The organism is Paraflavitalea speifideaquila, assembly GCF_032395985.1.
Classification (GTDB): Bacteria; Bacteroidota; Bacteroidia; order Chitinophagales; family Chitinophagaceae; genus Paraflavitalea; species Paraflavitalea speifideaquila.
Genome location: NZ_CP135920.1, coordinates 6,396,510 through 6,508,715, shown reverse-complemented (window position 1 = coordinate 6,508,715; position 112,206 = coordinate 6,396,510). Strand labels below are relative to the sequence as shown.

Annotated in this window: 146 protein-coding genes and 11 pseudogenes (2 of these 157 running past the window's edge); 106 read left to right on the top strand and 51 right to left on the bottom strand. The window is 46.4% G+C overall.

All coding sequences use genetic code 11. The features are described from left to right. Positions 1-119, bottom strand: the start of a protein-coding gene (locus RS881_RS44725) for a hypothetical protein (protein WP_315816730.1). The gene continues 682 nt to the left of window position 1, outside the view; only the first 119 of its 801 coding nucleotides appear in the window; the start codon lies at positions 117-119; its stop codon lies beyond the left edge, outside the window. 228 nt (positions 120-347) lie between these two features. Here RS881_RS44725 and RS881_RS44720 point away from each other — a divergent pair, with 228 nt between their 5' ends. From RS881_RS44720 to RS881_RS44610, 20 genes and pseudogenes are all read left to right on the top strand, one after another. After that, complete coding sequence (locus RS881_RS44720) at positions 348-794, top strand: hypothetical protein (RefSeq protein ID WP_315816729.1); 447 nt, start codon at positions 348-350, stop codon at positions 792-794. Next, positions 788-1,660, top strand: coding sequence for an alpha/beta fold hydrolase (locus tag RS881_RS44715; protein ID WP_315816728.1), 873 nt, complete (start codon positions 788-790; stop codon positions 1,658-1,660). The genes RS881_RS44720 and RS881_RS44715 overlap by 7 nt, the downstream gene beginning before the upstream one ends. Positions 1,661-1,702: 42 nt before the next feature. Beyond that, positions 1,703-2,785 (top strand): DUF2652 domain-containing protein, encoded by a 1,083-nt coding sequence (locus RS881_RS44710; RefSeq protein WP_315816727.1) that lies wholly within the window; start codon positions 1,703-1,705, stop codon positions 2,783-2,785. A gap of 225 nt (positions 2,786-3,010) precedes the next feature. Beyond that, positions 3,011-3,133: a hypothetical protein gene (locus RS881_RS44705; RefSeq protein ID WP_315816726.1), complete on the top strand. Its 123-nt coding sequence runs from the start codon at positions 3,011-3,013 to the stop codon at positions 3,131-3,133. After that, a complete protein-coding gene (locus RS881_RS44700; protein WP_315816725.1) occupies positions 3,124-3,351 on the top strand; it encodes an iron chaperone in 228 nt (75 codons plus the stop codon). Before RS881_RS44705 ends, RS881_RS44700 begins: the two co-directional genes overlap by 10 nt. Positions 3,352-3,590: 239 nt before the next feature. After that, complete coding sequence (locus RS881_RS44695) at positions 3,591-4,070, top strand: Gfo/Idh/MocA family protein (protein WP_315816724.1); 480 nt, start codon at positions 3,591-3,593, stop codon at positions 4,068-4,070. A gap of 20 nt (positions 4,071-4,090) precedes the next feature. Then, complete coding sequence (locus tag RS881_RS44690) at positions 4,091-4,708, top strand: Gfo/Idh/MocA family protein (protein ID WP_315816723.1); 618 nt, start codon at positions 4,091-4,093, stop codon at positions 4,706-4,708. A 367-nt stretch (positions 4,709-5,075) separates the two neighbouring features. Next, complete coding sequence (locus tag RS881_RS44685; protein ID WP_315816722.1) at positions 5,076-5,345, top strand: TetR/AcrR family transcriptional regulator; 270 nt, start codon at positions 5,076-5,078, stop codon at positions 5,343-5,345. Then, the gene (locus RS881_RS44680) at positions 5,327-5,707 is read left to right on the top strand and encodes a hypothetical protein (protein WP_315816721.1); all 381 of its coding nucleotides are present in this window, start codon (positions 5,327-5,329) and stop codon (positions 5,705-5,707) included. The genes RS881_RS44685 and RS881_RS44680 overlap by 19 nt, the downstream gene beginning before the upstream one ends. A gap of 396 nt (positions 5,708-6,103) precedes the next feature. After that, entirely contained in the window at positions 6,104-7,096 is a 993-nt protein-coding gene (locus RS881_RS44675; protein WP_315816720.1) for an efflux RND transporter periplasmic adaptor subunit, read from the top strand. After that, complete coding sequence (locus RS881_RS44670) at positions 6,997-7,341, top strand: permuted SH3 domain-containing protein (protein WP_315824805.1); 345 nt, start codon at positions 6,997-6,999, stop codon at positions 7,339-7,341. Before RS881_RS44675 ends, RS881_RS44670 begins: the two co-directional genes overlap by 100 nt. Positions 7,342-7,469: 128 nt before the next feature. Beyond that, positions 7,470-10,618: pseudogene (locus RS881_RS61990) on the top strand (efflux RND transporter permease subunit). A gap of 91 nt (positions 10,619-10,709) precedes the next feature. Continuing rightward, complete coding sequence (locus tag RS881_RS44645; RefSeq protein WP_315816717.1) at positions 10,710-10,907, top strand: hypothetical protein; 198 nt, start codon at positions 10,710-10,712, stop codon at positions 10,905-10,907. Further along, positions 10,904-12,124: an efflux transporter outer membrane subunit gene (locus tag RS881_RS44640; RefSeq protein ID WP_315816716.1), complete on the top strand. Its 1,221-nt coding sequence runs from the start codon at positions 10,904-10,906 to the stop codon at positions 12,122-12,124. The genes RS881_RS44645 and RS881_RS44640 overlap by 4 nt, the downstream gene beginning before the upstream one ends. A 90-nt stretch (positions 12,125-12,214) precedes the next feature. Further along, complete coding sequence (locus RS881_RS44635; protein ID WP_315816715.1) at positions 12,215-12,880, top strand: carboxypeptidase-like regulatory domain-containing protein; 666 nt, start codon at positions 12,215-12,217, stop codon at positions 12,878-12,880. Positions 12,881-12,885: 5 nt separating this feature from the next. Further along, positions 12,886-14,601, top strand: coding sequence for a TonB-dependent receptor plug domain-containing protein (locus RS881_RS44630; protein WP_315816714.1), 1,716 nt, complete (start codon positions 12,886-12,888; stop codon positions 14,599-14,601). 3 nt (positions 14,602-14,604) lie between these two features. Next, entirely contained in the window at positions 14,605-15,534 is a 930-nt protein-coding gene (locus tag RS881_RS44625) for a DUF4249 domain-containing protein (RefSeq protein ID WP_315816713.1), read from the top strand. Positions 15,535-15,835: 301 nt separating this feature from the next. After that, positions 15,836-17,809, top strand: coding sequence for a molybdopterin cofactor-binding domain-containing protein (locus RS881_RS44620; RefSeq protein ID WP_315816712.1), 1,974 nt, complete (start codon positions 15,836-15,838; stop codon positions 17,807-17,809). A gap of 11 nt (positions 17,810-17,820) precedes the next feature. Beyond that, positions 17,821-18,186 (top strand): hypothetical protein, encoded by a 366-nt coding sequence (locus RS881_RS44615; RefSeq protein WP_315816711.1) that lies wholly within the window; start codon positions 17,821-17,823, stop codon positions 18,184-18,186. Further along, positions 18,183-18,458: a hypothetical protein gene (locus tag RS881_RS44610; protein WP_315816710.1), complete on the top strand. Its 276-nt coding sequence runs from the start codon at positions 18,183-18,185 to the stop codon at positions 18,456-18,458. The genes RS881_RS44615 and RS881_RS44610 overlap by 4 nt, the downstream gene beginning before the upstream one ends. Positions 18,459-18,558: 100 nt before the next feature. On the opposite strand, the gene RS881_RS44605 is transcribed toward RS881_RS44610, so the two are convergent. Then, positions 18,559-18,627, bottom strand: a complete 69-nt coding sequence (locus RS881_RS44605; RefSeq protein ID WP_315824804.1) for a hypothetical protein — start codon at positions 18,625-18,627, stop codon at positions 18,559-18,561. Positions 18,628-18,630: 3 nt separating this feature from the next. Then, a pseudogene (locus RS881_RS44600) lies at positions 18,631-19,011 on the bottom strand (YhcH/YjgK/YiaL family protein); the annotation flags it as partial. 166 nt (positions 19,012-19,177) lie between these two features. Between RS881_RS44600 and RS881_RS44595 the strand changes: the two are divergent. The 4 genes from RS881_RS44595 to RS881_RS44580 all read left to right on the top strand — a co-directional run bounded on the left by RS881_RS44595 (position 19,178) and on the right by RS881_RS44580 (position 22,372). Continuing rightward, positions 19,178-19,582, top strand: coding sequence for a BlaI/MecI/CopY family transcriptional regulator (locus RS881_RS44595; protein ID WP_315816709.1), 405 nt, complete (start codon positions 19,178-19,180; stop codon positions 19,580-19,582). Positions 19,583-19,600: 18 nt separating this feature from the next. Beyond that, the gene (locus tag RS881_RS44590; RefSeq protein ID WP_315816708.1) at positions 19,601-20,584 is read left to right on the top strand and encodes a M56 family metallopeptidase; all 984 of its coding nucleotides are present in this window, start codon (positions 19,601-19,603) and stop codon (positions 20,582-20,584) included. A 4-nt stretch (positions 20,585-20,588) separates the two neighbouring features. Continuing rightward, positions 20,589-21,278: a hypothetical protein gene (locus RS881_RS44585; protein WP_315816707.1), complete on the top strand. Its 690-nt coding sequence runs from the start codon at positions 20,589-20,591 to the stop codon at positions 21,276-21,278. A gap of 128 nt (positions 21,279-21,406) precedes the next feature. Beyond that, positions 21,407-22,372 (top strand): hypothetical protein, encoded by a 966-nt coding sequence (locus tag RS881_RS44580; RefSeq protein WP_315816706.1) that lies wholly within the window; start codon positions 21,407-21,409, stop codon positions 22,370-22,372. A 79-nt stretch (positions 22,373-22,451) separates the two neighbouring features. Here the strand turns inward: RS881_RS44580 and zwf are convergent. From zwf to RS881_RS44560, 4 genes and pseudogenes are all read right to left on the bottom strand, one after another. Continuing rightward, positions 22,452-23,955: pseudogene (zwf, locus tag RS881_RS44575) on the bottom strand (glucose-6-phosphate dehydrogenase). A 45-nt stretch (positions 23,956-24,000) separates the two neighbouring features. Beyond that, entirely contained in the window at positions 24,001-24,618 is a 618-nt protein-coding gene (locus tag RS881_RS44570) for an HAD family hydrolase (RefSeq protein ID WP_315816705.1), read from the bottom strand. A 191-nt stretch (positions 24,619-24,809) separates the two neighbouring features. After that, positions 24,810-25,430: a S1/P1 nuclease gene (locus RS881_RS44565; protein ID WP_315816704.1), complete on the bottom strand. Its 621-nt coding sequence runs from the start codon at positions 25,428-25,430 to the stop codon at positions 24,810-24,812. Beyond that, entirely contained in the window at positions 25,427-25,600 is a 174-nt protein-coding gene (locus tag RS881_RS44560) for a hypothetical protein (protein ID WP_315816703.1), read from the bottom strand. Before RS881_RS44560 ends, RS881_RS44565 begins: the two co-directional genes overlap by 4 nt. A gap of 193 nt (positions 25,601-25,793) precedes the next feature. Here RS881_RS44560 and RS881_RS44555 point away from each other — a divergent pair. The 5 genes and pseudogenes from RS881_RS44555 (at position 25,794) to RS881_RS44530 (ending at position 28,319) form a co-directional block, all read left to right on the top strand. Next, positions 25,794-26,527, top strand: a pseudogene (locus tag RS881_RS44555) (MlaE family ABC transporter permease). Between the two features lie 41 nt (positions 26,528-26,568). Beyond that, positions 26,569-26,940, top strand: coding sequence for an ATP-binding cassette domain-containing protein (locus RS881_RS44545; protein WP_315816701.1), 372 nt, complete (start codon positions 26,569-26,571; stop codon positions 26,938-26,940). Further along, a complete protein-coding gene (locus RS881_RS44540; RefSeq protein ID WP_315816700.1) occupies positions 26,928-27,308 on the top strand; it encodes an ATP-binding cassette domain-containing protein in 381 nt (126 codons plus the stop codon). The genes RS881_RS44545 and RS881_RS44540 overlap by 13 nt, the downstream gene beginning before the upstream one ends. 70 nt (positions 27,309-27,378) lie before the next feature. Further along, positions 27,379-28,149: an MlaD family protein gene (locus RS881_RS44535; RefSeq protein ID WP_315816699.1), complete on the top strand. Its 771-nt coding sequence runs from the start codon at positions 27,379-27,381 to the stop codon at positions 28,147-28,149. Further along, positions 28,146-28,319 carry a hypothetical protein gene (locus RS881_RS44530; RefSeq protein ID WP_315816698.1) on the top strand — a complete coding sequence of 58 codons (174 nt, stop codon included), beginning with the start codon at positions 28,146-28,148 and terminating at the stop codon, positions 28,317-28,319. Before RS881_RS44535 ends, RS881_RS44530 begins: the two co-directional genes overlap by 4 nt. A 94-nt stretch (positions 28,320-28,413) precedes the next feature. Here the strand turns inward: RS881_RS44530 and RS881_RS44525 are convergent, their stop codons facing one another. From RS881_RS44525 to RS881_RS44470, 12 genes and pseudogenes are all read right to left on the bottom strand, one after another. After that, entirely contained in the window at positions 28,414-28,680 is a 267-nt protein-coding gene (locus tag RS881_RS44525; protein ID WP_315816697.1) for a hypothetical protein, read from the bottom strand. Further along, positions 28,677-29,135 (bottom strand): hypothetical protein, encoded by a 459-nt coding sequence (locus RS881_RS44520; protein ID WP_315816696.1) that lies wholly within the window; start codon positions 29,133-29,135, stop codon positions 28,677-28,679. Before RS881_RS44520 ends, RS881_RS44525 begins: the two co-directional genes overlap by 4 nt. A 362-nt stretch (positions 29,136-29,497) precedes the next feature. After that, a complete protein-coding gene (locus RS881_RS44515; protein ID WP_315816695.1) occupies positions 29,498-30,607 on the bottom strand; it encodes a T9SS type A sorting domain-containing protein in 1,110 nt (369 codons plus the stop codon). Between the two features lie 828 nt (positions 30,608-31,435). Further along, positions 31,436-31,651 (bottom strand): NIPSNAP family protein, encoded by a 216-nt coding sequence (locus tag RS881_RS44510; RefSeq protein WP_315816694.1) that lies wholly within the window; start codon positions 31,649-31,651, stop codon positions 31,436-31,438. Further along, complete coding sequence (locus tag RS881_RS44505; protein WP_315816693.1) at positions 31,641-32,174, bottom strand: NIPSNAP family protein; 534 nt, start codon at positions 32,172-32,174, stop codon at positions 31,641-31,643. The genes RS881_RS44510 and RS881_RS44505 overlap by 11 nt, the downstream gene beginning before the upstream one ends. Positions 32,175-32,321: 147 nt before the next feature. Next, a complete protein-coding gene (locus RS881_RS44500; protein WP_315816692.1) occupies positions 32,322-34,034 on the bottom strand; it encodes an efflux RND transporter permease subunit in 1,713 nt (570 codons plus the stop codon). An 8-nt stretch (positions 34,035-34,042) separates the two neighbouring features. After that, positions 34,043-34,863: pseudogene (locus RS881_RS44495) on the bottom strand (efflux RND transporter permease subunit). A 118-nt stretch (positions 34,864-34,981) separates the two neighbouring features. After that, the gene (locus RS881_RS44490; RefSeq protein WP_315816691.1) at positions 34,982-35,386 is read right to left on the bottom strand and encodes an efflux RND transporter permease subunit; all 405 of its coding nucleotides are present in this window, start codon (positions 35,384-35,386) and stop codon (positions 34,982-34,984) included. A 152-nt stretch (positions 35,387-35,538) separates the two neighbouring features. Then, positions 35,539-36,495: an efflux RND transporter periplasmic adaptor subunit gene (locus RS881_RS44485; protein ID WP_315816690.1), complete on the bottom strand. Its 957-nt coding sequence runs from the start codon at positions 36,493-36,495 to the stop codon at positions 35,539-35,541. 156 nt (positions 36,496-36,651) lie between these two features. Then, complete coding sequence (locus RS881_RS44480) at positions 36,652-37,617, bottom strand: TolC family protein (RefSeq protein ID WP_315816689.1); 966 nt, start codon at positions 37,615-37,617, stop codon at positions 36,652-36,654. 14 nt (positions 37,618-37,631) lie between these two features. After that, entirely contained in the window at positions 37,632-37,925 is a 294-nt protein-coding gene (locus RS881_RS44475; protein WP_315816688.1) for a TolC family protein, read from the bottom strand. A gap of 217 nt (positions 37,926-38,142) precedes the next feature. Further along, positions 38,143-38,466, bottom strand: coding sequence for a hypothetical protein (locus tag RS881_RS44470; RefSeq protein ID WP_315816687.1), 324 nt, complete (start codon positions 38,464-38,466; stop codon positions 38,143-38,145). 344 nt (positions 38,467-38,810) lie between these two features. On the opposite strand from RS881_RS44470, the gene RS881_RS44465 reads away from it, so the two are divergent. From RS881_RS44465 to RS881_RS44385, 16 genes and pseudogenes are all read left to right on the top strand, one after another. Further along, positions 38,811-40,067, top strand: a complete 1,257-nt coding sequence (locus RS881_RS44465; RefSeq protein ID WP_315816686.1) for a beta-sandwich domain-containing protein — start codon at positions 38,811-38,813, stop codon at positions 40,065-40,067. After that, positions 40,052-40,807 (top strand): TonB-dependent receptor domain-containing protein, encoded by a 756-nt coding sequence (locus tag RS881_RS44460; protein ID WP_315816685.1) that lies wholly within the window; start codon positions 40,052-40,054, stop codon positions 40,805-40,807. The genes RS881_RS44465 and RS881_RS44460 overlap by 16 nt, the downstream gene beginning before the upstream one ends. Positions 40,808-40,820: 13 nt before the next feature. Beyond that, positions 40,821-41,243 carry a TonB-dependent receptor domain-containing protein gene (locus RS881_RS44455; RefSeq protein WP_315816684.1) on the top strand — a complete coding sequence of 141 codons (423 nt, stop codon included), beginning with the start codon at positions 40,821-40,823 and terminating at the stop codon, positions 41,241-41,243. Between the two features lie 102 nt (positions 41,244-41,345). After that, positions 41,346-41,930 carry a sugar-binding domain-containing protein gene (locus RS881_RS44450; protein ID WP_315816683.1) on the top strand — a complete coding sequence of 195 codons (585 nt, stop codon included), beginning with the start codon at positions 41,346-41,348 and terminating at the stop codon, positions 41,928-41,930. Between the two features lie 23 nt (positions 41,931-41,953). After that, on the top strand, positions 41,954-42,295 hold the full coding sequence (locus RS881_RS44445; protein WP_315816682.1) for a hypothetical protein: 342 nt from the start codon (positions 41,954-41,956) through the stop codon (positions 42,293-42,295). Next, positions 42,292-42,534 carry a glycoside hydrolase family 2 TIM barrel-domain containing protein gene (locus tag RS881_RS44440; protein ID WP_315816681.1) on the top strand — a complete coding sequence of 81 codons (243 nt, stop codon included), beginning with the start codon at positions 42,292-42,294 and terminating at the stop codon, positions 42,532-42,534. The genes RS881_RS44445 and RS881_RS44440 overlap by 4 nt, the downstream gene beginning before the upstream one ends. Further along, on the top strand, positions 42,501-42,887 hold the full coding sequence (locus tag RS881_RS44435) for a glycoside hydrolase family 2 TIM barrel-domain containing protein (protein ID WP_315816680.1): 387 nt from the start codon (positions 42,501-42,503) through the stop codon (positions 42,885-42,887). The genes RS881_RS44440 and RS881_RS44435 overlap by 34 nt, the downstream gene beginning before the upstream one ends. Positions 42,888-42,995: 108 nt before the next feature. Beyond that, positions 42,996-43,316 (top strand): hypothetical protein, encoded by a 321-nt coding sequence (locus tag RS881_RS44430; RefSeq protein WP_315816679.1) that lies wholly within the window; start codon positions 42,996-42,998, stop codon positions 43,314-43,316. After that, positions 43,316-43,900 carry a beta-galactosidase small subunit-related protein gene (locus RS881_RS44425; protein WP_315824803.1) on the top strand — a complete coding sequence of 195 codons (585 nt, stop codon included), beginning with the start codon at positions 43,316-43,318 and terminating at the stop codon, positions 43,898-43,900. Before RS881_RS44430 ends, RS881_RS44425 begins: the two co-directional genes overlap by 1 nt. Before the next feature lie 29 nt (positions 43,901-43,929). Beyond that, the gene (locus RS881_RS44420) at positions 43,930-44,127 is read left to right on the top strand and encodes a hypothetical protein (RefSeq protein WP_315816678.1); all 198 of its coding nucleotides are present in this window, start codon (positions 43,930-43,932) and stop codon (positions 44,125-44,127) included. Positions 44,128-44,619: 492 nt separating this feature from the next. Then, on the top strand, positions 44,620-45,813 hold the full coding sequence (locus tag RS881_RS44415; protein ID WP_315816677.1) for a helix-turn-helix domain-containing protein: 1,194 nt from the start codon (positions 44,620-44,622) through the stop codon (positions 45,811-45,813). A 53-nt stretch (positions 45,814-45,866) separates the two neighbouring features. Next, positions 45,867-47,225 (top strand): S41 family peptidase, encoded by a 1,359-nt coding sequence (locus RS881_RS44410; RefSeq protein ID WP_315816676.1) that lies wholly within the window; start codon positions 45,867-45,869, stop codon positions 47,223-47,225. After that, on the top strand, positions 47,215-47,364 hold the full coding sequence (locus RS881_RS44405; protein WP_315816675.1) for a hypothetical protein: 150 nt from the start codon (positions 47,215-47,217) through the stop codon (positions 47,362-47,364). Before RS881_RS44410 ends, RS881_RS44405 begins: the two co-directional genes overlap by 11 nt. 204 nt (positions 47,365-47,568) lie before the next feature. Then, a pseudogene (locus tag RS881_RS44400) lies at positions 47,569-48,493 on the top strand (family 2A encapsulin nanocompartment shell protein). Next, positions 48,477-49,076 (top strand): hypothetical protein, encoded by a 600-nt coding sequence (locus RS881_RS44390; protein ID WP_315816672.1) that lies wholly within the window; start codon positions 48,477-48,479, stop codon positions 49,074-49,076. Before RS881_RS44400 ends, RS881_RS44390 begins: the two are co-directional and overlap by 17 nt. Next, entirely contained in the window at positions 48,962-50,185 is a 1,224-nt protein-coding gene (locus tag RS881_RS44385) for a family 2A encapsulin nanocompartment cargo protein cysteine desulfurase (RefSeq protein ID WP_315824802.1), read from the top strand. The genes RS881_RS44390 and RS881_RS44385 overlap by 115 nt, the downstream gene beginning before the upstream one ends. Positions 50,186-50,290: 105 nt before the next feature. Here the strand turns inward: RS881_RS44385 and RS881_RS44380 are convergent, their stop codons facing one another. Genes RS881_RS44380 through RS881_RS44365 form a run of 4 tightly spaced genes read right to left on the bottom strand, consistent with a single transcriptional unit; the run spans position 50,291 to position 52,042 of the window. Further along, on the bottom strand, positions 50,291-50,644 hold the full coding sequence (locus RS881_RS44380) for a nuclear transport factor 2 family protein (RefSeq protein ID WP_315816671.1): 354 nt from the start codon (positions 50,642-50,644) through the stop codon (positions 50,291-50,293). Further along, a complete protein-coding gene (locus RS881_RS44375) occupies positions 50,617-50,955 on the bottom strand; it encodes an amidohydrolase family protein (protein ID WP_315816670.1) in 339 nt (112 codons plus the stop codon). The genes RS881_RS44380 and RS881_RS44375 overlap by 28 nt, the downstream gene beginning before the upstream one ends. 51 nt (positions 50,956-51,006) lie before the next feature. After that, positions 51,007-51,414: an amidohydrolase family protein gene (locus RS881_RS44370; RefSeq protein WP_315816669.1), complete on the bottom strand. Its 408-nt coding sequence runs from the start codon at positions 51,412-51,414 to the stop codon at positions 51,007-51,009. Positions 51,415-51,421: 7 nt separating this feature from the next. Continuing rightward, the gene (locus RS881_RS44365) at positions 51,422-52,042 is read right to left on the bottom strand and encodes an amidohydrolase family protein (protein WP_315816668.1); all 621 of its coding nucleotides are present in this window, start codon (positions 52,040-52,042) and stop codon (positions 51,422-51,424) included. Positions 52,043-52,353: 311 nt separating this feature from the next. Here RS881_RS44365 and RS881_RS44360 point away from each other — a divergent pair, with 311 nt between their 5' ends. Together RS881_RS44360 and RS881_RS44355 are read left to right on the top strand one after the other, a co-directional pair. Then, the gene (locus RS881_RS44360) at positions 52,354-52,836 is read left to right on the top strand and encodes an RNA polymerase sigma factor (protein ID WP_315816667.1); all 483 of its coding nucleotides are present in this window, start codon (positions 52,354-52,356) and stop codon (positions 52,834-52,836) included. A 6-nt stretch (positions 52,837-52,842) separates the two neighbouring features. Next, positions 52,843-53,403, top strand: a complete 561-nt coding sequence (locus RS881_RS44355; RefSeq protein ID WP_315816666.1) for a hypothetical protein — start codon at positions 52,843-52,845, stop codon at positions 53,401-53,403. Positions 53,404-53,451: 48 nt separating this feature from the next. Here RS881_RS44355 and RS881_RS44350 read toward each other — a convergent pair whose 3' ends face one another. Further along, positions 53,452-54,474 (bottom strand): OmpA family protein, encoded by a 1,023-nt coding sequence (locus RS881_RS44350; RefSeq protein WP_315824801.1) that lies wholly within the window; start codon positions 54,472-54,474, stop codon positions 53,452-53,454. 5 nt (positions 54,475-54,479) lie between these two features. Further along, entirely contained in the window at positions 54,480-54,770 is a 291-nt protein-coding gene (locus RS881_RS44345; protein ID WP_315816665.1) for a hypothetical protein, read from the bottom strand. Positions 54,771-55,048: 278 nt separating this feature from the next. On the opposite strand from RS881_RS44345, the gene RS881_RS44340 reads away from it, so the two are divergent. From RS881_RS44340 to RS881_RS44320, 6 genes are all read left to right on the top strand, one after another. Further along, entirely contained in the window at positions 55,049-55,564 is a 516-nt protein-coding gene (locus RS881_RS44340; protein ID WP_315816664.1) for a hypothetical protein, read from the top strand. After that, on the top strand, positions 55,561-55,662 hold the full coding sequence (locus RS881_RS60800; RefSeq protein WP_350340014.1) for a histidine kinase: 102 nt from the start codon (positions 55,561-55,563) through the stop codon (positions 55,660-55,662). The genes RS881_RS44340 and RS881_RS60800 overlap by 4 nt, the downstream gene beginning before the upstream one ends. Next, positions 55,641-55,865, top strand: a complete 225-nt coding sequence (locus RS881_RS44335) for a histidine kinase (RefSeq protein WP_315816663.1) — start codon at positions 55,641-55,643, stop codon at positions 55,863-55,865. The genes RS881_RS60800 and RS881_RS44335 overlap by 22 nt, the downstream gene beginning before the upstream one ends. Further along, positions 55,844-56,101 carry a hypothetical protein gene (locus RS881_RS44330; RefSeq protein ID WP_315816662.1) on the top strand — a complete coding sequence of 86 codons (258 nt, stop codon included), beginning with the start codon at positions 55,844-55,846 and terminating at the stop codon, positions 56,099-56,101. Before RS881_RS44335 ends, RS881_RS44330 begins: the two co-directional genes overlap by 22 nt. 31 nt (positions 56,102-56,132) lie before the next feature. Beyond that, entirely contained in the window at positions 56,133-56,873 is a 741-nt protein-coding gene (locus tag RS881_RS44325; protein WP_315816661.1) for a LytR/AlgR family response regulator transcription factor, read from the top strand. 204 nt (positions 56,874-57,077) lie between these two features. Next, complete coding sequence (locus RS881_RS44320) at positions 57,078-57,305, top strand: hypothetical protein (RefSeq protein WP_315816660.1); 228 nt, start codon at positions 57,078-57,080, stop codon at positions 57,303-57,305. Between the two features lie 276 nt (positions 57,306-57,581). On the opposite strand, the gene RS881_RS44315 is transcribed toward RS881_RS44320, so the two are convergent. Both RS881_RS44315 and RS881_RS44310 read right to left on the bottom strand, forming a co-directional pair. Then, positions 57,582-58,106 (bottom strand): SRPBCC family protein, encoded by a 525-nt coding sequence (locus RS881_RS44315; RefSeq protein ID WP_315816659.1) that lies wholly within the window; start codon positions 58,104-58,106, stop codon positions 57,582-57,584. Between the two features lie 51 nt (positions 58,107-58,157). Continuing rightward, complete coding sequence (locus RS881_RS44310) at positions 58,158-58,814, bottom strand: J domain-containing protein (RefSeq protein ID WP_315816658.1); 657 nt, start codon at positions 58,812-58,814, stop codon at positions 58,158-58,160. Positions 58,815-58,917: 103 nt separating this feature from the next. On the opposite strand from RS881_RS44310, the gene RS881_RS44305 reads away from it, so the two are divergent. The 6 genes from RS881_RS44305 to RS881_RS44280 all read left to right on the top strand — a co-directional run bounded on the left by RS881_RS44305 (position 58,918) and on the right by RS881_RS44280 (position 63,109). Then, positions 58,918-59,814 (top strand): polysaccharide deacetylase family protein, encoded by an 897-nt coding sequence (locus RS881_RS44305; RefSeq protein WP_315816657.1) that lies wholly within the window; start codon positions 58,918-58,920, stop codon positions 59,812-59,814. Between the two features lie 659 nt (positions 59,815-60,473). Continuing rightward, on the top strand, positions 60,474-60,758 hold the full coding sequence (locus RS881_RS44300) for a hypothetical protein (RefSeq protein ID WP_315816656.1): 285 nt from the start codon (positions 60,474-60,476) through the stop codon (positions 60,756-60,758). Then, positions 60,758-61,207 (top strand): DUF4397 domain-containing protein, encoded by a 450-nt coding sequence (locus tag RS881_RS44295; protein ID WP_315816655.1) that lies wholly within the window; start codon positions 60,758-60,760, stop codon positions 61,205-61,207. Before RS881_RS44300 ends, RS881_RS44295 begins: the two co-directional genes overlap by 1 nt. Before the next feature lie 626 nt (positions 61,208-61,833). Further along, positions 61,834-62,076 carry a hypothetical protein gene (locus RS881_RS44290; RefSeq protein ID WP_315816654.1) on the top strand — a complete coding sequence of 81 codons (243 nt, stop codon included), beginning with the start codon at positions 61,834-61,836 and terminating at the stop codon, positions 62,074-62,076. Beyond that, positions 62,055-62,699, top strand: a complete 645-nt coding sequence (locus RS881_RS44285; RefSeq protein WP_315816653.1) for a group II intron reverse transcriptase/maturase — start codon at positions 62,055-62,057, stop codon at positions 62,697-62,699. Before RS881_RS44290 ends, RS881_RS44285 begins: the two co-directional genes overlap by 22 nt. A 17-nt stretch (positions 62,700-62,716) precedes the next feature. Beyond that, positions 62,717-63,109: a group II intron maturase-specific domain-containing protein gene (locus RS881_RS44280; protein WP_315816652.1), complete on the top strand. Its 393-nt coding sequence runs from the start codon at positions 62,717-62,719 to the stop codon at positions 63,107-63,109. A 102-nt stretch (positions 63,110-63,211) separates the two neighbouring features. Here the strand turns inward: RS881_RS44280 and RS881_RS44275 are convergent, their stop codons facing one another. Further along, positions 63,212-63,721 (bottom strand): glycosyltransferase, encoded by a 510-nt coding sequence (locus RS881_RS44275; protein ID WP_315816651.1) that lies wholly within the window; start codon positions 63,719-63,721, stop codon positions 63,212-63,214. 160 nt (positions 63,722-63,881) lie between these two features. Beyond that, on the bottom strand, positions 63,882-64,364 hold the full coding sequence (locus RS881_RS44270; RefSeq protein ID WP_315816650.1) for a hypothetical protein: 483 nt from the start codon (positions 64,362-64,364) through the stop codon (positions 63,882-63,884). Positions 64,365-64,481: 117 nt separating this feature from the next. Between RS881_RS44270 and RS881_RS44265 the strand changes: the two genes are divergently transcribed. The 6 genes from RS881_RS44265 to RS881_RS44240 all read left to right on the top strand — a co-directional run bounded on the left by RS881_RS44265 (position 64,482) and on the right by RS881_RS44240 (position 67,370). Next, entirely contained in the window at positions 64,482-64,652 is a 171-nt protein-coding gene (locus tag RS881_RS44265) for a hypothetical protein (RefSeq protein ID WP_315816649.1), read from the top strand. A gap of 174 nt (positions 64,653-64,826) precedes the next feature. Continuing rightward, a complete protein-coding gene (locus RS881_RS44260) occupies positions 64,827-65,033 on the top strand; it encodes a hypothetical protein (RefSeq protein WP_315816648.1) in 207 nt (68 codons plus the stop codon). Positions 65,034-65,337: 304 nt separating this feature from the next. Then, entirely contained in the window at positions 65,338-66,069 is a 732-nt protein-coding gene (locus RS881_RS44255; protein ID WP_315816647.1) for a DUF481 domain-containing protein, read from the top strand. A gap of 305 nt (positions 66,070-66,374) precedes the next feature. After that, positions 66,375-66,575 (top strand): helix-turn-helix transcriptional regulator, encoded by a 201-nt coding sequence (locus tag RS881_RS44250; RefSeq protein ID WP_315816646.1) that lies wholly within the window; start codon positions 66,375-66,377, stop codon positions 66,573-66,575. After that, positions 66,572-66,736 (top strand): DUF6922 domain-containing protein, encoded by a 165-nt coding sequence (locus RS881_RS44245; RefSeq protein WP_315816645.1) that lies wholly within the window; start codon positions 66,572-66,574, stop codon positions 66,734-66,736. The genes RS881_RS44250 and RS881_RS44245 overlap by 4 nt, the downstream gene beginning before the upstream one ends. A gap of 55 nt (positions 66,737-66,791) precedes the next feature. Beyond that, on the top strand, positions 66,792-67,370 hold the full coding sequence (locus tag RS881_RS44240; protein ID WP_315816644.1) for a nucleotidyl transferase AbiEii/AbiGii toxin family protein: 579 nt from the start codon (positions 66,792-66,794) through the stop codon (positions 67,368-67,370). 145 nt (positions 67,371-67,515) lie between these two features. Here the strand turns inward: RS881_RS44240 and RS881_RS44235 are convergent, their stop codons facing one another. Continuing rightward, positions 67,516-68,652: an aminomethyl-transferring glycine dehydrogenase gene (locus tag RS881_RS44235; RefSeq protein WP_315816643.1), complete on the bottom strand. Its 1,137-nt coding sequence runs from the start codon at positions 68,650-68,652 to the stop codon at positions 67,516-67,518. A 167-nt stretch (positions 68,653-68,819) separates the two neighbouring features. Beyond that, positions 68,820-70,394 carry an aminomethyl-transferring glycine dehydrogenase gene (locus RS881_RS44230; protein ID WP_315816642.1) on the bottom strand — a complete coding sequence of 525 codons (1,575 nt, stop codon included), beginning with the start codon at positions 70,392-70,394 and terminating at the stop codon, positions 68,820-68,822. A gap of 339 nt (positions 70,395-70,733) precedes the next feature. On the opposite strand from RS881_RS44230, the gene RS881_RS44225 reads away from it, so the two are divergent. Further along, positions 70,734-71,135 carry a DUF3667 domain-containing protein gene (locus tag RS881_RS44225; protein ID WP_315816641.1) on the top strand — a complete coding sequence of 134 codons (402 nt, stop codon included), beginning with the start codon at positions 70,734-70,736 and terminating at the stop codon, positions 71,133-71,135. Between the two features lie 14 nt (positions 71,136-71,149). Here the strand turns inward: RS881_RS44225 and RS881_RS44220 are convergent, their stop codons facing one another. Then, entirely contained in the window at positions 71,150-72,127 is a 978-nt protein-coding gene (locus RS881_RS44220) for a sterol desaturase family protein (RefSeq protein ID WP_315816640.1), read from the bottom strand. Between the two features lie 141 nt (positions 72,128-72,268). Then, a complete protein-coding gene (locus RS881_RS44215; protein ID WP_315816639.1) occupies positions 72,269-72,712 on the bottom strand; it encodes a hypothetical protein in 444 nt (147 codons plus the stop codon). 101 nt (positions 72,713-72,813) lie between these two features. Between RS881_RS44215 and RS881_RS44210 the strand changes: the two genes are divergently transcribed. The 4 genes from RS881_RS44210 to RS881_RS44195 are packed head-to-tail and all read left to right on the top strand — an operon-like array spanning position 72,814 to position 75,587. Next, positions 72,814-73,380, top strand: coding sequence for a YkgJ family cysteine cluster protein (locus RS881_RS44210; protein ID WP_315816638.1), 567 nt, complete (start codon positions 72,814-72,816; stop codon positions 73,378-73,380). Further along, positions 73,367-74,014 (top strand): cation:proton antiporter domain-containing protein, encoded by a 648-nt coding sequence (locus RS881_RS44205; RefSeq protein ID WP_315816637.1) that lies wholly within the window; start codon positions 73,367-73,369, stop codon positions 74,012-74,014. The genes RS881_RS44210 and RS881_RS44205 overlap by 14 nt, the downstream gene beginning before the upstream one ends. Further along, entirely contained in the window at positions 74,011-74,871 is an 861-nt protein-coding gene (locus tag RS881_RS44200) for a cation:proton antiporter domain-containing protein (protein WP_315816636.1), read from the top strand. Before RS881_RS44205 ends, RS881_RS44200 begins: the two co-directional genes overlap by 4 nt. Further along, the gene (locus RS881_RS44195; protein WP_315824800.1) at positions 74,871-75,587 is read left to right on the top strand and encodes a TrkA C-terminal domain-containing protein; all 717 of its coding nucleotides are present in this window, start codon (positions 74,871-74,873) and stop codon (positions 75,585-75,587) included. Before RS881_RS44200 ends, RS881_RS44195 begins: the two co-directional genes overlap by 1 nt. A 14-nt stretch (positions 75,588-75,601) precedes the next feature. Here RS881_RS44195 and RS881_RS44190 read toward each other — a convergent pair whose 3' ends face one another. From RS881_RS44190 to folK, 4 genes are all read right to left on the bottom strand, one after another. Continuing rightward, complete coding sequence (locus RS881_RS44190; protein ID WP_315816635.1) at positions 75,602-76,852, bottom strand: MFS transporter; 1,251 nt, start codon at positions 76,850-76,852, stop codon at positions 75,602-75,604. A gap of 62 nt (positions 76,853-76,914) precedes the next feature. Next, a complete protein-coding gene (locus tag RS881_RS44185; protein WP_315816634.1) occupies positions 76,915-77,547 on the bottom strand; it encodes a deoxynucleoside kinase in 633 nt (210 codons plus the stop codon). 196 nt (positions 77,548-77,743) lie between these two features. Continuing rightward, positions 77,744-77,917, bottom strand: coding sequence for a hypothetical protein (locus RS881_RS44180; RefSeq protein ID WP_315816633.1), 174 nt, complete (start codon positions 77,915-77,917; stop codon positions 77,744-77,746). Positions 77,918-77,927: 10 nt separating this feature from the next. Then, the gene (gene folK, locus RS881_RS44175) at positions 77,928-78,227 is read right to left on the bottom strand and encodes a 2-amino-4-hydroxy-6-hydroxymethyldihydropteridine diphosphokinase (protein ID WP_315816632.1); all 300 of its coding nucleotides are present in this window, start codon (positions 78,225-78,227) and stop codon (positions 77,928-77,930) included. Positions 78,228-78,473: 246 nt separating this feature from the next. On the opposite strand from folK, the gene RS881_RS44170 reads away from it, so the two are divergent. The 9 genes and pseudogenes from RS881_RS44170 (at position 78,474) to RS881_RS44125 (ending at position 83,018) form a co-directional block, all read left to right on the top strand. Beyond that, entirely contained in the window at positions 78,474-78,794 is a 321-nt protein-coding gene (locus RS881_RS44170) for a Clp protease/crotonase-like domain-containing protein (RefSeq protein WP_315816631.1), read from the top strand. Then, positions 78,776-78,886 carry a hypothetical protein gene (locus RS881_RS44165; protein WP_315816630.1) on the top strand — a complete coding sequence of 37 codons (111 nt, stop codon included), beginning with the start codon at positions 78,776-78,778 and terminating at the stop codon, positions 78,884-78,886. Before RS881_RS44170 ends, RS881_RS44165 begins: the two co-directional genes overlap by 19 nt. After that, positions 78,883-80,039 (top strand): annotated as a pseudogene (sppA, locus tag RS881_RS44160) (signal peptide peptidase SppA). The gene RS881_RS44165 and the pseudogene sppA overlap by 4 nt, the downstream one beginning before the upstream one ends. A 155-nt stretch (positions 80,040-80,194) precedes the next feature. Beyond that, positions 80,195-80,743 (top strand): hypothetical protein, encoded by a 549-nt coding sequence (locus RS881_RS44150; RefSeq protein WP_315816627.1) that lies wholly within the window; start codon positions 80,195-80,197, stop codon positions 80,741-80,743. Between the two features lie 175 nt (positions 80,744-80,918). Continuing rightward, positions 80,919-81,170 carry a hypothetical protein gene (locus RS881_RS44145; protein ID WP_315816626.1) on the top strand — a complete coding sequence of 84 codons (252 nt, stop codon included), beginning with the start codon at positions 80,919-80,921 and terminating at the stop codon, positions 81,168-81,170. A gap of 152 nt (positions 81,171-81,322) precedes the next feature. After that, positions 81,323-81,859: an SRPBCC family protein gene (locus RS881_RS44140; protein WP_315816625.1), complete on the top strand. Its 537-nt coding sequence runs from the start codon at positions 81,323-81,325 to the stop codon at positions 81,857-81,859. A gap of 1 nt (position 81,860) precedes the next feature. Continuing rightward, complete coding sequence (locus RS881_RS44135; protein ID WP_315816624.1) at positions 81,861-82,259, top strand: DUF2911 domain-containing protein; 399 nt, start codon at positions 81,861-81,863, stop codon at positions 82,257-82,259. Positions 82,260-82,513: 254 nt separating this feature from the next. Beyond that, positions 82,514-82,693: a hypothetical protein gene (locus tag RS881_RS44130; RefSeq protein WP_315816623.1), complete on the top strand. Its 180-nt coding sequence runs from the start codon at positions 82,514-82,516 to the stop codon at positions 82,691-82,693. A gap of 103 nt (positions 82,694-82,796) precedes the next feature. After that, complete coding sequence (locus RS881_RS44125) at positions 82,797-83,018, top strand: hypothetical protein (RefSeq protein ID WP_315816622.1); 222 nt, start codon at positions 82,797-82,799, stop codon at positions 83,016-83,018. Between the two features lie 219 nt (positions 83,019-83,237). Here the strand turns inward: RS881_RS44125 and bioA are convergent. Next, a pseudogene (gene bioA, locus RS881_RS44120) lies at positions 83,238-84,519 on the bottom strand (adenosylmethionine--8-amino-7-oxononanoate transaminase). A 153-nt stretch (positions 84,520-84,672) separates the two neighbouring features. Here bioA and RS881_RS44115 point away from each other — a divergent pair. From RS881_RS44115 to RS881_RS44090, 6 genes are all read left to right on the top strand, one after another. Next, positions 84,673-85,233 carry an RNA polymerase sigma factor gene (locus RS881_RS44115; RefSeq protein WP_315816621.1) on the top strand — a complete coding sequence of 187 codons (561 nt, stop codon included), beginning with the start codon at positions 84,673-84,675 and terminating at the stop codon, positions 85,231-85,233. Beyond that, complete coding sequence (locus RS881_RS44110; RefSeq protein ID WP_315816620.1) at positions 85,220-85,729, top strand: hypothetical protein; 510 nt, start codon at positions 85,220-85,222, stop codon at positions 85,727-85,729. The genes RS881_RS44115 and RS881_RS44110 overlap by 14 nt, the downstream gene beginning before the upstream one ends. Before the next feature lie 193 nt (positions 85,730-85,922). After that, positions 85,923-86,822, top strand: a complete 900-nt coding sequence (locus RS881_RS44105) for a porin family protein (protein ID WP_315816619.1) — start codon at positions 85,923-85,925, stop codon at positions 86,820-86,822. Between the two features lie 452 nt (positions 86,823-87,274). Beyond that, positions 87,275-87,769 (top strand): hypothetical protein, encoded by a 495-nt coding sequence (locus tag RS881_RS44100; protein ID WP_315816618.1) that lies wholly within the window; start codon positions 87,275-87,277, stop codon positions 87,767-87,769. Then, the gene (locus RS881_RS44095; protein WP_315816617.1) at positions 87,730-88,149 is read left to right on the top strand and encodes an LVIVD repeat-containing protein; all 420 of its coding nucleotides are present in this window, start codon (positions 87,730-87,732) and stop codon (positions 88,147-88,149) included. Before RS881_RS44100 ends, RS881_RS44095 begins: the two co-directional genes overlap by 40 nt. Before the next feature lie 5 nt (positions 88,150-88,154). After that, positions 88,155-88,748, top strand: a complete 594-nt coding sequence (locus RS881_RS44090) for a hypothetical protein (protein ID WP_315816616.1) — start codon at positions 88,155-88,157, stop codon at positions 88,746-88,748. A 67-nt stretch (positions 88,749-88,815) separates the two neighbouring features. Here RS881_RS44090 and RS881_RS44085 read toward each other — a convergent pair whose 3' ends face one another. From RS881_RS44085 to RS881_RS44065, 5 genes and pseudogenes are all read right to left on the bottom strand, one after another. Next, positions 88,816-89,247, bottom strand: coding sequence for a YdeI/OmpD-associated family protein (locus RS881_RS44085; protein WP_315816615.1), 432 nt, complete (start codon positions 89,245-89,247; stop codon positions 88,816-88,818). A gap of 21 nt (positions 89,248-89,268) precedes the next feature. Next, positions 89,269-89,565 (bottom strand): epoxyqueuosine reductase, encoded by a 297-nt coding sequence (locus RS881_RS44080; protein ID WP_315816614.1) that lies wholly within the window; start codon positions 89,563-89,565, stop codon positions 89,269-89,271. Between the two features lie 36 nt (positions 89,566-89,601). Further along, positions 89,602-89,658: pseudogene (locus RS881_RS44075) on the bottom strand (hypothetical protein); the annotation flags it as partial. Positions 89,659-89,732: 74 nt separating this feature from the next. Beyond that, positions 89,733-90,179, bottom strand: coding sequence for an epoxyqueuosine reductase (locus RS881_RS44070; protein ID WP_315816613.1), 447 nt, complete (start codon positions 90,177-90,179; stop codon positions 89,733-89,735). 122 nt (positions 90,180-90,301) lie between these two features. Continuing rightward, positions 90,302-90,646, bottom strand: a complete 345-nt coding sequence (locus RS881_RS44065) for a hypothetical protein (protein WP_315816612.1) — start codon at positions 90,644-90,646, stop codon at positions 90,302-90,304. A gap of 299 nt (positions 90,647-90,945) precedes the next feature. On the opposite strand from RS881_RS44065, the gene RS881_RS44060 reads away from it, so the two are divergent. Together RS881_RS44060 and RS881_RS44055 are read left to right on the top strand one after the other, a co-directional pair. Then, positions 90,946-91,812 (top strand): FGGY family carbohydrate kinase, encoded by an 867-nt coding sequence (locus tag RS881_RS44060; RefSeq protein WP_315816611.1) that lies wholly within the window; start codon positions 90,946-90,948, stop codon positions 91,810-91,812. Then, positions 91,809-92,270 carry an FGGY-family carbohydrate kinase gene (locus RS881_RS44055; RefSeq protein ID WP_315816610.1) on the top strand — a complete coding sequence of 154 codons (462 nt, stop codon included), beginning with the start codon at positions 91,809-91,811 and terminating at the stop codon, positions 92,268-92,270. The genes RS881_RS44060 and RS881_RS44055 overlap by 4 nt, the downstream gene beginning before the upstream one ends. A gap of 97 nt (positions 92,271-92,367) precedes the next feature. On the opposite strand, the gene RS881_RS44050 is transcribed toward RS881_RS44055, so the two are convergent. Both RS881_RS44050 and RS881_RS44045 read right to left on the bottom strand, forming a co-directional pair. Then, on the bottom strand, positions 92,368-92,724 hold the full coding sequence (locus RS881_RS44050) for a serine hydrolase domain-containing protein (RefSeq protein ID WP_315816609.1): 357 nt from the start codon (positions 92,722-92,724) through the stop codon (positions 92,368-92,370). Positions 92,725-92,778: 54 nt separating this feature from the next. After that, complete coding sequence (locus RS881_RS44045; protein WP_315816608.1) at positions 92,779-93,417, bottom strand: serine hydrolase domain-containing protein; 639 nt, start codon at positions 93,415-93,417, stop codon at positions 92,779-92,781. Between the two features lie 169 nt (positions 93,418-93,586). Between RS881_RS44045 and clpB the strand changes: the two genes are divergently transcribed. From clpB to RS881_RS44030, 3 genes are all read left to right on the top strand, one after another. Continuing rightward, on the top strand, positions 93,587-96,205 hold the full coding sequence (clpB, locus tag RS881_RS44040) for an ATP-dependent chaperone ClpB (protein WP_315816607.1): 2,619 nt from the start codon (positions 93,587-93,589) through the stop codon (positions 96,203-96,205). Between the two features lie 334 nt (positions 96,206-96,539). Continuing rightward, the gene (locus RS881_RS44035) at positions 96,540-96,977 is read left to right on the top strand and encodes a DsbA family protein (protein WP_315816606.1); all 438 of its coding nucleotides are present in this window, start codon (positions 96,540-96,542) and stop codon (positions 96,975-96,977) included. Beyond that, positions 96,974-97,108 carry a DsbA family protein gene (locus tag RS881_RS44030; protein WP_315816605.1) on the top strand — a complete coding sequence of 45 codons (135 nt, stop codon included), beginning with the start codon at positions 96,974-96,976 and terminating at the stop codon, positions 97,106-97,108. The genes RS881_RS44035 and RS881_RS44030 overlap by 4 nt, the downstream gene beginning before the upstream one ends. 138 nt (positions 97,109-97,246) lie before the next feature. On the opposite strand, the gene RS881_RS44025 is transcribed toward RS881_RS44030, so the two are convergent. From RS881_RS44025 to RS881_RS44010, 4 genes and pseudogenes are all read right to left on the bottom strand, one after another. Beyond that, positions 97,247-98,128 carry an aspartate-alanine antiporter-like transporter gene (locus RS881_RS44025; protein ID WP_315816604.1) on the bottom strand — a complete coding sequence of 294 codons (882 nt, stop codon included), beginning with the start codon at positions 98,126-98,128 and terminating at the stop codon, positions 97,247-97,249. A 38-nt stretch (positions 98,129-98,166) separates the two neighbouring features. Next, a complete protein-coding gene (locus tag RS881_RS44020; RefSeq protein WP_315816603.1) occupies positions 98,167-98,379 on the bottom strand; it encodes a hypothetical protein in 213 nt (70 codons plus the stop codon). Beyond that, a pseudogene (locus RS881_RS44015) lies at positions 98,379-98,854 on the bottom strand (aspartate-alanine antiporter-like transporter). The gene RS881_RS44020 and the pseudogene RS881_RS44015 overlap by 1 nt, the downstream one beginning before the upstream one ends. 258 nt (positions 98,855-99,112) lie before the next feature. Beyond that, the gene (locus RS881_RS44010; RefSeq protein ID WP_315816602.1) at positions 99,113-99,286 is read right to left on the bottom strand and encodes a hypothetical protein; all 174 of its coding nucleotides are present in this window, start codon (positions 99,284-99,286) and stop codon (positions 99,113-99,115) included. A 36-nt stretch (positions 99,287-99,322) separates the two neighbouring features. Between RS881_RS44010 and RS881_RS44005 the strand changes: the two genes are divergently transcribed. From RS881_RS44005 to RS881_RS43990, 4 genes are all read left to right on the top strand, one after another. Beyond that, complete coding sequence (locus RS881_RS44005; RefSeq protein ID WP_315816601.1) at positions 99,323-100,645, top strand: DUF4403 family protein; 1,323 nt, start codon at positions 99,323-99,325, stop codon at positions 100,643-100,645. A gap of 120 nt (positions 100,646-100,765) precedes the next feature. Beyond that, positions 100,766-101,356 (top strand): RNA polymerase sigma factor, encoded by a 591-nt coding sequence (locus RS881_RS44000; RefSeq protein ID WP_315816600.1) that lies wholly within the window; start codon positions 100,766-100,768, stop codon positions 101,354-101,356. Beyond that, complete coding sequence (locus RS881_RS43995) at positions 101,340-102,428, top strand: outer membrane beta-barrel protein (RefSeq protein WP_315816599.1); 1,089 nt, start codon at positions 101,340-101,342, stop codon at positions 102,426-102,428. Before RS881_RS44000 ends, RS881_RS43995 begins: the two co-directional genes overlap by 17 nt. Then, the gene (locus tag RS881_RS43990) at positions 102,404-102,760 is read left to right on the top strand and encodes a hypothetical protein (protein ID WP_315816598.1); all 357 of its coding nucleotides are present in this window, start codon (positions 102,404-102,406) and stop codon (positions 102,758-102,760) included. The genes RS881_RS43995 and RS881_RS43990 overlap by 25 nt, the downstream gene beginning before the upstream one ends. Positions 102,761-102,900: 140 nt before the next feature. On the opposite strand, the gene RS881_RS43985 is transcribed toward RS881_RS43990, so the two are convergent. Beyond that, the gene (locus RS881_RS43985) at positions 102,901-103,089 is read right to left on the bottom strand and encodes a hypothetical protein (protein WP_315816597.1); all 189 of its coding nucleotides are present in this window, start codon (positions 103,087-103,089) and stop codon (positions 102,901-102,903) included. A 338-nt stretch (positions 103,090-103,427) separates the two neighbouring features. On the opposite strand from RS881_RS43985, the gene relB reads away from it, so the two are divergent. Beyond that, positions 103,428-103,847, top strand: a complete 420-nt coding sequence (gene relB, locus RS881_RS43980) for a type II toxin-antitoxin system RelB family anti-toxin (protein ID WP_315816596.1) — start codon at positions 103,428-103,430, stop codon at positions 103,845-103,847. 62 nt (positions 103,848-103,909) lie between these two features. Here the strand turns inward: relB and RS881_RS43975 are convergent, their stop codons facing one another. Continuing rightward, entirely contained in the window at positions 103,910-104,293 is a 384-nt protein-coding gene (locus tag RS881_RS43975; RefSeq protein ID WP_315816595.1) for an SET domain-containing protein-lysine N-methyltransferase, read from the bottom strand. Between the two features lie 257 nt (positions 104,294-104,550). On the opposite strand from RS881_RS43975, the gene RS881_RS43970 reads away from it, so the two are divergent. The 11 genes and pseudogenes from RS881_RS43970 to RS881_RS43920 all read left to right on the top strand — a co-directional run. Beyond that, the gene (locus RS881_RS43970; RefSeq protein ID WP_315816594.1) at positions 104,551-105,384 is read left to right on the top strand and encodes a magnesium transporter; all 834 of its coding nucleotides are present in this window, start codon (positions 104,551-104,553) and stop codon (positions 105,382-105,384) included. Positions 105,385-105,433: 49 nt separating this feature from the next. Beyond that, a pseudogene (locus tag RS881_RS43965) lies at positions 105,434-105,912 on the top strand (magnesium transporter). Positions 105,913-105,963: 51 nt separating this feature from the next. After that, positions 105,964-106,317 (top strand): hypothetical protein, encoded by a 354-nt coding sequence (locus tag RS881_RS43960; protein ID WP_315816592.1) that lies wholly within the window; start codon positions 105,964-105,966, stop codon positions 106,315-106,317. Continuing rightward, positions 106,233-106,724 (top strand): DPP IV N-terminal domain-containing protein, encoded by a 492-nt coding sequence (locus RS881_RS43955; RefSeq protein WP_315816591.1) that lies wholly within the window; start codon positions 106,233-106,235, stop codon positions 106,722-106,724. Before RS881_RS43960 ends, RS881_RS43955 begins: the two co-directional genes overlap by 85 nt. Before the next feature lie 25 nt (positions 106,725-106,749). Beyond that, positions 106,750-106,893 carry a hypothetical protein gene (locus RS881_RS43950; RefSeq protein ID WP_315816590.1) on the top strand — a complete coding sequence of 48 codons (144 nt, stop codon included), beginning with the start codon at positions 106,750-106,752 and terminating at the stop codon, positions 106,891-106,893. Continuing rightward, on the top strand, positions 106,829-107,791 hold the full coding sequence (locus RS881_RS43945) for a DPP IV N-terminal domain-containing protein (protein WP_315816589.1): 963 nt from the start codon (positions 106,829-106,831) through the stop codon (positions 107,789-107,791). Before RS881_RS43950 ends, RS881_RS43945 begins: the two co-directional genes overlap by 65 nt. Beyond that, positions 107,748-108,425, top strand: coding sequence for an alpha/beta hydrolase family protein (locus RS881_RS43940; protein WP_315816588.1), 678 nt, complete (start codon positions 107,748-107,750; stop codon positions 108,423-108,425). Before RS881_RS43945 ends, RS881_RS43940 begins: the two co-directional genes overlap by 44 nt. A gap of 623 nt (positions 108,426-109,048) precedes the next feature. Next, a complete protein-coding gene (locus RS881_RS43935) occupies positions 109,049-109,354 on the top strand; it encodes a hypothetical protein (RefSeq protein WP_315816587.1) in 306 nt (101 codons plus the stop codon). Further along, a complete protein-coding gene (locus RS881_RS43930) occupies positions 109,258-109,563 on the top strand; it encodes a hypothetical protein (RefSeq protein ID WP_315824799.1) in 306 nt (101 codons plus the stop codon). Before RS881_RS43935 ends, RS881_RS43930 begins: the two co-directional genes overlap by 97 nt. Beyond that, positions 109,512-110,735 (top strand): glutamine--fructose-6-phosphate transaminase (isomerizing), encoded by a 1,224-nt coding sequence (gene glmS / locus RS881_RS43925; RefSeq protein WP_315816586.1) that lies wholly within the window; start codon positions 109,512-109,514, stop codon positions 110,733-110,735. The genes RS881_RS43930 and glmS overlap by 52 nt, the downstream gene beginning before the upstream one ends. 243 nt (positions 110,736-110,978) lie before the next feature. Continuing rightward, positions 110,979-112,206 carry the 5' portion of a DUF4954 family protein gene (locus RS881_RS43920; RefSeq protein WP_315816585.1) on the top strand. Its footprint extends 122 nt past the window's final position, so 1,228 of the gene's 1,350 nt are visible here — the first part of the coding sequence; its start codon is at positions 110,979-110,981; its stop codon lies off the right edge, out of view.

Here is a 112,206-nt window from a genome sequence, read left to right as displayed (position 1 = left end):
AAACCGGCCAGCTTTTGAAAATCACCATTGCCCCAATCAGAAGGACTTCCCCAATTGAGTTTGTCTTCTATCGCCTGCAGGCATGCCCTGATATGTAGTTGCTCATCATTTGTTGTCATTTGGTAATGAGCTTTTTAGTGGGTGATCATAAATGAACTCCATTTGAACTGGTTTGAAACGCCGTATCCGCTTCACGTGCTTCAAATTTGGGCTATTCCTCACATTTCAAGAAATAGTTAGCATGAAAAGATCAGTTCCTTTTTAGTAATTGCCATTCTTTTACTCCAGGCCTTTCAGCCAGTAGGGGCTCAAACCGGGCAACAAAAATAGATATCGGCAACCCGGCTTTGTGGCAGGTACTTAACAGAAACCTCCTTGCTGCCACCAAAGATAGCGTAGTCCTCGATGCTGCCGACGATGTTGGTTTGTACTTATTAAAAGACCAGGCTATTACACCGGCCGCCATTGAATTCGATGTGCGTGGTGAAAATAAGATGAATGAAAGTTTTGTAGGTATTGCCTTTAACCTGGAGAATGAACAAACTTATGAGGCCATTTACCTGCGCCCTTTTAATTTTTACAATCCCGATACCGTGCGGCGCTGGAGGGCTGTTCAATATGTATACATGCCCACCCATCCCTGGGAAAAGCTCAGGGCCGAACATCCCGGTCAGTATGAGAATAAAGTTTTACAAGCCCCCAATCCCGATAAATGGTTTCATGTAAAGATTACCTTGGTAGAGCAGGAGATCAAAGTATATGTTGACCGCAACCCCAACCATCATTGGTGGTGAAAAGCCTTTCGGCCCATCGTTCAGGTAGGATTGCCTTTTGGGTAGGCAATGGTTCGCGCGGTAGTTTCTCCAATTTGGCGATCACATCCGCAGCAGCAGCCAACAAAGTGAGTTATGGCAATAACCCCATAGCAGGTCACTATGTACAGTCCGGCGATGCCAAATTGTATTATGAAGTATATGGCAAGGGCCAGCCCGTGGTATTGCTGCATGGCGGCGTATATGGATACATCGATGAATTTGCCTCCCTCATCGATGAGTTGGTAAAAACAAACCAGGTTATTTGTATCGCTACCCGGGGCCATGGGAAGTCTTACATAGGGCATACACCCTTTAGCTGGCAGCAGCGTGCCGAAGATGCGTACCGCGTCATCAAATCCATTACCAACAAAAAAGTAATCGTCCTGGGTTTTAGCGATGGCGCAGCAGCAGGGTACAAGCTGGCGGCCCTGCATCCCGAACTGGTGCAAAAACTGGTGGCCATAGGTTTTGGCAACCGTCCCAAAGGAGACGACCGGCAAAAATTTACCTATTCACCCACTATGTTGATGGGGCAGGCTGCCGGGTTATTTGAAAGTCGCAAAGCATTAATGCCCGAGCCTGATAGATGGGGTCAATGCCTGGATTGGCTCAATCGCCTGTACAATGAAGGCGTGCTAAGCAAAGAAACCTTTAGCAAGATCAAATGCCCCACATTGGTCATGACAGGCGAAAAGGACGAATACCACCATGTTGCATCCGTAACAGCCGTATCAAAAATGATCCCGGGTAGCCGGCTCTATATTGTTGCCGGATGCGGGCATGTAGTGTTCTTCTGTGATTTTAAGGCCGTTTGGCAAAGCATAACCTCCTTCCTGGCTGCTTGATGCGGAGGCAATAAAGCCAATTGTAGTAACTTTAAAACAAAAATGCCCGATAGAGGACTGCTCTTCATTCCCGATATCAGCGGATTTACCCGCTTTGTCAATGAAATTGAATTGGAGCATGGGCGGCATATCATCCAGCAATTGTTGGAAGTACTCATCAATGCCAACCAGGTAGGGCTGGAAGTGTCGGAAATTGAAGGCGATGCCATTCTTTTTTACAAATTTGGCGAGCCGCTTGAACTGGCCACCTTGTATGGCCAGGTACAAAAGATGTTCCTTGCTTTTCATCAGCATATCACAGCGTATAATCAACGTCGCATTTGCCAATGCAAGGCTTGCGTGTCGGCAATAGACCTTACGTTGAAGGTCATTAGCCATTATGGCGAATTCACCACCTACAATGTCAGGAACTTCAGCAAGCTCATTGGCAAGGATGTTATCGTGGCCCACCAGCTGCTGAAAAATGATATTGACCAACATGAATACTGGTTGGTTACAAAAAGCCTGGTGCAGGAAGGCCAACCCGCTGGCTTTGCAGGTTGGATGGAGTGGAACAGCAGCACCAAGCAAACTGAAAATGGAGACATCCCCTTTCATTATACACAGCTAAGTGCGCTGAAAGATGAATTACCGCCCGATCCACTACCGCAACTGGAACTGGCCAATAAAATAAAAGTAGTATCAGCAACCAGGGATTATGCTATTGATATCAAAACCCTTTGTTATACCGTATTTCATTTTGAGTTTCGTCATCTATGGCAGGTAGGGGTGAAGACGATAGACGAGGTAGCCCATTTTCTACCGGGTATCGGCAGCAGTCACCGTCATGTATTGGACAATGGGCAGGCCGTGGTAAAATATACCAGTAGTTTTATCTACAATCCCGAAGAGAAAGTAGTGTTCAGTGAAACGGAGGCAAAGAGAAAACGGGCTTTGTATTATACCATCGAAAAGTTGGGCGATCAGCAAACCCGCGTAACCCTTGATTTTTATATAGAGAAGAACCTGATTAGTCAGGCCCTGTTCAGGATCAATGAGAAAAAGAAAATGGAACAAGCTTTTCAACAGTCCCTGCTCAACCTCGACAGCCTGGCAAAGAATACCGTTTTACCATTGGAGTTTTAAAAGCTAACAGCTGTTCCTCTGTATATATATTGCCCCACCGCCCTGGTGCAGGTATGCAGCGGCTTGCCTTCATTAGGAAAGAGGTGACACCTTTCGTTTTCGTAGCAAGGGAAAGGTGTCACCTCTGAAGAGCTCCCCGTCGTAAACAGCCCTCCATATTGTCATATTTACCCCTGTAAACTATAAATGGTTGCAGTTACATTTGATAAGTAAAAACCAACCACTATGGCAAAAACAGATTTTAAAACGGTAGACCAATACCACAGCACCTTCCCACCTGCTACAGTAGAAAGAATGGAAGCGATCCGGGCGATCATTAAAAAGCAGCGCCCACAGCCGTGGAGTTGATCAGTTACCAGATCCCGGCATACAAATACCATGGTTTTTTGATCTATTATTCGGCCTATAAATCCCATATCTCCTTGTCCTATCCTTTCAGTGCCGCCCTATTGACCGAATTCAAAACGGAGCTGGCAAAATATACCGTGAGTAAGGCCGCGATTCAATTTCCCAATGATGAACCTTTGCCCGCCAGCTTAATTAAAAGATCATCCAATTCAGGGTAAAAGAGAATGAAGAGAAGGAAGTAGTTACAAAGAAGAAAGCAGCCCCCGTGAAAAAGGCGGCGCCTAAAAAGTAAGCGGCTACCCGATAGCTTTGGGGTGGGTTGCCCTTCCTGCCAACTGCCGGGACGGCTCATCCTGGTAGTATTTTACCAAATGGCAGCGAATACAATTGGCAGGAATCTTGTTCATAGAAAGCATTAAATTGTGCTACCTATTTTCCTGCACTCAAAAACCTTTCTATGACCAACTCACGCCGATCCTTTTTGCACCAGCTTACAGCCGCTACACTGGCATTCCCTTTATTGTCGTTAGAGGAATACAAGGAAGGAAATCAACCGGAAACACCCGCTTATGACGGCCCTGTATTACGCGTGGCCATTATGGGCCTGGGCAGCTATGGCAACCGGGTGGCCGAAGCCATGCAGGATAGCATAAAGGCTAAATTGGTAGGTGTGATCAGCGGTACTCCTTCCAAGATAAAAACCTGGCAATCGAAATACAATATCCCCGATAAGAATTGCTACAATTACGACAACTTCGATGCGATCAAGAACAATCCTGATATTGATGCCGTATACGTTATTACACCCAATGCATTGCACCACGGTCAGGTGATCCGGGTGGCCAGGGCGGGCAAACACGTGATTTGCGAGAAACCCATGGCCCTCAATGCAAAAGAAGGCCAGGAAATGGTAGATGCCTGCAAAAGGCGCAGGTAAAACTCCTGGTGGGATACCGGATGCACTTTGAACCTAAAACATTGGAGATCGTGCGCATGCGCAAGGAAGGGGAGTTGGGCAAGATCCTGTTTTTCCAGGGCCTATCGGGTTTCAGGATTGGTGATCCCACCCAATGGCGGTTGAATAAACAACTGGCCGGCGGCGGTGCCATGATGGATATAGGGATCTATTCCATTAATGGCGCACGTTATATGACAGGGGAGGAGCCGGTATGGGTAACGGCCGAAGAAACCAGGACCGATACCGTAAAGTTTAAAGAAGGCGTAGACGAAACCATACAATTTCAGTTGGGTTTTCCTTCCGGGGCTGTTGCTTCCTGTTTGTCTACCTATAGTATGAACAACCTCGACCGTTTCTTCCTCAATGGCACCAATGGATATGCCGAATTGCAACCTTCCACCGGCTATGGTCCTATTAAAGGGCGTACCAATAAAGGAGAGCTTACCCATCCCCACGTTACCCACCAAACCGTACAAATGGATGAAATGGCGGGCATTATCCTGGAAGGCAAACAACCCATTATACCGGTTGATGGCGAAGAAGGGGTGCGCGACCTGAAGATCATAGACGCCATTTACGCCGCTGTTAAAACAGGGAAAAAGATAACACTCACCTAACAGAAGGATACGTTACAACATTAATATTCCGGTACAGGGCTACCGGGCCCAGCCTCGTACGAACGCTTGTTATTGTTACCTGCTGTGGTCGTATACAGCCCGTGAGATTGCCGCAATTGCCCCTTAGGCAACATTTTAAATCATTCTACTTTTATATCGTGAACCATTGAATGGAAACCTTGTTAACATTTGTCGTTTCCAGCGGGTTGATACCGATCATTGAATTTGGAGCATTGAAAATTGAGCGTTGAACGATGGTCAAAGTGGTCGCCAGCTACCGGGAAACTGGCAGTCTTCCCGTCTCGGCCTAGGGCCCTGTACAAGTTTCTTTGAAAAAAACTTGCCAGCAATTCAAACATCGCTACTTTTGCTAACACTGTTAGATAAAATAACGATGGGAATATCAGAAAGACGGATACGGCAAAAGGAGGAAGTACGCTCCAATATACTGGTTACGGCCTGGCAAATTGTGAAGGAGGAAGGATGGCAAGCCCTCTCCATCCGCAAAATTGCCGATGCCATTGAATACAGTGTGCCGGTGGTATATGACCATTTTGTTAATAAAGAATCCATACTCAAAGAGTTTGCACGGGAAGGCTTTTGTTTGCTGGCCAAAAGATGCAGCAGGCAAAGCTGAAACAAACCGACCCTGCCCAGCAGTTGAAGGTGATGGCCGATGCCTATTGGCATTTTGCCTTTAAGAACAAGGAGTATTACCAGGTTATGTTTAGCCTGGGTATTCCCTGTAATGAAGCCGATGAGTGTAATTGCTTGCCGGAAAAGATCAGTTTCCGAACCCTGGTATCGGATTCTATATCCGAGATACTGATAAAAAACAAACGAACGGACATTAGTATCTGTCTTAAAAGTCACACGTTTTGGTCGGTTATACATGGACTTATCTCTATAAAGATGATGAGAACATCGGATGTGTCGGAAGAGTTGAATAAGATGGTAATGGATGATGCCATTGAAGGGTTTATCAAGAATCTCGGTTGAACAAAAGGAGCGGTGAACTTATCCTGTGGACAAAAAAGCGGCTAATTTATTTAGTGTAAGATAACTAATTTAATTAGCTTTGCTGGCGCCTGATACCAATGGGAAATGATGGCACAACATTCATTTTACCGGGGATACAGCAGTTAGGAAAGGGAAAGAAGCCATGAAAGAACAAATCAGCCTGCCCTTACTTGCAGGCAGTGAAAGGGGAAAATAAAAGTACCGGGATTTGTCTTCATTTGCCCCATCCGGTCGTCATAGCAACGGTAAGTATTGATTATCCTGCCCGATTGATTAGTAACTCATGTCGATTGCCATGCTTGACATAAGCATTTTTGAAATAATACCTGTTTATTAATAAACCGGAGCACGCCCTGCTCCTGTAAACATCCTGTTATGCAATACATATTGAAGATGAATAAAAGAACAAAACAATCCTTTGCTGATTCTGCCAGCCCGGCCACGCACCGCATAGTTGCACCGCTGGGTCAAATTTTCCTGGGTGCCGTTGTATCCATCATACTATATAGCTGCGGTTCATCTGCAGCACCCGGGGCAGCCTATGGCGCTCCTCCTCCGCCGCAACTACCCGTTGTAGCTGTTACAGTAGCGCCTGGTACTACGTACAAAGAGTATTCCGCTACCCTGGAAGGTAAGGTCAACGTTGAGATCCGTCCCCAGGTAGAAGGTTTCCTCGAAAAGATCTATGTAGACGAAGGAGCTTATGTAAGAGCTGGTCAGCCCTTATTTAAGATCGACGCCCGTGTATACAACGAGCAACTCAGCAGCGCCCAGTCTAATTTACTGGCAGCACAAGCCAATGTGCAAAAAGCACAAGTGGAAATAGATCGCCTCGTTCCACTCGTAGAAAACAAAGTGATCTCCGAAGTGCAACTGAAAACCGCCCGTGCAGCTTATGATGCAGCCAATGCCGCAGCAGAGCAAGCCAAAGCACAGGTAGGCAGCGTCAGGATCAATATTGGCTACACCAATATTACCGCGCCGGTAAGTGGCTACATTGGCCGTATACCGTTCAAAACCGGAAGCCTGGTAGGTAAAAATGAAACCCAGCCACTCACTTTGCTGTCTGATATCAATGAAGTATACGCCTACTTCTCTATGAGTGAGGCCGATTTCATTACTTTCAAACAGCAGTTTGCAGGCAATACCATCGAAGAAAAGGTAAAGAAAGTACCAGGCGTTGAATTAGTCCTGGCCGATCACAGTACTTATACCCAAAAGGGAAGATCACCAGCATCGATGGCCAGTTCGACAAAACCACAGGTACCATCAGTTTCCGTGCCACCTTCCCCAACGCTGGCGGTATGCTTCGCTCGGGTAATACTGGTAAAATACGTATACCACAACTGTTCACACAAGCCCTGGTAGTGCCACAGGAAGCTACCTTCGAAATTCAGGATAAAGTGTTTGTGTTTGCAGTAGGTGATAGCAATAAAGTAGCCAGCAGACCCATTAACGTGTCGGGTAAAACAGTAGGTTGGTACTTTGTAGATGGTGGCCTCAAGGCTGGTGAGAAAATTGTTTTCGCTGGCGCTGGTACCCTGCAGGATGGAATGGTCATCGTACCACAACCTATTTCTGCCGACAGCTTGTTGAAAGTAAAACCATTGTAATACACTGATATGGTATTCGGAATAGGGTATGTTAATACCGTATACTGAATGCCTCCATGCTGAATTCTGTATTCTAAATTCTGTATTCTGAATTCTATAGCCGAATTCTGAATTCTAATTCTCTTCCCATGCTTAAAAAATTCATTGAAAGGCCCGTATTATCGACGGTCATTTCCATCATATTGCTCTTATTGGGCGGACTGTCGCTGTATACACTGCCAGTTACGCTTTTCCCGGATATTGCGCCGCCCAGCGTACAGGTAACAGCCCTGTACCCCGGCGCCAATGCCGAAGTAGTGGCCCGTTCAGTAGCCACCCCTTTGGAAGAAGCCATCAACGGTGTGGAGAACATGACCTACATGACCTCCAACTCCAGTAACGATGGTACAATGACCCTCTCTGTATTCTTCAAACAAGGTACCGATCCCGATATCGCTTCTGTAAACGTACAGAACCGCGTGTCCAAGGCCGTAAACCAGGTGCCAACAGAAGTAGTACAAGCGGGTATCTCTACCCAAAGGTGCAGAACAGTTTCATCATGTTCACAGCTTTGTCTAGCGAAGACAGTGCCCAGTATGATGAACTGTTCCTGGAAAACTATATCAAGATCAACCTGATCCCCGAGGTCCAGCGGATACCCGGGGTAGCGCAGGCGCAGGTATTTGGCGCCAAGGATTATTCCATGCGTATCTGGTTAAAGCCCGACAGGCTCATTGCCAACGGTCTTTCTCCACAGGACGTGCTGAATGCTATTAAAGATCAGAACCTGGAGGCAGCTCCCGGCCGTTTGGGTCAAAACAGTACCGAAACATTTGAGTATGTACTCAAATACAAGGGTAAATTGAACCAGGGCGAAGATTACGAGAACTTTGTGATCAAAGCCAATAGCGATGGCTCTATGCTGCGCCTGAAAGATGTGGCACGCGTGGAGTTTGGTTCCTACACCTATTCTTCCCAAAGCCGGATGGATGGCAATCCCGTAGCTGGTTTTGCGGTGCTTCAGACTGCAGGTTCTAATGCCAACGATATCCTGACCGAGGTTGAAAGGAAGCTGAAAGAGTTTGAACGTACCTTGCCCAAAGGGATCAAAACAACGGTGATGTACAACTCTAAAGAGTTCCTGGATGCATCTATTCACCAGGTAACCGAAACATTGGTGATCGCCTTTATACTGGTATTTGCCGTGGTATTCTTATTCCTCCAGGATTTCCGTTCTACCCTCATCCCGGCAATTGCCGTTCCAGTAGCCATCATCGGTACCTTCTTCTTCATGCAGTTGTTTGGCTTTACACTTAACCTGCTGACCCTCTTCGCCCTGGTACTGGCCATCGGTATCGTGGTGGATGATGCGATTGTGGTGGTGGAAGCCGTGCACGCTAAAATGGAAAGGACCAAACTACCTGCCAGGGTGGCTACCCTGCAATCCATGAATGAAATATCGGGCGCCATCATATCAATTACCCTGGTAATGGCGGCGGTGTTTATCCCCGTTGGTTTCATGCAGGGCCCTGCCGGTGTATTCTACAGGCAGTTTGCCTTCACCCTGGCCATCGCCATCCTGATCTCGGCCGTAAATGCCTTGACCCTTAGTCCCGCCCTTTGTGCCTTATTCCTGAAAGGCGGGCATGAGGAAGAAGGTCATGGCAAAAGAAAGGCTTTGGTGCCCGTTTCTTTGGCGCCTTCAATGCAGGTTTCAATACCGTTACTAATAAATACATCAAGAGCCTTGGGTTTCTGGTGCGTCATAAATGGATCTCCATTACCGCATTGGTGGCGATATCAGCGGTGAGCTTTTGGCTGGTAAAAACAACGCCCACAGGTTTTATCCCTACCGAAGACCAGGGCTTCGTACTGTATGCAGTGAATACCCCTCCCGGTAGCTCACTCGACAGAACCCGCGCGGCCACTTTACAAATGGATAGCATTATCAGGAAAGATCCTGCTGCTAACCACCTGTATGTAATTGATGGATTGAACTTCATCAGCAACGCCAGTGCCTCTCCTTATGCAGCAGGTTTTATGCGGCTGAAAGATTATAAAGACAGGGGAGCTGTAAAAGACCCCGACCAGATTGCCAATAGCATTGCCGGGCAGGTATCGCAGGTGAAAGGCGCCAGCGCCTTCTTCTTCAACTTCCCACGGTGCAGGGCTTTGGTAACGTGAGCGGTTTTGAGTTCATGTTGCAAGACAGGACCAACGGACCTTTGGATAAACTGGGCAATACTGCCTGGGGTTTCATTGGCGCCCTGATGCAAAGACCCGAAATTGCCTATGCCTTCACCACTTTTGCTACGGGCAACCCCAATACATGATCGAAGTGGATAATATCAAAGCCAAGCAACTGGGTATCTCCATCACAGAGTTGATGCAAACCATGCAGATCTACTTCGGTAGTAGCTATGTATCCGACTTCAACCGCTTTGGTAAATATTACCGGGTAATGGCACAGGCCGATATTCCATATCGTACCAATGCCGAATCACTCGATGGAATCTACATCAAGAACAATGTGGGTGAAATGGTACCTGTAAAAACCGTGGTCAACCTGAAGCGTGTATATGGTCCTGAAACAGTAACCCGTAATAACCTCTTCAATGCCGTAACCATAAATGGTGTACCCAAACCAGGTTTTAGTACCGGTGATGCTATTAAAGCAGTACAAGAAACGGCCAAGACCGCATTACCAAGGGGATATGCTTATGAGTGGACGGGTGTAACGCGGGAGGAGATCAAAACAGGTGGTCAAACAGGTTTCATCTTCCTGTTGAGTATCGTGTTTGTTTACTTCCTGCTGGCAGCACAGTATGAGAGCTATATCCTGCCATTCGCCATTATCCTTACCATTCCTACCGGTGTATTGGGTGTATTCTCCTTCATCGGCTGGTCGGGTGTTGAGAACAATATCTATGTGCAGATCGGTTTGATCATGCTGGTTGGTTTGTTGGCCAAAAACGCCATCCTGATCGTGGAGTATGCGGTACAGCGTCGCCGTGCCGGTATGGGGCTCGTTGAATCGGCGCTTGAAGCTTCCAGGCTTCGTTTACGCCCGATCCTGATGACCTCCTTTGCCTTTATCGTGGGCCTGTTGCCCCTGGTATGGACGCATGGCGCTTCTGCCAAGGGTAACCAGTCAATCGGTACCAGTGCAGTAGGTGGAATGTTGACAGGGGTTGTATTGGGTGTATTCATCATCCCCGTATTGTATGTAATATTCCAATACCTGCAAGAGAAAATAACTGGCAGAACAGGGCCTAGAGAGATCAGCCTGAGCGAATAAACCAGGTACAACATTCGAGGTGACACCTTTTGAGAAGGTGTTACCTCGAATGATAAGAATAATAAATTGAAGCACTTAAACGGATATACGCATGCAACATAAGCATAGTCCTTTTTACATAACCATTTTGGCCGTTCTCGCCCTGGCGGGATGTAAGGTGGGCAAAGATTACCAGCGCCCACAGGTACAACTGCCACAACAGTTCGGCACCCAGAGTTTTGCCGATACCAGCAGTATCGCAGATATTGCCTGGAAAGAGTTTTTACCGATGCCACCCTCCAGGAATTGATTACCAAAGGTATCTCCTATAATAATGATCTGCAGGTGGCGATCAAAAGGATCGACATTGCAAACGCCAATGCCAAACAGGCCAAGCTGCTGCAATTGCCTACCGTAGACCTACAGGCATCAGGTTCCATCAACCGGCCATCTGAAAACAGTTTGAATGGAAAGAGCGTCGGCGCTTTTATCGGTAAATCCTATGTGGAGAATTACCAGTTGATAGCCAATATTTCCTGGGAAGCCGATATATGGGGTAAGATCCGCCGGCAAAAAGAAACTACCATTGCTCAATACCTCCAAACACAGGAAGGCGCAAGAGCAGTACAAACCCAATTGGTATCCAACATTGCACAGGGGTACTATAACCTGTTGATGCTGGACAGGCAGCTCACCATTGCCCGGAATAACCTTATACTCAACGATTCTTTGGTAACCGTTACCCGGGTACTGAAAGATGGGGGAGTGGTTACTTCCCTGGCAGTGCGCCAGGCCGAAGCGCAACGGCAAACAACTGCCTTGCTGATACCCCAATTAGAGCAGGATATAGCTACACAAGAAAACAACCTGCAGGTATTAACAGGTCAACTGCCCGGCACCCTTGCCCGGACGGCTACACTCAACGACCTTAACCTTCCCACCACTTTATCCACTGGCTTACCAGTTGCCATGGTGAGCAGAAGGCCCGATGTACGTTCTAATGAGCTGGCCCTGGTAATGGCCAATGCCCAGGTGGGCATTGCACAGGCCAATATGTATCCCGCCCTCAACATTACAGCAGGCGGAGGCCTTGAATCCTACGAATTCCTGAATTGGTACAAGATACCTGGATCACTTTTTGCACTGGGGGCGGGTACCATCCTGCAGCCTGTTTTCAGAAAAAAAGAACTGAAGACGAAGTTTGAAATAGCCAAAATCGAAAGAGAACAGGCCGTGATACAATTCAAACAGTCTGTATTGGTGGCAACAGGAGAGGTAAGCAATGCGCTGGTACAGGTAGATAAACTGAAAGAACAGCGTGAATTGGCTACCAGCCAGGTAAGTACTTTGAAAGAGGCCGTGGGCAATGCCCAGTTGCTGTTTAAAAGCGATATGGCGAATTATTTAGAAGTGATCACAGCCCAAACAAACGCATTACAGGCCGAACTGAACCTGGCTGCCATCCAACGCAGTCAGCTCGGAGCCGTGGTAGAGCTTTACCGCTCCCTCGGTGGCGGCTGGAAATAAATAAGAACAGTATATCCATGAAAAGAAAAAGGGTCACCCATCTCAGGGGTGGCCCATTTTTATGCGCTTAATGCCTAACTTAGAGTAGGCATGAGATCATTGACCACAAACAGCCATTTTATCCGTTTCCTTGTGTTGATTTTATTGGGTATGGTAGCGCAGGCAAGCCATGCACAAAACTATACCTTAACAATACAAGTGGCGGACAGCACACTGATACCGGTGGGCAATGCAACCATAAGGATCAATAAACAAGAACGGGTTGTTGACTCTGCCGGCAACATACAGCTCCACCTCCCAGCCGGCGCCTACCGCATTCATGTTTCAGCCGTAGGCCACTATGCAACCTCCCTGATACTTACGCTTGACCATGATACCACACTCCCCATATTATTAAGCTCGCGTGAAAGTTTGTTGCGCAATGTGGTTGTTACCGCCAGCCGTAATGTGCACCGTAACCAAATGAGCACCCAATCACTCAATATCAGCCAGATCAAAAAACTGCCCGTCATCTTAGGAGAAGTAGATCCCCTTAAAACCATCACCCTATTGCCAGGTATCAAGAACGGTGGCGAGGCCAGTGCAGGTATTTATGTACGTGGTGGCGGCCCCGATCAAAACCTGGTGCTCCTGGATGGCATACCGGTATACAACCCCAATCACCTGCTGGGTTTTTCAGCATCTTCAATGGCGAAGCCGTCAAAAATATTGAGGTCATTAAAGGCGGTATACCCGCCGAATATGGTGGCCGCTTAAGCAGTGTGATTGCTGTTGACACAAGAGAAGGGAATAAAGATTCAATAAAAGGAAGTGGCGGTATTGGCCTCATCTCTTCACGCATTTCCCTGGAAGGGCCAATTATTAAAGGCAAGTCGTCCTTTATTGTAAGCGCCCGCAGAACCTATATTGACCAGGTAGCCAAATTGATAGCGCGCGACAGTATTGGCGACAATGGCTATTTCTTTTATGATGTGAATGTAAAGGCCGATTACCGGATCAATAAGAACAATGGTCTGTACTTCACCTTCTATATCGGGAAAGACGATTTTAAGTTTGTAGACGATGATGACGATGGCCCCGACCGCCGTTTCAATGCCATCTGGGGTAATACCATCGCCGGACTTACCTGGAAGCAGCAGATCAATAAAAAGCTAAAGCAGGAATTAGCAGCAGTGCGCAACGATTTCAATCTCGACAGCAAGGTGGCATTTGGTTCCAATGGATTTGTGTTCTCATCAGGATTAACCGATTACCAATTGAAAAATGATTGGGTGTATACTGCCGACAGTTGGATCAAATGGAAATGGGGCTGGCAATATACCCGCCATGCTTTTAGGCCTGGTGCAGGCAGTTCCAATGCAGGGGTACAGGAATTCAAATCCACCATCAACGACCAATATGCACGGGAAGCCGCCGCTTACCTAAGTACTGATGTAAATATTACGCCGCGCCTCAATATTGTTGCCGGGCTGCGGTACAGCTACTTTAACCAGGTTGGCCCAACAGAACGGGTTATTTATGGACCAGATGGTGCGCCTACAGGTCAAACGGAACGATTTGGCAAAGGGCAAAGTATTGCCCGTTATCATTATCCCGAGCCGCGTTTCAGCGCCTTGTACAGGCTGCCGGGCAATGCCAGCATAAAACTATCCTATACCCGTACCATTCAATACCTGCACCTGGCTACTACCAGTGCCGCTACTTTTCCCAGTGATCTGTGGGTACCTTCCGGTAGTGTGATCCAGCCGGCCAGGGCACAACAGGTGGCAGCAGGATTCTTTAAAGACCTGGCCAATGGCGCTTATGAAATGAATGTGGAAGCCTACTATAAAACCATGTCCAACCAACTGGAGTTTAAACCAGGTGCGCGCTTATTACTGAACCAAAACCTGGAAGGCGAAATGATCTTTGGAAAGGGCGTGGCTTATGGCCTTGAGCTTTTCTTCCAAAAGAAAACAGGCCGGTTAACCGGTTGGATCGGTTACACCCTCAGCCGCACCGAACGTACTTTCTCACAAATGAACGATGGAAAGGCCTTTCCCTACCGGTACGACCGTACACATGACCTAAGTGTGGTAGCTAATTATACCCTAAGTAAGAAATGGGAAGCGGCGGCCGTATTTGTATATGGTACCGGTAATGCACTCACCATGCCTACAGGGCGGTTTGTGTACAACCTGGGTTACAATATGGATGAACGTCAACCCGTGTTTACCAGCCTTAACCAATACGATAAGATCAACGATTACCGCATGCCGGCTTATCACCGCCTGGATATAGCTTTTACCTATACCCCTAAACCACAAAGCTCCAAACGATTTAAAAGCAGCTGGACTTTTAGTCTCTATAATATGTACAACCGGTACAATCCTTATTTTATTTACCTGGATGTGGATGAAGAAGAGGAAACGATCAAGGGTAAAAAAGTATTCCTGTTTCCCATTATACCGGGTATTACCTGGAACTTTAAATTTTAAGTCATGAGGAAAGTAAAGCGGCATGGATGGATCATGGCCATAGGGGCGTTCTTGTTGTTCATATCCTGTGAACGGGAGTTTAATATTGATATAAAGACCAATCAACCCCAACTGGTGGTGGAAGGATATATCAATAACCTCATGCCTTTGTACAATTATGTGATATTAAGTAAAAGTAAAAATTACTATGAGCCGGGCTTTCAGAATACGCCGGTTACCGGAGCGCTTGTTTCCGTAACAGAAGGGGTAATGATGGCCAATGATCAATACCAGTGGGATGAAACCTCCACACGACAGCTAAAAGAAGCCCGTTTGCCGCAATTGGGCAATGCAGCCTTTCCGGGTTTTTATTTTGATCCCCTGCTCGCTACTGACTCGGTCAGGGCCTTGAAGGGCAGGCCAGGTAAACATTACCGGTTACAGATCGAAGCCGAAGGGAAAAAGTACTCGGCTATCACTTCCATTCTATATCCGCTCACTATTGACAGCCTCACCAGCGGGTTTCGGTATATGGATGATGATGAGGACAAGGATACGATCATAGAAAAAGCCCGTATTACCGTCCACTTCAAAGACCCCGATACGATTGGGAATACACAGCTCTATTTCTGGCGGCATTGGGGCAACCGCAATAGCTTTGGCTGGGGAGCCTTGGGGTCCAACCGCTATATACCGGGAACAGATGACCTGGTGAATGGGCAGTACATCCATTTAACCCATTCGTATGGATTTGTTATTGGAGATACCGTTGAATACTTTATGGCCAATGTGGATCGGAAGGTCTATAATTTCTGGGACAGTTTCAATAAAGCCAGGAACAATGGAGGGCCTTTTGCCACACCCGTAAGCCTGCTCAATACCATTACCGGGGAAAACGTAACGGGCTGTTTCAGCGGCTTCAGCATCAGTACCAAAACCGTCATTGTGCGGTAAGGGACCAGGTGCTGGATTTTACCTATTAGCTGCCGGGCTTAAGGAAGCAGGGCTGGTGCCTATCGCAGGCACACGTATTGTGTCAGTGATGCCTACTGTACCAAGGTGGGTCGCTCTGCAGCATGGCGGATGCAGCCCTGCAGAGCGGCTCACCTTAAAGGCTGAATACTGTATTCCAAATTCTGTACTCTTGTAACTATTCCCTTCTCCAGACGACTCATTCCTAAGTCACGCCTTACCCATAAAATGGCTTCCTGATGCAAAAACAATAACACTTACTGTCAATGGCAAAGCCCTTTCATTGACCATCGATCCTGAAACACCCTTACTTTACGTGCTGAGGAATAACCTCCAGCTCAATGGTCCCAAATACGGATGTGGTATGTCCCAGTGTGGTAGCTGCACGGTATTATTGGATGGCAAAGCCCAGCCTTCGTGCATGATGCCTTGCGCTACAGCCGCTACCCACCAGATCACCACTTTGGAAGGCCTTGGAAGGGCCGGTCAATTGCATCCCATTCAACAAGCCTGTATAGCAGAACAGGCCGCCCAATGTGGTTATTGCCTGAATGGGGTGGTCATGTGCGCCAGTGAACTCCTGGAAGCAAATAAACAACCTACGGATATGCAGATAAGAGAAGCTTTACAGCGGGTATTGTGCCGTTGCGGTACCCATAGCCGTTTTATCAGTGCCATTAAAAAGCCGCTACCTATGTCAGTGCAACCAAATAAACCAGCCAATACAGGAAGGCGCAACTTCCTGAAGCAAACCGGTAACCTCGTCATCGGTTTCAGTATCCTCTCATTCCCGGTTGGTTTACAGGCGCAAGGGGAGGAGGTGCAGGGGAATGCATGGGAAGAAGACAATATCAATGCCTGGATCAGGATCGATGCAGCAGGGAACCTGACTGTACTGACCGGAAAAACGGAGTTGGGGCAGGGCATAAAAACAGCCCTCATGCAAATAGCGGCCGAGGAGCTGGATATAGACATGAAGCGGGTGAAGATCATTATTGCCGATACCGGGCAAACGGCCGATGAGCGCTATACCTCCGGCAGTGCTTCCATTACGGCCAGCGGCAGCGCCATTCGCTCGGCGGCGGCAGAAGCCCGGAAAATATTATTGCAGTTGGCGGCGGTACAATTACAATCCACTGTGAATGACCTGCAGGTGAATGATGGAGTAGTATCTGTTATAGCTACCGGCAAGTCGGTGAGCTATGCAGCCCTATTAAAGGGGCAATCCATTCAGGGAACGGTTACGGGCAAAGCGCCCCTCAAAGTTCCTGCTCATTACAAATTGGTAGGTACTGCGTATCCCCGTGAAGATATCCGGGCCATGATTACGGGGCAACCGTTTTATGTGCAGGATATCAGGCTGCCGGGCATGTTGCATGCGCGCATACTGCGCCCTCCCGTATACAACGCCCAATTGTTATCCTTACCAGCAGATAAACTAAAGGCAGTGAGCGGCCTGGTGAAGCTGGTACGCAATGGCAGTTTTGTGGGTGTGGTGACAGAAGACGAATACCAGGCCATTAAAGGCATAAAGTTATTACAGCAATTGGCTGTTTGGAAAAAGCCGCCTTTATTACCTGCACAGGCCGGTTTATATGATCATTTCCTGCAGCAAACGATGAATAAAGAGGTGGTAGAGAAAAATGACTCCGTGGCGCCTGCTATAGCGGGTGCGGCCCTGCAGCATGAAGCCGTATACAAACGTCCTTATCAGATGCATGGCTCCATTGGCCCTTCTTGCGCCGTGGCCCAATGGAAGGAGGAGCAGCTAACCGTATGGTCGCATACCCAGGGAGTATTTCCGCTAAGGAGTACCCTGGCCGATCTGCTCGGTATCCCTGCATCAACAATCCGGGTAATAGCCGTTCCCGGTTCGGGCTGTTATGGACATAATGGGGCCGATGATGTAGCCGCAGATGCAGCGTTATTGGCCATGACCTTGCCGGGCCAACCGGTGCGGGTGCAATGGATGCGGGAGGATGAACATACCTGGGAGCCGTATGGATCGGCGATGGTACTACGGTTAAAAGGAGGATTGGATGCACAAGGCACCTTATTAGCCTTGCAAACCGAACTCTGGTCGGACACCCATATTGCGCGGCCGGGTGGTAAGGCGGGCCATTTTATTGCGGGGCGCGACCTGGAAAAACCATTTCCATTTATGAACAGTAGTTATTCAGGCGCCAGTTACCGCAATGCCTTGCCCTTATACGATATTGCCCGCCAGGTGACGCTGTATAATTGTAAAGGCCCCTAAGGACTTCAGCCTTGCGCAGTCTGGGCGCCTATGCCAATATATTTGCCCTGGAAAGTTTTATGGATGAGTTGGCTTATAAAGCAAGTATAGATCCTGCTGCCTTCCGCCTGGCTTATTTAAAAGATGACCGGGCAAAGGCTGTCATTGAAAGGGTGATGGAGAAAACACAATGGACTGAACGCATAAAGAACAAAGAAATAGGGTTAGGCATCGCCTTTGCACAATATAAAAATGATGCTTCTTATTTTGCCGTGGTAGCAGAGGTACAGGTGGATAGATCAGCAAAGCAATTCCGGCTGGTAAAATTAACAGGTGTTATCGATGCCGGACAAACCATCAATATAGATGGTATAAAAATCAAACTGCGGGTGGTATGATCCAGGCCGCTAGTTGGACCTTATTGGAAGAAGTACAGTATAAGGAAGGGGGTATCCTGAGCAGGGGATGGGATACCTATCCCATATTCCGCTTCAATGCCGTACCCGATACAGCAGTGTTCGTGATCAACCGTCCCGGTCAACCGCCTGTGGGCGCCGGCGAAGCGGCACAGGGACCTACTGCGGCTGCTATTGCCAATGCCATTTACCATGCCACTGACTCCAGGCTCCGCGAACTGCCACTAAAATCTTCTAAAATCGACTGGAAGTAATGCCAGGCTGAATCTGTTGAAGGGTGGGTCCCTTTCAGGGCGGCTCACCCTGATCCAAGGACCATATCGAAGCAAAAGATTGCCGACTGCCGATTCTCGACTACCCCACACTCACCTTCATAACCACTTTCTTCACGGGTGTAGCTTCCTGCACCCTGATATTGGGCATGTGCAGGTCGGTAGGGTAGAATATGGCAAACATACCTTCTTTCATATGGGAGAAAAAGAAGGTGCTCCGCCAAATAGCCAGTAATCTGCAGCTTCATCATACGCCTTGAGGGCGCTTGTCCTTGCAGGAAATCATGACCAATCAATTCCTGACCACTCACGATATACTGTATATCAATGTATTTTTGTGTGCTTCCATCTGCTCGCCCGAAGCGGGAACCGTATCATATTCATTTACGATGGCGATAATATCCGTACCATCAATTGCATATTTGCCTTTAGGTACCTGGGTGAAGTCGGTTTCACGGAGGTACTGGAATGCCTTGATAAACTTCGGACCAAAGTGTTGATATAGGGCGGCATTTTGTAAGGTGTCGATAACCATGCTTGATTGGGTATAGAATGATAGATGGGAGGCAAGATACTCCCTTATTCGGCCATTGCAAAGTCATACCACATTAATAATCAGCTAAAAAGCTGCTTGTCTCTCCTTTTTCAGGAAAAATACAGGTATTTGTATTAAACGTACGTTTTTATCGTACCTTGGTCTTATGAAAGCGAGGAAAGACATTCAGGGCAAAGAAACAGTACCTACCAGGTCGGAGATGGATGTGTTACAAATATTATGGCAACACGGACCTTCAACTGTTCGTTTTGTGCATGATACCCTCAATGAGCAAAAGGAAGCTGTACAATATACCTCTACGTTGAAGTTGATGCAGGTAATGACCGAAAAAGCCATGCTTACCCGCGATGAGTCGAGTATGAAACATATTTATAGTGCGGCGCTGGAAGAGAACAAAACAAAGGGCAATATGCTCACCCGGTTTGTTGATACCATGTATGAGGGATCGGTGAGTAACCTGATGATGGCTTTAATGGGTAATGATAAAACCTCTAAGAAAGAACTGGAAGTGCTGAAGGAAATGTTGAAGAAGCTGGATGTACAAGAATAACATTAAACGTACTGGATCATGATTGGGCTATTCGTAAATGGATCGATCCTGGAGCAAGGCTTACAAGCCTTTTGCTGGATGCTTGTTCATTCCCTATGGCAGGGCTTGTTGCTGGCGTTGTTGGGCGGCATTGTCATGCTGTTGACCAGGAAAGCCCGCCCTGCTACCCGCTATGCCCTGCTTACCGGCCTCTTGTTCCTATTCCTGGTGAGCTGCCTGGTTACTTTTATAGTTGAGTGGAACAGGGACGATACTACAGGAGCCAGCTTGTCTATGACCGGGGCCTTGGGAAGTATCGGGATGTTGCAGGAATATGGTATACATCAAATACCAGCGGCACTGGCCCAATTTTGTTCGGACAATGCAAACCTCATTGTAGGGTTATGGTTTGTGGTTTTTGTACTCAAGTGTTGCCAAATGGGATGGGCATTTGGTTATGTACAGCGCGTGAGGACGAAACAATTGCAGGAACCCGGCCACTTTTGGAAAGATAAAATGACGGTGCTCACGGCACAATTACAGATCAGGAGAACAGTTGGTTTATTAGAGAGCGGTATTACAAAAATACCCGTCGTGATCGGTCATTTAAAACCGGTTATCTATATGCCGGTTGGCTTGTTGGCCAACCTGCCTCCCGATCAGGTAGAACCCGTGTTGTTACATGAACTGGCGCATATCCGCAGGCATGATTACCTGGTGAACTTATTACAGCATACTGCCTCCATCGTTTTCTTTTTCAACCCAGGCTTATTATGGGTATCCTCCTTAATAAAGCAGGAAAGAGAACATTGTTGTGATGACATGGCGCTGGCGCATACAGGTAATAAGAAACAATTCATACAGGCATTGATCAGTTTCAAAGAACAGGTAGTGTATGGCAGAACTTATGCCATGGCCTTCCCGGGTAAGAAAAGCCATTTATTACAGCGTGTAACCCGAATCATCCAGAATAGGAACAGTTCTTTGAGCGGAGGAGAAAAATATTTATGCTGGCCAGCCTGATCTTTTGTTAGGAACACTGGCCAATAGAAAAGCAGGCGGAGGGGATGTGTTGATGCATGGCCTTTATGCCGGGTTGTTTCAGGATAACCGGCCGGTAGGTGGATGGTCAAGTCCGCCTGCCAAAGAAAAGAAAACAATGGTACAGCAGCCGGCGGCAAATAATGCAGTGCCTGGGAAGGAGCCAATAAAACCGAAATCCGGCATACCAACCAAGATCATCCTGCCCATTGAGCCCGTTAAGGCAATGGCTGAACCGGCTGCCAAGGGGAGTTTTGTACAGGATGCGGCATTGATGCAGCAAAGTGTTACCAGCCAGGCAGAGAAGGATCGTATCCAGTCTTTGAGAGACCAGGAGCAAATGGAGCACGACAAGAAGCAGGCCATCATCGACCGGCAGCAGGCCGACCGTGACCGGTTGCAGGCTATTAGAGACCGTGAACAAGCAGTAAAAGATCATATACAGGCCGATAAGGACAGGTACCAGGCGGAGCTGGACAGACAACAAGCAGCCCGTGATAAGCTACAAGCCGACCGCGACCGGCAGCAGGCCGAACTGGACCGCAAGCAGGCCGACAAAGACCGGACCCAGGCAGAAATAGACCGGAAGCAGGCGGATAGAGATCGTGCAGAAGCCGAACATTACAGGATACAATCAGGAAAAATAAAAGCTACTACAGCCTTACCTGCAATGTAAAGATGCGCACTTTACAAAGTTGAGTAGGTGTACGTTTCATTCACCAGCACATTACTGTGTATTTAAAAATTCACTCACTAAGTGAAAAGGGAAAGTATTGCCCATTCTTAACATCAAAAATGAAGAACATGAAAAAGTATTCGCTCATGGCGCCCGTTGCCTTATTGATCATTGGTATAATTTGTACCACTGCGCAGGCCCAAACAAAAATAACGAGTCGTAGCAGCACTTACAGAACACAATCCTCCATGTCAGGAAACACTTTCCTGAACGTGGAAGCTGATTCGGTAGGAGATCCCAATAAGCGGATCACTATGTATAAGAACGGAGAAGTGTATAAGATCAGGATAGCAGGTGAGAAGATCACAGAGATGTTCATAGACGATAAAAAGGTAGCAGAAGATGACTATCCCAAGTATGCAGGGCTGGTAAAGGACGTGCTGGCACAACTCAAAAGAGATGAAGAGCAAGCTGCCCGTGACCGTGCACAGGCTGAGTTGGATAGAAAGCAGGCTGATCGTGATCGTGAGCAAGCTAATAAGGACCGGTCCCAGGCGGAACTCGACCGTCAACAAGCTGACCGGGATAAATTGCAAGCCGTTAGAGATCGTCAACAAGCAGTTAAGGACCGGGCACAGGCAGAACAGGACAGGCAACAATCCGACCGGGATAAATTGCAAGCCGAAAGAGATCGTCAACAAGCAATTAAGGACCGCGCACAGGCCGAACAAGACAGGCAACAAGCAGATAGAGACCGCTTACAGGCAGTAAGAGATCGTGAGCAGGCGGCAAGGGATCGTATACAAGCCGATAAGGACCGGGCACAGGCCGAGATAGACCGCAAGCAAGCTGAAGAAGACCGTAAAATGGTGGCAGCGCTGATTGATGACCTGATAAAAGAAAATGTGATCAAGGACAAAGAGGACCTGGTTGTTTTACAACTAACGGATGAGGCACTCATCATCAACGATAAGAAACAGCCTGCGGAATTACATCAACGTTTTAAAACGAAATACCTGAAGTCGTCCCGTTCACGTTTTCTCTACACCAATAATGGAAGCAGAAGAGGGTTTTCAGTACAAAACTATGACTAAGGTGAATAAAGGTGAAGACCTGCCGCTGTTCAACAATTGTATTGAATGAGGCAGGTCTTCCTTTTATAGTGAGATGAGTTTATTTGCCGTGTGTATGAGCCGCCCAGGTATGCCCTTGTTTGGCAATGAGGGCCTCAGCATTTTCTGGTCCCCACATACCGGATGAGTAGTTGGGGAAATCAAGGGAGTTGTGTGATTCCCATGATTCCAGGATGGGCGTTACCACATCCCAGGCGATCAACACCTGGTCCGAACGCATAAACAAAGTGGCATCGCCCTGCAAAGCATCCAACAGGAGCGTTTCATAAGCTTCGGGTGTTTGGGATGAATTCGTATTGTAATCAAAGACCATCTCCACGGGATTGAGGTTCATTTCAAGGCCTTGTCTTTTGGCAGTGAAACGTAACCGGATATCCATTTCTGGCTGTAGGTTAATGATCAGGCGATTGGGCGTTACACTATCGTACAGGTTTTCCGGAAAGGAAGAGTGGGGAATAGGACGGAATTGTATGGTGATGGAAGATGTTTTTTCCAACATCCTTTTCCCGGTGCGTACATAGAAGGGAACACCCTGCCAACGCCAGTTGTCCAGGTAAAACTTGATGGCTACATAGGTTTCTGTATTAGAAGTGGGGCTCACACCTGCCTCCTCACGATAACCCGGTACCTTTTACCTTCGATCCATCCGCCGCCATATTGTCCACGTACCGCGTATTTGCTCACCTCATCAGGCTTAATGGGCTTGATGGCACGCATCACATCCGCCTTGCGGTTACGGATCTCTTCTGCATCAAAAGATACAGGAGGTTCCATGGCCACCATACAAAGTAATTGCAGCAAATGGTTTTGTATCATATCGCGCAAAGCGCCAGCGCTTTCATAATAACCACCGCGTTCTTCTACCCCTACCTGCTCGGCCACGGTGATCTGCACATAATCGATGTAGTTCCGGTTCCACAGGGGTTCAAATAAAGCATTGGCAAAACGGAAGGCCAATATATTTTGTACCGTTTCTTTGCCGAGGTAATGATCAATGCGGTAAAGCTGATTTTCCTGGAAAAGACCGGTGAGCAAATTGTTGAGGGCTACGGCACTTTCTTTATTATGGCCAAAGGGTTTTTCGATAACTATACGGTCTTTGGCGGCATTATTGGCCAGGCTCAACTTATTCAAATTAACGCCCACCACTTCCACAAAACGGGGGCAATAGACAGGTAGAACAAGCGGTCGGCCCGCAAGCCCCATTGTTTATCCAGTGCATCTACCTTGGCTGCAAGGGTGGAATAAGTGATCTCCTCATTCATATTGGAAGGAATGTAGGAAATACGGCTTTTAAAGGCCTCCCAGGAGTCCCCTGCCGGTTTGCCCTTACGGGAAAACTGTGTCAATCCTTCTTCAATAAAATCGTGGTATTGTGCATCATTGAATGCTTCCAGGCCCAGGCCAATGATGGCAAAGGTTTCGGGCATCCATCCATCGAGACAAAGATTATAAAAGGCGGGTAATAACTTCCTTTTGGCAAGATCGCCACTGCCGCCGAATATGATAATAATAGTAGGATCAGTTTTTTTCCCAGAGATCATAGAGGGGTAATTTAGGTAATTGGCGCAAAGATAACACGTATTGACTTATGGCAACCTGAGGTTGTATTGTGCCAGTTCCTGGCGGGTATTTTCTACACTGGTATGTTGTATGCTGTTAATGCCCAGGCTGCGGGCTACCTGAATAAACATCAGCCGGTCATCAAAATAAAGCGCTTCCTCAGGTTTTACATAAGCAATATCCAGCGCCAGTGAATAAATAGCCTTATCGGGTTTACGCAAACGTACAAAAGCAGAAGATACAAAAGCATCGATAAACTTATCCAGCCCAAAGGTTCGGATACGGTAATCATTCAATTCCCGGCCTTCATTGTTCAGTGCTATTACCTTCAGTCCGTTCAACGCTTTTAGTTGCTGCACAAATTGCAACATCTCATTCAAAGGTTGCGATTGCTGGTACATGAATTCCATGAACACTTCCGGCGTAAAGGTCCGGGGCGTATAGAAAACCGTCAATTGCAAGTATTCATGCAGCGACGTCACGCCCGATTCATACGCATCGAAGGCCAGTTTATGGCGCTCATTTAACTCATTAAAGTCGAGGGAGAATTTTTCTGCTGCCAGTTTCCTTGATGCTTGTCCCCATCCGTTGGTTAGTATAACGCCTCCCATATCCAGGAACAACGTTTTGATTGCGGTACTCATAATTATTGATTGCCTTTCTGTTAAACCTTTAAAATGGAACAACAAAGCTATTGAGTAAATGGGAATATGCCAATTGACAAACAGCGTCGCTACTTGTATATATCATCGATAAAATAAGATCCGGATGGCGCAGCATGGTACTGCGACATCCGGATCATGAAATTTGTGTTAAAAATATGTAACAGCAGTGGTTAATTAAATACCTCATTCAATACACCAGCCAGTCTTACACCTCCTTTCAGTAGCCGGTCGTTAAGTGTTTGAACGTGATCGAAATTATACCGGAAGCTAAGTTTCTGGTTGGGCTCTTTGATCTCGTTGTACAATTGGTTGCTGATGGTATAGGACTCGTACAGCCATTGACCAATGGGCTGTTGTTGCCAGTCCCTGCGCTGGGCCTTTGTGGTAAAATTGATGGCAGTTACATATTCTGTATAGCTCAATTCCTGGTACTCGATCAGTTTTTCATCCCATACACTGTGCAGGTTGGCAGGTTGGTTAAACCACAATACGTTGATCCGGTTGCCACCCAGGTCATCGGGCCGGCCGGTATGCATGGGTTGGTGTGCATCGCCTACCAGGTGGATCAGTATCCGCAGGTACAATACCTTCTTTTCCTGGTCCAATGATTTATTCTTCAACTCACCGATCACAAAGTTCATTTTCGTATAAATATCAGTAACCGTATCCTTGGCCAGGTATTCATGGACCTGCTGTTCGCTTAAACCTTCTTTAAAGTTGATATAATGCCAGGGGTTCAGGTAATTGTAAGAAGGGTCCGATTTAATAAAGTCGGGCCAGTTGGCACTCATGGCCAGCGATTCATTGCCCAGGATGGCAATGATCTGCCGGCGGGCTTTTTGGTAAGGTAACTATCGGCAATTTGTGCCACGATCCGGTGACCCAACATGCCCCAGGCCATCGTTTGGCAGGGTAGATAGAATAGTACCGCAGCCAACAATAGTTTTTTGATTATTCTCATATCAGTAAGTAATTGTTTGCTCAAATATAAGCCGGAAGACGAGACTTCCCTCCGTGGCACAAGATTAGAACTCCCTATTACCGGGAAGCGGTGGGGAAAATCGTCCTCGTTTCCTAAAAACAGCGCTATCTATGGGTGGAGGTTCCCGAAAAACAGGCAAACAGGTATTTTCCAGGCAGCTGGATGCTTTTTCATGGATGTATATGGCATGGGTCAGTTTACCGGTCGTTTTTTCAGGGAAGTATTGTTGCCACCCTATGAATGGAAAGAGATCATAAGGCAGTTTTATATGGTAGGCTATAAATCCCTGGCGCTGGTATCATTGACCAGTTTTGTAACGGGCATTGTATTTACCAAACAGTCGAGGCCCTCCCTGGCCGAATTTGGGGCTACCTCCTGGTTGCCTTCCCTGGTAGCCATCGCCATCATACGGGCGCTGGCGCCGTTGGTAACGGCGCTTATTGCGGCGGGTAAGGTAGGATCGAATATTGGCGCCGAACTGGGTTCTATGCGGGTAACGGAACAAATTGATGCCATGGAAGTGTCGGCCGTTAATCCTTTTCGCTACCTGGTGGTTAGCCGCGTGGTGGCTACTACCTGCATGTTGCCCTTGCTCATGCTGTATATGTCGCTTATTGCTTTGTTGGGCGCTTACCTCAATGTTAACCAAAATGAACAAACAAGCCTGGCTTCCTTTTTTGTGAATGCCTTTCAGCAAATATCCTTCCTGGATATTTTCGCCTCTACTTTCAAATCGCTGCTCTTTGATTCACCATTGGTATTGTTAGCTGCTATATGGGGTATTATACTACACAGGGCACGCAGGGCGTGGGAAAAGCGGCCAATTCATCCGTGGTTATTTCCATGTTCCTCATTTTTATTGAGGAGATCATTGTTGTACAGATCGTAAACGGGTTCAGACCTTAAAGGCGTATGAAAAAAGCAACCTACCTATCAACAGAAATGAGGTGGCCATCTCCGTACGGGGGTTGTATAAATCTTTTGGCGATCACCAGGTGTTGCGGGGCATTGACCTGGATATCTGCGAAGGCGAAAACCTGGTGGTATTGGGACGTTCGGGTACCGGTAAATCCGTACTCATAAAAATTATGGCGGGTTTGTTAAAGCCCGATAGGGGCCTGGTACAGGTATTGGGACAAGCGGTGCCGAAACTTTCGGTAAAAGAGCTGGATGCCTTGCGCTTAAGGATGGGATTCTCTTTTCAGCACAGCGCCTTGTATGATAGTATGACGGTTGGGGAGAACCTGGCTTTCCCACTGCAGCGCAATTTCAGGAAGCTAAGTAGTGCGGAGGTGAAAAAGAAGTATTGCGTGTTTTAGAGGCCGTGGGATTGCCACAAACCCTTCAACAGTTTCCCGCTGAATTATCGGGTGGACAACGTAAACGGATCGGTATTGCGCGTACACTGATCATGCAACCCGCCATTATGTTGTACGACGAGCCTACTGCCGGACTTGATCCCATTACCAGTATGGATATTAATAACCTCATCAATGAAGTACAGGAACAATACCGTACTTCCTCGGTGATCATTACCCATGACCTTACCTGTGCCAAAGCTACCGGCGACCGCATCGCCCTATTGCTGGACGGACAGTTTGCACAAACAGGCCCTTTTGAAGATGTGGTACAAAACAGTACCAATGAGCAGGTGAAAAGTTTTTATGACTATAACTTTATTGAATAATGAGTACAGCTAAAAATAAACAGGCCATTACCGTAGGTTTTTTATTACCCTTGGTACCATTATTCTGATCGTGGGCATTTTTACCCTGGGCGGTCAAAAGAAAACCTTTTCTCCTTCCCTTACGGTCCACGCTGTTTTCAATAATGTCAACGGCCTGCAGAAAGGAAATAATGTATGGTTTTCGGGCGTAAAGATCGGTACGGTAAGAAACCTTGAATTCTTTGGCACTTCGCAGGTAATGGTGACGCTTAATATTGACCGGAAAGCGCATGAATATATACGTAAAGACGCTAAAGCCAGGATCAGTGCCGAAGGGTTGATTGGCAACAAGCTCATCGTTTTGTATGGTGGCACTCAGGGTGCCGGGGCCATTGCCGGAGGCGAAAGCCTGCAGGCAGAAGAGGCGCTGAACCCGGAGGAAATGATGGCTACATTGCAAACCAATAACAAGAACCTGGTAGCTATCACTACGGACTTTAAGACGATCAGTAAGAGGCTGTTGGAGGGAGAAGGTTCGCTGGGGGCTATGTTGAAGGACGAAACCTTGTACAAGGATCTGCAGGTTACCATCACATCTTTACGTACGGCTGTGGCCAGGATGCATGCGGCTGCCCGCAACAGCGAACAACTTACCGGTAGCATTGCCGATTATACAGCCCAACTCAAAACGCCCGGTACCCTGGCCGGTGACCTGATCACGGATACCCTGGTGATGACCAACCTGCTCACCTCCGTTGAACAAATTAACCTGGCTACCGCTCAGGCCAATGCGTTTATGCATTCCCTGCGCAATGCAGGCAAAAACTCGATGATGGCGACAATGCCGCGGGTTTGTTATTGAATGATGAAAAGGTGGCTGCCGATCTGCGCACCACACTCCAATACTTAAACAGCAGCAGCCAGAAGCTGGACGAAAACCTTGAAGCCCTCCAGCATAATTTTTTATTTAGGGGCTATTTTAAAAGAAAAGCCAGGCGTGAAGTGCGGGACAGTGCCCGGAATAAGCAATGAACCTATGTCGTTGGGTTGAGCATGCTCCTTCAAGGTGGGTCATGCTGCTGCTTGGAAAAACAGCGCTGTAGCGTTGTTCACCTTTATGACAGGTTCATGTTTTTACCCCAAAAACAGGTTCATTAATCAGCAGCACCCAGTTGTTTCTTGAAATCAGGATACATAGCATAAAGCGTTTCGCGCTGGTCTTTAGGGATCTTTTATACGTGCTGCTCCGGGTTTGTACAAGTTTTACTGCATTATCGTTTTCCCCGGCATCGAGGTAGGTTACCAGCAGTTCAAGCGTGCCGTCTGAAAAACCGGGCATATTGGCATCCAACTGTTCAAAGTATTTACGTTGCTTTTCCTTATCGCCCATCAATTTGTAGATGAGCCCCGGTAATAATCCAGGAAAGGATCTTTATTGATAAGGGAATCCAGTTGATTTACTGATTCCAGGGCGTTGGCATGCTCTTCTTTCAAAATATAAGCATCGATCATGAGCAGGTACATATTGGGCGCATTGGGAAATGCTTGTTGGTACCCTACCATTGCTTTCAGGTATTCATCATTGCCCAGGCCGGAAGCAATTTGTACATGCATTAATTGAAAAAGTTTGGATTGTCGCAAGGTTGCGGGTAGTTCCTTATAAAGGGATTGAGCCTTGGTATATTCCTCCTGGTTGATGAGCTGCCGGATGCGTTTGATATTTTTGAGGCGATCTTTATCCTTTTCAGTGAGGTTGTCGTAGTTCTCTGTCATCATGAGGGCCGATTGGGCCAGGGTGGCACTCAGGGTTTCGCCAGTCATGTAAATAAAAGCATCACTGATCTTCACCTGGTCTTTTTCTTGATCAGTTCCAGGTCGTGGTAATTGAGCTTGCTATCGGCATACATTCTGAAAATGAGGTGCTGGTTGTTGTCTTTTTCATATTGCTTCACCAACTGGTACGTGCCTTTTTGCCCAGGGCCTGAATGATCTGGTTACCCAATTGACCCGTTTTCAGTTCGCTCATAGCTCCTGTAACAATGCGGGAGTTTATCTTGCTATCGCCTGCCTGGTAAAGCCTTTTTCAAGGGCGGCCAGGTCCAGGGCCTCATTGAATTTGGCAGCGCTTTGCTTATTCATGCTCGATTCCAGGGATTTAGCAAATTGAGCTGCTTCCTCTTTGGTGGCTGGCTTTTCCGGTTCGGAACAGGCTACCGTAAAAGGATCAGGGTCCAGCAGGCATACAACAGGAAGTGTGGGCGGCGCATAAGGAATTTGTTAGGTGACAGGGAAAGGTACAAAATAGAAAAGGAAAGAACGTTTGTTCCTTCCTTTTGTTGCCTCATCAGGGGGCAGGGAGATGATGAGTAATCCCGAAATCCTCCCTTATTTTTGATCACCAATGACTGTATATATTCAATTTCTTTTCCTTTTACTTGTATGAAATACTGGCCTGCTGTGAGTTCAGCGGTAGAGATGGACTGCTGCCAGTAACCAGCTTCCTTGTTGTATTGCTTTACCAGCACAACCATACCTTGCTGGTCAATAACCTTTACCGTGATCCTGTCTTTAGCAGGGTGGTTGAACCCTACGGTGAAGAAATGGGTAGCAGGGTTGGGAAATAAAAGCAGGCTGCCGGTATTGATATTAATAACCGCTTTAAGAATGGTGAAATAGGTGGTTTTGCCATTCAGGTCGGTTTGGCTTAACCGGTAAAAATTATTGCCGGCGGCTGGCTGGGCATCCCGGAAAGAATAGTTGCTGCCATTGGCCAGGTTGGTAGCTGCTACCTGCCCGATGGATTGAAAACTCACCCCATCCGCCGAACATTCGATGGTAAAGTACTGGTTATTTTGTTCGGCAGTAGTTGACCAGCCAATGGTTACTCCTTCGTTGCTGGCAGCCGTGATCTTATAATTGGTGAGGGTAACAGGCAAAGTTGATTCTGCCCGGGTATACTGCAGCATCCACTGATAAATATTCTTACTGTTCTCCTTCCAGGTGGCATTATAGGTTTGTGTCCAGGCATCGTGGTTATCCGTGGGTGGGGCAACGGTAAAAATGGTTTTGATAGACAGTGGAGTAGGAGGCTGGCTATTTGAATTGATCATACGCACATAATCGTTGGTATTGGATACCGGCACTGCCTGGTCGTCCTGGTTGTGGGTTGCCCACACAGGTACATTGCCTTTGGCGATTACCCTGGTAATGGCCGATTGTGGGGTCGACTGTCCGCAGATGGGTACGATGGCTGCTATTTTTTGGGCAACGGCCAGGTCACTGCCGGCAAATTCCCAGATAACACCCCCGCCCATGCTCATGCCGGTAAGGTAAATGCGGGTGGTATCTACTTTATAATTATTTTTATATAGGTGATCACAGTACCTATTTCAGTAGGCCAGGGCCGGTCTCTGAATTGCGGTGAAATAACCAGGAATTTGAAGGATTGACCGTTCAAAGTAAAAGATGTGGGGAATAGGCCATCCTTAATGTATTTGGGAAGGGCCTTGGATACCAGTTTATTCAGGTCTGCCTGGCTGCCGGTACCGCGGTCGCCATTACCATGTATATATACCAGTAAGGGATAGCGCTCTGTGCCGGCAGCATTGTAATCCTGCGGCAGGTATTCATAATACCCTCCGCAGTTGCTATTAATATTTACCGTTATAGGTTTATGAGTAGGTGATTGCGCAATGCCTACCTGATTCCAAAAAAAGGCATACCAAAAACAGGCATGCTGTACAGCTGGTGTACAAATGCTTCATATCGTTTATTTTTTGAGGATGATACAAATCCGTGTATGATGACAGGAACTGCCACATACAATAAGACTTATCATACGGCAAGATGAATCAGCAGGTAAGCGATCAACAGCGGGGAAAAACCATGCCCGCAGGCAAATTAATATGGGATAAGGTTAAACTGATCAATACTATTGAGGAATAGCGGCAAATCGTCCACAAGATATTGCATTCTCCCATGCGCCATTCAAAACAATCGATCTTTTTCTATGATCATACACGAATAGCAAGCCGAACTGCCATTATATGTGTTGGTACCCGATAGAATGATAAAATAGATCGATGAAATTCACAATCAGATCTGTGAATAGTTGGTAGGCTTTAAAAAAGTGCGGGTGATCCTGGAGATCAATTTTTATCAGTATAATCTTCCATGGTACTGATCCTTTTCCATTCGGCATCACTGCCGAAAGTTTTCCAGTTAAGATCATGCTGTTCCATATTATCAAAAGTGATCATGTAAGTGAGGTTGGGCCTGGCTTCACCGATTAATGTTTCGCCAAAGAATACGGGTGTAAGGCCCGTTCTTTTAAAGATACCTATCTCCCCGCCTTCATTGAACATCTCGATCTTCTTTTTTGCTGGCATACTCTGTGGGACTTTCATAACGGCGCAGTTCAAAGATCCTTTCCTTATTGGCAGGGGCTACCAGGTTGGGCATACCGCTGAACGATTTCAGCAGGGAACTTTGAATACGGTCGTAGGCCGGTGCGTCGGCGGGGGCGCTCAGGTAGTCTGTGGCGGTTAGCTGGAATTCAATATCCCTGGCCAGTAGAGCATCCATGCCGGTAAAATCTTCGAGGGAAGGGAAGAGGATCACCACAAAAAGACGGGCAGGTTGTTCAGGTTGTAAGGGAGTAAACACCCCCACATTTTTTGAACCCAGGCGGTTGAGGGCAGCTATGGCTGCATGCGCATAATATCTTTCGGTTAATTGCTGTTGCCCTTCATTTTTAAAGGTGTAAACACGCAGCTCATAGTATTCTTGTTTCTTTTTGGCATCAGTAGCGGGTAGAGCGGTGCCAGGTGATAGGGCTGTTGCTGTTCCGGTAAGCAGGGTGGACTGTATAAAACGGCGCCCCTTCATGATCGCTTAGTTTAGGAAGGAATCAATTTGGATCTATTACCCCCGTAAATTACTGTTTTTCCCGTTGCCAGGTAGTTGTTGTCACTACCGGTTGCCAGTTACCCGTACCGGAGTCCGGTATCGGGTAACTGGATGCCAGTGCGGGTACTAGGTCAGCGATATCGTGCGCTTTTGTTTGCGTTGATGCGCACGTTTATAAAAGATCTCTACCACCAGCGGAAAGATCAGCAGGGTTAAAATAGTGGAACTGATCAGCCCGCCAATAACTACAATGGCCAGGGGCTTCTGTGTTTCGGACCCTATTCCGGTGGATATAGCTGCCGGTAATAAACCGATGGCTGCCATCAGGGCGGTCATGACCACCGGCCTGATCCTGGCATTAACGCCGTCCCGGATGGCTTGAGGCAGCGATAACTTCTGATGCAGGTTTTGCTTGAATACCGAGATCAGGATCACCCCATTTTGAATACAGATACCAAAGAGGGCGATAAAACCAATACCGGCCGATATACTGAACACAGTGCCGGTAATATGCAAGGCCAATATACCACCAATGAGTGCAAAAGGCACATTTAGTAATACAAGGCCGGCATCGACTGCATTGCCAAACGTAATAAACAGCAGGATGAAGATCATGACCAGCACGATGGGTACTACCTGCGATAGTTTTTGCTGCGCCCGTACCTGGTTCTCAAATTCACCGCTCCATTCAATATTCAGCCCTTTGCCCAGCTTTACCTGCTCTTTTACCCGCTGCTGTGCATCGGCAATCGTACTTCCCATATCCCTTTCACGGATCGAGAATTTGATGGCGATAAAGCGCGTATTCTTATCGCGGTAAATAAAGGCCGGCCCGGTTACCGTTTTGATCTCTGCAATTTCCTTCAGCGGTACCGTTGAGCCATGCAAGGTGGGTACCCTTAATTTACTCATGGCATACTCATTATTCCGGTATTCTTCGGGATAACGTATACGGATGGGGAACTTCATTTCACCCTGGTAAAAGTAAGAGGCCGATTTGCCTCCGATCGCTGTTTCTATTACTGCATTTGCATCGGCAATCGTTACACCATACAAGGCCATTTTCTGCTCACTGAGCAAAATGCTGATCTCTGGTTGCCCCAGGTTGCGCAATACCCCCAGGTCTTTCACCCCTGGCACCGTTTTCATGACCTGGTATACACTATCTGCAATCCTATCAATGTCTTCCAGGTTATTGCCAAATATCTTGATGCCAAAGGAAGCTTTAAAGCCTGCTACCGCTTCGGCTACATTGTCAATAATGGGCTGGGAGAAATTAAGTACAATGCCGGGATACTGATCCAGCTTTTTATTCATTTCATTGATCAGTTGCTCCTGCGTTATTTTACGATGCCATTCTTTCTTGGGTTTGAGGTCTACCTGGAATTGGGTAAAATAAAAGCCATTGGGATCAGTGCCATCATTGGATCGGCCTATTTGCGACAGTACCCGGCTTACCTCATCAAAATTGCGCAGCTCACGACGAAATACTTCCGTCATCTTGCGTGTTTCCGTGAGTGAATAGCTCATGGGCAATTCGGCAGTTACCCATAGGGCGCCTTCATTGAGGGTAGGTAAAAACTCGCTGCCCAGGAACTTGAAAGAGAACAGGCTGATGCTGATGATGAGCGAAGCGGTGAGCAGGCTTAGTTTCTTATGTGCCGTAGTGAAGTTGAAAGCCTTATTGACCGTTCTATTGAAGAAGTTGACGATGGGGTTGTTCTTTTCCCGTACGTTTTTGTTGAGCAAAATGCTGGATAGTACGGGCACCAGGGTGAGCGTGAACAACAAAGCCCCCAACAAGGCGAAACTTAAGGTCCAGGCCAGGGGAGAGAACATCTTACCCTCTACTTTTCAAAAGCGAATATGGGAATAAGACTGGTGATAATGATCACCTTGGCAAAGAAGATGGCCTTGGCCAGGGAGGAACCTGTTTGCCGGATCATACTTAGCTTGGCCATCTTATTAAATTTATCCATGCCCAATACCTGGGCCTTATGCGCCAGCACCACAAATAAACCCTCCACCATGACCACCGCCCCATCTATGATGATCCCAAAGTCGATGGCCCCCATAGAAAGCAGGTTGGCGCTCATGCCCTTCATACGCAAGCATATGAAGGCAAACAATAAAGACAAAGGAATGATAATGGATACAATAACCGTAGTACGCCAATCAAACATAAACAGGAATACGATCAGCGTAACCAGTAAAATACCTTCTACAAGATTGTGCGTAATGGTTTCTGTACAAAAGTCCATTAGCTTATCCCGGTCATAAAGGTTTCCATGGTAATGCCCGCCGGCAATACCTGTTCATTGAGGTCTTTGATCTTTGCTTTCACCCGGGCCAATACTTCACGCGGATTCTCGCCTTTACGCATAACTACAATGCCTTCTACTACATCGTCATTATCGTCCAGGCCCACCTGGCCTACCCGGGGTACATGGCTTTCTACTACAGTGGCCAGGTTTTTCACCAGGATGGGCGTGCCCTTGATATTGTCTACAATGATGTTCTCTATGTCCCGGATCTTGTCTAATAAACCAATACCGCGTACTACATACGCCTGCCCATTTTTTTCAATCACATCACCGCCTACATTGATATTGCTTTTGCTAACGGCGTTATACACTTCCAGGGGAGTAATATCGTATCGTAACAGCATGGCGGGATCAACCTTTATTTCATAGGTTTTTCGGCGCCGCCAAAGGCTACTACGTCCGCCACCCCGGGTACACTGCGGAGCTGACGGTCAATCACCCAGTTTTGGATAGTAAGCAGGTCTACCGAACTTTTGCCTTTCCCCGTACCGTGTAACGGAATATTTCACCTGTGGGCCCATACGGAGGCTGTACTTCCGGCTCTACCGATTCAGGTAGGTTTACATTATTCAGCAGGTTATTGACCTGCTGCCGGGCAAAGAAATCCTCTACTTCATCGTCAAAAATGAGCTTGGTGACCGACAGGCCAAACATGGAAACAGAGCGTAAGGACGATTTCTTTTGTACCGAGTTCATAGCCACTTCAATGGGCACGGTAACAAATCGTTCTACTTCCTCGGCGCTTCGCCCAGGCCATTGGGTAACAATAACGATCTGTGTATTGGTAACATCTGGAAATGCCTCCAGTGGAGTTTTAATATAACTCCAGATGCCCCGAAAATGACCAGCAGGGTCATAAAAAAACAAAGAACCTGTTCTTGAGCGAAAAGGTAACGATGTTGGAAATAAATTTATTCATATCCAAAAAGACGTTTTTGCGGTATGTTAATTTGTCAACTTGTATGTGCACGCCCAATGCCCCAAAAGCCTCGGTGCCTTGTTGCCTCGATGCCTTTCTTCTACTCAATCACGGCATTATATACCAGTAGTTGATATTGAGAAATGACCTGTTCTCCTACTGCAAGACCGTTTTGGATATAAGTGGTGTTTCCAATGGTTTTGTATAGTTCCACCTGGCGGGTTTCTATATGACACGCGTCTTTGTATACCATTACATAATTCTTGTTTTTGTCGAAGATCACTGTCTGCGCCGGTACCGACAGTTTTTGTTCATTGCCTTCGGTATACTGTATATTGATCTGTGCAAACATTTCGGGCTTCAGCAGGTAGCCGGGGTTGTCAATGCGGATCCTTACTTTCATGACCCGGCTTTGCGGATCAAGCATGGAAAATATCCGGTCTACTTTCCCACTGAATATTTTGTCTTTATAAGCTATTACACCCACATTGGCGTCATAGCCTACTTTGATCTTGGCGATATCACTTTCAAATACATTGGCCATTACCCATACCTCGTCCAGGTTGGAAATGATAAAGAAAGGTTGGGCGCCATCCACCCGGTATTGCATTTTATCCGTCAGGTTCTTTTCAATGATAAAGCCCGAAATGGGGGCCGTAATGGTTTGCAGTGCATGCCCCCTGGCCCCATAAATGGCATTCGTTTCCTGTATGCGTTGCAGGTCCGCCCGCGCTTTTTCCAATTCTGTTTCGGCAACTACTACCTCTTTCTCTGTAGCCAGTCCTGCACCAAACATGTCTTTATTGGAGGAAAGGGTTTTTTCCGCCAGTTTTACGTTGGATAGCGCGTTGGACAATTGTCCCTGGTAATCGGCAATCTCACTGCTGCGTATTACTGCCAGTACCTGCCCCCTGGTAACATAATCGCCCAATTGCACGTTCAACGATTCTACAATGCCGCCTACTACGGGATATACTTTGACCCATTTATCTTCATTGGCTTCGATCTTGCCCGAAAAGGCAATCTCATTTTTAACTGTGTCGGATTGAACAGTCACTACCTGTATCTTTTTTTTGTAGCGTATCGGTAAGACAAAAAGTATCATTGTTAACCGGGGTAGCTACTTTTTCCTTGCAGGAGGTCGTTTGCAACAGAACTATGCTGCCCAGTAAACTGATGAAGAAAGATCTCATATAATAATTTTTAGGTCGTGTTAATTGAAAAGGGTTTTGCCAACGGCGAAATTCAAAGCCTCCAGGGCCTGGTCTTTTTCATTCCTTAACTGATTCCATTGCAGTACATTGTCTTTCCAGGATTCATAGAAATCCGTAAACTCCAGTAAGCTGATATTCTTTTTCTGGAAGTTCTCTGTAATTCCCTGCAGCAACCGGTCGAACTGCTTTTTAAAGGCAGGGTCAAATGATTGAAGCATCTTGCCCGTATTCAATGCTTTGATATAGGCTTTTTGTACTTCATTTTCTACGGTAAGTTGTTGTTGCATGTACTGCACGTTGCTTTGCTCTACCTGACTTTGGGCAGCTTTTATATTGCCCTGGTTGCGGTTAAAGAAAGGAAGGTCGATGGCTGCATTGAGAAACGTAGCATTGTCTACAAAACTTCCCCTTTTGTCAAACTCTACGCCCAGCGTCAGGTCGGGCGTGCGCAGCGCTTTTTGCAACTGGTAGTTTTGCCGGCTGTACAAAGTATTGGCATCGGCTGCCTTCAGGTCATACCGGTTGGTAAAAGCACTGTCTACCAGGGTTTGTAATGGGTATTGGTGCAAGGCTTCCGGGCTATCTCCCAGGTCTACCGGCAGGTAATAATGCTTATTGTCGTGCAACAGTAGTTGGACTTCGGCCTGCAAGTCGTTCAATTGATTTTGCAGGGAGGTTTGTTCCGCCTGCAGGGTATACAGTAAGGATCTGATGCGTACTGCATCTTTGAGCGTTACCGTTCCTTTTGCCTGTAATTCATTATAGGCTGTACTCAATTGTTGCAAGGAATTGATCTGTACCTGGTAGGCATCCCTGGACTGGTGCAGGCGCAGGATACCATAATAATTGCTGCGCAGGGAAAAGCGCAGGGTACGCAGCAGGTCGTAGAAATTATATTCCGCTATCCGCGTATTGGTGTTGGCCAGGCCAATTTGCTTGTTGCGTTTGCCTGCCAGCGTGATCAATTGCTGGAGCTGTACTACATATTGACCGGTTTTATTGGTGATGTCAAAAGGTTTTTAAGATTGGGATTGTACAAGTTGCCACTTACTGACAGCGTGGGATTATTATACAGTTTTGCCTGGATCAGTTGAGCCTGGGCAATATGGACATCATATTTGGCTGCCAGCAGGACAAGGTTGTTTTGAATAAATAGTTGTTCGGCATCCTGCAGGGTAATGCGTAGGGTATCCTGGGCGTTGCTTGCAACACCTGTCAGGAATACCACTACCACCACCATGCAATGCCTGAACAGGAAATAACTTCTGTTCATACATTGATAATTTTAGTCAGGGACGGAAAACGGGCCAGTTACGGCATGCTCATTAGCGGGACCTAATGCTTAGGTACAGGCAGCATGCACGTTTAATGGAAATGTATAGGCACCTGAACAAATAGGTTCAATTGTTCATGGAGTCATTCACTAGGCGGTGCATACATCCGGGGAGGAGAAACAATGTTGAAATAACCTTTACAAGTGGGGTATACCTCTAAATAGGCTTTTGAGCCGCTTTAGCCGTATTGTCAGTAGGAATAATAACTACTTTATGGGCAAACTGGCAGCAGAACGGCTCCCAGGAAAACCTTTCCACGCTGTTGTTTTTAGGCATACCATCATTGTCATCATCATGGTCGGGAATAAAATCATCATCGTCCATGAGCTGTTCCAGCAGGTATTCGGTAATGCTGTCGGGATCGTCATATTTGGCGGAGACACCCGATGGGTGGGCACGCATGGCAATAGTGAGGTAATCCAGGTCAATACTCTGGTTAAGTATAGAAAATGCCACCAATATGAGTAAAAGCCTTGACATGAATAGATGTACTGGCTGCAAATATATACTGCCCGGTTAAAAAATCATAGTTTGATAAATAAAGCACCGTTAACATCGCGTTAAGTTACTACTTGCAACAGAGAGTAATTGCTTGCTTAAAAGCTGGCATCATAGCTGCCGGGGATGGAGGATTTGGAGCAAACCAGTGAATCAAAGCAAAGAGTGGAGGCCAGGCAAATTCCGCATTTAGGTGCATTAAATGTTTGATTATTAATAGGATATGGATTTCCGTTTTCTTTATTTTCCCGATTGAGTAAATGGTTTTCCCGATGCGGCAAAGGTTAATGCGCCCATTATTCTTTTTTGCGCAAAATTTAACAAGCGTGAAAAGTATATACCTGGTCTTCGCTACACTGCTAATGGGAATAATGACAACAACTGCACAAAACACCCATATTTCTCCAACTACCGAAGTACTGCCATCCGATCATGAAACACCACCAGGTACTATTAAAGGAAAGATCGTTACTACCGATGGAAAGCCGGGTGCTTACGTGAATGTGGTATTGAAGGAAACAAATAAAGCAACCGTAGCGGATGAAGATGGGGTATTTATTATCAGGAATATTAAACCGGGCAGTTATACCCTCCAGGTTTCTCATACAGGATTACAAACTCAGGAAAAAGCAGTTGAACTGGCTGCAGGTGATACTAAAACATTCGAGTTCACTTTACGTGAAACCTCTATCCAACTGGAAGAGGTAGTAGTGGAAGGAAGGAAAAGCCTGAATACAAAACCTGTTACGGTGGGTAAAGTGCCTATCGCTCCCATGGACCTTCCTCAAAGCATTGCAGTGGTTGGCCAGGGCGTGATCAGGGATCAGCAGGCACAGCGGCTCAGTGATGTGATCAAGAATGTGAATGGAGTATATGTAGCTACTACCCGGGGTAGTACGCAGGAAAGTTTTTCAGGTCGTGGATATGGATTTGGCAGCAATAACCTGTTTAAGAATGGTGCACGGGTGAACAGTGGGGCGATGCCCGAAATGAGTTCACTGGAAAGGGTAGAAGTATTGAAAGGAAGTGCGGCCATTCTCTACGGTAATGTAGCGCCTGGTGGTATCCTGAATATGGTGACCAAGCAACCCAAGTTCAATTTTGGCGGTGAAGTATCCATGCGTACCGGCAGCTATGACCTGTATAAGCCCGCTGTAGATGTGTATGGCCCTATTTCGTCAACAGTAGCTTACCGCATTAATGGTACCTATGAAAGTGCCCGTAGCTTCCGGGATGTAGTGAGCTCCAAAAGATATTATGTAAATCCTTCTTTATTGTTCAAGCTGGGCAAGCGTACAGAATTGCTGGTACAGGGTGATTACCTGGATCATGAATTTACACCCGATTTTGGTATTGGTTCGCTGGACAATACTAAAATTCCAGATGTGGCACGTTCTGCTTTTTTTGGAACGCCCTGGCAGTATGCCAAAACAAAACAGGCAACTGCCAGTGTTTCTTTAAAACACCAACTCAACAGTGCCTGGCAGTTGAATGCCCTCGGCTCATTCCAAAACTATAACCGGGATTATTATTCTACCGAAAGGATTCAGGCGGCTGCCAATGGTGATTGGACAAGACCCTGAATAAGACCGATCAGAATGAAAATTATTATATAGCGCAGGTAGATATCAATGGCAAGTTTAAAACCGGGTCTATCGAGCATACCTTATTGGCCGGTGTAGATGCTGATCGTTATTTAACTACGAGCTATACTTTTAATAACCCTACTACTTACGATAAGATCAATATCCTTGATCCAACGAAATTTACGCCCCGTACAGATATTCCCCCTGCTTCTAAGGTAACGCGGGTTGAAACGCCTGTCAACCGTTTTGGCGCCTATGTGCAAGACCTGATCAGCATTACTTCTAAATTAAAGTTCCTGGCAGGTATCCGTTGGTCGATCCAGGAAGCAAGGCCTGCTGAAACCAGGTACTTGCTGAAGGACAGCCTGGCCAAAGGAGCTGCGAAGACCGACAAAGCTTTTTCTCCTCGTTTGGGGCTGGTATACAAACCACTTGAAACAACGGCTATTTTTGCCAGCTATGCCAATTCCTTTGCTGTGAACAGCGGTACCGATGTTTTTGGCAATGCCTTGAAACCTTCCATCATTGATCAGTTTGAAATAGGTGTTAAGAATGATTTCCTGAAAGGATTACTTGCTGTAAATATTACGGCTTACCGGATCGTGAACAATAACCTGGCGCAAACAGCGCAATTCGCAGCCGATGGTACTACACCCAATAACAATACCAATCTGAAAGAGCTTACCGGACAAACCACCAGTGATGGTGTGGAATTGATATTACTGCTCACCCCATAAAGGGCTCGACATTATGGCCGGTTACAGCCATAATTATATGCGCTATACCAAAACTGAAAAGAAAAAAGGGAATTATGTAGAAGGCGAAAGATTGGTAAATTCTCCGGCGCATACGGCCAATGCGAGCGTATTTTACACCTTTGGTAACTCACCCATCAAAGGTTTTAAAGTAGGTGTTACTGCTTTATATATTGGCAAACGCAATGCGGGCTGGAATAACCAGATCGAACAAACACAAAACTATTCCAGGCTGATACCAGTTGACGGGTTTACTACGGTAGACATTTCAGCAGGTTATACCTGGAAAGCCATATCCTTGCTGGCAAAAGTGTCAAACCTGGGGAATACCTATAATTATTATGTGCACGAAAATTATAGTGTAAATCCCATTGCCCCCGCCAGTTCGCGGCTACCTTGTCTTACAGGTTCTAATTAATGACTTTAATCATATTCAAGCTACCGGCTTTAATAGTCGGTAGCTTTTTGTTATTATTGTAATACTGTACGCTTGTCAGTAATACAATAATAAGCTTATATCATGCCTCCATCCTTTTTGCCTGTTGTTCAACGCCTAAGCTGCGTTGTGCTTATTTCCTTCCTGTTGTCCATTGCCAGTTTACAAGTTACTGGCCAGCAAACCACCATAAAATACCTGTCGGGCATTGATAAAGACCATACGGTAGCCTGGGATTTCTTTTGTACCAAAGGTATGAACAGTGGCAAGTGGACCACCATCCCGGTTCCTTCCTGTTGGGAGTTGCAAGGCTTTGGTCACTACGATTATGGCCGGGTAAAACTGGCCGATCAATCGGATGAAGTAGGTAAATACCGCTATCGTTTCCAGGCCGACAAACAATGGAAGGGCCAGCAAGTGGCCATTGTATTTGAAGGGTCGATGACGGATACGGAAGTAAAGATCAATGGCAAACTGGCCGGCCCCATCCACCAGGGCGCTTTTTACCGATTCAGTTATGATATCAGTAGTTTGTTGCGTTATGGGTCATCCAATCTATTGGAAGTAGAGGTAAGTAAGAAATCGGCCAATCATTCGGTGAACCTGGCTGAGCGGGATGCCGATTTCTGGATCTTCGGGGCATCTTCCGACCGGTATACCTCGAAATAAAACCGGTTGCTCATATAGAAAGAGTGGCTATTGCAGCCTTGGCCAGTGGCGATTTTAGAGTGATTGTGATCAAGCCGCAAGCAGATACGAGCTACAACTTAGAAGCTGTTATCACCAAAGCCAATGGCAGTGCGGTAGGAGTTACCTGGAATACTCCAGGATTGTCTGGCGATACACTGACTGCACTGCATGGCTTTGTGAGCAAACCGGATCTGTGGAGTCCCGAATTTCCCAACCTGTATAACCTGCAAGTTGTATTAAAAGATAAGCAGGGAAAGGTAATACATGTAATAGAAAAGAAATTTGGGTTCAGGACCGCGGAATTGCGTGCCGGCGATGGCTTTTACCTCAACGATAAAAGGTGATATTCAAAGGCGTTAACCGGCATAGTTTCTGGCCTGCCAGTGGCCGTACACTTAGTAAAGCTATCAGTATAGACGATGTGGCGTTGATGAAGGATATGAACATGAATGCCGTGCGTATGTCCCATTATCCGCCCGATCAGCATTTTCTGGATGTATGCGATTCGCTTGGCCTCCTGGTTATTGATGAGTTAACAGGCTGGCAAAAATGTATGATGATACCACGGCACGTCGCCTGGTGAAGGAACTGGTGGTGCGTGATGTGAACCATCCCAGTATTGTATTATGGGCCAATGGCAATGAAGGCGGGTTTAACCGTACGGTAGATGATGATTACCATTGGTATGATCCTCAGAAAAGGCATGTGATTCATCCCTGGGAAAAATTCAATGGCACCGATACCAAGCATTACCCCGATTACAATTATATGGTCAATGCCTCCCTGTACGAAAAGGAAGTGTACTTCCCTACAGAGTTTATGCATGGGCTTTATGATGGTGGACATGGTGCCGGGCTGGACGATTTCTGGAACCTCATCCTCGCCAGCCCCGGGCTGCTGGTGGTTTCTTATGGGTGTTTGCCGATGAAGGCGTAGTGCGGCGGGATAAAAAGACAGTATTGATACCTGGACCAATAATGCACCCGATGGTATTGTAGGACCTTACCACGAAAAGGAAGGTAGTTATTATACCATCAAAGAAATATGGAGCCCGGTATATATTCGTCCGCAAACCATCGGATCTTCCTTTACGGGCCGCATTCCATTGGAGAACAGGTACCTGTTCTCCAACCTGATCAATGCAGTTTCCGGTGGCAATTAAAGCAGGAGAAAAATGGGGCGATGGTAACCATGGATACGGGCTATGCTGCCAGGCTATCTGTACCACCTGGAGAACAGGGTATGCTCAACCTGCAATTGCCTGCCACCTGGGATGAAGCCAAGGCGCTATACCTCACTGCTACCGATCCCCATGGTAAAGAAATATTTACCTGGAGTTGGCCTATTGACCGGGGGAATGGGTGATGGTGCCATTAACAGATGACCTTATTCCCAAAGGGTCTATTAAAGCCAAAGAAGAAGGTAATGTATTGATGGTGCAGCAGGATAGTATTACCCTCTATTTTGATAAGTCAACCGGCTATCTTACCAAGGTGGTAAAAGCAGGCAGGGTACTTTCCTTATCCGGTGGCCCTGCTTTAGCAGGTTTTGACCAGCAACTGACTTCTTTCACACATACGGATATATATATGGGCTATGTTGTACAAGCCAGTTATAAGGGCAAAGACAACTGGCTGAATGTAGCCTGGACCTTCAAACCCGGGTCGGTGGTAAGTCTTGAATACGCTTATTCACAGCGTGGTGAGGCCGACTTTATGGGCATTACCTTCAACTATCCTGAAGAAAAGATAAAGGGCATGCAATGGCTGGGCAGGGGGCCTTACCGTGTATGGAAGAACAGGTTGAAAGGTTTACAGTGGGGTATATGGGAAAAGGAGTATAACAATACCATTACCGGTGAGCGTGGCTGGCAATATCCCGAGTTTAAGGGCAACCATGCGGAAGTAAATTGGGTTACTATAAAAACACTGAATTTCCCTTCACTGTGATCCCAGCCGATAAAAAAATGTTTGTCCAAATGTTGCAACCCGAAAGCCCTAAAGGAGCTTATAACAATAACACAACAGTGAATTATCCGGCGGGTAATATTGGGTTTATGAATGCCATACAAGCTATTGGCACTAAATTTCAGCCGGCTTCCGTGATGGGCCCGCAAAGCCAAAAGAATGTACAGCTCAATGCACCTTATCAGGGTGTATTGTGGTTTAGGTTTTAGTAACTGCCTGGTCCGGTAAATGATAGCGGCGAAGTAGGCCATGCCACAACATCAATTTCCTTAAAGGTAGTGCGATGGCCTGGATGCACAACAGGGTAATATGGCAAACAGTGAAGTTTGAGCAAATACAGTTAGATAAAGTTACAAAGCAGCACATTTTAACATATCCAGGGCTGCCACCGGAGCCTGTCTGCGAGGTACCAAAGAGGGACCAAAAAGGGGCCAGGTTTGTACCAGGTTCGGGGTTAAAGCGCATTCGCCTAAGCGGGCCCCGAACGAAGCCCGAACAAGACCCGGTTCAGGTACGAACGAGACCCAAAGAAAGCCGGTTTTGTTCTTGTAAGTCGATGGTGTGGAAGTGGGGGGCTATGAATCTGGATAAGTCGATCAGCGTAAGGCCTTATAAGAGGATAGGAGAAGACGGATATAATATTCGCCCGGATCTCTTTGTCGGCTCGAAGCGGTATTTTAGACCCTTGAAAATACATCCTTATGAATGCGCTGGCGGGCTTTTGGAATACCATTATTTTATTGAGCATTGTGCAGGGTTTTATTCTCTGTGGGCTGCTGTATTTTTCGAGCGGGCAGCAAACAGCCAACCGCATCCTGGCGGCACTCATTGGGATCATTACCCTGGCATGCCTTAATATTTACCTGCTCGATGCTGCCTGGATAAATACGCACCTGGTATTACAGTTGCTTGCCGGCGCTTTGCCATTGGTGCTGATAATGCCCCTGGGGCCATTGATCTGGTTGTATGTGCAAGCCAGTTTAGATACCGCTTTCAAACTTTCGCGTAAACATTACCTCCATTTTTATCCTGTATCGCTGGATCTGCTGCCGTACATGACCATACTGCTGGCCGATATCGGGCTGCTTGCCGGAGGCCTATCAAAAGGACAGCGTTCATGGGTAGGGGACCTGGTGGATAGTTACAACGTATATGCCGATATTCCCCGGTGGGCCTCTGTCACTTTTTATTGCTGGCTTTCCCGCCAATACATTGCACAACACCGGTTGAAGCAGGAAGCTATTGCGGAAGCCACTGCCAGTTGGTTGCAACAATTCCTACTGGTGTTCCTGGTATTTCAGGGTATCTGGCTGGTGTACCTCGTGCCTTATATTATTCCGGCTACCCGGCAATGGCTGCTGGACACGGTAAGCTGGTATCCTGTATTTGTACCCCTGGCCATACTGGTGTACTGGCTGGGTTTCAAAGGCTACCTGGTGCATTACAAAGGCCTCCGGGAGGCAGGGAGCAAAAGTAATTTGGCCCAGGTGTCCCGGTTGCCCGATACAACGGCCCAACAATATATTGAGCGCTTGCGGCAAACCATGGAAGCTGAAAAACTCTTTCTCGATCCCTCCCTGCAGGTGGGTAGCTTAGCACAACAGGCGGGCATACCGGCCAAATCCGTATCAGCTGTATTGAACCAGCACCTCAATAAAAGCTTTTCCACCTTTGTCAACGAATACCGGGTAGCAGCCTTCAAGAAAAGAATAATGGAAGCAGGTACCGACCTGCTTACCATACCCGGCATTGCCATGGAATGTGGCTTTAGTTCGCCGGCTACTTTTCAGCGTATCTTTAAACAGCTTACCGGTACCACCCCTCCCTCTTTATTCAGGAGGCCAGGCAGTCCGAAAGCCTGTAAAACCTCCTCAAATCCGGAATTGAGCAATTGATTTTTATGCTGTTAAGCCGGTAAGAAAGAGGTTTGTAAAAAATACACGTGTACATGAAGTTTCTTTTGAGCGTGCTCACCTTATGGATGCTGGTTCCCGTAGTTTGCCCTGCACAAGACCAACCGGCAGTATATGACAGTTTAACGGATCGTACCTTATCCAGGCAGGAGATGCAGGACGACCTGCAATACCTGCGCAAAGTAATGGAAGCCGTACACCCTGGTTTGTATCGCTACACACCCAGGCCGGTCATGGACCAACGGTTGGATAGTTTTTATGATCGGCTCACGGGCAGTTTACCGTTTTATGATTATTACCGGTCGATGGCTTCACTGGTAGCTGGTGTACGCTGTGCGCATACCAGTATTTTACCCGGACGCAATTGGGAATCGCATTTCATGCGCAACGTACCCCTGTTTCCTTATTCCCTTCACTTTATTAAGGACCGGGCCTATATCATCCTCAATCAAACAGCAGATACGACCCTTAAGCCGGGTTTTGAATTATTGGCCATTAATGGTCAATCGATCACCGACATCCGGCAGGTCATTTTTGATCATTCCTGGAGTGATGGGTACAATACTACCAACAAACAACAACGGCTGAACCAGGGCATGTTTGCCATCCTGTATTACCTGTCCGTAGGCCGGCCCACGCAATTTGAGCTTACCTGTAAAGACTTTTCCGGGCAAACCATCCAGGTAAAAACGCCTGCAATGACCATGACCACTTCCAGTGCCAACTTCAGGCAAAACCCGGTGAATAAGGACATCCTCCGGATGTATGTGAACAGGAAGCGGGACGACCTGGAGCTGGACATCAAAAAGGACCACAACGCGGCGTTACTTACCATCAGAACTTTTGGAGGAGCTGCGGCCGGTAAAATCAGCAGCTTTTTACCCAAGGCCATGAAGGAACTGGAGAAAAAGCAGATCAGGCACCTGGTCATCGACCTGCGCAGCAATGGCGGTGGCTGGGACAGTGCCGGGGTGATCTTATTCACCTATCTCATCAACAAACCTTCGCGCTATTATGTGCGGCAGCATGCGATTACGGATACTTCCCAATACCTGGCTTTGAGCGATCTGTCGCCGGAAGACCTGAAGAATGTAAAGAATGAACTGGTGGGGGAAAAGGATGGTACTTTCTCACTGAAGGAGTCGGCGGCTGCCGGCCTTTCCCTGCAGGTGCCCAAACCGCAACATTTTACGGGGAAGGTATATTTTATCATGAATGGGGCCAGCGCTTCCACTACTTCCGAATTCCTGGCGGCGGCGCATGCCAACCAATTGGGCGTCTTCATTGGCGAGGAAGATGGGGGAAATTATGCAGGCGGCAATGGTGGTTCCTTCATTGGCCTGGTATTGCCCAACAGTAAGATCAAAATAAGCATCCCGCTTTTTGTATTATGATAATTTGACCAGGCCGCCTTTTGAAAAGGGCAGGGGCCTCCTGCCCGACCACGAGGTGCCAGATAACCTGGAGAATATTCTACAAGGTATCGATACACAAAAGGCTTTTGCGCTGGAACTGATCAGGCAGGGACGCTAGGTTTCCTGTACATCTTAAACTTCTATTGGCAAGTTTGTGCAATGCCCGGTACGTGGAAGGAAAGCGTTAGTAATTTATTAACCTACTAAATTAGTAGGTTAGTTGGTAAATTAGGTGAATATCGTTATATTTATTAAGCTATGTTTCCCCTGCCATAGCCGTAGTAAGTATCAACCGGATCTCTTCACCATAAATAACCCTTCCATGGCAGAAGCGCAACACAAATCACAGCAAACGGCATTGGGTGATATAGCCGCCCGGCAATTGGCCATTGCCACCCGCACGGTACCACAAATGGTGACCATCAGTCCACGATGGCTGACAAAGCTGCTGAACTGGGTACCTGTTGAATCAGGTGTATACCGGCTCAATAAAGTAAAAGATGCAACGGCTATTGAGGTAGATTGTTCTTCGCGTGATGAACATATTCTGCCACAGACCTTTGTTGATTATATTGAAAATCCCCGGGAATATAACCTGGCTGCGGTGCAAACCATCATTGATGTGCATACGCGGGTATCTGATCTGTATAGTAAACCTTATAACCAGATCAGCGAGCAATTGCGCCTGGCCATCGAAACGATCAAAGAAAGGCAGGAGAGTGAGTTGATCAACAATAAAGAGTATGGATTGCTGCACAGTGTGGCGACTGCCCAGCGTATTCAAACACGTAGCGGTGCTCCCACACCTGATGACCTGGATGAGCTGATTGCCAAAGTATGGAAAGAGCCGGGATTCTTTTATTGCATCCACTGGCTATTGCTGCATTTGGCCGCGAGTGTACGCGCAGGGGAGTGCCTCCACCTACCGTATCACTGTTTGGCTCACCCTTTCTTACGTGGCGTGGTATTCCTTTAATACCTTCTGATAAACTGCCCATTGAAAAGGTAAGTCCAGGATCATCCTGTTGCGCACAGGCGAAAGTCGCCAGGGCGTAGTGGGGTTGTTTCAACCAGGCTTGCAGGGAGAGCAATCACCTGGCTTGTCGGTACGCTTCATGGGCATTAATGATAAGGCCATTGCTTCTTACCTCGTTTCCCTGTATTGTTCATTGGCAGTATTGGTAGATGATGCCATTGCTGTACTTGATGACGTTGAAATAGGCAAATACCATGAATACAAATATTGATCAATCCGGATTGCCGGATGTGGCGCTGATGGAACAACTGGCCAACCAGCTTTTTCATGAACCCGCTACACAAAGCTCCACGGCATTGCCTGCTACATCGGGTGTTGGCGTTTCGCCTTCCCTGCTTCAATATACCCATGCCATCGATCCCAAAGATGCAGGTATGAGCGCTCTTCCCCAATATGGTCAGGAGGGTGGTGTACCTGTGTCGGTAGCCGGTAGTGGCGCCTCGCCATCCGTCGTACAGCATGGCAATAATATTAACCTGAAAGATCCGCAAACAAGTTTCCCCGATCAGAACCTGCAGCGGCATAGTGGTAAGGGTACCACGCCAGATTGGAAGGGAGATGGGAAAGATGCGGAAAACCATTTACCCTTTGAAGCCAATGCTTCTTACCTGACCGATATGGCAGGGATCTTATCAGCTATTCATCAATTCATTCCTGTTGCACAACTGCCGCTGGCCGGATTACCGGCCTTGCCAGTGGGGATGAAGGGAGTTATTATTTTTTACCGGATACCCTACCGCATAGTGCTTCACCCACTCCTTCTTATTTACCGGGCTTTGATATCAACCTGGTAAAGAAAGATTTTCCTATTCTGCAGGAAAAGGTAAATGGCAAGCCATTGATCTGGCTCGACAATGCAGCTACCACACAAAAGCCACAGCAGGTTATTGACCGGATCAGCTATTTCTATACGCATGAAAACTCCAATATTCACCGGGCAGCGCATGAACTGGCAGCCCGCGCCACAGATGCGTATGAGGAAGCGCGTAAGAAAGTGCAGCTTTTTATCGGAGCCGCTTCTCCCAACGAAATAGTATTCGTACGGGGTACTACCGAAGGCATCAACCTGGTGGCCAAAAGTTGGGGAGAACAATTTCTACAGCCCGGCGATGAGATCATTGTTACTCACCTGGAGCACCATGCCAATATTGTACCCTGGCAACAACTGGCCCAAAAGAAAGCGTTGAAGTTAAGGGTGGTGCCGGTAGATGATGATGGACAGGTATTGTTGGATGAATATGCCAAACTGCTCAACTCCAAAACAAAGCTGGTAGCATTTACCCAGGTGTCCAATGCATTGGGTACCGTTACACCCGCCAAAGCTATTATTGATATGGCGCATGCAGCGGGAGCCAAAGTATTATTGGATGGCGCACAGTCTGTATCCCATATACGTACCAACGTATCGGCACTCGATGCCGACTGGTTTGTATTCTCCGGCCATAAGATATTTGGACCAACCGGTATTGGAGTGGTATATGGCAAGGAAGACCTGTTGAATCAAACACAACCCTGGCAGGGTGGCGGCAATATGATCAAAGATGTAACTTTTGAACATACACAATACCATCAGGCGCCCGGCCGCTTTGAAGCCGGTACGGGTAATATTGCCGATGCAGTAGGCCTGGGGGCTGCCCTTGATTATGTGAGCCGCCTGGGTATCGACAATATCTATCACTATGAACATTACCTCTTGCAATATGCCACCCGCTTACTCAAAGAAGTGCCCGGACTAAAACTCATTGGTACAGCGCCTGATAAAACAAGCGTACTTTCCTTTGTGCTGGATGGTTATACCAACGACCAGGTAGGCCAGGCCCTTAATCAGGAAGGCATTGCTGTAAGAACAGGTCACCATTGCGCACAACCCATCCTGCGCCGGTTTGGCCTGAAAGCACCGTAAGGCCCTCTCTGGCATTTTACAATACCTGCGCGGATATAGAGACCCTGGTAGCCACCCTTTGGAAGCTAAAAGCAACCAGGCATTGAGCAATGGTAGTTCCCTCACTTATTGTATAAAGTAAACTTCGGCAATCTTACCCTGCCTGATCTTATAAATAGCTATTGCTTTCAGCGGCTGATCACCAAAGCCTGTTACGTTTTCCTGGTCTATTACCGTATCGCCTTGTACGATGCGGTTGACCAGCTGGCAATGTAGTTCCTTCACGCTTTCAAACATGCCGCTGTATTGCTTGCGCATGGTTTCTTTTCCCTGATATAGCAATTTGTCGGGGAAGGCATAGATGCGTACACTGTCACTATAGGGTTCCAGGAAGGCATCAATATTCCGGGCATTGTAGGCATTAAGTTGTTGTTGTGCCAGTATCTCAGGTGTTACCGGCAACAATTGCTGCGGCTGCATGGGTACCCCCGGTGAATAACCGTATTGATCTGGCTAAGGACAGTCAGGTCTTGCAAAGGATCTTTGTCCAGCAGCAGCAGGTCGGCTATCTTGCCTTTTTCTACACTACCATAATCTTTGTCTTTACCAAAGCCCTGGGCGGCATTGATAGTAGCTGCGCGGATGATCTCGGCATTGGTTAGTCCCGCCTGTTTCATCACCAGTAATTCATCGTAATACGAGGCGGCATGGTGGGTGCCGATATTGCCAGCATCAGTACCTGTAACTACCAATACCCCTGCATCCTGTGCCAGCTTCAGGTTGGTGAGCATGGTGCTGTCTTTTTGTCAGGCACCAACAGGCGGCTGCGTATTTTCTTATAGTCAAATGGCTGTTTTTTTCTTCTCAAAATGTTGAAAGTCCATTAGCGTGCCCAGCATGAAGGGATCGGCATATTTAAAATCATGGCCCGTAAAATTGAATTGCTGGGTAAATGTGCGGTTATAGTTCTGCGCCACAATGAGGGTGGGTATATAGACCGTTTTTTTGCTTTTCAGCAATTGCAACATCTCCGGGTCCAGTACTTTGTCATCAATACTATGTACCAGGATGTCAGCGCCAGCGGTGACAGCCAGTTTGGCTGTTTCATATTGCGTGGCATGCACCGCTATTTTTACACCATTGGCATGGCTTTCATCGATAGCTGCTTGTACAATGGGCAGCGTGGCGTCGGCTTTTTGTCCGGGCATTACGATATACCAGATCTTGATAAAGTCTGGTTTAAAGGGCAATTGCTTTTTACCAGTTCCCTGGCTTCTTCGGGGTGTTAACTTTAACAATGGGTGGATCCTTTTTATCCAGGTTTGGTGGCAGGTAGGTAGATACCAGCGGACCGGTAACAAAGGCATTGGGCGCAGTGATGCGTGTTTGAAGAGAGTCACGGATGGCATAATTGCTCATGGGGCCGCCTACATCAATGACGGTGGTAATACCGGCCGCTACATAACGGGCAATGAGCCCATAGAGATTATCCTTTACCCACTGTTGGTCCTTTTCATAAGGGTACAGGTGATTAAGATTGAGCCCATCTGGACGGGTATACAGGCCACCGCTCTGGAAAAAATGGATATGGGCATCTGTCATCCCGGGCATCAGGTATTTGCCCTGGCCATTGATCAGGGTAGCATTGGTGGGCGCTTTGATCTTTTTAGGTGGACCATAGGCGGTAATGCGTTCATTTTCAATAATCACGCTTTGGTCGGGTTCCAGTTTACCCGTCATTACATTCACTACATTCACATGGCTGATCAGGATGGGGGTAACAGGCTGAGCTATTTTCCCGGTGGAAGAGCTGGATTGGGTGAAGGCTATGGCTGAGATAGCTGCGCAAACAATCAATAAGAAGCAGGATTTTCTCATGGAGCGGTTACTTTTATTGGTATAAAGTTAATCTAATATCTTGAACAACAGGTGGCTAGGCCTACCTTGGTGGTCTGGAAATTGACTAACCCTTGCCTGGATATTGTCTACATATTGCCTCCGAATTGCACTGGCTCCTCTGTAGACCCCTGTTTTAGGCGCTTCCAGTGCAATTCGGAGACCATACGGAGGCTATTATTGGTGCATATTCAGGCCTATTTATTACAAGGCGGGAAGGGTAGGGAGAGAAAAAAGTAAAAAACAGGGTTCTATTTGTAAGTTTTAAGCCCTGGTTGCGATAAACTATTGAAATGGCATTATCGGAAACTGAATTTGTGACCTTGATAAACCGGCATGCAGGCATGATCTATAAGGTCTGCAATATCTATTGCCCTGACCCGGAGGACCGGAAAGACCTGTTCCAGGAAATTGTATTGCAGTTGTGGAAGGGTTATGGTTCTTACCGGCAGGATGCCCAATTTTCTACCTGGTTGTACAGAGTAGCTTTGAACACCGCTATTTCCAATTTCCGTAAGGCCATCAAACGGCCCCATAAAACATCCCTTACCGACATGGGTTTTGATATACCGGATGCAGCCGGCATAAGTGGGGGCGACGAAAGAGTGCAGTGGTTGTACAAGGCCATTGAGCAATTAACACCCATCGAAAAAGCCATGATCCTATTGCACCTCGATAACTGTACCTATAACGAAATAGCAGCGATCATGGGTATAAGCAATAACAATGTGGGCGTAAAATTAAACAGGATTAAAAGTAAACTGGAAAAATACTAACGCAATATGCAAACGAATTTTGAGGCATTACAAGCTGCTTGGAAAGCTTGTGACGAAAAGCTGGTCAACCAGAAAACATTGAGTGAACAACTGGTACTGTCCATGATTAGCGATCGCTCGGGCTCTACCCTGGCAGCCATGAGTAGAAAGAACCTGGCAATGGCGGCCTTGTTCCTGTTTTATACCCTCTTTTTTGGGGCTTGTATAGCAGGCAATACATTCGATTATAACCACCCACTCTATTATATTCCGCTTGGGGTAATGGTGATCACCTGTTTGGTGTTTGCGGTAATGTTAGGACAGGTCTACAACAAGATTGGTCAGGTACATTTAAGTCGTGAAAACCTGGCAACGGCTTTACGTAAAGTAATCAGCGTAAACGACCGCCACGTGGTAGTAAGCAGGAAAATATGGTGGTGTTACTTTATAGCGGGTGTGGTTTTCCCCTTTACTTTTTTACCCAGGGTTATAGAACAACGAGGGACAGCAGAAGCACTGGGCTTAACTGCCATCCCCGTAGTAATCATCAGTGTACTGGTACTGCTTGCGAAAAACTCCAGCTTTTAAGGATAAGAAAGGCGACTTGTTGAAACAGAACCTGGTTGAGCTGGAAGGCTACCTCGCTGAATTGGAAAAAGCATAGCGGGGTGTTGTTCTATATTTTTGAAATTCTACCCGTCGGTTATTGGCTTTTGCTTCGGGGGTAGTGCCTTTATCAACTGGTGCGCTTTCTCCTTTGCCATCAGTTTCCATCCTTTCGGCATCAATGCCAAATTCGGTAATCAGTGCATTTTTCACGGCCAGGGCCCTTTGTTTTGACAGGTTGAGGTTATATCCTGTTTCTCCATCGCTATCCGTATGGCCGGTGATCTTCACTTTCAGGGAGGCATTGTCTTTTAATACCCCGGCAATTTCTTTGAGTACGCCATAAGACTCGGGTTTGATTTGGTCGCTGTTTACACCAAATAAGATGCCCGTAGTTGCGAATTTGCCTTCGGTGAGCAGTTTATTGCGCATATCAGGAGTACCTGCTGCCAGGCGTATATTGGATATAAAGTAACGATCAGGTTCTGTTTGGGCAGAAGATAAGGAAAACACCAGGGCATTGTAACCGGTACTGGTGAGCGCTTTGGCGATATCTATTACTTTTTCTTCGTTGTAGTAGATGCGTACCCGCTGTTTCTGGCGCCAGATGGACACTCTTACGAAGTTTTTAGTTTTTGCATGGAACTGCGTGGTAGCTTGTTCCAGTTGAGTGGTAACTTCCCCATTGACTGATGCCTGATAACCTGTTCTGCCTGTTTCACCCGTGGTCGACATGGGTAGTACCCAGGTATTGAAACCCGTACGGCCGCCATTGCCTTGCATATACCGGATATATTCCTGCGGTGCTTTCAAAGCAGCAATGGCAAAAGAAAGGGGAGAAGAGCGGTTGCGGAAACCAGGATTACATCCCAGTTCAAATTCCAGCGTGCAGTTTTCGGGCAGTTCAGGGAAAAACTCCGGCATATAAACGCCTGTTTTGGAAATGGCCAACCACTGACCGGGATGGCCTTCCAGGCTCACAATCTCCCCACCGGCATTGGTATTCCATTTAGCTGGGAAATCGCCCTGGGCATCCTGTGAAAAATCTTCCATCACAATCACCTTATCACCCGGTATGAAATCGTAGGTACTATATACTTTAAGATCGCCGGCCTGGGGTGCAATGGTTGCCGTGGAGGGAGCTGCTTTGTCAGTATCGTTAGATGCAGACGGCGATTTGGGTGGCTTTTTCCATGCTTACCATCCAGGGCGCTGTCCATCACTTTGCCCGATTCTTTGACCACTTTATTTTCCACTTTATCCTTTGCCAGGTTCTTGAGCTTGTTTAAGAGTTGGGCTTGTGTAGTACCTGCCATAAACAATACCAATACAACGAATAAATACTTCATAGTTCACATTTAGAGGGGGATAAATAGATGATTGATCAATAGGGCAAAAGTAGCAGGCATTGTTGCGGCAGGGAAGGTCAAAGCTACCAGCGTCCGATAATTCAGACGAAGGGAGGGAAACATGATTGGCAGGACTATGATGTATCTTATCGGATAATAAGGTTGTTCGTCGTTCCTGCCGGTCGATGCGCCGGAAAAAGCTGCCACTCATCGAAACTAAACTCTATTTCGTCGGATCGTGGGGGGCCGGAACGGCAAGGATATAGTAATTTTAATGTATGAGCAGCATTGCCTGGACGAAGCTATTGTCAAAGCGGGTCTTCTGGACCATCTCCGTAAAGGAGTTATTGTTATGGCTCTTATTTAACCTTATATATGGCATTTTATTTTACCTGGCTTTACATGCGATCAGTGGGGGTAAAAAACATCACGGTATCTATCTGTGGCTGTTAACGGATGTATTTATTGAAATAGTGATTCAAGGTGTTTTGAGTATCCCGCTGTGGTGGTTGTTTTTCAAGAAACTAAATAACCGGTCGCTGACGGTTATCCTTTTATCGCACCTGGGTGTATTGTCCTTATTCCTGTTTGCCCGGGGATGGACTGAGGGAGTGGTTAGTAAACTAACGCATAAGGAATCAGGGAACTTCTTTTACTGGCATGCCTATTATTTGCCCCTGTTATTTTATATTATCCAGTTCTCTATTTTTCATGCTTATAATTTCTGGCTAAAGAGTCAGCGGCAGTTGGAAAAGAAAAGGAACTGCTTTCCCTGGCCTATCAAAGTGAAGTGAATGCCCTCAAAGCACAGATACAGCCGCATTTTTTATTCAACACCCTTAATTCCATCAGTGCCACGGTGCCCCCGAAATGGAAGCTACCCGGGTATTGATTGCCCGGCTGGCCGATACCTTCCGTTATGCCCTGCGCAGTACGCAAAAACATGAAGTGACCTTGGGTGAGGAGCTCGATTTTATTCGTACCTGGATTGAATTGGAAATGCATCGTTTTAAATCGAGGTTGAAGGTGGAATACAATACAGATGAATCGGTATTGCAGTTATTGATCCCCCCATGCTTTTGCAACCGCTGGTAGAAAATGCGGTGAAGCATGGTATTGGTGGCAGCATTAGCGGCGGTACCATCAAAATTTCCTGTATACGGGAAGGCCGTCATGCCAAGATCATAATCAGTGATACGGGTGCTGGTTTTAAAGGCGATCTGCAACTGCTGGAGCGTACGGAAGGGATTGGGTTAAAAATACCCGCCAACGGTTACAGCGTTTGTATAATGAAGAGTTGTTTGTGGAAGCCAACTCACCTTCCGGACTAACATCGTATTTTTACATTCCGTTATAATTGTTATGGTAAAGAAAGTATTAATTATTGATGATGAAGATGCAGCCCGCCTGGTGATCCGCCAATACCTGGGTGCTTTTGAAGAGTTGCAGGTCATTGGCGAATGCAGTCATGGACAGGAAGCTGTAACGGCCATTAACCGCCTGGAACCCGACCTGGTATTTTTAGATGTACAGATGCCGGGTCTTAGTGGTTTTCAGGTGATACAGCAAATTGTATATGTACCGCAGATCATCTTTACCACGGCTTATGACCAGTATGCACTAAAAGCATTCGACTCCAATGCCATTGATTACCTGCTAAAACCGTATACCCTCGAACGTTTCCGGCAGGCTGTATCCAAGGTATTGCTTAAACCGGGTGGCGCTTCCCTGGAAGCCGTAAAAAGCCTGGTAGACCAGGCCGGTAGTAGCGCCACCACCTATTCGGAGCGCATCCTGGTAGAAAGCGGTAATAAAATGACCAATATCCAAACGGCTGATATTATTTACCTGGAAGCAGAACGGGATTATACCCGCTTGCATACTGAAAAGAAGAATTACCTCAGCAATTATGGCATTGGTGTTATTGTTCAACGCCTGGACCCCCGTCATTTTATTCGTATACACCGCTCCTACATTGTAAACATTAACCACATTAAGGAAGTATACCGGGAAGACAATGGTATACTGGTAGTTACTACCAATAATGTGTCGCTCAAGGTGAGCCGCAGCTATACTGATGATCTCCGCCGCTTAATGTACTGATCTCCGACGAAATAACGCAGGGGGCGATGAAATTGTATTGCTCATTTCGTCGCCCCGCTTCCCCGCTGGTAGTTTCTCTCCCTGCTTCACCTGTTCACCATCTTACTTTTGCTGTGCAACCTTACCGGACGAAAAATGACAGAGGGTGGTAATTTTTTGCTGACTGGTAGGGTTGCTTTTTTTCTTTTATAAAGCAAAGAAGGTATGAACAGGAAATTAGTTTTACCGGCAATTACCCTGGTAATAGCGGGCATGCTGCCAACGGTGATAGAAGCAACTGCCAATACCTGGCTTACGCCGAACAGGGAAAGGATGCCGGATAGTATCCGGGAACTGGTAGATGGTTCTTACAACAACCCATTGCCTGCCGGACAGGCAACCATTCTTAACCCCCATGCCTTCAAAGCCGTAAACAGCTTAGTCAAGGAATAACAGGAATATCCAACCAAATCTTTTGCGGACGTCAAACAGTTATGTTCATGAAAGGGTAGGGACCGCCAACAGCCAGGGCGGTCTCTTTATTTTTATAGGTTCTACACAAATCCGCCTCCACCTCAATTCTTCTTACAGTTGGTTTACATTAAATAGCAACGTAGATGTTACCTGCTTCCGTACAAAATACTTCCGCACCCAATAAATAGATGGTGTTGGGTACAGTGGCCTTTGGTTCATTTATGGCAAGGCTCGACATATTTCAAAGTCTTGCGTTCATAACCATAATCGTACGTCTGTACTAGGAGTTAATGATTTTTTGATACCAGGGTTTTTGTTGCGCAGGTCGATGCCTCCTTCAAGAATGGATTTCAGGTTTACCAGGTAAAAGGTCCAGCCGCCGCCGCAATCAAGATAAAAGCCACGTTGAGTAGCTACATCCTCCATGGGCATTTGCTGGGTGAGTTCGCAAATCGTTTCACCGTTTTCAGTTTTGACAGTTACCGTTACAATGCAGCCGCCGCTAAAGAGGAATTGCAGGCTGTCTTTTCCATTGGTATGCAATACTTCCCTTTCTTCCTTTTCATGATCATCATAACCAAACCAAAGCCATTTGTAATGGTCGCCTGCCTGTATAGCTTCTTGCCGTTCTCTTAATCTGCCTTGTGGATCGGTATAGGCTGCCAGTCTTAGGAACCAGGATTCCAGGCCTTCCTGTGTAGTCCAGGCATCATATACGGCTTGTACGGGGGCGTGTATGGTAATGCGTTTGGTGAATTGTTTCCAGTTGAAGGAACTCATGGCTATTCAGTTTAGTGATGGGATAAAGATTCCGGGCATTGCAATAATAGCTTATTTTGTATTGCCTGCCAGGTACATGATCCAACAAATTAAAGCAGTAATGGCCACTACCACCATCCATTTGTATTTGTCCCAGGCTGCACGACGTTTTCTTTGCTGTACCGCACTATTGATGGCGCGTATGGAGAATTCATCCTGTCCGGCCAACTTTATCAGCAACAAAGCGATAGGTTGCAGGTAGGTCAGGGGTAGGGGATCGGCGGCTTTTATCAAAGCATTGTTCACTGCCCGGTTGGTAGCTACCTCATTGGCTTGTTGCAGGATGCCGATATTGCTATCACTCAGCAGTTGCCGGATATGAAAGCTCAAAGCGTCAAAATCCACCTGAAATATATTCATGGAGTTTACATAGCGCATCACCCGTTCACATTCGGCCAGGATAGCTGCTGGTGTGAGCGCGCGTTCTGCAAAAATTTCTCCAATACTCCGGTTGTACCAACGCTTATAATTATAGTCTTCTCTTTGTTTGGGATCGGAGAGCACTTCCCAGGCTTCCTGTATTTCTCTAAACAGGGCTGCTGAAAGATGGTCGCCTGCATTTTTATCAGGATGATATTTGAGCGCCAGTTGGCGGAAAGATTTTTTGATCTCCTGCAACGTGGCCAGCGGTGTCACTTCCAGTATTTTATAATAGTCTTTTAACTGCATATATAACTTTGCGAAAATAGGGTGTATTTGTGTTATAGATAAGACAACAAAAACCTAAGTTTGCCGTTTTTAGAAACAGGTTATACCCCATTCTCTAAACACTATGAAGACCATTGTTCCTTATTACTTTGCCAGGCATACGGCTGTATTGGCCGCTGTCGTTTTAACTTTCAGTTGCCAATCTGTACCCGATGCCAAGGTAGCCATAGCTGCACCGCCTGCTGCCACTACAACAACAACCGCACCGGCTACTGATCCCAAACCAACGCCTGTTACTCCAGCCAAAGCGGTACGTGTAGATGCTGCCGCCGTGTTGGCCCGTAAAGAAGTACCCATCCTTTGTTATCATCAAATACGTGATTGGCGCGTAACCGATTCCAAAACAGCCCAAAACTATATCGTACCCACTCAGGCATTCCGTGACCAGTTGAAGATGCTGGCCGATAATGGTTACCATACTATTTTGCCCGACCAGTTATATGCTTATCTCACTACCGGAGCGGCATTGCCCTCCAAACCCATCATGCTTACCTTTGATGATACCGACCTTGACCAATTTACCGTGGCTACGCCTGAAATGAATAAATATGGTTTCAAAGGTGTATTCTTTATCATGACCGTTTCTTTAGGAAGACCCAATTACATGAGTAAGGCACAGGTAAAACAACTGTCCGACTCGGGGCATTCCATTGGTTCACATACCTGGGATCACCACAATGTAAAACAGTACCAGGGACAGGATTGGGTAACGCAGGTTGAAAAGCCATCCAAACAATTGGAAGTGATTACCGGGAAACCCATCAGTTTTTTTTTTGCTTATCCTTTTGGATTATGGAATCCTGCAGCCATACCCCAGTTAAAACAGCGTGGTATTATGGCAGCTTTCCAGTTATCGGGTAAGCGGGATGTAAACGATCCCCTGTACACCATCAGGCGCATTATTGTACCTGGAGCCTGGAAACCTGCTACCCTGCAATCCTGGATACAGAAGAGCTTCTAATATTACTGAAAGCAGTAAAGCCGTTCTTCCCTTCTTTCATTCGTTTTATTCTTATCTGATTCACAGTTGATCATATTCGCCCCTTATACCAGGAAGGGGCTTTTTTTATTTTGCCGGCTTGAATACAACCAGGCTGTACAGCTTCCTTCCAACAGCCTTAACCTGGTTTAAATCCATTCCGGCTGTATCATGCAGATAAAGCGAGTAGACGGTAAAAAGCAGGTTTCTGTCAGGATATTGGACTTTGCCGGCCATTTGGATTATTTTAGAAGCCTGGCCAGGGCGCACAACAGTGATTTACTGTTTCCACTCCCCTGCTTTGACGGCATGAAATTAGATGGTGAGGTGGCGTTTTGTAGTTGAGTAGAAATTCGGAATATCACCAGGCTTAGGGGCTAAGCTGATGCAGCAAATGAACTATAAAGTGTTGTTATAGATCGTTTTATGATTAATTGAGGTTGTTCTTTGCGGCCTTTTTCCACGCCTCCTCCTGTAAGATCGTGCAACGAAAAGCAATGGCTGGTTGTCTTACTTCCTTACAGGAAATTACCTTGGCCCAAAGGCGCAATCTTTTCCTATAATTGTAGTCAAATCTTAACCTGTGAAGTGTTGATCAGGTGAGTAATGAACCCTATTATTAAGATAAAAAACGCAAAACAGTGCAAAAAAGAAAGGCGAATACTTTATTATGGAGTGTAATAGCATTGGCAGGTATTACACTAAGTGGTTGTTTGAAAGCCAGTGATCCCCAGCCGCAGCCTGCCCAGGCCTACGTTTCTATCCTCCATTTGGCCACTGCTGCGCCGGCACCCGCTGTAGAGGTCTATTTGGACAACAATAAATCTTCTAATTCATTTCCGGCAGGTAATGTTTTTCAAACTTACTATCCTATAAAAAGGATGTTTATATCATTTCTTTTAAAAAATCGGGTGGTGATAGTTTAGTGGCCAGTGTACCTGAATTGGCATACGATTCACTTGGTTTTTATACCATTGTACTGTACAACCAACCCAATGGGCACGTCAATGCCATGCGGATAGAAGATGACTTTTCGGACCTTACCCTGGACAAGCCTTTTATACGATTCTTTCACATGAGCCCTACAGTGTCTGACCTGGGCCCTGTGGATCTGTACATGGATAATACCAAGATCAGTAGTCAACGTACCCTGGCTGATAATAATTTCGGCAGTTACTTTAATGAGTTCCAGCCTACTACCACCGGCTACCACAGTTTTCAGGTAAAGCTTAGCAGCAGAGATACGGTGATTGCGAAAACAAATACTGATCTTAGCCTGCTGGCGGGTAATGCCTATACCATCTATTTAGCTGGTAATGCGGGTGGCACGGGCGCCAATGCCATAAATCTAGGTATGTTAAGAGCAGCCAACTAAACCTGTATAATCAATTCATTTGCATAAAAAGGATGTATCATACCGGTACATCCTTTTGTTGTGTGCCGGGCATGTATATCAGCTCTAGGGTGAAAGTCCCGAATACGTGTTACAGTGCATAGTATTAGCCAAGGGCAAGGGTGTCCATCGCGAGGTGGAATCTGAAAGAAGCCGGCGGCAAACGTTCGAGCCTACGAACAGAAATTGCATACAAGGCGGGCTGACATGGGTGATGTTGCAACACAAACAGAAACCCTACACTGTGCAGACTGTCAGAACGTAAATGCAGAGGCTACATGAACGGAAAGCGGATATACTTACCCCGGGAGGTCTGCAGGCGATTCTTCGCTTAGAGCAGAAGTCAGCCGAAGCCGTAGTAGGAAGGAAACGAGCCATCTCCCCGTAAAGGGCAAAGACGGAAGACTCACAGCCAAACCGAAGGGCCGAATGTTAGAATGGCGAAAATGAACAAGACGTTTATGATTGAGGCGATTACAATAGAAGAACATTAGAAAACTACCTGTGTGAGGATAAGCCGGAAGCTAAAAGTAAAACACAGGAGGAGTTGAGCCTCATCATGCAACCAATGGGAATAACGCTGGGATGATTTTTTTTTAAGTAATAGTATGCTGGAAGAAATATTAGATATCCGCAATGTACAAAAAGCCTTTAAGCAGGTAACTGCCAATAAAGGGGCTGGAGGTATAGATGGTATGCAGACCGATGAACTTCGCGACTACCTGAATACCAACTGGCAAACACTGCGTACTAGTATTTTAGAAGGCACGTACCGCCCCCAGGCAGTGAAGAAAGTAGAAATAGACAAGGAAAACGGAGGCGGTAAAGGATGTTGGGAATACCTACAGTAATCGACAGGTTAATTACGCAGTCAATAGCCCAGTGGTTGAGTCCGCAGTATGAAGCGGAGTTCTCCAATTATAGCTATGGGTTTAGAGAGAATCGCAGTGCTCATCAGGCAGTGTATCAGGCTCAAACCAGCCTGAACGACGGCAATGAATGGGTAGTAGAGCTGGAGCTGGAGAAGTTTTTCGATCGGGTGAACCACGACCGGTTAATGTCGGCGCTGGCCCAAAAGATAACGGACAAGCGGACACTGAAGCTACTGCGAGCGTACCTGAACTGCGGAATAATGGAGAATGGAGTAGTGATAGAACGCAAAGAAGGCACTCCTCAAGGTTCTCCGTTATCACCGCTGATGAGCAACATTGTTTTAAATGAACTGGACAAAGAGTTAGAGGCAAGAGGCCACCGGTATGTACGATATGCAGATGACTGTAGCATCTATGTGAAAAGTGAAAAGTCAGCGGCTCGAGTGCTGACTACAATCACAGAGTTCATAGAAAAGAAGCTAAAGTTAAAAGTAAACCGCACAAAAAGTAAAGTCAGCCGCCCCAATGACAGTACGCTACTGGGTTTTTCTTTTACCGAAGCGAAAAGGGCTGGCAAATACGTATTGCGCCCAAATCGCTGAGAAAGATTAAAGAAAAGATGAAAGAGCGAACTCAGCGTAAATCCCCCGGTAAAGTGGAAGACAAGATAAAGAAGATGGAGGCGACAATCGTTGGTTGGGTGAACTACTTTAGGATAGCCAAAGCCAAAAGCAGAATGGAGGAACTGGACAGATGGGTAAGAACGCGTCTAAGGATGGGAATATGGAAACAATGGAAAAGACCAAAAACGCGGTGGATTAACCTGAAAAGGCTGGGAATCAATCCTGGGAAAGCCTATGAGTGGTCAAATAGCCGTAGGGGCTATTGCCGCATTGCACACAGTCCAATATTGACAAGGGCATTAAATAATGAATACTTTGTCAGGCATGGATACGTAGGGTTCGCAAACTACTATTACTGGAAAACAACTCACCAAACTAAGTTATTCTGACAAACCGCCGTATACCGGTCGGTACGTACGGTGGTGTGAGAGGTCTGTGAGGGAATTAATCCCTCACAACCTACTCGATTTAAGCAGCCTTGCTTCGCCAATTTAATTTCTTATTAATGCTTTATGCCTGTTCAACGATTTGCCGGTAAAGGAGGCATTGGAAGGATGCAACACTTCGGCCACATACCCTTCGCACAGCCGGTGCGGATCGAAGCGATTGAATTCGGCTGCCAGCTTTTTTACCTGTTGTTTATATTGGCTGTTCTTTAATACTTCTTCTACGCTTTCTTTTAATTGTACTGCTGTTGGCTTTTCCGTTTTCAGGTCGATGCCCAGTTTAAAATAACCCACCCGGGCATTGATCTCTAGTTTGCGCTCATGAATACCGCCTACTACCAGGGGCAGCAGGTGTTGAATACCCTGCAATACACCGCCATAACCACCATTGGTTACATATACATCCGCATAAGGCATTACATCATCAAAAGGGATAAAATCTTCAATGATAATATTCGAAGCCGTATACCTTTTCCTTAATTCGGCTGTTTTGGAGCCTTCCGTAGTAGCTATTACCAGGTGCCTGGAATGTTGAAAAGCTTCCAGTGTAGGCACAATGATCTTCTTCCCATTGCCTTTTCTATTTATTGCTTTCCATAATAACCAGTTTAATATTGATGAGGCAACAATATTAAAAACCGGTCAGGAAACAGCCTGGGTCAGCCTGCATGAATTGGCCAGGCTGGCTTACCAGTTGGCAAAAGACCGGAAGAAGTTATTTCTCATCGTCCTCATTTTCTTCATCCACACTATAGGCATTGTTTTCTTCATCTTCTGATCCGGTTAGTTCATCTGCATCGTCCTCTTCACTGCCGGGCACGTCAAGGTCTGTGCCGCTATAGGCGTTCCGGAACCCTTTTTCATTTAGTGGATCGCCATCTGCATCTGTACTGTCGAGTGCTGTTTCCCGGATGATCTGGTCTTCTTCGGCCGGGGAATATTCGGCCGCTTGTTGTAGGAGGGCGGCTTCCTCGGCCGATACATTGCTGCTGCCCCTGTCGGCCCGGATATCTTCATCCTCTATATCATCCAATACACTGTTGCCTTCTTCATCATCCGACGAGATGGTGGTATCACCAAATTCCCGCATATGGGGTACATGGATATGTTCCTGCCCAGGGATATCCTTTACTTCCGGAAGTTCAAGGGTCGTCTCCTCATCCTGCAGTTTGGCTTCATCCTGCGGTGAATCCGTCAAATCGTTGGAAACGGCTTTTTAGCCGGGCTGGGTGGCGCTGCCCTGGAGGGGCTGGTTTTTGCGCCGGGTTTTGTTTTTTTCATATTCCTGCATTTAGAAGAAATAGGTTAAAATCTTGTGCCAGCCAATGGCAGGGCCAATATGGCAGTGGAAGACATTAAAAAGAAGGTAGCTCCCTGGAACCCCTTCACTGTGAGCCGGCTAATCATTGTAAACAGCAATGATTTTTTTGTTGAAGTGATCGATCAATTTCTTTTTAATTACCTTTGGAAGGATCGATTGAATTGAAGCGATTTTCTCCTCTTCTCCGTCAACATTGAGCGCCTGCCATATTTAAAGTTTACCCGATTTTTGCCAACGTATTGCTTCCGTGCCCCTGAACTGAAAACGGTGTCAGTAAATGCTATACACGCAACTAAGTATTTTCAGTATTCCGATCAACCTATAAAAAAATCTGATGGCATGAAAAAGCTACAATACAATTACCTGCCTGCGGACAGTACCAGCAGCAAAGGGAAGGCAACAAAGGGTTTGACAACAGCGAAAGTACCAGCTACTAAAACTACTCCCGCACCTCCTGATGAAGAAACGGTCAGCCGTTTGAATGCTATTGCCCGTGAATATCCATTTTGTGCATATTTCAAACAAAACGGTATTACCTTATTATAAGATACGCTGCCGGAGCAAAGTATATAACACAGCTAACAGCCCTGTTTATACGAACCCGGAAGCAATATGGTTACACCTTGCAACAGGCACCTGATGCCAACAATCAAAACCAACCGCTACATGAGAAAAAGCCATCTCAAACTTAATTGAGATGGCTTTTTCATTTCACCTTCACCATTTCAAACTGTTTCTCCCGCTTTTATCTTCAACCTTGTGTATTTTTGGCGGGTTGTAGCAGGGTAATCCTTTTGCAGGAAATGTTGCAGTAGACAAAGAAGGATGTCCGTCATAAATGGAAGCTGTTATGAAAAGACTATTAGTTTTGGTGATTGGGTTGATCGCTGCCCATCACCTATGTGCCCAGTTTGATGATTCCACCCATTATTACGTGAAATTCACTACTACCGGTATTATTAACAGGACCAATGATGCCCGCTCATTCATATTGAACAATGGGCTTGGTTTCCAGGTAAACAAAGAAAAGCTGACCATTAACAGCAGCAATACCTGGATCTATGGCCGGCAGGGCAGCAGGCTTACCAATAATGATTTTTCCACCGCCCTCAATATGGATTACCTCAAAAACAATCAACGGTTGTATTATTGGGGCCTGATTACTTTTACCTCCAGTTATTCTCTTAAGATCAACCACCAACTACAGGCAGGAGCGGGAATAGGCTATAATTTCATCAACAAAGAAAATGCTGAACTGGTAGTGAGTAATGGGCTGTTGTATGAAACCAACAACCTGGAACTGGCACAGCGCGGGCACGACCAATACCAAACAGTGCGCAACTCGCTGCGTATAAAATACAAATGGGTCATCAATCACCAGGTAGTATTTGAAGGCATGCATTTCTGGCAACCTTCCCTGGAGCGCTTTGATGATTATATTATCCGCTCAAATTCTGCCCTCTCCATCAAACTGAGAAAATGGCTCAGTCTTACCACTGCCCTGACCTACAATAAACTGAGCCGCACCAACCGCGAGAATCTATTGGTGAATTTCGGATTGAGCGCCGAAAAGTACTTTTAAGCACCCTGTGTAGGGGAAGTAGGGTAGGATCAGGATTGACCTAGTCACGGAATAAAATATCTGATAATCAAATTGTTAGATGTATTTATACACGGAGGAGGAGCTGGCTAAACGATGATGAGGGGAATTGGCCATAGGGAGGTAGGGCTTTATAAAATAAACAAAATTGTTTATTTTCATACCATGAATCGCGAAATTGAATTATTAAAGGGGATAGCACCTGGCCTGGTGTTGGAACGGAGCTGCGAAAGCGGCAACTGGCTAAGAACAAGTTCGCAGAAGCGATTGATGAGTATCCTCAGGTATTGGGTGACATTATTAATGGCAAGCGTCGCATTAGCCCCCGTATTGCCTTAAAACTTGATCATCAGTTGGGCAAGGAAGAAGGCTACTTTATGGTTTTGCAGGCTTTTTACGATGTAGCACTAGAGCTCCAGCGGATGGCCGAAGAGGAGCAACAAGACAAACCCAGGTTACGTCCTGTTCTTTTTGGGATACGGATATGAAAAAGCTGAATTGGAGTAAGCAAAAGACAACTATTATTCGTCGTGTTTTTGAACGCGGCAATATGGCTGAAAAGAACGCTATCATCCAATTTTATGGGCAGGCCACTGTTGATGAGGCGCTTAATAAAAGCATCATGAATACTTACCGGTTGCACAAATGAAAAACTGTATTGGAATACTGTTTCACCATTACTTACTGATTGCCTGCGAAAGCTAATGACCGAGGCTACTTTCAATACCTTCCGGTTAGTGGGCGGTACGGCCTTAAGTCTGCAATTAGGCCATCGGAAGTCGATAGATATAGACCTCTTTTCCGATGTAGAATATGGTACGCTTGATTTTGATAAACTGGATCATTTGCTCCGGGATTTATTCCCTTATGTAGAAACTACTTCAGAAGGACCGGTAGCATTGGGGCGGTCTTATATGGTAGGACAGTCAGAAGAAAAGATCATTAAACTTGATCTGTTTTACGCTGATCCTTACATGGAGCCTGCGATCGACACGGAAGGAATACGAATGGCCAGCCTGGCAGAAATTACAGCCATGAAAATAGATGTAGTAGATAGAGGTGGTCGTAAGAAAGACTTTTGGGATTTGCACGAGTTACTGGACCATTACACAATCATGCAAATGATTGATTTGCACAAGTTGCGTTATCCTTATAGCCACGATAAGCAAAACATCCTGAAGCAGTTTACCGATTTTTCTACTGCCGATGATGAATTTGACCCCATTTGCCTTCGTGGCAAACACTGGGAGCTAATCAAACTAGACATTGTAGAGGCGCTGTAGGTAGCGTTACTAATGGATTAATATAGTGGGGCTGACCTTTTGGTCAGCCCCAGGAGTTTACTTTCATTCAATAACTAAATAGCTCTTCAACATTTTCGCTATTTACCAGGAGTGTGAAGCAAACGTATGCACGATTCACGTCCTGCTATTGCGCTTCCACTTCGGCATAAGAGCTTACCGGCTCACAGGTGCAGATCAGGTTCCTGTCGCCATGCGTATTGTTAACGCGGGCTACAGAAGGCCAGAACTTGTTGCTGCGGATATAAGGCAGCGGGAAAGCGGCCTGTTGGCGCGTATACCCATGCTTCCATTCATCGGCAGTGATCACAAACTGAGTATGCGGCGCATTCTTCAGTGCATTGTCTTTCTTATCAGCCTTGCCTTCTTCTATCGCGCGGATCTCTTCACGGATGCTCAAGAGGGCATCGCAGAAACGGTCCAACTCGGCTTTGTTTTCACTTTCTGTAGGCTCGATCATAATCGTGCCGGGTACCGGGAAGCTCAAGGTGGGGGCGTGGAAACCGTAGTCCATCAAACGCTTGGCCACATCTTCCGCTTCGATTTCTGCCGACTTCTTAAAAGGACGCAGGTCTACAATGAATTCATGTGCACACTGGCCATTGTGGTTGGTATACAGTATCTCATATTCTTCCTGCAACCTGGCGCGCATATAATTGGCATTGAGGATAGCATATTCAGTAGACAACTTGGTGCCTTCCTGGCCCAGCATACGGATATAACCATAGCTGATAAGCAGGATAGAAGCCGAGCCAAATGGAGCGGCAGAAACAGCGCTCTTGCTACCTAAAGAAACGTGGCCGGGCAAATAAGGAGCCAGGTGTTGCTTTACGCAAATGGGGCCCATGCCGGGACCGCCGCCACCATGGGGGATAGCGAATGTTTTGTGCAGGTTGAGGTGACAAACATCGGCGCCAATAAGCCCCGGTGCTGTTAAACCTACCTGCGCATTCATATTGGCGCCATCCATGTATACCTGGCCGCCATGCTGGTGAATGATATCCGTAATTTCTTTTACTGTTTCCTCATATACACCATACGTACTGGGGTAGGTGATCATGATACCTGCCAATTCCTTGCTGTATTGAGCAGCTTTGGCCTTAAGGTCATCTACATCGATATACCCATTTTCCAATGCTTTCACTACTACCACCTTCATACCCGCCATAACAGCGCTGGCAGGGTTGGTGCCATGGGCGCTGATGGGGATCAGCATCACGTTGCGGTGACTTTCACCACGACTTGCAAAGTAATCCCTGATCACCAGTAAACCGGCATACTCACCCTGTGCTCCACTATTGGGCTGCAGGCTACAGGCATCAAAGGCAGTGATCTGGCTCAGGTATTCACTCAGTTCACGAATGATCTGCTGATAACCCTGTGTTTGATCAACCGGGGCAAAGGGGTGGATCTTACTCCAATGTGCCCAGCTCAGGGGATCATTTCACTGGCTGCATTGAGTTTCATGGTGCAGGAACCCAGTGAGATCATGGAGGTATTAAGAGAAAGGTCTTTGTTTTCCAGTTGTTTGATATAACGCATCATCTCTGTTTCACTGTGGTGTGTGTTGAATACAGGATGCGTTAAGAAAGGAGAGGTACGGGTTAAACCGGTAGGCAGGTGGTATAAACCGGCATCTTCACTTACACTGAAACCAGCCACACTGTGCTCATTGGGCATATCCAGCAGCAAGAGGATATCCAGTACATCACTCAGGTCTGTGCTTTCATCGAGCGAAATACCGATGAGGTTATTATCATAATAACGGAAATTGATGCCTGCCTTTTCAGCTTTGGCTTTGATGGCTGCACTGTCTTCTACTTTGATCACTACCGTATCAAAGAAGTTATCGTGCAATACTTCATAACCTTCGGCCTGCAGTTCTTCGGCCATCGCATTGGCCAGTACCGTTACGCGTTTGGCAATATCTTTTAGCCCGGCAGGGCCATGGTATACGGCATACATAGCAGCCATATTGGCCAGCAGGGCCTGGGCCGTACAAATATTGGAAGTAGCTTTTTCCCTTTTAATATGCTGTTCGCGTGTTTGTAAGGCCATACGCAGCGCACGGTCGCCTTGTGCATCAATACTTACGCCAATGATCCGGCCGGGAATATTGCGTTTAAAATCATCTTTTGCGGCAAAGAAAGCAGCATGTGGACCACCATAACCAAGGGGAACACCAAAACGTTGGGCCGAGCCACAGGCTACATCTGCACCCAATTCACCTGGAGGGGTCAACAAGGTAAGGGCCAGCAGGTCCGTTGTCATTACTACCAGCGCTTCGGCTGCATGTACTTTGCTGATAAAGTCGCGATAATCTTCAATAGAACCCTTATCGTTGGGGTATTGTACCAGGGCGCCAAAATAGCTCTGGTCAATGACTACATTTCTGTAATCGCCAAAAACCACTTCAATACCAACTGGTACAGCCCGGGTGATCAATACATCCTTGGTTTGTGGGAAAGTATCATTGTCTACAAAGAATTTCGGGCGGGCAATATGATCATGGTCCCTGTTGAGCGTATTGAAGAACATGGTCATGGCTTCGGCGGCTGCGGTGGCCTCATCCAACAGGGAGGCATTGGTCAGCGGCAGACCGGTCAGGTCGGCTACCATGGTTTGAAAGTTCAGCAGGCTTTCCAGGCGGCCTTGTGAAATTTCGGCCTGGTAAGGCGTATACTGAGTATACCAACCTGGATTTTCAAAAACATTGCGCAGAATAACACTGGGAACGATATTGTCATAATAACCCTGGCCAATATAGGTCTTGTAGGTTTTATTCTTCAGCGAAATTTCTTTCAATAATTGAAGATATTCGTGCTCACTGATGGCAGCCGGAATATTCAGGGCATCGCTCATGCGAATGGCAGGCGGTACCGTTTTGTTGATCAGGGCATCAAGACTTGGTTCACCAATGGCTTTCAGCATCTGCCGGGTCTCGGACTCATGGGGGCCAATATGGCGATGGATAAATTCGGAGTTTTGCTTTTCAAACAGACTCATATATGGTATTAATTTCTAATTTCTAATGGAGGGGAACCGATTGCAAACGGAGGTGCGGGAAAAAGACTACCTCGGAATTGACCTTAAACCTTACGGTAACCCTTCTAAAAGGCTGCAAAGTTACTACGATTAATCCACACGAACAGGTGTTTGTGCAACTCGGTGCATTAAATGGGGAAAACCGTTGATAAAGAAGAAGGTATGAGCTTTTAGTCTCTTGGAACGAAGGGGTATTGCTACTAGCTAACTCCGAATGGCTACTAGCTCAGGGATTTTCCCTACTTTCAACCGACCAAAATTACCCATGCCGACAAAGGTATTTTTCACCTGCTTAAATCATTGGCTACCAAGCCAGGCACTACTGCGCGGGAGTATATCAGGGGTAAACGGAAAGCTTATTTCAATCCTTTTACTTTCTTCCTCATTGTAATGGGAATCTATGTACTGGCCGATGCCTTCTTTATCAAATCACCCCCTGCCCGGGAACCCGACCCGCAGGTATTGGCCCATATACCTGCTGTCGAAGGACGTGAACATTACACCAGTTTGCTGCATCGGGGCAATAACGTACAGCGTTTTATGGCGAAAAAGGCCAATATCGTGGCCATGGTGGCTGTTCCCTTCATAGCTTTGATCTCCTGGCTGTTCTTTTATCGGCGGGGGTACAATTATGCCGAGCACCTGACGGCCAATTTGATGTTTGTGGTGTTTAGCAACCTGGGGCTAATTGCTAAAACTTAAAAGTTACTTCCTGCTTACTGGCTTTTCACCGTAACGCGTTCTTCCTTCAGCTCACTCATCTTTCCGTCTTCTACTTCCCGCATCTGCTCGCTGGTGAGGCGGCTGCCATCATGGCTCCAGCCGGGAGGCCCAAAAACATAACCCACTTTTTCTTTCCAGCCAATATCTGTACGGTTAATATCCTTGAAAATGTTTTGCCATTCATGAAACACCACCGTTACAGGCGTCTCCTTCTCAATATTTGTTGTTAGGCCGTATTTGATAGGCTGATAGGTCTCGGCAGGTAATTCGGCCTGGAAGGTGCCAAACAGCTTGTCCCAAATGATCAGGAACATACCCATATTCTTGTCGAGGTATTTGGCATTGGAAGCATGGTGCACCCGGTGGTGGGAGGGGGTAACCAGTATATGTTCCAACCAACCCATTTTATGGATAAGCTCAGTATGTACAAAGATGCCCCATATTTGAGTGGCCGAATAAATAAACACAATGTCTATCGGGGTAAAACCCATCAGGGCCAGTGGAATGAAATAAATGAAACGATAGAGTGGCTGAAATACCGAAGAGCGGAAGCCTACCGTAAAGTTCATGTATTCAGAAGAATGGTGGGTAACATGAACTGCCCAGAATAGGCGAACCTCATGATCAAACCGGTGCAGCCAATAATACAGGAAATCTTCCAGTAACACCAGCATAAACCAATACACTACTACATGGTTGAAAGAGAAGATCTGGTGACGGTAAAAATAATCCAGCACCAATACATAAGCGCCTCTGAACAACAGATCAATAGCGCCATTCATCAACATCAGGTAACAGTTGATGGCAGTATCTTTCCAGGTATAGGCTTTACGATGACGGTAATTGCTCAATAATATCTCCAATCCGATGATGATAAGGTACACCGGCGTACTGATAAGGATGAGTATTTGTTCACGTAATGAATCCATGAGGTGACAAAAGTAAGCAACTGATGCTAAATGATTTGTCAAAAAATAGCGGCCTGGCTTATCTTATCCTGAAGATGGTTGGATAGCCTGGTGAATGATTGGTTAACAAGGTGGTTGGTACATAGTCGCTTTCTTTCATACGTATTGCATGACTATGGGATTGCATACAGAAGTAACTATTAATCAATCAGCTTGCCCGGTCGGTAGGATAGGGTCGTATTTTTCAGGTGGGATGGTAAGCCCATACCGGATGGGCTCATACTCGTGGGCAGGCAGATCTTCCGGGTAGGTGTCAAATAATTTATTCCAACAGGTGAATATAGAGCGCATATTACAGTCGGGTAGCGGGTATTGGATGTATGGTGAATACGGTGGCATCACGAGGTCTGCTGCACCGGCACAAATACTGTGGCAAAAATTCTGTAGCGTATCACGACGGCTATAGTTATGTGTATGATGAACATTACTTAGAATGATCTCAGCCCCGATAATGATGACATAGCGTGGTGTAGTGATCAACACCAGTAATTGCTGATGAAGTGTACCCATGCTTTCGCGTACTTCAAAAAAGTACCACGCAATGCTGTATAGGTTCAGTAACTTGCGGGGGTAAATAATTCTAATCAAATTCTAATGTAGTTCTAATTACAAAGGCGCTGTAAATAGCTCCTACGGAATGATTTAACTGATGGAGAATCCGATAAACGATAACTGGCAAAAAAAAAAAAATGGCTGCTAATCAGAAACAATATAAACAGTTTCTGAAGCAGGCCGATAAGAATAAAGTATTGAAACAATTGCCCGATTTGCATGAAGAGGCTTTCAGCAAGGTGGATTGTTTGCAATGTGCTACCTGTTGTAAAAACTATTCTCCCCGCTTTAAAACACCTGATATAAAGCGCATCAGCAAACATTTGAGAATGAAAGAAAGCGCCTTTATTGATGCCTACCTGCGCCTGGATGAAGAAGGCGATTACGTAGTGAAAACCACGCCTTGCCCCTTCCTGGGGGCCGATAATTATTGTAGTATTTACGAACAACGTCCCTCTGATTGCGAACGTTTTCCCTATACCAATGAGGATGTATTATTGAAACGTCCTAATCTCACCTTAAAAATGTTAGTTTTTGTCCCGCTGTATTTTATGTCATGGAAAAGTTATTGCAGCAAACGGGTAAATAAGAAAATATCAAGGAAGAACACAACAACTGAACGATATTTTTGTATAATTCACCTATTGCCAGCATTGGAAATATTTCAAAGACGAGTAAAACAGACTGCCCATGCATTTGCCTAAATTGATTGTTGATCTTGCGCTCATATTGGGAGTAGCCGGTGTAACTACCTTGCTGTTCAGGAAACTGAAGCAGCCGGTAGTACTCGGGTATATTCTGGCAGGTATATTGGTTGGTCCCCATTTAGCATGGACGCCCACTATCTCCGATCAGGCCGATGTAAAAGTATGGGCCGAAATTGGGGTGATATTCCTGCTGTTTAGTCTGGGTCTTGAATTTAGTTTTAAAAAACTGGTGCGCATTGGCGGCACAGCTTCTATTACCGCTGTGGTTGAAATTGCGGGCATGTTGCTGCTGGGTTTCCTGGTGGGCCGGCTCATGGGGTGGTCTACAATGGACAGTATTTTCCTCGGTGGTATCTTATCCGTTTCTTCCACGACCATCATCATACGCGCATTTGAAGAGCTGGGTATCAAGAGCCAGCGATTTGCCGGTATTGTATTTGGCGTATTGATCGTAGAAGACCTGGTGGCTATCCTGCTCATGGTCATCTTATCCACCCTGGCCGTAAGCCAGCAGTTTGCCGGCGGAGAAATGCTGGAATCCTTATTAAAGCTGGTCTTCTTCCTGGCAGTATGGTTCCTGGCGGGCATCTTCATATTGCCCACCTTTTACAAAGAGCCCGTAAGCTCATGAGTGAAGAAACTTTATTGATCGTATCCCTGGGCCTTTGTTTGGGTATGGTGGTATTGGCTACCCAGGTGGGTTTTTCACCGGCCCTCGGTGCTTTTGTAATGGGCTCCATCCTGGCCGAAACCACCATGGCCGAACGTATTGAACACCTGGTAAAACCAGTGAAAGACCTGTTTGCAGCAGTATTCTTTGTATCCGTAGGTATTATTTTTGATCCCCATACCATCATTGAATACAAATGGCCGGTGATCATCCTCACCCTGGTTACCATCCTCGGCAAACTCATCAGTACCACAGCTGGCGCCTTGCTTTCCGGTCAGCCATTGAAACAATCCATTCAATCGGGTATGAGCCTGGCACAAATAGGCGAATTTTCTTTTATCATTGCCTTATTGGGCGAAAACCTAAAAGTAACCAGTGGGTTCTTGTATCCCATAGCTGTAGCCATTTCCGCCATTACTACCTTTACCACACCCTACCTCATTAAGTTTTCCGAACCCTTATACAACCAGTTGGAAAAGCGCCTGCCTATCAAATGGAAACTGGCCATCAACCAATATGGTACAGGCGCCCAGACCATTCAGGCAGAGAGCGACTGGAAAATTGTACTGCGTTCTTATCTTGCCGTGATCATCATTAATTCCGTCATCGTAGTGGCCCTGATACTTTTGTCGGCCAATTTCTTATTGCCCCTGATCAACAGTTCTGTAGCCAGTCCTACCCTGGCAGCCGTGATCACCGGTTTTATTACTTTATTGGCAATTGCTCCCTTCCTGTGGGCACTGGCCATCCGGCGCCTGCATTCCTTTGCGTATGCCAATTTATGGCTGGATAAAAATACAACCATGGCCCCCTGGTGATGTTGGAGGTAGTGCGCAACGTATTGCTGGTGGTATTGGTGGGGTTCCTGGTCGACCGGTTATTCAGCGCCATGATTGCCGTACTGGCTGTATTGCCGGTGATCATTGTGGTACTGCTTATTTTTTCGCGCAGGCTCCAATCTTTTTATTCCCGGATAGAGAAACGCTTTTTGTCGAACCTCAACGAACGGGAGGGCGCTTCCCATGGCTTGCCCAACCTGTCGCCCTGGGATGCCCACCTGGCTTATTTTACCATGCAGCCCGAATCGCCCGTAATTGGTAAAACATTGCAACAACTGGCCTGGCGCGAACAATATGGCGTGAATATAGCTTCCATCGAAAGGGGTAAAAGGACCATCTATGCACCTACACGCAATGAGATGATCTACCCGTATGATAAAATTGCCGTCATAGGTACCGATATACAGTTGGAAAAGTTCAGGGCTGTAGCCGAATCAGAAACCGTCATGGAAGAAGGGGTAGTGGCCCGTGAAGATATCACACTTAATAAAGTGATCATTGATGAACATACCGACCTGCGTGGTAAAACCATCCGCGCCTCCGGTATCCGCGAAACAGTAAAGGGGTTGGTAGTAGGCATAGAGCGCAACGGTGAACGTATCCTCAACCCCGATTCCAACACCATCTTTGAATGGGATGATGTAGTATGGATCGTGGGCGAAAGAAAACAGTTGCAGAAGTTGGTAAAGGAGTAAGTACAACCCTACCATTAATATTCAAACTTCCTTAGCGTGGGCGCTTTAAACCACATGACCAGTACTACCAATAAGGTCATGGAGCCGCCGAAGATCACCGAGGGTACAATACCCATGAGTTTGGCAGCAATGCCACTTTCAAAACTGCCTATTTCATTGGAGGAGTTGATGAACATGGAGTTGACCGAAGATACCCGCCCGCGCATATGATCGGGTGTTTTTAACTGAAGGATGGTGCCGCGTACGACTACACTAATACCATCCAACGCCCCACTGATCAATAAGGCTATAAAAGACAGCCAATAGAGTTTGGATAAACCAAAGGCAATAATACACAGGCCAAAGCCTGCCACTACACACATCAATACAAATCCTTGATTACGACGCAGTGGATAGAATGTAAGGATGAGGATGATCGTAATGGAGCCTATATCCGCAGCAGCATTGAGCCAGCCAAAACCAATCGAACCTACATGAAGGATCTCTCCTGCAAAGAAAGGGATCATTGCTACCGCACCGCCAAACAATACCGCAAACATATCCAGCGTGAGTGCGCCCAGCAGCTCCTTGGTTTTAAATACGTACTTCAATCCTTCCTTGACACTTTCCCATGTTTTTTGATCACTATTTACATGCAGGATGGGCTTGGGTTTGATGAGCCAAATGGAAAAGGAGGCTATAGCGAGAAAGGTAATAATGATCAGAAATGAAGGTGTATAACCCGCATAAGCGATCAGCAACCCTGCTGATCCATGCCCCAATACCGAAGCCGTAAGCCAGGTGCTGGAGCTCCAGGTCACCGCATTGGGTAATATTTGCTTGGGAACCAATTGTGCCATGATAGAACTGGAAGTAGGGCCTGAAAAGGAACGGGTGATACCCGTGAGGAAAATAATGAGGTAAATGCCGTATTGTACAAATCTTTTGCCCAGGCTGTTTTCTACCCCTGGCTGCGTAATGAACAACAGAGCCGTTACACAAAGCAGGTACAATACGATCGTACGAAGCAGTAGCGTACGTTTGTCACTCTTGTCTACCACGTGGCCCGAATAGAGGGCCAGCGAAATAGCCGGAATGGCTTCTGATAAGGCTACCAGCGAAACCAATAATGGGTCTTTGGTTAGCAGGTACATCTTCCACCATACCAGGGTGGCCGTCATCCGCATGGCCATGATAAAGAAGAAACGTTGCGTGATAAAGTAGCGGAATTCTTTGATACGAACAGAGGCAAAGGGGCTGTTCTGACTTGGTTGTTCGGTATCCATGGGCGCAAAAATAAAACATTCCCGATTGGGATGCCCTATTTCATAACAAGATCATGTTAACCTTACGGTAGCGTAAGGTACCGCTGACCATAATCATGATCCTTTTCCAGGGCATCGGTAATTACCTGCAGGTGCTTTTCATTGCCCAGGAAATCGGCATTGCTGGCATCCACAAACAGGGTTTTCAGGTTGTGCTGCTTGATGTAGTGAGTATAGGTTTCCTGTATCTTAAACAGGTATTCATCTGGAATGGCCTGCTCATAGGGCCGGTTGCGTTTGCGGATATTCATTTGCAGCTTATTTACCGGCACATGCAGGTAGATAAGTATTTCGGGTTGCGGTATTTGCTGGTGAATGATTTCAAATAATTTCTGGTACAACCTGAACTCCTCTTCGGGAAGGTTGACCTTGGCGAATAACAAACACTTGGTAAAAAGATAATCTGTAATGGTAACGTTTTGGAACAAGTCTTTGGTGTGGATCAATTCTTTCAATTGCTTGTACCGCTCGGCCATAAAGAATAATTCCAGCGGAAAGGCATATTGGGTGGGGTTCTCGTAAAATTTAGACAGGAAGGGATTGTCGGCAAATGCTTCCAGGATCAGGCGGGCATTGTATTTCTTGGCCAGCAAATGGGATAAGGTGGTTTTGCCTGCCCCTATATTGCCTTCGATGGTGATAAAGTGATAATTCATAATAATATGCGGGAACGTCAACGCCCATCAAAATAAAGGAAATGGCTACACAGATATGTGCTATGAACATAATTTGTGGAAAAGTCTGTGTAATGTCCGTAAGTGGGAAAGTCCGAAAGTCAGTAAAGAGAAAAATTCTATGGTGTTCCTTCCGGACTTTCGGACTTCCCGACTTTCGGTCTTCCGGACTTCCCCACTATGTACTCCATGCCTTCACCTCCAGCATATCCGGGCAATCCAGCAACAACTGGTGAATAGTAGTATGCAACACGGGGTGCAGCAGATCGGGTGCTATTTCATCCAATGGAGTCAGTGCAAAACGGCGATTCTGTACCTCTGGATGGGGAATCGTGAGGGCGGGTTCCCGCACAATGTCATTATTAAAAATAATATATCAATATCAATAATACGGGGCCATACCGTTCTTGCCGCACACGGCCCAGCACATTTTCTGCTGCCAGGGTATGTTGCAATAATTCAGGGGCGGTAAAGGGCGTCGCCAGCAAAAGCGCCTGGTTCAGAAAAGGCTGCTGATCAGTTTTACCCCAGGCCGCCGTTTCATAAATGGCCGATTGACGCTCAACACGGCCACAGGATTGATTAAGAACCATTACGGCCTGTTGCAGGTGCTGAAGCCTGTTCCCTACATTGCCGCCTATCAGTAAATACACATTATTCATATATTGCAGGCTGTCAAAGGGTCAAATATCTTTGAATTTTACATAAAATCAATAAGTTGATGAATAGCTTTCTTAAAATATTTCTAGCTACGCTGGCTGCTTTAGTGGTATTCACCATTGTGATGTTTTTCATTACACTGGGATTCGTATCCGGATTAGGCACACCCCAAAAAAGAAAATACCGGGGCCAATGCCGTATTACTGATCGATCTGGCGCAACCTTTCCATGAGGTTAAAAAAGAAAACGTGTTGGCAGGCTTCGGAGGTAAAGAGCAATTCGATATTCCCGCTTTGTATGATGTGATCAGGCTCATTCGTTATGCTAAAACCGACACCTCCGTAAAAGGGATCTATATAAAATGCGATGGCAATAACAATGGCTTTGGAGCAGGTGATGAATTGCGTACTGCCCTGCTTGATTTTAAAGCCAGTGGCAAATTCATTTATGCCTATGCAGATGTGATCTCACAAAATGCTTACTATGTAAGTAATGTGGCCAGTAAAATATACTGTAACCCAAAAGGGGGCTTGACTGGCGGGGCTTTGCTATGCAATTGTTTTACCTAAAAGGCACTTTACAAAAATTAGATATAGAACCACAGATTTTCTATGCAGGGAAGTTTAAAAGCGCTACCGAACCTTTTCGTGAAGAAAAATGACCGATGCCAACCGCCTTCAGTCTTCTGTGATCATCAATGACCTGTATGGGCATTTTCTGACGCAAACAGCGATCTCCCGTCAAACAGATACGGGTAGTCTTCACCAATATGCCAATAACAATAGTATTCAGTTTGCTTCAGATGCACTGAAGTACAAATTGGTTGATGGTTTGAAGTATGATGATGAAGTGAAAGATGAGATCAAAGAAAAACTGAAAGTGGGCAAATACGATAAGATCAATTTTATAAGCCTGGGTAAATATGCCATGGCGGTTAATTATAAACAAAGAGGCGACAAAAAGATTGCCGTGATCTATGCCCAGGGTGATATTGTAGATGGGAAAGGTGACCAGGAAAACATTGGTGGCGAAACCTATCGTAACCTGATCCGTAGAGCGAGGCTGGATAGTGAGGTAAAGGCCATTGTTGTGCGTATTAATTCTGGCGGGGGTAGTGCGATGGCCAGCGAAAATATATGGCGCGAACTTACCGTGGCTCGAAAAGATAAGCCCGTGGTGGTAAGTTTTGGTGATGTAGCAGCTTCTGGCGGTTACTACCTGGCTTGCAATGCCGATAGTATTTTTGCACAACCCAATACCATTACCGGTTCAATCGGGGTATTTATGCTGATACCCAATATGGAGGGCTTTTTTAAAGGCAAATTGGGGATGACCTTCGATGGGGTCAAAACTTCGCCCGAAGCTGATGGCCTTACAGTAACCAGGCCGCTTTCTCCTGCTCAACGACAATACTTACAAACCGATGTAGATAGTATCTACCACGGTTTCAAACAACGGGTAGCCGAAGGCAGAAAAAGACCATTGAATATGTGGATAGTATAGGGCAGGGCCGCATCTGGAGTGGTAGCCGGGCATTGGAACTGGGCCTGGTGGATCGTTTGGGTGGATTGGATGATGCCATTGCCTGTGCCGCCAAACTGGCTAAAGTAAGCAGTTACAGTTTGAAAGAATTTCCCGAACCTCGTAATATCTTCGATCTCATCTTTGGTAATTACCAACAAAACACTACCCAGAAGGCCGTTCGGGAGGAACTGGGAGCAGAAGGTTTTAAAACCTACAAAGCCCTCAAACGGGCCCGTGCCATGGTTGGGGTTTCACAGGCCAGACTGCCTTTTGAGTTTTCAATCTATTAATAGATGTCCGGAAGACCGGAAGTCTGAAAGTCCGAAAGTAATACAGGAGTCCGGAACCAATCTTCCGGACTTTCCGACTTTACTGACTTTCGGACTTTAGTGACTTCCCGACTTAAATCCCTAGTTTTGCCGCTCATCTAACCAGTCAATCCCTTATGCCGCAACCATATAACCAGTTCAGGGCGATGCTGGCCATTACCAAAGGCAGCCTGAAAGGTATTTTCAGAAGCCCTAGTGCTGTAGGATTTGGATTCGCCTTCCCTATGATCTTTATCCTGATATTTGGATTCCTGGGTGGTGGTGGCAATATCAATCTGCGTGTTGCTTTTGACAAGCAAATGGATACTACCAGCATCTTGTACCAAACAGTTAAAAATGTACCGGGTATACGACTGGTAAAGAAGGATCCCGAAGAATTGATTGAAGACCTGGAAAAGGGAAGGATAACAGCCATTGTGAATATTCAGAAAAGTACCGATACTCTGTCTGCCTGGAAGATCAGCTTCAAAAGTTCCGAAGCAGTCAATCCCCAAAATCTACAGGTATTACGCGCGATATTTGAATCCATTATCAAGCGTATGGACGAGATTAAATTTCATGATAAAAGAACAGTGGCTACTATTAGTAATAATATAGAGAAAATACCGGGCCGGACTTATCGTACCATTGATTTCATTCTACCAGGGCAACTTGGTTTTCATTAATGAGCGCGGGAATATTCGGAGTAGCCTTCATATTCTTCAACCTGCGTCAAACCCTGGTATTAAAACGATTCTTTGCCACCCCTATTCAGCGTTCTTATATTGTATTCGGAGAAGCTTTGAGCCGTGTGATCTTTCAGATGATCACTGCAGTGGTGATCTTACTGGCCGGGTATTTTTGTTTAAATTTACCCTGGTACATGGATTTATCACTTTCATGGAGTTATTGGTATTGAGCTTTATAGGACTGGCAGTGTTTATGGGTTTTGGTTTTGTTGTAAGTAGCATTGCCAAAAATGAAAGCGTTATTCCATTGCTTGCCAACCTTTTTACCCTGCCACAATTTCTGTTGGCCGGCACTTTTTTCCAATCGATAACTTCCCTTCCTGGCTCCAACCCATTTGCCGGGTGCTGCCGCTTACCCACTTAAATGATGCGATGCGTAATGTGGCATTTGAAGGCGCTCATTTGATTGATTGTGGAAAGCAGTTGGCTGTTTTAGGTATATGGGGTGTGGTTGTATACACCATAGCTATCAAAGTATTCAAATGGGAGTAATCCCGTCTCTTTTAAATATCCAATATGCGATTTGTAAAATTAGGATTGATCAGTATTGTAGGGTTGTTTCTGGTCATCTTCCTCATGTCTCTGCTCATTCCTTCACATGTACGTATTTCCCGCGCCATCAATATCAGCGCCCCGGCCGATAGTGTTAAATATTATCTGTCCAACCTGCGGCAGTGGGAGCAATGGAATACCTTGATCAAGACCGCCGAAAATACCAATCCCAGGTATAGCCAGAATGGATTTACCAGCGATGGATTGCAGGTGCTTTTGATTGGCGCTAAAAGCGATACCATTACAACCGCCTGGCGGATGGAAAAGGAGGCGGGCCGGGAAATTGGCAGTGGGTTTACCCTGCATACAGCCGATAATACTACCGTGGTACAGTGGTATTTTGACTTTTACCTGAAATGGTACCCCTGGGAAAAATTTGGTAGCATCATTTTTGATAAGCAATTAGGACCGCCGATGGAGCAATCATTGGGGAACTCAAAAAAAAGCTGGAAACCCCGGTCCATTAGGTTAATTTCATTGCCACTAAAACAAATACGATAATATGAAAAAGCTTTTCATCCTTGCTGCCATAGCCTTTGCTGGCACCCTGTTTGCTGCCGCACCTGCTGCTGCCCAATCCAAAAGTCCACATGAAACCTCTGTTGGTAAAAATGTAGAGGTTAGATACGGCCGCCCTTATAAGAAAGGTCGTGAGATATTTGGTGGACTGGAAAAGTTTGGAAAGGTTTGGCGTACCGGTGCTGATTCTGCTACCACCATTACTTTTGCCAAAGATGGTACCTTCGGAGGCAAACCCGTAAAAGCAGGAACTTATACCCTGTTTACTATTCCTAATGAAAAGAGTGGACTGTTATCCTCAATAGCCAATTGGGTCAATGGGGTGCTTACAAGTACAACGAATTCAAAGATAAAGATGTACTCAAGTAACGGTGCCTGTTAAAAAACTGGACAAAGTGGTTGAACAACATACCATCCACTTTACCCCTAAGAATGACCTGATCATTGAGTGGGATCAAACACAGGTTACTGTGCCCATCAAAATATAACTAATAAAGCAATGAATGTTGAAGAGCGGCCATCAGGCCGCTTTTTTATGCGTTCGGGGAAAAAAATATTCTTAATGAAAACTTCATACTGCCCCAGCCCCTAAGCTATTAATTTAGGCATTTCTTTCAGTATACACCCCTCTGAAACATGAACCTGTATAATTATTTGCTGAAGCTGGTAGCTACTTGTTGGGTATTGTGCAGTGCCATGACGCTGGCAGCACAATCTGATATTAAAGTAGGGAAATTAAAGATCAACCACGTTGATAAACAAAAAGGAAACAAGGGGAGTGGATATTCTTTGACACCCTGGGCAATATCCGGATGAATTGTGTGTTTGAAAATGACAAATGTACCAGCCCGATCTTCTTCTATGAAAATACCGATACGGTATTTATTAAATTTCCCATCAAGGACTCTATAGAGGTGTTTTGCCTGTACAAGAACGGCAAAAGTACCTGGGCAATTTTGTACATACTTCAGATAGTACCAGTAATATTGAATTGGATCCCGATCCGGCGCCTACGGAAGAGGTTATTGCAGCAGTAAAGAAATACCAGCAGGTATTTATTAAACCCACTTATTTTTCTCCCAAAAAAGCTGAACGACTTTACGAGTGCCGCCTTTACAGGCTCGCGGTTTGTTTTCAATAAGCCACTCCGTATCCTGCTTACCATTAGCAGTTCGGGGTTTGTTACCAATGTTGAATTTCCTAAAGACAAAAACCAGCTATCGGGCGAAGAGGAAAGAGAATTGTACCGTATCTATTCCACCATGCCCCGGTGGCAACCTTTGTTTTACAGGAATAAAACCCAGACTACAAAAGTATTGCTCGGCAACAATTCAATGATAACCCATTTCTATTATTACGATTAGATCATTCCCTCTAAAATTTCCCTGATCACCGCATACACCGTATTCAATTCTTCTTCTGTAAAACAATAAGGTGGCATTAGGTAAAGGGTATTGCCCAATGGCCGTAGGTAAACCCCTTTGGCCAGCGCTTTTTTGGTGATCTCTTTACCAATACTATTGAGGTATTCATCTTTACCCTGTACCAGCTCAAAGGCAAAGAGCGTACCGAGCGTGCGGATGTTTTTGGTAACAGCCGGGAAATCCTTAGCCAGCAAAGCGGCAAAATCACGGTGCTGCCTGCCAATGCGTTCAATACTGTGCTGGCAGCTTTCTTTTTCCAATAGGTCCAGGCTGGCCAGGAGGCTGCACAAGCCAGGGGATTGGCGGTAAAGGAATGGCCGTGGAAAAAGGTTTTCATTGCATCTTCCTGCAGGAATGCTTCATATACGCGGTGTGTACAAGCTGTAACGCCCAGCGCCATGGTACCGCCTGTAAGTCCTTTCGACAAGCAAATGATGTCTGGTTGCTCTTCCATATAAGCCGATGCAAAGAGCTTCCCCGTTCTGCCAAAGCCCGTCATCACTTCATCGGCTATGCAGATCACCCCTTCGGCATGGCATTTTTTGAGTAAAGTATTCAGCCCTTCAGCTTCATACATCAACATACCCCCGCCCCCTGTACCAATGGCTCATATATAATACAAGCTACCTCTTCCCAGGGAATACTTTCCAGCTCTTGATTTCCAACACTCGACTCCGGGCTCCCCGCTGCCGGCCGTTCCTCAGCTATTAATTCGGGGCTATCCACTGCCGATTGCCGTTTGCCGATTGCTGGTGCATCTACAAATACCACTTCAAACAACTTTTCATCAAAAGCCTTCGTAAATACACTTCGTTGGCTTACACTCATGGCCCCAAACGTGTCGCCATGATAGGAGTTGTTGAAAGCCAATACTTTATTGCGTTTTTGTTCGCCTTTGTTCCACCAATACTGGAGCGCCATTTTCAGGGCAACTTCCGTAGCCGTAGATCCATTGTCGGAGTAAAATACCCGGGAAAAGGAGCCTGGCAATGCTTCTAGCAGGCGTTCTGCCAGCCTAACCGCCGGTTCATGGGTAAAACCGGCAAAAATTACCTGCTCCAGGGTTTTAGCCTGCTCATATAATTTTTCTGCAATATATGGATGCGCATGGCCATGGATAGTGACCCACCAGCTGCTAATGGCATCCAAATAACGGTGCCCATCGGCATCTACCAGGTAAGATCCTTCGCCTTTTATTATGGGAATCGGATCGGGCATGTATTTTTGTGGTGTATACGGATGCCAGATCACCTGTTTGTCCCTGACTTTCAATGAATTTGACATAGCAGGGCAAAGTTAGGGGTAACCTGGGTGAAAAAGTAGCCGGGTGCAACGGATAAGCATCTAAATCTGTCACATGTAGTATAGAAAATGGATTATAACAGGCTGGTTAAAGAATGTTTGAAGGGGCGACCAGAGGCCCAGCGACAACTCTACGAGCATTTTGCCGAAGGGATGCTGGGTATCTGCTACCGCTATACCAAATCAATGACCGATGCCGAAGACGTACTGCAGGAAGGATTTATCAAAGTTTTTAAACACCTGGATCAATATAAGTTTGAAGGCGAATTAGGGGGATGGATAAGAAGGATCATGGTGAATACAGCCCTTAATTACCTCAAGAAGAACAGCCGTTACCAAACCGACCTGGCCTACTTCGACACAAGTCTGCATCCCGTGTCGGCTGATAACCCGGAAGTGAAGCTACTCGCCAAAGACCTGGCCGAACTGATACGTCAGTTACCAACCGGCTACCAAACAATTTTTAATCTGCATGCAGTAGAAGGTTTTTCACATGTAGAAATCGGGAAAATGCTCGGCATCAATGAGGGCACTTCCCGTTCACAATATGCCCGTGCCCGTGCTTTGCTCATCACTTGGTTGAGAAAGCAAAATATGGAAACAAAAAACGAATCGTATGTCCGACCATGATTTTGAGAAACAGGTAAAGGTCAGGCTGGATCAATTGAAATTGCGTCCATCTGATGCTGTCTGGACGGTGGTGGAAAAAAATATCCGCAGGGAGAAACGCCGCCGCCGCATGATAATATGGCTACCCCTTTTACTCCTCACCCTGGGAGCCGGAGGATATTTTGCCATGCAAGAAAATTCCCAGCCTGCCACACAGGACCTGGTAAAACTAACTATTCCATCTACTGACGCCACCAAAAACAATAAGCCATCGACTCAAACTTCTACACAAACACCAGACAATTCCGTTCCTTCCACCCATGAGCCCGTTACTCCTCCACAGCCAAATACAGCCGGAAATGTAACTGTAACTGAACCTGCTCATCATGAAAAGCCATCAACTGATCACCAACCAACTGGTAAAGAAATTGCTTCACCGATGGTGACTAAAACCAATACTGACCGGGCTTCAACAGTAAACAATTTGCCCCTGGTAAAAAAAAGAACCTGCTGGTAAAGTAGTTAAACAACCTTCAAAAAAGGCAAAGAAGAATACCTCAGGCGTCCATACACCATGGGTTGCTAAACATACACCTGTTCGTGAACCACAACAGGCTAAATCAGTAAAGCAATCAACTGAAAAACCGGCTGACAAAGGTGAAACCATAGCTGCCAAAGAGGATCAAACTCCTGTACAGGATTCCACAGCCATGGCTACCCTTATTCCCCAGGCCGATAGCAGCCTGGCACAGGCCAGGCCTATTGATAGTGTAGCCAAAGACACAGTGCAGACGCTTGCAAGCCTGCCCACTACACCTGCCGGATCAGGCGCAATATTGAAAACAAAGCCGGTTACCAAGAACCCCGGTGATTCCAAATGGCAATTCGGCATACGGGCCGATGGTGGTTACTCAGGTGTAACAGAAGATGGCTTATTCGGCTTTCTGGAAAAAGAATCGCCCATGGTAGCTGATCTGGCTTCTCCCAATTACAGTAATAGCCTCATAAATGTGGCGCCACAGTTTCCACGCCCGGTTAATAAGGCCTCTTCACTTTCTAAGGGACTTTCTTTCTCGGTTGGCGGATTTGTACAACGTAAACTAACCAACCGGTTAAGTTTATCTGTCGGTTTGCAATACACCTATCTCAGTGCCCGCCAGGTAGTAGGCACCAAAATAAATAATAACCGCACTGTTAACAGGGCGCCGTCTACCTCTCAATTGGTATCTACTTACTATGATGCCAATAATACACAGGAGTATACCAATAAGTACCATTTTATAGAATTGCCAGTAACCCTGCATGCACAATTGAATAAAGGGAAACGCCTGCCCATTACCTGGGATATTGGTTTCTCGGCATCAAGATTGGTTAGTACCAATGCCTTGCATTATGATGGATTGGGGGTGTTTATTACAAAGACAATTCTCTCTTTAATAAAACACAATGGACAGCATCTACCGGATTCAACATCAAGTTGTTTACACAATCTAAACATCCATTGTCCCTGGGGCCTGTTATGCGGTACAATATCAGCCCATTGCTACAGAAACAATATTCTACCGGCCAGCATTTATGGTCCGTTGGTTTACGTGCCTCCATATTGTTAAAAAAATAAAAAAATAGGCAACGCTCCTGCTGCTTCCGCTGTCAAAAGTAAAACCCTTTCACATGACACGGATAAGCCAAAACATACTGTTATGGACAGTGGCCGCATTGTTCATGCTCTCATTTAGTAGTTGTTTAAAAGACCATTGTTCACGTACTTATACCCTTTATTCGCCAATCTATAAAACCCTTACCGAAGTAAGAAAGGGGATGAAGAGCGGAGCGTTTCAACCATTGAAAGCCCCGGTAAGTTATACATCTATGGAAAGTATATCTTTCTCAATGAGCAGGAAAAAGGTATCCACGTAATCGACAACAGCAATCCTGTTTCTCCAAAGAATATTGCATTTATCAATATCCCAGGTAACGTAGACCTGGCCGTAAAGGCAACACCTTATATGCTGATTCATGGAGCGACCTGGTTACTTTTGATATCAGTAATCCTCAGGATGTAGTGGCAAAGAGTTTTCTCAATAATGTATTTCCCCACCGTAGTTATAATTATGTTATTAGAGGCAACGCCAATCCCGATTCCGTACAAGTGCTGGTAGATTGGGCAACAAGAGATACCACCCTGGATTGCGATACTTACCAAAGCTTATATACCACTTATTATTCGATGGCCAGTGCCGATAACAATGGCTTTTATGGAGCGCCCAAATTAGGGGGCGGTGGCCAGGGAGGCTCCATGGCCAGGTTTACCCTCATTAATAACTTCCTGTATACAGTTACGGCCAACAGCCTGAACACCTTTGATGTAAGCACAGCCCAACAGCCTTCATTTGTAGCAGCCAGGAATTTGAACAACTGGGGAATAGAAACAATTTTCCCTTTCAAAGAGAAACTATTCATAGGATCCAATTCCGGGATGTATATATACAATGTAAGTACCCCGGTTCACCACAACCATTGGGTACCTTCTCTCATGTTCGCAGCTGCGATCCTGTAATTGCCGATGATCATTATGCTTATGTAACCCTCCGCTCCGGAACTGCCTGCCAGGGATTTACAAACCAGTTGGAAATCCTGAATATTGAAAACCTTTCCAGCCCCATCTTACTGAAAACTTACCCCCTTACCAATCCACATGGATTGTCCAAAGACAACAACAACCTATTCATCTGTGATGGTGCCGACGGTGTAAAAGTATTTGATGCTGCCAATGTGAATGACCTTAAACTACTTAAAAAGATAGACGGGTTGGATGCTTATGATGTAATTGCCTTTAACAAATGGGCCCTGGTAGTAGCTAAAGATGGATTGTATCAATTCAACTATGCCGATGTAAGCAATATAAAACTGCTTAGTAAAATTTCTATCAATAAATAACTCCTATGTTCAGCAAATATTTTTGGGTCACCGTGATAGGCTGCAGCCTTGTTGTTACATCCTGGGCCCAGTCATCCGAAAAAGCGCCCACCGTAAGGAAAAGCTGCTCCTGTGGTTTTAGTTCTATCAATCAACTGGGTATTGCAACAGGCGAAAACAACAATTCCGTACTCCTGCAAACGATCAATGGATTTCGCTATAAAACCTGGTTTGCAGGGGTGGGGGTGGGGTATGATACCTATTATGCCAAGACTGTTCCGCTTTTCCTGGATCTTCGTAAAAGCCTGTTCTTAAAACCGTCCACGCCCTTTCTATACCTCGATGGTGGTGTACAGTTTATGGGAGAAAAGAAAACGGATAAGGGCAGCTATTACACAAAGCAATACCATCCCGGCGCCTATTATGATATGGGTATCGGCTACCAGATTGGTTTAAGAAACAAAAGTGCGATCCTGATGAGTGCCGGATATAGCCAAAAATACCTTAAGTACCATCAGTACACTGAGGTGGTTTGTATCATGGCCCCTTGTCCCAGTTACAGTAGCCATTATAATTTCCGGTTAAATAGGCTTGCCTTTAAAATAGGATATCAGTTTTGATCCGACTTGCTTACTCACTGCTGTTTTTCTGCCGCAATGTCAACCCCGGGTTAAACGGTTAATGGCTTCAGCCATCCGTTCGATCCGGGTTTCTTCTTTTGGCACTGTAGATCCAATCAATGTATTGTTTTTGCTCACCTTCCGGAAAGGCATAAAACGTTTTGTGGGCTGCTGGTTCGTCCCGCAGGCATTCCAATAGATCAGCGGGTATTTCCAGCGGTTCCTGGTTGGCATACAATACCAGTTTCACCGTATCTCCTTCTCCCTTCTTTATCTTTTTGCGGATATCGGCTTTCACGGGCATAAACATACAGCCATTGGCCATGGGCATCAGGTTATAGGCCTTCAGTTCATAATCATCTATGAACCCTTTCACCTGTACAAATCCTCCCTTGCTGCGTTGATCGGGCGTTATTTCTTTGATCACAATGAAGGTCCAGCCACCCTTACCCGGTATTTTCTGCAGCTTGTATTTTTTATTCACCAGCGGCTTCTCCATCTGCTGTATTTTGTACAAAATTTAGATTACGTTGAATGCCTGTGAATTTGGATCGTTTGAGGGGGAATGGCGGAATATTTTTTTAAAAGCATCTTCTGTCAAGGATTGCCATTCGGCTGTTGAAAAATGAAGCAATTCAGGTATGGGCGAAAATGCTGTTTCATGAGTGGGTTTTGCAAAACGGTTCCAGGGGCATACATCCTGGCAGGTATCACAACCAAAGAACCAATTGTCGAATTTGTTTTTCATATCCCCGGGTATCAACTGCTCCTTGAGTTCAATCGTAAAATAAGAAATGCATTTACTGCCATCTACCACCTTATTTTCCAGGATGGCATCCGTAGGACAGGCATCAATACATTTCCGGCAGCTGCCACAATAATCCTTTGCATAAGGATCATCATATTGCAGCGGAAGGTCTGTAATAAGCGTAGCGATGAAAAAGAAGGAACCAGCTCCTTTTGTAAGCAGGTTACCATTTTTGCCTATCCACCCCAGGCCACTGCGCAGCGCCCAGGCCCTTTCAATACCGGAGCCGAATCTACAAACCCCCTTCCTTGTACTTCCCCAATATGCAGCCGCATTAATGCCAGCAGCTTATGCAACTTTCCCCGTATTACCTCATGATAGTCCCTGCCATAAGCATATTTCGACACTTGCAGCGAATCAGGCTCCTGTTGCTCGGCGGGATAATAATTCAGCAGCAGCGTAATAACCGATTGGGCCCCCGGTACCAGGCGCGTAGGGTCTATCCGCAACTCAAAATGATTCTCCATATACTGCATACCACCGTGCATGCCCTGCTGTAGCCAGTTTTCCAACCGCCGGGCATCTTCATCCAGCCGCTGAGCCCTGGCAATACCACAATAGTCGAACCCCAGCTGGGCAGCGTAGGTTTTAATAAGAGTAGTATGTTGTTCAATAGTGCGCATAAATTCAAGTCAGGAAGACCGAAAGTCTGAGAGACTGGAAGTAGCGAAGGCTAGAAAGCTGTATTACTTTCGGACTTTCCGACTTTCCGACTTTCCGTCTTTCCGTCTTTCCGTCTTTCCCACTATTTCTCCTGAAGGTGCAATTTATGAAAGAATCGATGGATCACCGGCGCCAGTATAAAACCTATATTGGTGATGAAAATTACGCCGCTGAACAGCGCATAAAAAGAAGAGAACCATATCCCTGTATCACATAGATTGTTCAGCACCGGCCCCATACCCGAAAGCAACATAGAAGCATTATGAAACGCATCCAACCAGCGTACATGATCACATGTATAGTGAAAGCCTGCAACGCCTATCAATAAGACAATCACCAATATTCCTGTCCCAATTAACAGGTTATTTAAAACGCGCCGGTAAAATACCCTGCGCGGTACCAGCGGCTTCATCTTGGATTCGTACATAACCAATGTTTAAAGTGTTTATATCGTATCATTTTTCCACCTGCTCCCTTATTTGAAGGTAAATTGTTTTCCCACCCCGATAAATTGCCTAAATTGGCTACCCGGTAGAAAATTACCGGTATTGTCATCAAATAAAAGCATTGTGAAATATTTATTAGGTTTCGATATTGGCTCCTCCTCCGTCAAAGCTGCCTTAATAGAAATATCCAATGGAAAATTAGCGGCTACTGCTTTTCCCCGGCTGAAGAAATGCCCATAGAAGCCCCTAAAACCGGTTTTGCCGAGCAAGACCCGGACAGGTGGTGGCAGGAACTGCAACAGGCCCTGCAAAAGCTGCGGCAACAGGTCCCTTTCAGGGCGATGAAGTGGCGGCTATTGGCATCTCTTACCAAATGCATGGTCTTGTATGTGTAGATAAAGCCGGCAAGCCTTTAGGTCCTTCCATTATCTGGTGCGATGGCCGGGCCGTAACCTATGGCAATAAAGCATTGGAGGCATTGGGCCAGGATTTCTGTCTTTCTAATTTCCTCAATTCACCCGGCAACTTCACCGCTTCTAAACTGAAATGGGTCAAAGAAAATGAGCCCGATATTTATAAAAAGATCCACAAGATCATGTTGCCAGGTGATTATATCGCCTTGCGTTTGACCGGTGAAGCTACTACAACTATTTCGGGCTTGTCGGAAGGCATCTTATGGAATTTTAAAACCAATACCATTGCCAGGGAATTGCTACAATACTATGGTATTGATGAAAACCTATTATCTGGCATTGTTCCCATTTTTGGCGAGCAAGGAAGGTTAACCAATGAAGCAGCCGCTTTACTCAACCTGAAGGCAGGCATTCCTGTCAGCTACCGGGCCGGTGATCAACCCAATAATGCTTATTCACTCAACGTATTGCAACCGGGCGAAGTAGCGGCTACCGCCGGCACCTCGGGTGTAGTATATGGCGTTACAGATAAAGTGGAGTATGACCCCAAATCAAGGGTCAATACCTTTGTACATGTTAGCCATACCGAAGCACAGCCGCGCTATGGTATCCTACTTTGTGTAAATGGTACAGGTATTCTAAATAGTTGGTTACGGAAAAATTTCTTTGCCAATGCCTCTTATGCCGATATGAATGCAGCCGCAGCTACCATTGCCCCGGCGCCGATGGATTGAGTTTCTTGCCTTTTGGTAATGGGGCCGAGCGTGTATTGGAAAATAAAGACTTAGGCGCTCAATTACAAGGCTTGCAGTTCAACAGGCATCACCGTGGTCATGTGGCCAGGGCTGCCCAGGAAGGCATCGTATTTTCCCTGCAATACGGTATGGAAATCATGCAGCAAATGGGGATGCAATTAAAGACCATCCGCGCCGGTTATGCCAATATGTTTTTAAGTGAGGTTTTTGGCAACGTGTTTGCCAATACCACCGGTTGTACCGTAGAACTGTACAATACAGATGGCGCTGCCGGTGCCGCCCGCGCAGCAGGTGTAGGGGCAGGTATCTATCCCGATTTTGTGTCCTGCTTCACCGGTATGAACCTGATCAAAAAACTGGAGCCGGAAAAGGCTTTACAGGAGCAATATGAAGATATATACGGGCAATGGAAACATGCTTTGTTAAAGAGCCTATAGTGTAAAGGCCGAAAGTCAGTAAAGTCGGAAAGTCCGGAAGCAATCCGAGTTTTAGTTGTATTGACTTCCGGACTTTCGGTCTTACCGTCTTCCGGACTTATTTGCATCCCCCCAACTGGTCATCTACCGCCTGTTTAAATTGCAGGTACACATCCTTCTTTTGTTCACCCAATATGGTTTTTACAAAAATGATGGCTGCATAGTTACGGCATTTGTCAATATACGGCCAGGTGCCAAAAAGGCCCGGACTACTCACCACCATACTATTCCCATTCCCGTCTTTTTCCTGGATCCATTCACCCAAGCCGTATTCAAAACCCTCGGCTATTTTAGGTGTAAACTTTACAGCCAATCCAGGGAAATGATTCTTCTGCATTTCGGCTACCGCTTCTTCACTCAGGATACGTTTGCCTTCAAACACTCCTTTATTCAGGATCATGACCAGGAAGTTCATATAATCAAGTGCGCTCGATTGCGCACCCCGGATGGGTTGGGTGCATTACCATTATCATTTACAAAGGTAGTAGCACGCATTTTCAAAGGACGCGTGATCCTTTCCTGCACCAGCCGGGCAAAAATCCTTTTTAGACACTATTTCCGCTACCCTGGCTGCCAGGTTTAGACCACTGCTGCCATAGGCAAACTCTTTGCCAGGATTGTTGGATATTTCTTTGGCCGCAATGGCATTGGCTTCTTCTTCCAGGTTCTCGAATTTTCTGCGTTGCAATAAAGTGGCCAGCCCGCCTTTGCCATCAATACCTGTAGTATGCGCCAGGCACTGGCGGATGGTGATATAACCCTTCATATATTTATCCAGGATAGGAATGTACTTGCTAACAGGATCATCCAGGCTGATCTTGCCCTGGTCAACCAGCGTCATGATCGTGGCGGCCGTGATCCATTTACTGCAACTGGCAATCGGCGCCTGTGTTTTTCCATTGAAATCAGCACCTATCTCTTTCTGGTATATGAGCTTGCCATCCTTCCACACCAGGGCTACCACATTGTTACCCAATAACTTTTTATTCTTTTCAAGCAATTGGTCTACCGCCCCAAAGTCATATTGGGCCTGGGCCAACTGCAAGAATAACAGGAAAAACAGGAATAGACTGAATTTTGGACAGGTTCGGGGCGCTTTTAATGACATAAATGCCGGAAATTTTGGTTGGATTGTGATTTGTGATAAGGGGCTAAAGTTATTGGAACTTACGGTAACTGAACCTTAAGGGTTGGCATAATGTTGTTATTAACGAATAATTTGCCGCCCCGCCCTCCCGCAAGTCAGCTGCCAGTAACCAAACCAAAAAGAAGAGATTATGAATCTGAACAATTTTACCATCAAAGCCCAGGAAGTGATTGCACAGGCACAACAAATTGCTTTCAACCAGGCGAATGTAAATATAGAAACCGAGCATTTGCTCAAAAGCCTGCTGGAGCAGGAGGATTCTCCCGTAGAATACCTGTTGAAGAAAAATAATGTGACCGTCAACCTCCTGGAAACGAAACTGGAGGAAGCCATTGATAAACTGCCCAGGGTAAGTGGCGGTGCACAACCTGCACAAGCCATTGGCCGCGATGCCAATAACGCCATCCTGAGGGCAGGTACCATCCTCAAGCAATTTGGCGACGAATTTGTGAGCGTAGAACACCTTCTGGTTGCCCTTATACAAGGCGGTGACAACACCGCCAGGTTATTGAAAGATGCCGGCCTTACTGAAAAAGGACTGGTAGCAGCTATCAAAGACCTGCGTAAAGGCGATACCATTAAAAGCCAAACACAGGAAACACAATTCAATGCCCTGAATAAATATGCTAAGAACCTGAATGAACTGGCTCGTCAGGGCAAGCTGGATCCCGTTATTGGACGGGATGAAGAAATTCGCCGCACCCTCCACATCCTATCCCGCCGTAGCAAGAACAACCCCATCCTGGTGGGTGAGCCCGGCGTTGGTAAAACAGCCATTGCCGAAGGTTTGGCCATGCGTATTGTGAATGGTGATGTACCAGAAAACCTGAAGAGTAAGATCATTTATGCCCTGGATATGGGCCAGCTCATTGCGGGCGCCAAATACAAGGGCGAATTTGAAGAAAGATTGAAAGGCGTAGTAAAAGAAGTAAGTACCAGCGATGGGGAGATCATTCTCTTCATTGATGAAATACATACCCTGGTGGGTGCTGGTGGTGGTGAGGGCGCTATGGATGCGGCCAATATCCTGAAACCTGCCCTGGCCAGAGGCGAATTGAGAGCCATTGGCGCTACTACCCTCAATGAGTATCAGAAGTTTTTTGAGAAAGACAAAGCCCTGGAACGTCGCTTTCAGAAGGTAATGATTGAAGAACCTTCTGTCGAAGATGCCATTTCCATTTTACGTGGATTGAAAGACCGGTATGAAACCCACCACCATGTGCGTATCAAGGATGAGGCCATCATTGCCGCCGTGGAATTGTCTCACCGGTACATTACCGATCGTTTCCTACCCGATAAGGCTATTGACCTCATCGATGAAAGTGCAGCCAAACTGCGCCTGGAAATGAACAGCATGCCCGAAGAACTGGACAAACTCGAACGCCAGATACGCCAGTTGGAAATTGAGCGCGAAGCTATCAAACGCGAGAATGATGATTACAAGCTTAGGGAGCTAAATACAGAAATTGCCAACCTGAGCGTAGACCGTGATACCTTCAAAGCAAAATGGAAAGCAGAAAAGGAAATTGTAGATAAAGTACAAAATGCCAAAGCAGCTATTGAGCAGTTAAAGCTCGAAGCTGAACAGGCTGAACGCAATGGCGAATACGGAAAGGTAGCTGAAATACGCTACGGCAAGATCAAAGAACAGGAAAAGGTTATTGGAGATCTTTCAAGCCAGTTGGAGGTGATCAATGAAAAGCGTTTGTTGAAAGAGGAAGTAGATGCGGAAGACATCGCTGAGAATGTGGCTAAGGCAACCGGTATTCCCGTAACCCGGATGTTGCAGAGTGAAAAAGAAAAACTGTTGAAGCTCGAAGATCATCTCCACGATCGTGTGGTAGGACAGGAGGAAGCTATTACTGCCGTAGCAGATGCTATCCGCCGTAGTCGCGCAGGTTTGCAAGATCCCAGGAAGCCTATCGGTTCCTTCATCTTCCTAGGTACGACCGGTGTAGGTAAAACCGAACTGGCCAAAGCCCTGGCCGAATACCTCTTCGACGACGAAGGTATGATGACGCGTATTGACATGAGTGAGTACCAGGAAAAACATACAGTGTCGCGGCTGGTAGGCGCCCCTCCGGGATATGTAGGGTATGATGAGGGCGGACAACTTACCGAAGCTGTAAGACGCAAACCTTACAGCGTGGTACTACTCGATGAAATTGAGAAAGCACACCCCGATGTGTGGAATGTTTTGTTGCAGGTATTGGATGATGGCCGCTTGACCGATAACAAAGGCCGTGTGGTGAACTTTAAAAATACCATCATCATTATGACCAGTAATATCGGCAGCCACCTTATACAGGAAGCCTTTGAAGGCGTGACCGAACGAACCCTGGACGAGGCCACCGATAAAGCAAAAGTGGAAGTGATGAACCTCCTGCGTCAAACCGTTCGGCCCGAGTTCCTGAACCGCGTGGACGAGATCATCATGTTCCAGCCATTGCTCAAAAAAGAGATCAAGGGTATTATTAATATCCAGCTCAATAATTTGCGTAAAATGGTTGCCGCCAATGGCATCGACCTTCAGTTCAGTGAATACACAGTTGATTACCTGGCCGAAAATGGATTTGATCCACAGTTTGGTGCACGACCCCTCAAACGGTTGATCCAGAAAGAGATCGTCAACCAGCTGTCGAAAAAGATCCTGGCAGGTGATATAGACAGATTGCATCCGGTGCTGGTTGACGTATTCGATGGGGTAGTGGTATTCAGGAATGAAGTGCCTAATCACATCAATTCCTAACCAGTAGTAAACCCCGGCATGCCACCAATGACCCGCTAAAACCGTCTTAATCATATATACCAAAGCCATTCTGCCCCGAGCCGGATGGCTTTTTACTTGATGCACAGTAATCTATTGATTTACTGTGCTTTACCTGTATCTGCCTGCCAGGCTGTATTCATCAACTGTCAGGCTGGGCAATACCACCTGAGCTTGTCGAAGGATTGTCGCAGCCATTGTAAGGGTGGGGCGCTAAGGGTGACTCATACTCGCTCGCCTCCGGCGAGTGAGCCTATTTTGTAGCCTCCGGCTACTGATAACGTCAAAAAAGTAAAAATGGAATCAACATATGGCAATGAACAATAAACCCAAGGTCATCGAGATCATTCCACCCAAGGATATCTGGCAGGGACCTGCCAGCGCTCCCGTTAGGTTGGTGGAGTTTGGAGATTATGAAAGCGAAGACTGCGCCAAAGCCCATAATGTAGTGAAAAAGCTCCTACAAGCTTATGGTGATCAGCTGAGATTCAATTTCCGCCATTTCCCTCTTACACAAATACACCAGCGTGCCCATAAGGCAGCCGAAGCGGCCGTAGGAGCAGGACAGGCCGGTAAGTTTTGGGAAATGCACGATGTATTATTCCAGAACCGCAAACATTTGGGCAGCGTAAGCCTCAAGGAATACAGCAGGGATGCAGGCGTTAGCGACAAGCATTTTCTTCCCCGGCTTATTGACTCTTTTTATGGTTGGACTGTTCGTGCCGACCTGATGGATGGTCTGGCAATGGGGTGAGAGATGTGCCGGCGTTTTTTATCAATGACCAGCTGTATACCGGTAAACCTTCTTTCGATGCATTGAGCAAAGCCATCGATGAAGCCCTGAAGAATGGTAAACGCAAACCATCTGCCAAACAAAGAGCTTAAAAGCTAAATGGCTAAGGGAAAGTGGCGGGAAACAAGTGGTGACTAATTAGCAAGTTGTAGCAAAGGCCCACTTGCCATTCACCTCTTCAATTAGTGTGCATAGTCTCTTTATAGGTCGTCCCCAAAGGCGGCCTGTTTTTATTGTGAGTGATACAGCAACATCACGATAATAGCACCTGAAATAGTCAACACAATATTGGCTACGGCATACGTTACCGTATACCCCAATGCCGGTATCTTACTTTGTACCGCATCTTGTACAGCCAGCAAAGCGGCCGATTCATCATGAGCTCCTGCACAGGCTCCCAATGCAATAGCCGGGTGGTACTTGAATACATAACGTGCCAGGTACAAGGCAAGCAACATGGGCAATATACTCAGGATCACCCCGGCAATGAATAGATTGATCCCTTCCTGTTCCAGCCCCTTGATAAAACCTCCACTGGAGGTAATACCCACAATCGCAATAAACATATGCAGCCCCAGCTTTTGTAATAACCATACCGACGGTGCAGGGATATTGCCAAATACAGGCCTCCTGGTGCGCAACCATCCAAAGAACAGCCCGGCAATCAAGGACCCTCCACTTGTACTAATGCTCAACGGAATATCTCCTGCCTTTACTGTTAAGGCTCCTACCAAAGAACCGATCACAATACCTATACCCATATACACAATATCCGTTTCAATGCCGCTTTGCTCCTTATATCCCAGTCTCTTGATCGCATTGTTCAGGTCTTCCCTGGCGCCCACTATTTCAAGAGTATCACCCTTTTCAATAGTTGTGCGTGCAGTGACTGGCATTTCTATCCCTCCCCGCATTATTTTACGGATGCCAACACCATGTACCGAATCCAATCTGCGCAATGCCGCAAGACTATGACCAAGCACCTTCTTTTTTGATATCACCACATTGGCCACTTCAATCGGAAAACTCAACAATTCCGGATCTATAATTTCTGCTCCCAGGAAATCTTCCGCTCCTACAATTTGCGTGCGTTGAGCACTCACTGCAATCACATCCTCCAGCAGTATTTTCGTGTCGGGAGTTACTTCTATTAACTTCCCCTTTCTTTTGATCCGTTGTACGTAGACAGGCTTTTCCTTTTATACATGTAATCCTCCATTGATCTCACCGTCATACCCGCACTAAATATTTCTTTCGTGATCGCATAAGCCCGGAAAGCAACCTGGTCATACGCCGTAGTAATACTGCCGCCATCCTCTTCTCCCGTACCCATTTCTGCTTCCAGCTCCTTGGCTTTTTCCACTACATTACCCCCAGCAGGATGGGCCCAATTACCGATAAGAACCAGGCCGTGCCTGCAGTGCCGAATATATACGTTACCGCATAAGCTACAGCGATCTGATCAGTCCATTGCTCTTTTACGTCATTGGTAATATCCAGCTTGCTGATCGAATCACCTGCTACCCCAATAATGGCCGAACAGGTATTGGATCCTGATAACAATCCTGCACCCGTGCCTGGTGTAAAGTGAAACAGTAAAGCCAATATATAAGCAAGCCCCAGGCTCGAGATACAAATGATGGCCGAAAAAGCGCATGCGATAAACCATCCTTCTTCAGCCCCTGGAAAAATTGTGGGCCAATACTATAACCCATCGAAAACAGGAACAGTAGGAAAAAGGTCGCCTTACTGGAGGCTGTCACGGGTATATCCCACCCACCTACCAATATCCCCACCAGCAATACCGAGGTAACAGTGCCAAGCGTAAATTTGCCCACTTTCAGTTTGCCAATAAAAAGCCTATAGCAAGCGTGAAAAATATAGCAATCTCAGGATAATGCCGTAGCGTTTCTTTTAGCCATTCCATGCCAATATGGTTTGTTTAAGTAGGTACCACGGTGTATTGGAAATAGGAGTTAGTTGGAGAGGTAAGACAGTACCCCCGGCCTGTTTTACAAATTACAGTTTTGATCCATTTGATACCTGTTTTGTTAATCCTATACTTCAAAAGAGGACACACCGGCTTCACATAACCGTCAATAACCGGCGTAACCAGCATCTCCCGCCAGTACCACAGATCCCCATCCCAGGTTATACCCCTCAAAACTCTGCATGCTGTTTTCTGCCTTCTTATCTTTACCCCATGAAATGCCTTCCGATCCTTTTATCATCAGTACTTTATTCTTCCTGGCTTCCTGCGGAAGCGCCAAAAGGCCATTACCGCCACTGAACCACCTGCCCGCATATTGCCGGCCCTGCCTGTATCACAGATCAATATCCCCATTAAAGTGTACATGAAGCCCCTCCTAAGCCTGATGGATAGTATGACAGCCAAAGAGTTTACCAGCGAAAAATGGCCCAACTACCTCCAAAGTGGTTGCGATTTCAGGTACAAATACCGGTTCGTACGCTCTCCGTTTACCTTTACATGCATTAACAATAAAGTAAACATCGCTTTCCGGGGCAATTACCAGATTGCAGGCAGCCGTTGTGTTTGTGCCTTCGATAAACAAGTATCGCCCTGGGTAAGCGGTTCCTGCGGTTTTGGCGATGAAGCCTTGCGCCGGGTAGACATTAATATCAGCTCCCTCCTCAACTTGCTTCCCAATCACCAGGTAATGACCACTACCCGGCTGGAAGCCCTGAAGCCCATCGACAAGTGCCAGGTAACCCTGCTCCAAAATGATATGACTTCCGAGATCATGGACAGTATCAAGGCGTCTGTAGAAACCTATTGCACTACCTTCGACAATTTTGTACAGGCCATCAACAATAACGACTTTTTAAAAAACTGGCGTAGCGGAGGAAGCCGGGTAATGCCTGTCAGCCACTATGGTTACCTCAACCTCAATCCTTCCAGCCTTCGTGTCAGTAAGTTCAATGTGAACCGCGATACCCTTTATTTTGCCCTTGGATTTCAGGGATCTCCTAAATTTTCATCCGACAGCAACCGCCTGGTTACCAGAGCGCCCCTGCCACCTATTACCGGTACCGACAATAGCGGTGCCATCAGCACTTACCTCGATGCCGTATATGAATACAAATTCTTCAATAAACTCCTCAATGATAGCTTAACCAATAAACCATTTGAAGTAGACGGTCGCACCTTCGTGATCAGGGAGGTCAGTATTCGCGGTAGCAATGATGGCAAAATTGCCGTCGATGTCTCCTTTACCGGCAACCGCAAGGGCGTATTTCACCTGAGCGGTACCCCTGTACTGGACTCCGCCAAACAATTCCTGTCCATGCCCGATATTGACTTTGCCCTCGACACAAAAGACATGCTGGTGAACATTGCAAAGGGTATGTTTCGTAGAAAGATCCTGAAAGAACTCCAGGGTAAATCAGTACTGGACATAGCCGCCCTCCTGCAAAAAAATAAAACCCTCATTGAAGCCCGCCTCAACCAGCAGGTAACTGATTGGATGAGCACCTCCGGGCGCCTGGAAAGCATCAAAGTGGTGGGGCTACTGCCCCAAAAAGATTATATCCAGGTACAAGCCTATATCAAAGGCAGCATCATATTAATTGGCCGCCCACCAGCTAATTTATTGAATATGAAACATTAACAAGTGAAAGAATTAAACTTCAGCCAGGCAACCAATTGCCCCTGCCTTCCGTATTATGGGGTGTTCAATAAAATATTGTAACTTATTAAATAAGTTTTGCAATTGTAAACCAACCATCCCTTGCTCGCAGATAACCCGAAAATTTCTGCCCTGTTGAATGGCTGTCGGCAAAATGACCGCAATAGCCAGAAGGAGTTCTATTATTTGCTCCGTGGATTCGCTTTGAAAATTTGTTACCGGTATACCAATGCTCAGGAAGAATCAGAAGAGATCATGAACGAAGGGTTTGTCAAACTGTTTAAGAACATACACCAGTTTGATGAAAACCGCCAGGAAGATACCTTACTATCCCTCAAAGGATGGTTCAAACGTATCCTGATCAATACCTGTATTGACCACTACCGGAAAATAAATGCTTCCGTCAGTGGCCATATCCTTAGCCAGGATTCTGAATCCATTCCCGACCACAGTGAAACCGGAATAGACATACTTTCATATAAAGAAATAGTGGAGGCTATCCGCTTATTATCACCGGGCTATAGGGCCGTGTTTAATTTATTTGTGATTGAAGGATTGAGCCATGAGGAAATTGCCCAGGTGCTCGGTATATCTGTAGGTGCTTCCAAATCCAACTTATCAAAAGCCCGTGATAACCTTAGAAAACTATTGTTGAACAAAACACAGTACAACGTGTATGTATCCCCTCAATGATAACGACCTTGACCGTTTGAGCAGGGAGGCTGCGGAACAATATGATGTGGATCAAAACACATCAGGTTGGGAAACATTGGAAAACCGGCTCAATAAAGAATTGCCCCGCAAAGAAGAGAAGGAGCGCAGGCGCTTTCTGTTCTGGCTATTCTTTATTGTACTGTTGGCAGGCGGTGGAGTATTGTGGACAATGACCGGTAAGAAACCCAATAACCTCGATCTTACAGGGGCAAATACCGTACCAGCTGCTCAAACCAATCAGCAAAATACAGGGGCTACTACTTCGGCTGTTGCATCCAATGAACCCAATGGGAAAACCAGCACTGCTACAGCAACCCCTGCAATACCAACTACTGCCGATAAACAAACTCCTTCATCTGCATCTATTCAGCCTGAAAATAAGAATAGCCTGCGCGGAGAGAGCAAGCCAGCAGAAGTTCCAGACGTTCAATCTCACCATACCCCTACTTTAAATAATAAACCCGCTATAAATTCAACAAGGGGTAAGATCATAACAGCCAATAAAAAGGCCCAACAAGATCAGCAGCTGCAAGATGGATCACTCATCAATAATAAGGTAGTCACTCGAAAGAACAATTATCCCACACCAGCAACGGATAAGGCTTACAATACCAATGAACACAACCAATCCTTGCTGCAAGAGCAAGATCCAAAGGCAAGCCGTGTGTCCTGGCCGGGTATCAAAGCGAGTGCCCTTGGCGCCATCAAAGCGCCGCCTTTAACCTTTGCCTTAAACGATAAGACACCCTCCCAGGCAATCCCCAAAAGAAAAAAAGACAATACTAACAACAAAGGTTTTGAAGTAGCACTCGTAGCAGGTCCCGATATGAGCAATGTACGGTTTACCGATATGGACAAAGCAGGATACAATGTAGGGGTACAAATAGCCTATCGTTTCTCCAATCGATGGTCTGTCAATACCGGGTTCCTCTATACCCGGAAGAACTACACTGCACAGGGCAAAGATTTTACCAAACCAAACACCGGTTGGTGGCAAAGCCTGGACCTTCATTCTGTGGATGGTTATTGCCAGATGTTCGACATTCCCTGAATCTGCGCTATGATTTTTCTGTCAATAACAAACAACGCTGGTTTGCCAGTGCAGGCGCTTCCTCCTATATCATGACCAGCGAATACTATAACTACGATTTTACCTATGGAGGTAATCGTATGCAGCGGTCGGCTGATAGAGACTCTACCAGTACCTACTTGTTTTCCATCCTGAACCTGTCGGCAGGTTTTGAACGTTCACTGAATAAACGTTTTTCTTTACAGGCCGAGCCTTACTTTAAGATCCCAATGAAAGGATTGGGTTATGGCAAGCTGGACCTTACCAGCTATGGTATTTATTTCTCCGTGAAGTACAAACTGGGCAAGCGGTAATTTGCTGTAATTGTTTGTAATACAAAGGCTTTTATTGGGTAAAACAGCCCCGGGGCTGGGAAAGCAACCACAATTGTTTGTAAAGCAAAGTCTCTTGTTCATAAAACAAGGGCTCTTGTATTTAAAACAACGGCCACTGTTTATACAACAACGGCTCTTACTGGTAAAACATTAGCTCCTGTTTGTAAAACAAAGCTCATTGCTTGTAAACCAAGGCTCATTGTTTGTAAACCACGGGCCATTGCTTGTAAAACAAAGACCATTGTTCGTAAAACAAGGCCCATCGCTTGTAAACCAAAGCCCGTTGTTTGTAAAACAAAGGCTTCCATTTTTAAAGCAAATCAGCTTGTTGGTAATGCAATCATTGTTTCTTTACCACCTTTTCCCGGCAACGGCTACACTTGCGGGTGAATTCTCCCGGCCAACCCACATTTGTCAAATTTTACGCCCGGGCCGGCAGCCCACGTACTATTTGCTAACCATGATCGTTACCTCCAACAAAGGGCCTGCCTCAATAAGACTGGCCAGGTAGTTGTTTAACCCGAAGCAGCATCCGGGGCACAAAGCCCGTGGTACGATACCATAAAAAAGCGTGTATTTTACATGTTATTAGTTTTTATAATGCTGGTATACTTTATTATATTTGTGTACTATGAGTACAACAGTTATGCCTACCAGACCAGTACACCACGGCAATAATGTAAAGCGCATCCGTGAAATACTACGTATTAAACAGGAGGTGCTGGCCGATACCATGGGTGTGAGCCAGCAAAAGATATCCCTGCTGGAACAAAAGGAGCAGATCGACAGCCAGCAGTTGGAAGAAATAGCCAAGGCATTGAATATACCGGCCGATCTTATTGAGCATTATGATGCGGAAGCCGGCATTAGCATCATTGCTAACCATTTTACGAACACGAGCCACGATAGTTCAACATTTCATTCAAGTGCCATCAATAGTAGCTGTACTTTCAATCCACTCGATGAATTGCTGAAGGCAATTGAAGAAAATAAAAAGCTGTACCAGGAATTACTGCGTGTAGAGCGTGAGAAGGTAGCGATGCTGGAGAAGATGCTGAATAAATAAAGGAAGATCACAAGGGCTCAAACGGCTCGAAGCTCGCAGCTCAAAGCCCGCAGATTGTCTTCCTACTTCGTCTCAAACCACAAAGGTTTGCCGTCGTCCCAGTTGCCGTTATAGTTAATGAACAATTCTTCCCCTGCCTTGATAAAACGCACCGTCTTGATCGTGATGATCTCATGCGTATAATCCATTTCATACTCACAATTGGAAGCATACGAATGATTATAGATGGGCACATAACCCAAGGCCATGCAACATTGCTTGCGGTCATTTCCCCACTCAAAGATGTAATCGTGTAAAATTGTCTGATCAAGTAAGCCGCGGTCATTTTCCCCCATTACAATAACAGGCGAAATTTCAACAATACTGTCTGCTTCCAGGCTTTGGGAAGTAAATACACCACGGCCCATTTCCCGGGTAGGAGCGATAAACAAACATGGAAGGATCATAAAAAAAACGGGGTATGAAGGTCAGGAATGCTATCCCGCCCAAATTAGCCATTATTTTTGAAGCCCCGCTGCCCTGGCCATTGATCTCAAAAAATTAATCTATGCCCCTTAACACCTGCCTTTTTAAGCACATTGCCAATAACCAAAGCCTTACAGCCAACCCCTAATGGCTTAAAGCTAATACCTTACCTTTACGCCGTTAGATTGCAATTGCCGAATGCGAACTACCGATTCCCGTTCTACCATAAATTTGACCCATGAGCAGCGAAAACATCACCTTACAGGACCAGTTTGAAGAGCTGATGCACAGCGGCAATGAAATCTCTATCCGCGAGTTCCTGAATGATCAGAACATCAGTGATGTGGCCGAGCTCATCAACGAATTGCCCGATTACGAAAGCCAGATCATCCAGCACATGAATATGCACCGCGCTGCCAGCGTATTCAAGATACTGGACCTGTCGACCCAGAAAGACATCATACAGGAATTACCTCCTTATAAAACGGCCGAACTACTCAATGAACTACCAGCCGATGACCGTACCTCCTTCCTCGAAGAACTGCCCAGTGAAGTAGTAAAGGAATTCATTCGCTTATTGGATCCCGAAGAACGCCGCGTTACCCTCTCCCTCCTGGGTTATGCAGAAGGCAGCGTAGGGCGACTGATGACCCCCGACTATATCGCTGTACAGGTCGACTGGACCGTAGCAGAAGTACTGGAGCATATTCGCGAAGTGGGGAAAGACAGCGAAACCATTGATGTGATCTATGTCGTAACCGATAAAGGCGAGTTTGTAGATGACGTCCGGATCAGGGAAATATTACTGGCCGGTCTCGAAAAACAAGTAGGCGAGCTCATCGATAATCGCTTTATAGCCTTACACGTCAATGACGACCAGGAAGAGGCCAACCAGGTATTTAAAATGAACAACCGCGTGGCCTTGCCCGTCATCGATGATAAAAACATCCTCCTGGGTATCGTTACCATTGACGATATCCTTTGGGTGGCCAATGAAGAATTTAGTGAAGACATGCAGAAAATGGGGGTACCGAAGCCCTGGATGAGCCCTACCTGGAAATACCCCTCATGAAGCTCTTTAAAAACGGGTCGTTTGGCTCGTAGTCCTTTTCCTGGGCGAAATGCTCACCGCTACCGTCATGCAATATTTTGAAGGACAAATACAAAAAGCAGTAGTACTGGCCCTCTTCATACCCCTTATTATTTCCAGCGGCGGTAATAGCGGATCACAGGCTTCCACCCTCATTATACAAGCCATAGCAGTGGGCGAGATCACCATTGTTGACTGGTGGCGCGTATTACGCCGGGAAATTCTCTCCGGCCTCCTCCTGGGCGCCATGCTGGGATTGATTGGCTTTTTCAGGGTGGTATTTTGGAATTCTATCTTCCACACCTATGGCGATCATGGCATCCTCGTGGCCTTTACAGTAGGCGCTTCCCTCATCGGTGTGGTATTATGGGGCACCATCTCCGGTTCCATGCTCCCCATTGTATTAAAAAGCTCGGTGCCGACCCCGCTACTTCCTCTGCTCCTTTTGTAGCTACGCTGGTGGATGTAACCGGCCTTGTTATATATTTTTCTGCAGCTTATATCTTTTGAGCGGTATTTTGCTTTAATATAGTTACACCCCGCATATCACAATTAACATCAATGAGAAAATCAACCCTCTTTACCCTGGCTTTGCTAGCTGCAATATCAGCAAGCAGCCAGACCAACCCCGCCAATTCACTAACCGTTGAAAAGATCATGCGCGATCCCAAATGGATAGGCACTTCTCCTTCCGGTCCCGAATGGTCATTCGATGGCAAGTATTTACTTTTTAGTTGGAACCCTGAAAAGGCCACTTCCGATTCCGTATACTACATTACCCCTACCGCCCTTACCCCCAAAAAACATCCTGGGCCTTCAGGCAGGATTTATTGGACGATGCCAGTGTCCGGTACAATACCAAACGTACCCAATACCTGTTTGTGCGCCAGGGCGATATTTACCTGGGCGATGTAAAAACCGGCCAGCAAAAGCCCCTTACACAAACCACCGAGTTTGAAAACAACCCCTTCTTTGCTTTCAACGACAATAAGGTAGTTTATACCCGTGGTCTGAACGTATATGCCTGGGATATCATAGCCGGTACTACCATCCAGCTCACCAATTTTCAGTCTGGTGCCGTAGCCACCCCTGCTCCCATCATGGCAGGCCCACAACGGGGCGGCGGTGGTCAGGGACAAGGTGGGGAGGCGGCTTCCGCGGTAACCGTGCAGCCACCACTGGCAACCTCCAGGAAAAATGGTTGCAGGAAGAAGCCCTGGAAAATTCCTTCGTATTGCAAAGCCGCAAAGAAAAAAAGAGACCTGGCCGACTCCATGCGCAAGGCCCAGCCCAAAGAAAAACACTCCGTACCATCAGTATAGAAGACAAATCCTTTCCGGTACCGCCGTGAGTGCCGATGGACGCTTTATTTCCTACCGCCTCATCAAAGCAGCCACAGGCGGCAAAAACACCATCGTACCCAACTATGTTACCGAAAGCGGGTTCACCGAAGATATTCCAGGTCGTACCAAAGTGGGCAATCCCCTTTAGCATACAGGAGTTCTTTGTATTCGACAGCCAGAAGGATACCGTATTCCAGGTAAAAACGGATTCTATTCCAGGTATCAGAGACCTGCCCGATTATGTAAAAGATTACCCGGCTATGTATGCCGAAAAATCGAAGAACCCTGCCCTGCGTGCCGTGAGCTTTCAAAATGCGTCTTGGTCACCCGCTGGCCCTTATGCCGTGGTGGAAATACGTTCGCAGGATAATAAAGACCGCTGGCTGATGTTACTCGATGGCGCTACCGGCAAGCTTTCCCTCTTGGATCGCCAGCGCGATGAAGCCTGGATAGGCGGCCCCGGCACCAGTGGTTTTGGTAGCTTCAGCACCGGCTGGATCGATGGCAATACCTTCTGGTTCCAATCAGAAGCCACCGGCTATTCCCATTTGTATACCATTAATGTACAAACCAAAGAAAAGAAAGCCCTCACCAGTGGTAAATATGAAGTACAAAGAACCATCCTTTCCAAAGACAAAAAATACTTTTATCTCACCACCAATGAAGTACATCCCGGCGAACAACATTTTTACCGGCTGCCGGTAACGGGTGGTAAGGCTGAGCGCATCACCACCATGACAGGCGCCAACCAGGTAACCCTTTCCCCCGATGAAAAATGGCTGGCCATCCTTTATTCCTATTCCAATAAACCCTGGGAACTATATCTCCAGGAAAACAAACCAGGTGGTAAAATTCAACAGGTTACTGCCGCTGCCCAGTCCGAAGAGTTCAAAACTTACCCCTGGAAGGAACCCGAAGTGGTCACCTTCAAAGCTAAGGACGAAAGCCGAAGTATATGCCCGCCTGTACCGCCCTGTACAACCTCATGCATCCAAACCAGCCGTGATCTTTGTACATGGCGCTGGTTACCTCCAGAATGCCCATAAATGGTGGAGCAGCTATTTCCGCGAATACATGTTCCACAACATGCTCGCCGATCAGGGATACACCGTATTGGACATTGATTACCGTGGCAGTGCCGGGTATGGCCGCGATTGCCGTACCGGTATCTATCGCCATATGGGAGGTAAAGATTTGAGCGATCAGGTGGATGGCGCCCAATTCCTCGTAGAGAAATGCGGCGTTAATCCCAGGAACATTGGCTTATATGGCGGCTCCTATGGAGGCTTCATTACTTTAATGGCTATGTTTAATGAGCCCAATGTTTTTGCGGCCGGCGCGGCCCTGCGCTCCGTCACCGATTGGGCCCATTACAACCACGGCTATACTGCCAATATCCTCAACGAACCTTTCAACGACAGCCTGGCTTACCGGCGTAGCTCTCCCATCAATTTTGCCGCCGGCTTGAAAGGGCATTTATTGATGTGTCACGGCATGGTCGACGTGAACGTCCATTTCCAGGATATAGTACGCATCAGCCAAAAGCTCATTGAACTGGGCAAAGACAACTGGGAACTGGCTGTTTATCCCATGGAAGACCACGGCTTTGTAGAGCCAAGCAGCTGGACCGACGAATACAAACGTATCTATAAGCTGTTCGAGCAGCAACTGAAGAAATAACGATCGATCATTTTTGCTAAAAGGTGGGTTACGCTCCAGTCGTGACCCACCTTTTGCTTTTATCACCGATCCTGGCGTAAGGTAACTGTCATCTTAATTTATTACGGCTGGTTCAAGGTATAAAGGTGGGTCGCTCTGTCGCCCGGCGAATGCAGCGTTGGAGAGCGGCTCACCTTCATCAGGAAAGAGGTGACACCTTTTCGTTTTCGTGGCGAGGGAAAGGTGTCACCTCTTAGCCCCCTGGCGTATGCGGTCCGGCACTGTGCGTAGCGTATTTGTGCCTTCAAAGCAAACGACTGCCGATTCACGCCCCCTTGCCTTTTTCTGCCCGCTATAACGGTTTAATGATTCTTCACTATTCGGCTCTCCGGCAAAAACTTGCAGGGTAGGCATAATATTCAATATATTGCAAACGTTTGTGTTGGAGCCGGCCTAATGGCCTGAAACAAAATACCAGTAACTCGAAACTTCTTACGTATGTGTGGAATTGTAGCCTATATCGGCCCCAAAGAGGCCTACCCCGTTATTCTCAAAGGCCTGAAACGATTAGAATACCGCGGCTACGATAGCTCCGGCGTAGCCCTGCTCAACAGCGGATTGAAAGTTTACAAGAAAAAGGAAAGGTGGCCGAACTCGAAGAAAGCCTTGTTGGTAAAGACCTCCATGCCAATGCAGGTATTGGTCACACGCGTTGGGCCACCCATGGTGAACCCAGCGACCGCAATGCCCACCCCCATATTTCTGCCAATGGTAAACTGGCCATGATCCACAATGGCATCATCGAAAACTATACACAACTGAAAGGTGAACTCCTGAAAAAGGATACACCTTCATCAGCGATACAGATACCGAAGTATTACTCAAATTCATTGAAGATATCCAGCTCAATAATGAATGCGGACTGGAAGAAGCCGTACGTATTGCCTTAAAGCGCGTAACAGGCGCCTATGTAATTGTTTTGATCGATCATGACCACCCCGATACCTTAATCGCCGCACGCAAAGGCAGCCCCCTCGTAATAGGGATTGGTAAAGGCGAACATTTCCTGGCCTCCGATGCCTCCCCATTATTGAATACACCAAAGAGGTGGTATATATCAACGATTATGAACTGGCCATCATCCGCCCCGATGAGCTGATCCTGAAGAACCTCGGTAATGAAAAGATCACTCCCTTTATTACCAAGCTCGATATGGAATTGGCCGCTATTGAGAAAAGCGGTTATGACCATTTCATGCTCAAGGAAATATTTGAACAGCCCCATACCATTTTTGATTGCCTCCGCGGCCGCCTCGATGCTGCCGCCGGTACCATTACCATGGCAGGCGTACAAAACAATATTGAGGCCCTGAAGAATGCTTCCCGCATTATGATTGTGGCTTGCGGCACCAGCTGGCATGCCGGCCTGGTAGCCGAATACATCATAGAAGAACTTTGCCGCATACCCGTAGAAGTTGAATATGCCTCCGAATTCCGATACCGCAACCCCGTTATACACAAAGGCGATGTGATCATTGCCATTTCACAAAGCGGTGAAACCGCCGATACCCTCGTAGCCATCGAAAAAGCCAAAGAACAGGGCGCTATCATTTTTGGCGTGGTAAACGTAGTGGGTTCTTCCATAGCCCGCATTTCAAATGCAGGCGCTTATACCCATGCTGGTCCCGAAATAGGTGTGGCCAGCACCAAGGCCTTTACAGCCCAATTGGCCGTACTCTCCATGATAGCCCTCAAAATAGCCCATGAAAAGGGTAGTATTGACAATAAACGGTTCATGTATTTGCTGAACGAGCTACAGGAAATACCCGAAAAAGTACCCGCAGCATTGAAAGACAGCGAGGCCATCCGCAAACTGGCCGAAAAATACAAGGATGCAAAAGACTTCCTCTACCTGGGGCGTGGTTATAATTTCCCCGTAGCATTGGAAGGGGCATTGAAATTAAAAGAGATCTCCTATATACATGCCGAAGGTTACCCCGCTGCCGAAATGAAACATGGTCCTATTGCCCTGGTCGATGAAACCCTACCCGTGGTTTTTGTAGCCACCAGAGATTCCTACCACGAAAAGATCGTGAGCAATATCCAGGAGATCAAAGCCCGCAAAGGAAAAGTGATTGCGGTTATCACCGAAGGCGATGAGGTGATCAGCAAAATGGCCGATGATGTCATTGTTGTGCCTGCTGCTGATGAGCTTGTAGCCCCCATGCTCAGCGTGATCCCATTACAGTTACTAGCCTATTATATAGGTGTGGCCAAAGGACTCGATGTAGATAAACCCAGGAACCTTGCCAAGAGCGTAACCGTTGAATAGATCCATATCCCATGTCAGTAGCTGGAATTACTAATTAGAAATTAATAATTAGTAATCAGTAATTAGTAATCAGTAATCAGCCATCTGCGCCATGAATGTAATAAAAAAGAGCCCCATCAATACATTGGGGTACCACTTTATTCCGCCGGGTACATTCCGAAAGGAAAGGATGAATACTACCTGCGTAACCAGCAAAATGAGAACGGTATCCAGTACCGTCAGTTAACCGCTTATGAAATAGAAGTGTTGGTGCGTAACCGCAATACATCTGATAATTGGAACAATATCCTCGTATCAAATGCCTTCACCCCCGAACTGGTACAAAATTGTAAATTCTTTGGTTTGGTGCGTATTGGCAAACTGGAACCCTTCTACCTGGAGTTTCACAACCTTCGCCGGCCTGTAGGATTGTATAACAGCACCATTATCAGCTGCGATTTTGGCGACAATATAGTGGTAGATAATGTCAATTTTATTTCCCACTACATCACCGGCAGCGAGGTCATACTCGTTAATATCAACGAGATCGATGCTACCGACCATGCCAAATTTGGTAACGGTATTCTCAAGGAAGGCGAAACCGAAGACATACGCATCTGGCTCGAAGTGTGCAATGAGAACGGTGGCCGCCGCATCATCCCTTTTGATGGCATGTTGCCGGGCGATGCCTGGTTATGGACCCAATTCCGCGATGATACCCTATTGCAGGAAAAACTGAAACAGTTTACCCAACAAAAGTTTGATACCCGTCGCGGTTATTACGGCTATATTGGCCATCGTACCGTTATTAAGAACTGCCGCATCCTAAAAGATGTAAATGTAGGTACCGATGCTTATATCAAAGGGGCCAATAAAATCAAGAACGTTACCATCAATTCCTCTGCCGAAGCACAAACACAGGTAGGAGAGGGGTGCGAATTGGTAAATGGCATCATCGGTTATGGATGCCGCCTCTTTTATGGCGTAAAAGCCGTACGCTTTTTCCTGGCATCCCATTCTCAATTAAAATACGGCGCCCGCCTCATCAACTCTTATTTGGGCGATAACTCCACCATTTCCTGTTGCGAAGTATTGAATTCCCTTATTTTCCCGGCCCACGAACAACACCACAACAACTCTTTCTTATGCGCAGCCCTGGTACAGGGACAATCCAATATGGCAGCCGGCGCTACCATTGGCTCCAACCACAATTCCCGCAGCCCGGATGGTGAATTAATAGCCGGTCGCGGTTTTTGGCCCGGCCTCTGCGTAAGCATCAAACACAACTCCCGTTTTGCCACCTTTACCATATTGGCCAAAGGCGATTTTCCCGTAGAGTTGAATATCCCCTTGCCGTTTTCACTCGTAAGCAACGATGTAACCAATAACAGGCTTGTTGTAATGCCTGCTTACTGGTTCTTGTACAATATGTATGCCCTGGCCCGTAATTCCTGGAAATATGTAGATCGTGATAAGCGCATTGATAAAACCC

Bases quoted from the DNA above. Each gene is read 5' to 3' on its own strand.
- RS881_RS44090 (WP_315816616.1), top strand. From the start codon at position 88,155: ATGTTCAGCAAATATTTTTGGGTCACCGTGATAGGCTGCAGCCTTGTT.
- clpB (WP_315816607.1), top strand. From the start codon at position 93,587: ATGAATCTGAACAATTTTACCATCAAAGCCCAGGAAGTGATTGCACAG.
- RS881_RS44695 (WP_315816724.1), top strand. From the start codon at position 3,591: ATGACCAACTCACGCCGATCCTTTTTGCACCAGCTTACAGCCGCTACA.
- RS881_RS44515 (WP_315816695.1), bottom strand. From the start codon at position 30,607: ATGAGCATGGGCGGGGGTGTTATCTGGGAATTTGCCGGCAGTGACCTG.
- RS881_RS44330 (WP_315816662.1), top strand. From the start codon at position 55,844: ATGCTTTTGCAACCGCTGGTAGAAAATGCGGTGAAGCATGGTATTGGT.
- RS881_RS44305 (WP_315816657.1), top strand. From the start codon at position 58,918: ATGAAGACCATTGTTCCTTATTACTTTGCCAGGCATACGGCTGTATTG.
- RS881_RS44185 (WP_315816634.1), bottom strand. From the start codon at position 77,547: ATGAATTATCACTTTATCACCATCGAAGGCAATATAGGGGCAGGCAAA.
- RS881_RS44200 (WP_315816636.1), top strand. From the start codon at position 74,011: ATGAGTGAAGAAACTTTATTGATCGTATCCCTGGGCCTTTGTTTGGGT.
- RS881_RS44430 (WP_315816679.1), top strand. From the start codon at position 42,996: ATGGAGCCCGGTATATATTCGTCCGCAAACCATCGGATCTTCCTTTAC.
- RS881_RS44035 (WP_315816606.1), top strand. From the start codon at position 96,540: ATGAACAATAAACCCAAGGTCATCGAGATCATTCCACCCAAGGATATC.
- RS881_RS44710 (WP_315816727.1), top strand. From the start codon at position 1,703: ATGCCCGATAGAGGACTGCTCTTCATTCCCGATATCAGCGGATTTACC.
- folK (WP_315816632.1), bottom strand. From the start codon at position 78,227: ATGAATAATGTGTATTTACTGATAGGCGGCAATGTAGGGAACAGGCTT.
- RS881_RS44595 (WP_315816709.1), top strand. From the start codon at position 19,178: ATGAAAGCGAGGAAAGACATTCAGGGCAAAGAAACAGTACCTACCAGG.
- RS881_RS44150 (WP_315816627.1), top strand. From the start codon at position 80,195: ATGCCGCAACCATATAACCAGTTCAGGGCGATGCTGGCCATTACCAAA.
- RS881_RS44070 (WP_315816613.1), bottom strand. From the start codon at position 90,179: ATGCGCACTATTGAACAACATACTACTCTTATTAAAACCTACGCTGCC.
- RS881_RS44115 (WP_315816621.1), top strand. From the start codon at position 84,673: ATGGATTATAACAGGCTGGTTAAAGAATGTTTGAAGGGGCGACCAGAG.
- RS881_RS44680 (WP_315816721.1), top strand. From the start codon at position 5,327: ATGCAGCAGGCAAAGCTGAAACAAACCGACCCTGCCCAGCAGTTGAAG.
- RS881_RS44475 (WP_315816688.1), bottom strand. From the start codon at position 37,925: ATGAACAGAAGTTATTTCCTGTTCAGGCATTGCATGGTGGTGGTAGTG.
- RS881_RS44580 (WP_315816706.1), top strand. From the start codon at position 21,407: ATGAAAAAGTATTCGCTCATGGCGCCCGTTGCCTTATTGATCATTGGT.
- RS881_RS44205 (WP_315816637.1), top strand. From the start codon at position 73,367: ATGCATTTGCCTAAATTGATTGTTGATCTTGCGCTCATATTGGGAGTA.
- RS881_RS44140 (WP_315816625.1), top strand. From the start codon at position 81,323: ATGCGATTTGTAAAATTAGGATTGATCAGTATTGTAGGGTTGTTTCTG.
- RS881_RS44190 (WP_315816635.1), bottom strand. From the start codon at position 76,852: ATGGATACCGAACAACCAAGTCAGAACAGCCCCTTTGCCTCTGTTCGT.
- RS881_RS44260 (WP_315816648.1), top strand. From the start codon at position 64,827: ATGAAAAAGCTACAATACAATTACCTGCCTGCGGACAGTACCAGCAGC.
- RS881_RS44560 (WP_315816703.1), bottom strand. From the start codon at position 25,600: ATGAGAATAATCAAAAAACTATTGTTGGCTGCGGTACTATTCTATCTA.
- RS881_RS44135 (WP_315816624.1), top strand. From the start codon at position 81,861: ATGAAAAAGCTTTTCATCCTTGCTGCCATAGCCTTTGCTGGCACCCTG.
- RS881_RS44510 (WP_315816694.1), bottom strand. From the start codon at position 31,651: ATGTTCAATGAAGGCGGGGAGATAGGTATCTTTAAAAGAACGGGCCTT.
- RS881_RS44690 (WP_315816723.1), top strand. From the start codon at position 4,091: ATGCACTTTGAACCTAAAACATTGGAGATCGTGCGCATGCGCAAGGAA.
- RS881_RS44255 (WP_315816647.1), top strand. From the start codon at position 65,338: ATGAAAAGACTATTAGTTTTGGTGATTGGGTTGATCGCTGCCCATCAC.
- RS881_RS44050 (WP_315816609.1), bottom strand. From the start codon at position 92,724: ATGAACTTCCTGGTCATGATCCTGAATAAAGGAGTGTTTGAAGGCAAA.
- RS881_RS44130 (WP_315816623.1), top strand. From the start codon at position 82,514: ATGAACCTGTATAATTATTTGCTGAAGCTGGTAGCTACTTGTTGGGTA.
- RS881_RS44470 (WP_315816687.1), bottom strand. From the start codon at position 38,466: ATGTCAAGGCTTTTACTCATATTGGTGGCATTTTCTATACTTAACCAG.
- RS881_RS44085 (WP_315816615.1), bottom strand. From the start codon at position 89,247: ATGGAGAAGCCGCTGGTGAATAAAAAATACAAGCTGCAGAAAATACCG.
- RS881_RS44280 (WP_315816652.1), top strand. From the start codon at position 62,717: ATGAAAGAGCGAACTCAGCGTAAATCCCCCGGTAAAGTGGAAGACAAG.
- RS881_RS44435 (WP_315816680.1), top strand. From the start codon at position 42,501: ATGTATGATGATACCACGGCACGTCGCCTGGTGAAGGAACTGGTGGTG.
- RS881_RS44565 (WP_315816704.1), bottom strand. From the start codon at position 25,430: ATGAGTGCCAACTGGCCCGACTTTATTAAATCGGACCCTTCTTACAAT.
- RS881_RS44320 (WP_315816660.1), top strand. From the start codon at position 57,078: ATGAACAGGAAATTAGTTTTACCGGCAATTACCCTGGTAATAGCGGGC.
- RS881_RS44230 (WP_315816642.1), bottom strand. From the start codon at position 70,394: ATGAGTCTGTTTGAAAAGCAAAACTCCGAATTTATCCATCGCCATATT.
- RS881_RS44390 (WP_315816672.1), top strand. From the start codon at position 48,477: ATGAATACAAATATTGATCAATCCGGATTGCCGGATGTGGCGCTGATG.
- RS881_RS44210 (WP_315816638.1), top strand. From the start codon at position 72,814: ATGGCTGCTAATCAGAAACAATATAAACAGTTTCTGAAGCAGGCCGAT.
- RS881_RS44240 (WP_315816644.1), top strand. From the start codon at position 66,792: ATGACCGAGGCTACTTTCAATACCTTCCGGTTAGTGGGCGGTACGGCC.
- RS881_RS44350 (WP_315824801.1), bottom strand. From the start codon at position 54,474: ATGGAAGATTTTTCACAGGATGCCCAGGGCGATTTCCCAGCTAAATGG.
- RS881_RS44450 (WP_315816683.1), top strand. From the start codon at position 41,346: ATGCCTCCATCCTTTTTGCCTGTTGTTCAACGCCTAAGCTGCGTTGTG.
- RS881_RS44500 (WP_315816692.1), bottom strand. From the start codon at position 34,034: ATGTTCTCTCCCCTGGCCTGGACCTTAAGTTTCGCCTTGTTGGGGGCT.
- RS881_RS43945 (WP_315816589.1), top strand. From the start codon at position 106,829: ATGTTACCGAAAGCGGGTTCACCGAAGATATTCCAGGTCGTACCAAAG.
- RS881_RS44505 (WP_315816693.1), bottom strand. From the start codon at position 32,174: ATGAAGGGGCGCCGTTTTATACAGTCCACCCTGCTTACCGGAACAGCA.
- RS881_RS44165 (WP_315816630.1), top strand. From the start codon at position 78,776: ATGCAATTGTTTTACCTAAAAGGCACTTTACAAAAATTAGATATAGAA.
- RS881_RS44045 (WP_315816608.1), bottom strand. From the start codon at position 93,417: ATGTCATTAAAAGCGCCCCGAACCTGTCCAAAATTCAGTCTATTCCTG.
- RS881_RS44335 (WP_315816663.1), top strand. From the start codon at position 55,641: ATGGAAGCTACCCGGGTATTGATTGCCCGGCTGGCCGATACCTTCCGT.
- RS881_RS44355 (WP_315816666.1), top strand. From the start codon at position 52,843: ATGCAAACGAATTTTGAGGCATTACAAGCTGCTTGGAAAGCTTGTGAC.
- RS881_RS44105 (WP_315816619.1), top strand. From the start codon at position 85,923: ATGGCTACCCTTATTCCCCAGGCCGATAGCAGCCTGGCACAGGCCAGG.
- RS881_RS44420 (WP_315816678.1), top strand. From the start codon at position 43,930: ATGTTGCAACCCGAAAGCCCTAAAGGAGCTTATAACAATAACACAACA.
- RS881_RS44380 (WP_315816671.1), bottom strand. From the start codon at position 50,644: ATGCAGCCGCAGCAATTGTTGCCGGTAACACCTGAGATACTGGCACAA.
- RS881_RS43975 (WP_315816595.1), bottom strand. From the start codon at position 104,293: ATGATCCTTCCATGTTTGTTTATCGCTCCTACCCGGGAAATGGGCCGT.
- RS881_RS44410 (WP_315816676.1), top strand. From the start codon at position 45,867: ATGAAGTTTCTTTTGAGCGTGCTCACCTTATGGATGCTGGTTCCCGTA.
- RS881_RS44705 (WP_315816726.1), top strand. From the start codon at position 3,011: ATGGCAAAAACAGATTTTAAAACGGTAGACCAATACCACAGCACCTTC.
- RS881_RS44645 (WP_315816717.1), top strand. From the start codon at position 10,710: ATGCAACATAAGCATAGTCCTTTTTACATAACCATTTTGGCCGTTCTC.
- RS881_RS44110 (WP_315816620.1), top strand. From the start codon at position 85,220: ATGTCCGACCATGATTTTGAGAAACAGGTAAAGGTCAGGCTGGATCAA.
- RS881_RS44345 (WP_315816665.1), bottom strand. From the start codon at position 54,770: ATGAAGTATTTATTCGTTGTATTGGTATTGTTTATGGCAGGTACTACA.
- RS881_RS44325 (WP_315816661.1), top strand. From the start codon at position 56,133: ATGGTAAAGAAAGTATTAATTATTGATGATGAAGATGCAGCCCGCCTG.
- RS881_RS44290 (WP_315816654.1), top strand. From the start codon at position 61,834: ATGCTGGAAGAAATATTAGATATCCGCAATGTACAAAAAGCCTTTAAG.
- RS881_RS44425 (WP_315824803.1), top strand. From the start codon at position 43,316: ATGGTGCCATTAACAGATGACCTTATTCCCAAAGGGTCTATTAAAGCC.
- RS881_RS44570 (WP_315816705.1), bottom strand. From the start codon at position 24,618: ATGAGTACCGCAATCAAAACGTTGTTCCTGGATATGGGAGGCGTTATA.
- RS881_RS44675 (WP_315816720.1), top strand. From the start codon at position 6,104: ATGCAATACATATTGAAGATGAATAAAAGAACAAAACAATCCTTTGCT.
- RS881_RS44360 (WP_315816667.1), top strand. From the start codon at position 52,354: ATGGCATTATCGGAAACTGAATTTGTGACCTTGATAAACCGGCATGCA.
- RS881_RS44455 (WP_315816684.1), top strand. From the start codon at position 40,821: ATGGCCGGTTACAGCCATAATTATATGCGCTATACCAAAACTGAAAAG.
- RS881_RS44195 (WP_315824800.1), top strand. From the start codon at position 74,871: ATGTTGGAGGTAGTGCGCAACGTATTGCTGGTGGTATTGGTGGGGTTC.
- RS881_RS44625 (WP_315816713.1), top strand. From the start codon at position 14,605: ATGAGGAAAGTAAAGCGGCATGGATGGATCATGGCCATAGGGGCGTTC.
- RS881_RS43995 (WP_315816599.1), top strand. From the start codon at position 101,340: ATGTATCCCCTCAATGATAACGACCTTGACCGTTTGAGCAGGGAGGCT.
- RS881_RS44635 (WP_315816715.1), top strand. From the start codon at position 12,215: ATGAGATCATTGACCACAAACAGCCATTTTATCCGTTTCCTTGTGTTG.
- RS881_RS44590 (WP_315816708.1), top strand. From the start codon at position 19,601: ATGATTGGGCTATTCGTAAATGGATCGATCCTGGAGCAAGGCTTACAA.
- RS881_RS44065 (WP_315816612.1), bottom strand. From the start codon at position 90,646: ATGTACGAATCCAAGATGAAGCCGCTGGTACCGCGCAGGGTATTTTAC.
- RS881_RS43970 (WP_315816594.1), top strand. From the start codon at position 104,551: ATGAGCAGCGAAAACATCACCTTACAGGACCAGTTTGAAGAGCTGATG.
- RS881_RS43960 (WP_315816592.1), top strand. From the start codon at position 105,964: ATGAGAAAATCAACCCTCTTTACCCTGGCTTTGCTAGCTGCAATATCA.
- RS881_RS44610 (WP_315816710.1), top strand. From the start codon at position 18,183: ATGATCCAGGCCGCTAGTTGGACCTTATTGGAAGAAGTACAGTATAAG.
- RS881_RS44340 (WP_315816664.1), top strand. From the start codon at position 55,049: ATGAGCAGCATTGCCTGGACGAAGCTATTGTCAAAGCGGGTCTTCTGG.
- RS881_RS43985 (WP_315816597.1), bottom strand. From the start codon at position 103,089: ATGGAAGCCTTTGTTTTACAAACAACGGGCTTTGGTTTACAAGCGATG.
- relB (WP_315816596.1), top strand. From the start codon at position 103,428: ATGCCTACCAGACCAGTACACCACGGCAATAATGTAAAGCGCATCCGT.
- RS881_RS44285 (WP_315816653.1), top strand. From the start codon at position 62,055: ATGTTGGGAATACCTACAGTAATCGACAGGTTAATTACGCAGTCAATA.
- RS881_RS44375 (WP_315816670.1), bottom strand. From the start codon at position 50,955: ATGCTCACCAACCTGAAGCTGGCACAGGATGCAGGGGTATTGGTAGTT.
- RS881_RS44310 (WP_315816658.1), bottom strand. From the start codon at position 58,814: ATGCAGTTAAAAGACTATTATAAAATACTGGAAGTGACACCGCTGGCC.
- RS881_RS44415 (WP_315816677.1), top strand. From the start codon at position 44,620: ATGAATGCGCTGGCGGGCTTTTGGAATACCATTATTTTATTGAGCATT.
- RS881_RS44315 (WP_315816659.1), bottom strand. From the start codon at position 58,106: ATGAGTTCCTTCAACTGGAAACAATTCACCAAACGCATTACCATACAC.
- RS881_RS44365 (WP_315816668.1), bottom strand. From the start codon at position 52,042: ATGAGAAAATCCTGCTTCTTATTGATTGTTTGCGCAGCTATCTCAGCC.
- RS881_RS44245 (WP_315816645.1), top strand. From the start codon at position 66,572: ATGAAAAAGCTGAATTGGAGTAAGCAAAAGACAACTATTATTCGTCGT.